Source organism: Vibrio sp. 10N.286.51.B11, from assembly GCF_041469245.1.
In the GTDB taxonomy this organism is placed as follows: domain Bacteria; phylum Pseudomonadota; class Gammaproteobacteria; order Enterobacterales; family Vibrionaceae; genus Vibrio; species Vibrio crassostreae_C.
In genome coordinates, this window is the sequence record NZ_JBFRKI010000007.1 from 272,199 (window position 1) to 387,541 (window position 115,343).

Sequence of the window (115,343 nt, forward strand, 5' to 3'; positions counted from 1 at the left end):
ATAGTTATGCAATAAAAACTAAAGAAGGAATGGTGCGTCCGAGTGAACTCGAATCACCGACCCCCGCCATGTCAAGGCGGTACTCTAACCAACTGAGCTACGGACGCATTCCCTTAGAACGCCAACGATGATATCCATGATAAACAGATGGTGCAAGTATTAACTGGCATCTTGCGATTCGTTTGCTCACTTTGCAATCAAAGACATAACAACATGTCGATTTTACACCCAGATTATCGTCAAACCGCTGAAAAACAAAGTTTAGTTAGAAAAAATTCTAATCCTTGATGACAACCAATTAACTAACCTAATGTGTTCAATTTGGGATTTTTGTTGTCTATACCGTTTTTCTTGGCCTTTACAGTAACCATACAGGTATAGATCAATGCCTATATTTAGTGTCAAAAATTTTGCTTGCCCATTGGGTTACCGTAGTATTTTGATCATTATAAGTGAAAGGCACGCAGAGGCTTTGTAACTCACTGAAATACATCATTCATAAAAATCACCACGATTTTGTAATCGTCGTCATCGAATTACTAGGCCGCAATGACTAAATTCGGATTTTTCATATAAAGTGGCCGGGTTATTACCAACATACATAAATACGATAGCACTCTATAGTCGAAAAACATCAGCTACAATTAATCTCCCTCAAGAGCAACAATCTATAAGCAATTCAAAACCCAACCCCACACATCATAGCTATTTTGAATACATACAGCACAGTAATACATAATGAAATTTGCATAATGGTAAAGCGCGCCTATATTCATAACCTGTAGGAATCAATAATCTAAATTCAATGCTATACGTGAATTTATGGTTTACGATAAATACAAGTGTGAAAAATAGGGAATAAATTATGAAAAAATCACATATCGCCATTGCAGTGGTGAGCATACTATCGACATCTGCCGTATCGGCAGCGACCATTTATGAGACAGATGAAACAGTATTCAATATCGGCGGCCGCGCAGAAGTTCGAGGGAATTTCTCTGATGCGAATAAAAGTGCTGGTAATAGTAGCACCTATAGTGATAGATCACGTGTCCGCTTAAGTGTCGATGGCACACAAAAAGCGTCGGACGATATTTCCTTTTTTGGGAAATATGAATTCGAACTAACAGAGTCTGAAGATGGCGCATCAGATGATATCGGCATTAACACTCGATTCTTATATACGGGTGTTCAAACCAATCACGGTAACGTCTATTATGGCCACCAAAATAATGCCGTTACCTACTTAACCGATTGGACGGATATGGCTGAAACCTTCAGCGGCTATATCAATGAATACACGGTGTCGACTGCTGATCGAGCAAAAAATGTTTTACGTTATGAACTGACAAGCGACAACATCACCTTTCAAATTGATGGCAATTTCAATTCAGATAGTGAATCAGCACAAAGTGACGGCTTCGGTGCAGTTGTCGCCGGCAGCACTTCGATTGGGTTAGATATTGGCGTCGGTTATGCGTCAAGTGATGAAACCTATGGCGTTGGGACAGATACAGAAACTTCTGATGCCTATATTGGTGCGGTTAAGTACACCAACGATCAGGGGGTTTGGTTCGCCGCACTCTATCAATTTGGTAGTATTTCAGGTCTAGGCGTAAAAGATTCAGACTACGATTCTGCCGATGCTTACTTGGGATACTCGTTTGGTGCCAACACCGTCAACCTGACCTACAGCTACTTTGAAGCTGACGATATTGCAGATTACGACATTAACTTTATCGGTCTAGAATACGCACGTTATATTGGCGATGTGGCCTTCTTTGGTAGTTATAAGTTTAACATGTTAGACGAGGGCGAAGGTGGGCAAGGCGATAACGACGAAGATGAGCTACAGCTCGGTATGCGTTACGCGTTTTAGTCTAAACCAATCCACTTAATATTAGTAAAGCCGAGCATAATCAATGCTCGGCTTTTTAGTTTGTATAACTTATTCGTATCTAAGCGATTGAATGGAGTCCAACCGGATGCATTACTATCGATACCAACTATTCTTCAACATCGAATACAACGTTGTAGTTTTCGGTATAGGTGCAGTTTGGCTGGCGGCTACAAGTGAAGAAGCGTCGGCCTTTGTAATCGCCTTGGCTTGCCAGTTTGATGATCATTGGGCTACCACACTTCTTACAAAATCGCACTTCTTTTGATGGCTCGATTAAATCGATGTGTGCTGCCAGTAACCTCTTCAAACGGGTCACTTGGTAGCTGTGTTTAATAGATGCACCAATCAGAGGTAAACCTGCCGATTTACACACGTGAATTAGTAGCTTTTCGCGATCGACTTTCCCTTTATTGAGCTCTTTGCCGTTATCAAGTTCGATAATAACGCGGGGCTCTAGCGTTCGCGGGTCGCAAACAACAAAGTCGAAGTAACTACGTGAGATCTTGTTGTTGGCGATAAACCAATTCTTCTTATTGTTCGTCTTAGCAGGAACAAGTACGTTCGACATGCTGACTTTAGCAAACACTTCCCCATGGTTGCCCACAGCTGATTTTAGCGCATTATAGAATGTCGCCTGTTGCGCCGACATCAACGCGCCTTTCTTCTGATAAGCGTGGTCTTTGGTGTCATCGTGTTTCACCACATACTTTTGAATAAAGTAAAAGAACACAACCAGAACAATTACAACGATAAAGATATTAGTCATTTTCCAACACAATCAAGTCTGTATAGGGATTAAGAGAGTAGCTAGCGTATGTAGAAAAGCATCACCTGGCAAGCAAAAGAGCGAGAGTTGCCAACCAGAATCACGACCTTTGAGCGCAGTGCCCAACGAGAGGTCGCTCCTTCGCTAGACACACCTCTCTTATTTTGATAATTAAATCATCAATTACACTCTAGATTGATTTAGATCAATTTACCTAGATTTGTGATCAACTAGTCTAAAAAACGTTAGACAAATGTTAATAAGGAAATTGATATGGAACTTAAACAAGACCCAAGATGTTATACCGACGTATGTGTAGATGGTAAATGGTTCCACTATGACCACTGCGGAACCCAAGCCTACATGTTAAAGGGAGGAGCTTCGGCTGTGATTGAACTCGCTAGCGAACCAGCGACAGAAGGCGAATTGGTTGAAATGCTTCAAGGTGTCGCTAAGTAACCCACCAAGCCAAATCACAGTATGAATTAAGCGAATAAGAGTAAATAGCCGTATTAGTTCAGATAAGCACTCTTATTCGCTTAGTTATTGAAGTTCAGGTTTCTTGATTGCAGGGGATTAACTAAGTTTAGGAACTCAAATGATAACGACTTTATTGCGCCCTGACTGCTTAGCTTGATACAAAGCATCGTCTGCCGATTTCAAGTGTTTCTTATAGGTACGGCTATTCAACTGTTGCTCCGTTAGATGAGTCGTCGCACCAATCGATGTGGTTAATTCTAATGGGCCAGAATGCGTTTCAATCGCTCGGTCAGCGATCGCTTGCCTTATAAGCTTAAGCTCTTTATTAGGATCTTGATTCCCAGCCAGCAACAAAACAAACTCTTCCCCACCCCATCTTGCCACTACATCGTTTGTTGATAAGATTTTCTCTAAACGCTTAGCGACTTCCACCAGCACTTGGTCACCAATATCATGGCCATAAGTGTCATTAACTTGTTTGAAGCGGTCTAAATCTAGAATAGCGAGCGTATACCCAAACGACGACAAATGATGTGGCATCGGCTGAGTTAACCGTTGCTCTAAGTAACGCCTATTGTATAAGCCTGTCAGTTCGCATCTTGTTGATTGCTTAAGTAGTTCTTTGTTGGTCTTCTGGATCGAGCGTAACCTTATCAATAGTAACGTGGCGCTTATCATCACCATGATACCCAAAGCGACGACGATTCGATTCCGTAATTGCTGCTTATCTAATGTCAGCTCACCCAACTCTTTTTCTGCGTTAAGCAGTTCGTTTTCTTGAGCTAATGATGCCGTAGCGAAATCTTGCTCTAGTAAAAAGATATCACTCTGGCGCTTATCAAATAGCAGCGCTTTGTTGCCCTTGTAATAGAGTTTGAAGTAACGAAGTGCGTTCTCGCTGTCGCCTCTCGAATCATAGTATTCAGCAAGTGTTCTTAAGCCGAGGACCTTCCAGCTGCGAGTCCCCACAACATCGAACATTGCAGACGATCGCTTTAGATCAGCAAAAACAAAATTATCTCGGTTCAAACCAATGTTCGCTAAGGCTCTATTTAGGTAACACTGCCCCAATTGAAGTGTGTATTTGTCCACGCCTGGGTATCTAAGACACAAGTTTGCGACTTGTCGTGCTGACTCAAAGTTCTTTTCCGCCAACAACACATCACTCTCTGCTTTTAATAGGATGATTTTGTATCGTTCACTCACGTTATCGCCATTTAGCTTAGCCGCACTTTGATATGCTTCTCGGCCTTTGACTAAATCACCACTGCGCAGATAAGCAAAAGACTCATTCACATGCAGCACGCCGATGGTAGACGCTTCGAGTAGTCCACTCTTGTAATAGAGCTTTTTGGCTCTTTTAATCAGCTTGAGCGCTTTAGGCCAGTCTTCCAAATAGATATAAAGCAGTGCCATATTTGACACTAACTTGCTGTTGTAGATGTGATGAGGGTACTTCTTACCAAGGTCTAAACCTTTATGGAAAAAGTATTGAGCTTCAGGAAAGTCATTGCGGATGTTATTGATGACACCAGCCGTGTTATAGGCCTTAATCAACAACTCTTCATAGTGAAGCGATTCTGCGATATCTATCGCAGCTCTGATTTGGATTTCAGATTCCGCTAGCTCACCCGTACTGATGTATTCGATCGCTAATTCAACGAGAGATTGGGCCTTTAACCAACCCATATGTTCGTGTTGTGCGAGTGCTTTAATCTGCCTGACGTATTCGGAAACCGCTTTGGTATCCAACTTATGTTGCGCGAGGTTCGACAAAATCATCAATTCGTAAGCACGATAGATGGCTTTATCTTGGTCTGGGAACTTGGCTTGGAGAGCCTCAAGTTGTAGGGAAGCTAAATTAGGGTCACCACGAGATACATCGAGAATATCGATCAACGCAGATCCATATTGAGAGAGTGATAACTCTTTCTCTGGACTATAAACACTCGGGTTTTCAGGGCGAATATGCTTTAAATCGTCGTCATAAGTTGGATAGAGCAAATACAGCCCCAGCACAATACTCATCAGCACCACGAAAAGGAATGAACCTAACACATTGTTTCTATTCATTTATCAGGGCCATTATTGATTGAATTCCAATTTTATTGACGTTTTTTAAGAGCGGTCAAACATTATACCCGACAGATATACAGATTAAAATCCTGCGCACTGGTGGATCTGAATTGGGTTTTTCTCATTAATTAGAATAATCAGGCAACTTTCTTGATTTAACTCAGACAATCATCTACCTCATTGGCGTTATAGTGATTTTCCTGTTCCTACCTCCGCGGCTTCTTTTTGAACAAGCGGAAGCATAATGAGAATTAACAATGACCCAAATTAATGAACAACGTCTTGTAGAACATTTCTGCGATCTAGTGAAAATTGATAGTGAATCTCGTAACGAAAAAGCGATTGCTGAAGCTTTGGCTGAGCAACTCGGTGAACTAGGTTTTGAAGTTCACAAACTGGCGGTTCCTGAAGAAGTGTCTAATGGTTTCAACATCTACGCTCGTCTAGATGGCACTCTTCCAGGTAGCACAGTGTTCAGCTGCCACATGGACACAGTAACGCCAGGCATCGGCATTGAGCCAATCATCGAAGACGGTATCATCCGTTCAAAAGGCAACACAATTCTAGGTGGTGACGACAAGTCTGGTATCGCAGCTATCATGGAAGCGGTTCGTTGCATTAAAGCTGAAGGACAAGAGCACAAAACTATCGAGATTGCATTTACTGTATTCGAAGAAGGCGGTCTGTTCGGCTCTTTGAACTTCGATATGTCTTACATTCAATCTGAGCACGCAATCGTACTTGATACAGGCGGTCCAATTGGCACTATCGTAAACGCAGCGCCTGGCCAGCAGAAGATTGTTGCTAAAATCAAAGGTCGCCCTGCTCACGCTGGTTTAGCACCAGAAGAAGGCATCAGCGCAATTCAAGTTGCTGCAGACGCTATCACTAAGATGAACCTACTTCGTATCGATGAAGAAACGACAGCAAACGTTGGTATTGTTGAAGGTGGTCAAGCAACTAACATCGTAATGCCAGAGCTTAAAGTCGTGGCTGAAGCACGTTCTCTAAACGGCGAAAAGCTAACGGCTCAAGTTGAACATATGATCTCTACATTCCAAGAAAGTGCTAAGCAGTTCGGCGCTGAAGTAGAAATCGAATCAACTCGTGCTTACGATGCATTCGTTATTGCAGACGATCATCCGCACATTCTTTCTATCAAATCGGCGTTTGAGAAGCTTGGCGTCACAGCGAACACTAAACGCACTGGCGGCGGTAGCGATGCAAACAACTTCAACGCAAAAGGCCTGACTACAGTTAACCTTTCTACTGGTATGGCGAAAGTTCACACCACTGAAGAGTACATTGCAGTGAAAGACATGGTCGCAATCACTGAGTTTGTTGTGGCTTACGTAACGCAATAATCGAATCCATTAGTTAGGTAGTCACTTCTATCTAGCACAATGAAAAAAGCCGAGACATCATCACGATGCTCGGCTTTTTGTTGTTTAGGTGAACATAGAAGGTCGAACCTAAAACCCTCTACGCTTCCAGAATTGGCCTTCGTCTTTTGCTACTAGGTCGAATGTCTTGTCGGCGATGATGTTGCCTTTTAGCTCAACCGTCATGCGCCACTTTCCTAGCTTGTTCGAGACAGGAGCCCAGATAGTGTCACCTAAGTAGAAATCCCAGTCATTGTTACCGACATACTCCTCACCACCAAACGGTTCGAGCACTTCACCTTTGTCTGTGGTGATGTTTGGGTGATAAATGCAGTAACGGATCTTCTCACCTTTGGCTTTTTTGATATTCAGGATATAGCCAAACTCTACGTCGATTTCAGCATCAACGGTGGTGGTGAACTCTTGGATTTTTGGAAGATCTTTAGATTTTGAATCCCATGTGGAATAGATACCATAAGAAGTCATGTCGACCACAACAGAGCGCTTTGCCATTTCAATCGTTACCTTGAAGTTGTTCTATTAATTTAATTCTATTTGCCATTCAGCCACGCAAGCAGAAGAAGAACGAGGCTATTCTTGCCAGTCTTTCGCCATACGCTTAATTACTGAAGGTTCAATGTCGTGAATAGTGCCATATTGCTCTCGGCACACTTCGATAATTAATTCTGCTTTATATTTGAGTGCAAGTTGGCGGTAGGCTTTCATTTCCCAATGCTTAATAAAGGTATTCGAAACAACCACATCAAACCCTTGCTTTAAGCCGTTTTCAGCTGTGTTTTGACACCACTCATGAGCTTGTTGCAGCTGCCTAGGATCAAAATGGTACTCACCTTGCTCATTCACATAATACATATCGGCTTCGACATGCAATGCATCGTAGGTTTTTGCTTTTGTTGATTTGCCAGAACCGGGCAACCCTCGAATGAGTATTAACTTCATCTGTCACTGTACAGGCTAATTTGAAAACATGAGTTTATCGTAAATAGTAACGAGTTGCTCTGATAACTGCCTCTGCTCAGCATACGAAAACCAAGTACTTACACACGACTCAGACAATCACTGAATACAATGAGACTCCCCTCGAAGCGCGTGGATTGCTTCTGATAGAAAACACAAATAATTTACATCTATCCATTTTGCATATCGACAAGCGTATCAAACTACTATAGATTTAGATGTATAGACGTCTACATATCTAGCTTAGGGAGAAAGCTGTGCCTATTCGCATTCCAGACCAATTGCCAGCATCCGATGTTCTTCGTGAAGAAAACATCTTCGTTATGCCGTTATCAAGAGCATCGACACAGGAAATTCGTCCACTTCGAGTCTTGATCCTCAACCTAATGCCGAAGAAGATTGAAACTGAAACTCAATTTTTACGCCTACTATCGAACAGCCCATTGCAAGTTGATGTAGAGCTGCTGCGCATTGATGATCGACCAAGTAAAAACACACCGACTGAACACCTTGATAACTTCTATCGCCAATTTGAAATGGTCAAAGGAAGAAACTTTGATGGATTGATCATCACTGGTGCGCCGCTTGGCTTGGTTCAATTTGAAGATGTTATCTACTGGGACCATCTGAAAACCATCATGGAATGGGCAAACAAGCACGTTACTTCAACTCTATACGTGTGTTGGGCGGCTCAGGCTGGTTTGAAATTACTGTATGATTTGCCAAAACGCACGCGTAAAGAGAAGTTGTCTGGTGTTTATAATCACGAGATACATAACCCATACCACCCTATTTTACGTGGCTTCGACGATACATTCTTGGCTCCGCACTCTCGCTATGCGGACTTCTCTCAAGAGTACTTAGCAGAGCATACCGACCTTGATGTTCTTGCGACTTCTGATGTTGCGGGTGTATATCTAGCGGCGACCAAAGATAAACGAAACGTGTTTGTAACCGGTCACCCCGAGTACGACTCTCATACACTTCACAATGAATACATTCGTGATTTGGGTGAAGGCATGGAGCCTGTGATTCCAATCAACTACTACCCGAATAACAATCCAGACAACAAACCGGTTGCAAGCTGGCGCAGCCACGGACACTTGTTGTTCTCAAACTGGCTAAACTACTGCGTTTACCAACAAACGCCTTACGATCTGGATCATTTCAGCGAAGACAACTTTACCAAAGACGATTAAGTTCTTTCTTCCGATTCACAAACACATAAACCGTGTTCAGTATGTTGTTGATAAAACGACGAATTGGACGCGGTTTTTTTATGGTGTGTGGGTCGCATTCCATGATAGATTTACGACTTCAATGGGTTTGATTTCATATGATGGGTTGGTGTTCATAAGGAGCTTCACATGCCTGCCAAGCCATCATTTTCAAATCCGATTTCGTTGTCCCGCCCTCTTTCGTTATCAAGTGTGGTACTACTTGCCTCGCTTTCCTTGGCCGGTTGTGTCTCTGTCACTGAAGGACCGCCAAAGATTGAAAGTGATCCTATCGCGATGTCTGAATCTCGAATCGAATTAGGTTTGGGCTATATGGGACAAGGCAATATGGTGAGAGCGCGTGAAAACCTAGAGCTCGCGATTAAACACGCACCTAGCTACTACCGTGCTCGGCTTTCAATGGCGCATTACTACGAACAAGTGGGCGAAGTAGACGAAGCGAGAACCACTTACCGTAAAGCACTCAGTCTTGATTCAAGAAACGGCAATGTATTGAACAACTACGGTACCTTCTTGTGTAAACAGGGCGAATACGAGCAAGCTGATAAGTACTTTAATCGCGCTATCGATCAACCTTACTACTACTTGGTATCTGCAAGTTATGAAAATGCCGCGTTTTGCGCATTTAAGGCTGGCAATACCGACCAAGCGAAGTACTACTTTAGCAGAGCAATTGACCACGATCCAAACCGCGTGAAATCGATACTGCAGCTTTCAAAGATTGAAGTGAGTGACGCCGATTACAATGAAGCTCGACTCCGTTTATTCAAATTCCACCAGCGTTATGGCTATCAAATTCCATCACTTAAAATCTTGGTCGATCTCGAAAATAAAGCAGGCAACAGAGCTCTAGAGCAGAAATATCAGAGTAAGTTAGATGAGTTGCTTTCTGCTTAGCGTATAGGTAAAACACAAAAAACGGGCTTGTTGCGTTAACAACAAGCCCGTCCGTATTTCAGCTTAATAACTTAACTAAGTGCAGCCGCTATTTTAGCGCAATCCACTCTTGTCTTTGCTCATCGTCCATAAAGGTCCATGCGATAAAGCGACTTACCTTCTGGCCTTGTGACATCTCGACGACTTTCACTTGTTTAGCTCTAAGCTTGCCAAGCTCTGAACGAACCATATCGACGTTATCTTTCTTAGAAATCAATGTCGTAAACCACAAAACTTGAGTAGCAAAAAGTTGACTCTCTCTCGCCATCTTCATAATGAAAGCGGCTTCACCACCTGGGCACCAAAGCTCGGCTTTTTGACCACCAAAGTTTAAGGTTGGTTTATCTTGCTTAGTTGATTTATCTAACTTAACTGGCTTCTTATTCATTTCTGGCTTGAACGACTGACCGGCTTTCTTAGCACGGTTCGCCGCTAGATTATCCAGTTTACGTTGTGACCCCTTTTCAGCCTCTTCAAGAGAGCTGTGGAATGGCGGGTTACAAATAGTGACATCGTAACGTTCATTATCCTTAATCACGCCCTTAAAGATAGATTCAGAGTCATCTTGTAGGCGAGCGCGGATCTTACCTTTTAGATTAGGGTTGCTTTCCGCTATGAAGTTCGCTGTTTTGATGGAGACTGAATCAACATCTGTCCCTGTACAACGCCACTTATACTCTGTCGCACCAATGATTGGGTAGATACAGTTTGCACCGACACCAATATCTAATGCTTTCACAGACGCGTGGTTATAGGGTTCACCTTGGCCATCGCTATTAAGGATGTCGGCCACTCTGTGAATGTAGTCTGCACGACCAGGAATTGGCGGGCACAAGTAACCAGCAGGAATATCCCAATGTTTAACGCCATAGTGATGCGCCAACAAAGCTTTGTTGAGTAGCTTAACAGCCAATGGATCAGAGAAATTAATGGTGTCTTCGCCAACCGGATTCTTGATCAGATGCTCTTTTAGCTCAGGCAAGGCTGCAACTAGTAACTCGAAGTTATAGCGGCCAGTGTGCTGGTTTCTTGGGTGTAATCCACCTTGAGGTTTTTCAGCCGAGCGTCTTTTCTGAGCTGCGTTCTTGTTAAAAGCCGTTTTATTGAAAGAACCCTTATTCGATGATCCTTTATTGGCACCCGGTTTACCTCTGCTATCTTTTGCAAAAGGTCGCTTTGCTTTGTTATTGCCCGCGCCTTTAGGTGCACTATTCTTGCGGCTTTTATCAGATGTGTTCTTTGTAGAAATACGCTTGTCGCTGCTTGGCTTAGCTGTACTTGGCTTAACATCAGCTTGGTTGTCTTTTGTTTTTGCTGATGAAGTGCTGTTTTTCGACAGGCTTAGCGTCGTTCTATTTTGTGATTGGCTCATTGGGCTACTTCTTTAAATCTAAATACATCATGAATAAACGGGCATCCAACTCAAGTTGATGATATTCCGGTTCCATGTGACAGCATAGTTGGTAAAAGGCTTTGTCGTGCTCTTTCTCTTTGATATGCGCCAGTTCGTGTACCACCAGCATTCTTAGCAAAGGTTCTGGTGCATTTTTAAAAACACTGGCGATACGAATTTCATTCTTTGATTTGATCTTTCCACCGTGATTCTTAGCAACGTAAGAATGCAGACCTAACGCATTATTGATTAGGTGTATCTTGCCGTCGTAAATCACTTTGCTGATCGGTGGTGTTTTTTTCATGTAGCGATTTTTTATCTCAATCGCATAGTCAAACAGGGCTTTCTCGCTTTTTATTTCATGATTCTTTGGGTAGCGAGCTTCAAACCAAGGCACCAATTTACCCGACTCTACAAGTTGAGTAACAGGATCAAGAATGTGCTTAGGATAGCCTTGAATATAGCGTAAAGAAGGATGCATGCTGAAAGACCGTACAAGTTACACCACGACAATACGTTGTGGTCTTGAAAATTGAGCCGCATAGTGTAACTGATCACACTTTTCTAATCACCTAGGATTCGTTACACTTTAGCGAGATTCACCAAGAGAATGAAAAAATGAAACGTGTTGTATTGTACGTCGCAGACAAATGCCCGCACTGTAAAGATGCCCAAAGGTATTTAGACTCTAAGAAAATTGTTTACCGCCTGACGAATGCAAAGATGCAGCGTGGCCGTAAAGAATTGCAAGCAATGGGTGCTCGTTCTATCCCCGTGCTTAAAATCGGCGATCAAGTGATGGTCGGCTGGAATCAGAAAAACTTCGATAAGATGTATAACTCAAAGAACACCTAACGTGCTCTGAGCCAGTCATACTTCTATACAACAAAGCCCGAATATCCAATCTAGGATGTTAGGGCTTTGTTTATTTAAATCTTACTAAATCACACATACCGCTTAACGAAATCAATAAAGGTTCGGTCTGCTTTTGACAGATACCCTTCCTTTCTCCACGCCAAAGATAGGTTCAGTTTCACAGGGTCTTTAAATGGCACGCCTACGACATCTTCCTCGTATTCTGTCACCAAGCTAAGCAACGCGGTGATGGCAAACTCTCGCTTCACGATGGAAAGAATCATTGGCAATAAATTGGTTTCGAACGCAATGGTCATATCGAGATTGTACTTCTTACAAGTCGCATCGATAAAATCGCGGTGGAAGTAGCCCGATTTGAACATGATCAGCTCTTGAGCAAAAAATTCTTCAAAGGTGATGGATGGTTGCGTTGCCAGTGGGTGATCTTTGCCAACTACAGCTAACATTTCTGAGCTTAACAGGTGGTCAGTTTCAAGATCATCAGGCACGTTTTCATGGTTGATTACGCCAATATCGAGTTCGCCGTTTAACAGCATTTCACGAATAGATGCGGTGCCTGCATCAATCAAGGTCAACTTTAGGTTTGGGTATTGGCTTTTAAAGGCCATCACGACTTGGGGAAAAAAATAACTGCCCATCATACTTGGAGCGCCTAATCGAACCTCGCCTTTCTCTAACCCCTTTAGCTCATTCATCGCGAGTTGAGCGTCATCAAACTGCTGGGCGATTCGCTTCGCATGCTCAAACAGTACCTTTCCCTCTTCCGTTAAGGTGACGGATTTATCTCCTCGACGGAATAGAATCAACTCAAGCGTCTGTTCTAGTTTTTTAATAGAAATGCTCAATGCGGGCTGCGCGATATGCAGCGCTTTTGCGGCCTGAGTGAAGTTACCAAACTGCGCAACAGCCAGAAAATGTCGAAGAGGTTTTGATTCAAGCATGGCGATATATTTAATATATAGGGGTGATATTTTTAATATATTTCTTTAATCACACTTGTGCTGATAACTTGTTCACAAATAGCTTACTAACTCGTGCAGGCACAACGTAAATGTTTGATAAAGGCAGTCTTCAATACAAACGCATCACCCAATCATTGGCGATTGGCTCGTTTATCATTTTCTGTAACCTTTACCTCTTTCAGCCAATCTTGCCGCACATGGCGGAGCACTTCCAAGTATCTGAAACTCAGATCAACTGGTTGTTTGCTGCTACAACACTCGGCCTTTCGATTAGCTTGGTACCTTGGGCAATTGCCTCTGAAACCTTTGGTCGTAAACCCATTATTCTGTTCAGTCTGTTCGCTATCCCATTAATAGGGTTAAGCATGGTGTTCACGACTACCTTGTTGCAACTCGTTATTGCCCGCGCATTTATGGGCATCGCTGTGGCGGCGTTTGCTGGTGTGGCGGTTGCCTATATGGTTGAGGAGTTAACACCCAAAGCCTTTGCTGTCGCGATTGGAGGTTATATTGCGGCCAACTCATTGGGTGGAATCTTCGGACGTGTATTAGGCGGCTTAATTACAGACTATTTCGATTGGCATGCAACTGTACTGTTTTTCGTTGTCGGTTCATTGCTTGGTGCACTCTTTATTGCCTATCGCCTACCTGACCAACAGAACTTCAAACCTCAAAAAGGGCTGTTCTTTCATCACAACCGCTCCGTTGTAATGCACTTAAGAAACCGTACCTTGTGGCTTGCCATGTTGATTGGTGGTGCTAACTTCGCGCTGTTTGTTAACCTGTACTCTGTAATGGGCTTTAGGCTAGTATCCGAACCTCACTCGGTACCCGTTGGTTTAGCTTCACTGATATTCCTATGTTACTTGGCCGGTACGGTAAGCTCTAAGCTCTCCAACAAATGGACACTTCGCTTTGACCCGTTAAGCGGAATATTGATGGGCGTGTGTATTAGCTTAATCGGAATGCTAATTTCTGCAGTCGACAAAGTTCCGTTCATGCTAGCAGGCTTGTTATTGATTAGTGGCGGCGCGTTCTTCGCCCATACCCTTGCCTACTCTTGGGTAAGTCAAAAAGCACCGAGCGCCAAAGCGACAGCAACGGCACTTTACTTAGTTCACTACTACATTGGCGGGAGCTTAGGTGGTTTCTTACTCTTATATTGTTGGCAGCAGTTCGGTTGGAATGGCGTGATTGCGGGCGGTTCAATCTTCTATGTCGCGATATTTGCTTGGGTCTACCAGTTGAAACAGCTACAAGTATCGGCGTCTAAACTTGCACAAGCATAAGTACGACTAAGGTTGTAACTCAATTATTGCTTTTGATTGACGTCCGTTCTGATATCCTACGCAAAATTTCATTTCGGAACCTGTTATGTCGAACACTCAAAGCACAGATCTTCAAACCATCCACGACCAAGTAAAACAGTGGTTAGATGATGTCGTTATTGGCCTAAACCTGTGTCCATTCGCAGCCAAGCCACAACGTAATAAACAGATTAAGATCTTTGTGAGTGAAGCAAATACGGAAGAAGCGTTGTTGGAAGACATCATGACGCATTTCGTAGAGTTAGATAACACGCCTGTCGCCGAGTTAGAGACGACTTTGGTGGTTGTGCCTAACATGCTGCAAGATTTTTTCGACTACAACATGTTCATTGATTGGATTGAAGCGTTGATCAAGCAAGAAGATTGGGAAGGCGTTTACCAAGTAGCAACCTTCCACCCAGACTATTGCTTTGGTGGTGCGGATCCAGAAGACGATGAAAATCTAACGAACCGTTCTCCGTATCCGGTTTACCATTTGATTCGTGAAGCGAGTATGGAAAAAGTGTTGAAGCACTACCCTAACCCTGAAGCGATTCCTGATACCAACATCGCGAGAGTTGAATCCTTAACGCCGGAAGAACGTCGTCAACTGTTCCCTTACCTGTTCAGTTAATCGTTCAGCTAATCGCTAACAAGATGGCTCATATTCCTGAGCGTTCTTGATGATATGGACGAGAAATGAACTGATCTCGTCCATTTTGTTTCGCAATGTACAGGCATTCATCGGCAACTTTGATTAACGAGTCTAACGCCGACATTCTTTCTCCTTTGGTATATCCAGTACTCAATTCAAAATGACATGCACCGATTGATATGGTGACTGGCTTTCTATCCAGTGTGATTTTCTTCATCTCTTGCAAAAGAGTCATGAACTTATCTTCTACACAACTTGGTGTACTATTTGGATACCAAAGAATGAACTCTTCACCACCAAAGCGTGCCACAAACTCACCCTCTTGAGTGTTATTGCTCAGCACGTTCGCCACTTTCTTTAAGACAACATCACCCATTTGATGACCGTAAGTATCATTAACGACCTTAAAGAAATCGATGTCGACAACGGCCAAGGTTCCCTTTCCTAAAGAGCCTTTTAACTGCTCGACTTCCGCATTCAACGTTTTGAACAAACAACGTCTATTCGGTAAGTGTGTCAGAGGATCGTAAAGAGCTTGGTACTCTAACTTCTCGTTTAGCTCTTTGAGTTTTCGTTCTTGCTGCCTTCTAACCAGTTCCACTTCGATCCATGAGGCCATTAACCTCATAACGTCGATATCGAACTCTTTGAATTCACGATGATAAGGAGTCGGGCTTGAAAAGTTTAAGGTGCCATAAAGCTCATCATTGACGAAAATAGGGACACCAATGTAAGACTCCAGACCAAAAGATTGGTAAGCGGGATGCGTCGCATACTTATCGTGTTTGCCACAATGCTCTATGCAGATAGGACCAATCGATTTACAGGTAATTTCGCAATAGGTTGAACGATAATCGAAGATATCGCCACTATTGAGCTCAACCCCTTCAGGTGTGACAGAGTGTTCAACTAAGTAAGTATTACCCTCGACTTTAGATAAAATACCGATATCAAGGTTGAAGCGTTCAAGCCCCATGATAAGCAGCTGAGCGATCTGAATATCGAAGCCCTTCCGGTAATCATTGGTGATTTGATACAAGCGACGTATAACAATTTCGCTTTCACTGGCTTGGTTCATAAATGGAGTCCCACTGCAGCCGAAGTTAATGGCAACATTAATATTTGGTATATTAAGAAGAGTAAAGTGTAAAAAAACATAATAATCAATTGGTTTGTATGCAAAATACCTCATTGGTCCAATGAATAAAAGTCGACTTCTTCGACTTTGCGTTAGCACCCTATTCCTAGCTTTGGTAAAATAATCCATTAACGAAACAGAATGGATAGGAAAATGAACCTTTCTCAACTAAGCCAAGAAATCTACGATCACCTTTACCGCGACATTGAAGAGTTCCGCAATACTTTTGATCTGCCTGTTGCTGCTCCTGAAACAATGGACGAAAAAGGCGATACGCTACATACATCTCTAGCGATCGAAGAACTGACAGAACTTGCAGAAGCTGACTCAAAAATCGAACAAGCGGACGCTATTGTAGACAGCGTTTATGTTTTGATGGGGCGTCTGGTTCACCTTGGCCAAGCTAAGGTTGAAGACAACCTAGCAATCAGCTACCTGATCGACCTGCTATTGAATGTTTCTAAAAACCGCTCTATTGACTTCTTACCTTGCTGGGACGAAGTACACTCAAGCAACATGAGCAAAGTATGCCGTAATGAAACAGAATACGCAGAAACAGAAGCATTCTATGCTGAGCAGAACATTAAGCTAATGGCGGTTCAAAAAGGTGAATACATCATTGCTAAATGCGCTGAAGATTTTGTATCGGAAGGTAAAACAGTTCGCCAAGGTAAAGTACTAAAATCTGTACACTACCGTCCAGCCAACCTTGAGCCTCTTACAGCTTAAGTAGAGTTAAAACTGAAGCGCTTCAAAGCATCAGTTGACTGAAATAGAAAACGCCACGTTATTGTAACGTGGCGTTTTATTATCTGTCTGTAAATTCTAACTGTGTAGCTAAGCGCTATACCAGTCGTGCCATATGATAAGCCGCCACATATTCGCCATTTCTGAAAGCGAACCCTGCGGACTCTCCTTCAATCACGAAACCAAACTTCTTATACAGACTGATCGCTCTTTCGTTATCGGTATACACCGTTAACTCCATTCGCTTGATGTTAATCCAGTTATCACACAAGTCGATTGCTGTTGCGAGCAGTTGGCTACCGACACCTTTGCCTAACACATCGTCTTTAACACCCATACCAAATGAAGCCACATGTCGTCTTCTTGGGTTCACACACACTTCCATTCCCAAGTTGCCAACAATCTCATCGTCGATCATCGCGACATACGAGTACACGTTATCAGGCATATTAGAGATTCGTTTTTGCCAGCTTTCCAGAGATGGATTTGGGAGTTGCAGCGTACCGGTATAAGCATTAGTGCATTCGTAAACTTCTTTTATTCCCTTTGCATCTGACGGTTCAGACCGTCTCACTATAATACTCATCGCAACTCCTACTATTTTCATCGCTAAATATGAAACACATCCTTAATGTGCACCTAGACACACTATCAAATAGTGAATATTTAACAATAGGTTAGATGAAATTGTTTTTATTGGGGCTGACGTGAGGAATGTATCTGGATGTTCTGAAGAAGTAAATTCGTAGAATCAAGGTTAGTTAAACTCGAGGTCATTAGATATGGGCACCTCAGGTGTGCCCATATCGTGAAACCTATGGAGTTATTGAGCTGGACGCCAAACGCCCCATTTGTCATTTTCGTAAGTCGCTTTAGGGTTAGTACCACCTTGAACCCACCATTGTGCTTTCCATGACTGGTTCGAGTAAGTCACGACTTCGCCACCAAGGTAAGTCGCTGATGAGTCCCACGTACCTGGATCTGGCGTAGGGTCTGGTGTCACGCCACCGTCATCGACAATTACTTCAAAAGTGAAGGTTTCAACACTGTCGCTTTCAATCGAGCTAGCCATAAACGATAAAGTTTCGTTTGCAGTGATGCCAGTGGTATCAACTACGATAGAAGCCGTGCCGTTATTTTGAATGCTTACAGAAGTACCTTGAGTTTGAGTCAATGTCGCCGCTTCGCTTGTTGCAATTACAACTTTGTCGCCAGCATTCACTACGTTGTCACTCTTCACTAGCTCGTAGATGTCACCTTTCAATGGTTCAACACCACCGTCGCCACCATCAATCAACGTTAACTGACCAGAAGCACGGCTATCTTTTGAGTTGAAGAAGTTACGTGAAGGATCGTTTTGGAAGTACATGTAGTGCTGCATTTCAGCATGCCAGTCACCAATGAAGATCGCGCCATCTTTAAACTCTTCGTGCCAGCCATTAATTTCTGAAGCTAACAAACGAGCCCAATCGTTAACGTTTGAAGCATCAATGACGATGTCGAAGCTTCGCGCTACTTCACCATACTTGTTGATGATGTCGTATTTAACCGTATCACCAATTTCTGGCGTGCCAAACTGGTCAGAAACAAACAGGTCACCACGCACTAGATCAGGCTCTGGACCCGGCTCTGGTGGAGGGGTTGTGCCACCCGCGATAGTGATGTCTGAACAGTTGTAGAAGCCTTCGCCCGCAGCATCATCACGTTGCCAACGAACGAATAGAATCGCATCGCCAGAACGGTCTGAAGGAATAGTGACATTAATGCGGTACTTGCCGCCATTAACCGGAACGTTACCCTCTTCTTGGATAAGATCTAAGTCTCCCCACGCTAGGCCTTTGCTTAGGTCCGCGTTTGGTTTCGTTAGGTAGAACTCCCAGAAAGAAGGGTTGTGTGGCGCTGTCGCATTGAATACATATTCAAACGTACCAGTATTTAGCTCGGTACGAGTCCAACCAGTATGAGGCGCACCCATGCCGCGTTTTTGCGAATCGTTGGCATAACATAACGTGCCGTCAGGAATCGCCGCTTTTACAGCATTGATATTATTGAAATCTTGGACATTTTTCGCGTACTCGTTACGTTGAACAAACGGGTATGAACCCGAAATGTCTTTTGCTTGAGCACACGCAGCATTAGGTGGTGTACCCGACCAAATCCCGCCTTGCTCGTAACACGTGTTCTGACGCGCGCTTGGAAACTCAGACCAACCATGAGCATTTGCCACTGACGGCACACTCGATAGCATAGCCATACCCACTGCTATTTTTAGAATATTATTATTTATTGTTGTCACTTTCCCACTCTCTATTATTTTACCCTAAACACAAAACCAATTGGTTACTAACCAACCAGCACTGTAATTCGAAGGTTTATAGTTTCTGACTTAAAGAACAACGAAAAATATATACGTCAATTTTATCAATAACAGCGGATTTTATATTGATAGGAATCAGCATCACACAACTCAAACAAATGCGTTGTAGATAGATGATATTGGTTCGAATTATCAATTTTTACCGACAAAAATTACGCATTCCCTAAGAAAATAGATCGCTAGGAAGGTATTTTTTCATTGAATTAATTGGAGTGAAACGCTCGCATAAATAATGATATTGAGTGCTTTTTATCATCATTATTATTACGTTGTTGAGACTGCTGTAAAGTCGCTAAGCTATTGAGCGTATACGTTTATAAATGGATAAATCATTAAACGTTAATTTGAACGAGCTAAACTAATAGCGGCTATTCATGCCAAATCGATTCGACATATCATCGTCCATACGACCGCCCTTCCAACCGCCACCGCCCAACAAATTAAGTACATCACGCGCGTTATATTCCTCACCACCGAAGAAGTCATTAGACACATTATTACGCAGCAATTGAATGGCTGGAGCAATTTCAGCAGCAAGGTCTTGTGGATCAGCAAACAATGCTAAGGCAACCAGTTGTTGGCGCTTACTTAATTCACATGAACTCGTTTCTACTTGCCCAATAGAGAAAAAGTCACTGCTTCCGTACGCTTTCACCAACTTTGCAGAAAGTGATTTGATTACTTTCTTGATTCGTCGTCGTTGAATATATCTAAACATATAGATTGCCTTGTATTGATGAGCTTAAGTTAACCAAACAGCAGATAAGTTTGATTGTCGACCGAGATGCTTTTTACTTGCGTGTTAAATACGGATTCTAGCTGTTCAGGCACAAGCACTTGCTCTGCACTGCCAGATGCTTGTAGTACGCCCTTTTCGAGCAGCAGTACTTGGTCGGCATGCCTCAAGGTTCGGTTCAGGTCGTGGTTAGCCATAATAACCGCAATGCCCTTCTCAGCCACTCGTTCGATAAGCTTATACAGCAACGCTTCTTGAGCAATATCCAACGGCGCTGCAGGTTCGTCTAGGATCAGGAGCTTTGCGTAAGGATTGAGCGTCGGCCAAATTTGCAGGCACATTCCCGCCAAACGAACGCGTTGCCATTCACCACCAGACAGTGTCTGAATTGAACGATGAAGTTTGTCTGTGATGTCCAACATCTGGCTTATCTCTTCCAAAGCCGTGTTGATTTCAGTATCAAGGCCATGTGATGAACTTGGCAGTGATAACGCAAGGTATTGGAAGACTTCCAAGTTGAAGGCTGGCCTTGCGCTTTGGCACAAGTAAGCACGATGCAATGATAAATCTTGTAAAGACAGCTCCGACAAATCCTGCCCGTCGATCTTTATATCGCCTTTGTAACCATCACCAATTCCAGATATCGCTTCGAGCAAGGTACTTTTACCGCTGCCATTAGGGCCGATAACGTGAGTCACCTGCCCTTGCTTGAGCTCAAATGATAGTGGTAATAAACGAGCGCCGACGCTCAGGCTCTTAATTTGAATCATGATTTTTAATTAACATCCAAATGAAGATAGGCGCACCGATACTGGTGGTCATCACACCCAAAGGCAGCTCTGCGGAATCTAATAAGGTTCTTGCACAGATATCAGCAAACACCAACAACGCAGCGCCAGCAACGGCAGACAAAGGAAGAAGGTATTTGTTATCAGTACCAATCGCTAAACGCAACAAGTGTGGCACAACCAAGCCAACAAAGCTGATCACGCCACCTAAAGCTACCGCGCAGCCGACTAAAATAGACACGGCGAAAATTAGACGCCAGCGCAATCTCGGTACGTTTACGCCTAACTGTGCGGCATGCGTTTCGCCAATCATTAACTTATCTAGCTTACTACCTTGCAGGCACAGCCAAATAATCACGGGGATCATCACCAACGTGAGCGAGTGTTGATACCAAGTGACGCCACCTAAGCTGCCCATCAGCCAATACATCAATAAGCGTAGACTTAAGTCATCACTAAAATAGAACGCCCATGTCACCATCGCGCCAGAAAGAATGCCTAACGCGACACCCACTAGCAGTAATTTAGCCGTGGTGAGTCGCATCGTTTTTACCATGCTCACCAGTATCACGGTGAAACAGAGCGAGCCTAAAACGGCGGCAATCATGAACAGTTCTGGTGTGGGAGCAAACGGCAAGAAGAACAGCACGATAACCATCGCCAAACTTGCACCACCAGAAATGCCGAGCACACCGGGCTCTGCTAATACGTTACCCAATAAGACTTGTAAACTTGCGCCAGATACGGCTAACCCTGCCCCGATAGCAATAGCCGCCAATAGTCGAGGTAAGCGTAAATCAATCAGTAGTTTTTGTTCTAACGTGGACAATGTGCCCAGAGGGGAAATGAAAAGATCGCCAACCATTAGGTAAATCGCACTCAGCGCGACAAGCAGTGCTGCCATCAGATAAATGGCTCTAGTCCATTTGCGCTGTTTTTGGTGAAGAAGTTGTTGGAAATCCATATCAAGCTACTTTGAAAATGTTCGCGTAACCTTACCTGTATCCCCAAATAAACTCAAGGCTCACACCGTAATGTGAACCTTGATATTTCAACCAGTTGAGCGGTTGTTTTCGTCGTTTAAACCCGAGTCGATATTAATCGTACACAAGCTGACCATGGTCGAATCGCGTTTCAACTTCACACACCATTAAGGCTGCTCGTTGACCGATAGCAACATTACGATTAGGGAACACCACCGCTTCGTTTTCATTCTTAGCCATTAACGGTTTATCACCATCATGACCAAATACTTCACCGTGCTTGAACGCGGTAAAGTTCTCTACAGAATCTGAGAACATGAAATCGAAGTCATCATGTAAACGAACAATGGTTCTGCTCACGCGATAAGTGATGGTTCGCTTAGGTAAATGCTCTGGCTCAACTTCAGCAATCAAGTTACGCATCGCCAAGTCAAAAGCCGTTAGCTTATCAAGTTGGTTCTCACCAATTCTCGCGACCTGCCCTAGTTCCATTGTCAGTGCTTGCGCTTCGAAGTTTTCAGCACTGTACCAACTGAATGTACTGGTTGGCGCATTTGACAACAACACTGCTTCCACGTGCGCACTGTTAATGAAATCAAACAGCTCTTTACTGCGTACTTCGTGGCGAACTTTAGGGCTCACTGCAAACGAGTAATGCTTAGATAAACGGATTGCACAGTGCAAATCTAGATGCCAACGAGTGGCAGGTTCCGTCTCTTTGTAAAACTCAGTCACCAAGAACTTCAAGTTCTTCGCGATATCCACTTCTCGATTGCTCTCGTACTGCTTTTCATCAAACAGACGATTCATGTTCACATCAAGAAAACGAGTATGCGCGTTAGTGGCTTCTGGGTGAGCTATGATAAACAAGCATCTCGCGTTTACTACTTGGAAACCTGTTTCAATATCCTCAATGAGCTTATCGATCAGCTCCATTGGTGAAGTTTCGTCGCCATGAACACCGGTTGAAAAAATGATGTTCTTGGTTTCAGAATTAAAATCCGCGGGAATCACTTCCAAGACACCGCGTTGATGAAGCTTAATTTGAACACCGTTACTCAGTACGGTCTGTCCTGCAAACACTTCTTGCTCAAGATCTAGGCTGTCAAAAAGAAATGATTGGCGAAAGAGGGTCTTCGTCATGCGCTACTCCTTAATTGCACGGCCGTATGTTAATAAATTGTACATAGAAATTGTGTTGCTAGGATCGCACTTATCAACAGAAACTCCGTTATCACTCACAAATACTACCCATATATTTTTATATTACCTGCTGACTTTACTAACCGACATCTGTTCCAAATAACTTTCTCTATTTAAAGAGACTTTTGGTTGTTTCGGCTTATCTCAGGTTATGCCAGCAAGATAAGAGCCACGTAAGCTAACACAGCTCTTACCTGCTATGAACAGATTGAGATCAATTAATCTTCCTGATCGAGCAATCTTTCAAATTCATCGATTTGAACTTTGACCATGTCGATGCTTTGTTGCCAAAAATCAGCTTGAGTCAGGTCCATTCCTAAGTGCTTTTGAACGACTTCTTCCGCCATCATGCTGCCCGTATCACGAAGCAACGAAACGTAATCGCCGTAGAATTGCTCACCTTTCGCATCGCGCTGAGCGTAAACACCTTTACTGAACAGGTAACCGAACAAGTATGGGTAGTTGTAGAAGCTTACTTGAGAGATGCTGAAATGCAGTTTGCTCGCCCAGAAGTAAGGGTCAGCTTCTGTCATTGCATCGCCATACCACTCTTTCCAAGTCGTTTCCATCAAGTCACACAGCTGCTGAGCCGTTAGCTCGCCTTTTTCACGCTGCTCGTAGAAGGCTTTTTCAAACTCAAAACGAACGGGAATGTTCACCATTAATGCCAAAGAAGAAGAAAGCTCTTCCCACAGCATTTCAAGTTTCTCATTACGTGTTTGTGCTTGTTTTAACAAATGGTCTCGAACGATATTTTCAGCAAAGATCGAAGCGGTTTCTGCCAGCGTCATTGGGTAGCGTGTTTGACACAACGGCATGTCTTTCATCACCCAGTTGTGGAACGCGTGGCCTAACTCGTGTGCCAATGTCATTAAATCTGAGCGGCTACCGCTCCATGTCATGAACACAAGCGGAGTGCGTGTAGCAGCAAACTTGGTGCAGTAAGCGCCTAAACGTTTGTTGGCTGCTGGTGCGGCATCAATCCAACCATTATCAACCATCAAAGCGACAAAATCAGCCATCTCTGGATTTACTTCAGCGAACGCAGTTTTGATCACGTCGATCGCCTCATCAAATGGGTAAACCTTAGATTCAGCGTCACCCAGCGGCGGCATCGCAGCTAAGTGATTCCAAGGCTTCATTTCATCTAGCCCGTGAACTCTTGCCATTAACAAACCTGCTTTCTGACCAACAGCTCGATTAGCTTTCGCTACCGACATCATGGTGTCTAGCGTTTCTGGCACAATGCGGCTGCCGTGTAGGCTTGGATCTAGGAAATGCACATCGCTAATCTTCGAACGCTTTTTGTTTTCAGTCAGTCGCCAACCCGCCAATGCATTTAGAATCGAAGCAAAAGACTCTTGGTGCGTTTTCATCGCACCTTGAACCGCGCGCCATGCTGGTTCTTGTTTGTCGAATTCGCTGCCGTACAACAGGCTCGCGGCTTGTGAAAAGCCTAGGGCTTCCTCTTCACCGTCCAGCTTTAGCGACAGTTTTAAAGATCCGGTTAGGTTATCGTATAAACGACCCCATCCGTCACGACCATCAACCTTCATCGCTGCCAATAACTGCTCTTCAGCAACACTGAGTCGGCTGCTTGATAACTTACGAGAGCTTTCAATCGCAAAGCGCTGCCCTGCTACGTCCGCACTATCATGCTCTAATACTGCATCAATAAATTCTGGTTCTGCGTGAATTAGCGTATCTTCGTAAGGGCTGAACGCTTGAGACATTTCAGAGTTCAGCTTCGCTATACGACCAAGCAATACTTTCGCTTCTGTGTGTGTCGCGTCGACCGATGCGTGGCAATTAGCGAAGGTGTTGATTGTACTCAGTAATGTGCCTGCCGCTTCTGAAGTCTGAATCGCGTTTTGCATCGCTAGAATGATATGACGCTTTTCAACGTGTAGGTTCAACAGCTCAATGCACTGCTGAATGAGTTCAATGTCCTGTTCGATTTTTGCATCATTAAGATCGCTATAAGCAATGCTTAGATCCCAACTTGGTGTTGTCATGACTAAATTCCTTTCACGTAGGTAGTAATACCAATCAGGTATAGCGGCTGTGAACGCCGCTTTATACTTCTATTTATATTTCTGTTTCTATTTACAGATCTAAAAGATTGTTAATTCTTAAACTGTGTTTTTTGAACACTCAGAGAACAGGTATCCCTATCGATTTAACGCTGATAAAGCTCTGCGCAAACTGAGTGATTTGAATATGCGTTATCGATGCGTTTTCTATCGATAACTTCGAGTACAAACTCGGGTTTTTCCAATCAATATTAAGGCAGTGCGCTAGCAGTATGCGAATCACACCACCATGAGTAACCAACAATATGTTGTCACTTGAATCATTCAAAAGTTGCGACCAAGCTTGAGTTACTCTGTCGTGGAAGCTCTGTAAACTTTCTGCGCCAGTTAATTGATGATTAGCAGGGTCTTTCCAAAAGGTTTCTAACATTCCCCACTTGTCTTCAAGTTCATCAAATGGGACACCATCTACTTCACCGAAGTTCATTTCCTGAAAATCCGATGCAACTGATAAAGGCACAGACATACGCTCTGCAAACAAGCTCGCGAGATCACCACATCGTCTTAGTGGAGAGCTAACCACGCTATCAAAGGTAATGTCTTGTGTAGTTAGTGCCTCACATATCTGTTCTTGAAGATCAGAGTTGACCAGCACATCAGATAAACCATTGAGCGCAGCTTTTCCTTCGACTTTGCCATGTCTTAACAAATAGATGTTTTTGGTTGTTCCATTGACCATGTGTGCGACCTAGCCTTGAATATCAAGCAAGTGATTAGATGGTTTTAAGTGCAGCGGCAATCCGGCAGCAACCAGCGTGACGCGCTCAACGACGCGAGCTAGCGCTTGGTTCATTCGTCCTGCATTGTCCACAAACAAGCGAGACACTTTACCCAGCGGCACCACACCTAAACCGACTTCGTTAGAGACCATGATAATTTGCGCCGGACTTTGCTCGACGCTTTTGACCAATACTTCAACCACGGCTTCAACCTGTTCATTAGTTGCGTCATCACCCAGTTCAAAGATGATGTTGTTCAACCACAAGGTTAGGCAATCAATCAATACCACATCTTCTTTCTCAAAAGACTGCAGTTTTTCGGCTAATTCGACGGGTACTTCATGCTCAATCCACTGCTCGCCACGACGTTGTTGATGGTGCGCGATTCGTTCTCGCATTTCATCATCAAGATATGTCGCTGTCGCAATATAATTGAGGCGTCCATTTGAACATGCTTCAAGCGCACATAATGCTTGTTGCTCTGCAAAACTAGACTTACCAGAACGAGCCCCGCCCAATACCAAATGGCTGTTTCGCTGACTTGTTTGATTAATTTGATTAGCTTGAATAGTTTCATTCGTGTTGGTCATAGGAAGCCGTTATAGAAAGCCATTGTAAAATGCAGTAATGAATACAAGGTAAGTCAGCAACTCCATTAACTGTTGAGCCGCACCCAAGCAGTCCCCAGTAAAGCCGCCAATTCGAGCCGTTAACCACGTTTTAAAACCTGTTCTGAACAGATAGGCGACGACAGATAAAACCAAAGCGAATTCAAGACCAAACCACAGGCTAGGCAGCACGCCTACCAGCAACAAGAAGACAAGTTCGCCTTTGGTTTGCTTGTTGGCCAATGGTTTACTTTTACTGGTATCTAAATCACTGACATAAGGCATGTCGTAAATTAGCGATGCAGCAATCGCGCGGCTAAAGGTATAACTGGTCACGATTACCATAAACAGTCCCGTCATGCTTATGAGTTCATTCAACAGCACCCACTTGCCAAGCAAAGCCATAATCAGAGCAGACGCACCATAAGTACCGATTCGACTGTCTTTCATGATGGTCAAACGGCGTTCTAGGGTCATGCCGCCACCAATACCATCCGCCATGTCAGTTAAGCCGTCTTCATGGAAAGCACCGGTCAGCATCAAACTAAAACTCATCATCAAAAAGATGGCAATCGAGCTTGGTAACACAGTATCAAGCAACAGGAACAAACCGCCGCACAAGGCGCCAAGCAACAAGCCGACTGTTGAGAAGTAACGACCAGAACGGTTCATACGCTCTTCTGAATAGGGCGTATTCTTTGGCATTGGCAAACGAGAAAAGAAGCCCATAGCCAACGAAAACAGCTCCCACTGATAAGCAGCGCGATCTTTCAAAGATCTGTTCGGCGTATCACTCATTAAACTGTGACTCCGGCGCTCTCGAAGCTCGCCATGTTGTTATAGAACTCAGCGGCCGCTCGGATGATTGGCATGGCTAGTGCAGCGCCCGTGCCCTCGCCTAGTCTCAAGCCAAGATCAAGCAACGGCTCAGCGTCTAGAAGTTCTAATAGAATTTTGTGTCCTGACTCTTCTGAGCGATGCGCGAAGATCATGTAGTCACGGCAATTCGGTTCAATTAAGGTCGCAACATACGCAGCGACTGACACGATAAAACCATCGACCAGTACAGGAGTTCTGTTTTGATAAGCGCCAAGGAAAGCACCGACCATTTGCACTATTTCGTAACCACCGACTTGAGCTAAAATCGATTTAGGATCGAGTCCTGTGCAGCGTGCAACACCTTGCTCAACCACCTCGACTTTTCGTGATAACTGTTCGTTGTTGATACCAGTGCCTAAGCCTACACACTCTGCAGCAGTTCGGTTTGCTACCGCACTTAAAATCGCTGACGCGCTACTGGTATTGCCGATGCCCATCTCACCAAACATGATGATATTGGTGCCATTCGAAATAGTTCTAGATACAAGCTCTGAACCTAGTTCAATCCCACGTTCGACTGTTTCTAAACTCATTGCAGCTTCGTTGGCAAAGTTATTGGTTCGTGTACCCAAGCGCTGAGAGATCAACATGTCACTGTCTGATTCAACAGGCAACAATATCCCCGTGTCGACTACCGTGATATCGATATTATTCACCGCACAGAAACAATTGATCGCCGCGCCACCACTTAAGAAGTTCAACACCATCTGTTGTGTGACGGCACTTGGGGCAATACTCACGCCTTCGTCAGCAATGCCATGGTCGCCAGCAAAAATGATGATACTTGGCTTATTCAATTCGATGTGTTCAACCGCCGCTTCTTTGCCTTGGCTCTGAATCAATGCCAGTTGATGTGCGACTTTTTCGAGTAAACCAAGGGCACCGAGTGGCTTGGTTTTTTGGTCAATTCGGTGTTGGATGTACTGCGAGTATTGGGTATCTAACATAGTTTTTAAAAACGCTTATTCTGGGTACGTTGATATAGGGCTGCTACTTAGGTATTGCTACTTAGGGCGTGCGACAGAAAACACATTGGAAAGCGTGGCGTATTCACCGCCACCCAATCGAGATAAAGGATCAAGTGCTAACGCGTCGATCTTAAGACGCTCACTCTCTTTGTCGATCACGTCTTCGGAAATGTACACGGTTTCGACTTGAGCAAAGATAAGGCTTTGTGGCACTTCTCCAACCTCTTTTACTTCGTACAAGGTGCATCCAAAAGCGACCGCGCACTCTTTCAATCTCGGTAAAGAGAAGCCTTCAAATTCAACCAGATCAATGTTATTCGCGGTGACTTCCGAATCACCATGTTCAAGGGTAGCTGCTGTCGCCGTCATGGTTTCGGCAGAACTTGAAGAAGCAATGTGAATCACTAGCTTACCCGTTTCTAGGGCATTACGAGTGGTATCTTTGATTTCGCCGGACGGCTTCTTCCCAACCGATAACATCAGTAACGGCGGATTACTAGAAACAGGCGTGAAATAAGAGAAAGGCGCGAGGTTGTACTCTTGGTCAGAAGATTCCGTCAATGCCCACGCAATCGGGCGAGGAACAACGGTTTGTGTCATCAGGTGATAAATCTGAGTGGGAGCAAGAGTATCAAGCTTGAGGTTCATAGCACGTCCTTGGTCTATGTGAATTACGACTCAGTTTACGTGTTAAGCAAGGCTGTATCTATGGCTATGTGGCAGAAACCGCAGAGAGTGTTCTTAATTTAAACAGATCACACTGGTTTTTTCTCAGATTGACAGTCAAATTGACGAACCCTAAAACACAAATAATACTGATAATAGATTTATCAATAACTTACATTTTGGCATCGTTTATGCCTTATCTAAATTACTTATTAATCTCTCTATTGATAAGTACCCATACAGTGAATGCCCACAACACTGACGCTACACGAAGAAAGACAAAACAGAACAACGATTTAGGAGGTGTTATGATTCCAAATTCAAGTAAAAGAAAACCAAATAAATCAAGTAAGAAAGCTAGCAAAAAGGTAAGGAAAATCCCACTGTCCTTTACCTAGTAAGAAGCAAGAAAAGTAACAAAGCCCGTCGCCCAGCGGGCTTTGTTATGTTTAACGCCTAACTTAAGTTTCAAACCGCATTTATCTTTCCCACCGCCATTATGTTTCATATCGTACTTATGCTTCAGACCGTACTTATGCGTCGAGCCAAACTAAATCATCTCTTTTTCCATAAACAGGCGACTCCCCACATACTACTGACCACTCGTTTAACAAACTTTTATTCGCTTAAAATTCAAACACTGTTTATATTAAACAAGCACTTGTGGAGTGAAGAAGGGATTAAAATGAGCATTTCTGGAGACAAAACATCGGTCGTGGTGGCTGGTGCAACCGGGTTAATTGGTCATCATGTGATGAAGTTGCTCATCGATGAACCCGCCGTTGATCATATCTATGCCCTATCTCGCCGAGCGTTAGATTCACAGTTTGATTCCAACAAGCTCCACACACTCATTCACAGCGACCTGCAAGTTACCAGTTGGGATGATACGAATGCGACGCCTAAACTTGGCGTTATCTGCTTAGGTACGACTAAGAAAAAGGCAGGATCAAAAGAAGCACTTCGCAAAGTCGATGTTGAATTGGTTAGCCAAGTTGCACAGTCGATGAAGTTTCTTGGGGTACAACGCGTTGCCGTCGTTCCGAGCTATGGCGCTTCGCCAGATTCTTATTCACACTACCTTCGTTGCAAAGGGCAAATGGAGCAAAACTTAAAACGTATTGGCTTCAAGCAGCTTTTCATCGCACGCCCTGGGCCTCTGGTGGGTGAGCGTGATGAACCTAGAGCTGATGAAAAACTCCTGCAAAGTGTCTTTCCTCTGCTGTCTCCATTTATGCTTGGTAAGTTCAAAAACCTACGCCCTATTCAGTCGGAAGACGTAGCCAAAGCAATGTTGTTCCGGTTATTCGAAAATAATTTCCAAAATATCGAAATTTACTCGTCAAGTGACATGCTCAATTTATTGGCAAAATATCGCTAAAAAGCTCACCTATTCATCACAATGTTGAATATCCACCCATCCTATTGAGTGGGTATTACTAATCGTTCTAATAAATTACTTTTCCTTATTTTACGTTTTGTTACAGGTCGCTACTGTAGCTAACAGTATTTGCGCCCATATATCTAAGCGCCCTATCGATTTAAAGAGATTCATAAGGAAAACAAATGTCATTTTCAGCTATCGCTGCCTTAGCGGTATTCACTGGTATCCTCTTTTTTCTCTACGGACAGCAGAAAAAAGAAAACACACTTTCTCGCCTCGTTTTACTCGGTTTAGTATTTGGTAGCGCATTTGGTCTTGGTCTACAGCTGTTATTTGGTGAAGGCAATCCGGTCATCAACGAAACACTAGACTGGGTAAATATTGTTGGCCGTGGTTATGTTGGCCTACTGAAAATGGTGATCATGCCATTAGTATTGGTTTCAATGATTGCAGCAGTAGTGAAGCTTGAAAAAGGCGGCTCACTGGGCAAGATTTCTGGTATCACCATTTCTGTACTGTTAGCAACAACCGCGATTTCTGCGATTGTTGGTATTGTTGTAACGCAAGCATTCGGCCTGTCTGCTGAAGGTTTAACAGAAGGCGCTCGCGAAACAGCACGTATCGCAACACTTGAAAGCCGCATCGGTAGCGTTTCAGACCTAACAATTCCACAAATGCTGATCAGCTTTATTCCGACTAACCCATTTGCAGACCTAACGGGGGCTCGCTCTACGTCTATCATCGCGGTTGTTATCTTTGGTGTGCTAACGGGCATCGCTGCTCGTAAAGTGATGGCAGAGAAAGAAGAACTAGAATCTCCAATCCGTACTTTCGTTGAAGCGTCACAATCTATCGTTATGCGCTTAGTTAAGATGATCATGGCACTAACGCCATACGGCATCGCAGCGTTAATGGCGAAGGTAGTTGCAACATCAAGTGCTTCTGACATCCTCAGCCTACTGGGTTTCATCGTTGCATCTTACGTTGCGATTCTACTGATGTTCGTCGTACACGGTGTGTTGGTTTCTTTTGTTGGTGTAAACCCGAAAGAGTACTTCCAAAAGATCTGGCCTGTACTGACGTTCGCTTTCACGTCTCGTAGTTCTGCAGCAACAATTCCACTGAACGTTGAAGCTCAAATCACTAAGCTAAACGTGCCACCAGCGATTGCTAACCTGTCTGCCTCTTTCGGTGCGACGATTGGTCAAAACGGTTGTGCGGGTATCTACCCTGCAATGCTAGCAGTCATGGTTGCGCCTACAGTTGGCATCGACCCAATGGACATCAACTTCATTCTGTCTCTGATTGCTATTATCACAGTGAGCTCATTCGGTATTGCTGGCGTAGGTGGCGGTGCAACGTTCGCGGCGCTTATCGTACTTCCTGCTATGGGCCTTCCTGTAACGATTGCAGCACTGCTTATCTCTATCGAGCCACTTATCGATATGGCACGTACGGCGCTTAACGTATCTGGTGCTATGACAGCCGGTACGATCACAAGCCGCCTATTAGGCAAGAAAGACAAGCAACAAGATCTGGAACAAGCGAACGCTTAATGGGTTCGATTGATTCAAGCACTTGAGTCTCGTTAAACAAAAAAACCGATGCACATGCATCGGTTTTTTATTATCTGTTACTTCTAACTTCCATTACTTCACGAGCAACAGCTTAGAACACAAGTTGAATGACTTTTTCGGCAAGTGCTTCATCGTCGTCTTCACTTAATCCGCTGACACCAATAGCGCCAATCACCTGCCCATTTAATTCAATGGGAACACCGCCTTTAAAGCCAGTGATCTTTGGGTCAGTCCAGTAACTTAAGTCTTTACCAGTTTCTCTCGCCCAAGCACCTAAGTTACCGCTTGGCTGTCTATCTCTTGCAGATGTATAAGCTTTGTTCTGTGCTAACAATCCGGCTTGAACACTCACATTATCCATGCGAATAAACGCCAGTAACTCACCGTGCGTATCACACACGCTCACCGCGATTGCTTGTTGATTACGCTCAGCAATGTCTAGAGCGTTAGACACCAGTTGTTGCGCGATCTTTTGATTCAACATATTCATTCCTTATGGCAGTGCTTGACCACGTGAGTACACGTATAGGTTGTACCACTCTTCACGAGACAGGTTTATCTGAGTCGCGACTGCCGAAGCTTTGATTCGCTCTAGATTTGTGGTGCCAATTACAGGTTGGATACGAGCAGGGTGACGAAGCAAAAATGCCAACACAATCGCTTCACTTTCTACGCCATATTGGTTCGCTAACTGAGCCACGTAGTGCGCTGTCTTTTTCACGTTTTCATGTTCTGAATACAAACCTTGCTCAGCAAATCGGCCTTGTGCCAAACAGCCCCAAGCTTGCAGTTGGATGTTATTCAATTGGCAATGTTCAAGAGTGCCTGCGGCGAAGTCTGATTGATGGTGCCCTTGCGAGTTAATCATCACCCCATCATTCAACCAATCCAATTTGGCTAAGCTCATCTCAACTTGATTCGCGACGATGGGTTGCCCAAGCGCAGATTGCAGGTACTGAATTTGATGGCTGTTCATGTTCGACACACCAAAATAATCGACCTTACCTTGCGCTTTTAAGTTCTCTAACGTTCTTGCTAGCTCATCGAGTTCCATCAAAGGATCAGGGCGGTGCAATAACAGCACATCAAGCTTTTCAGTATTCAATCGATTGAGAATACCGTCTACCGATTGGCCTACCCAATCAGCCGAGAAATCATAACGACCAACATTGCCCTCGCCTTCAAAACGAATCCCACACTTAGATTGAATGAACATCTGTTCACGCAGATCAGGCGCTTGTTGTAATGCTTGACCAAAGGCTTGCTCAGCTTTGCTGAAGGTATAGATATCCGCATGGTCGAATAAGTTAATGCCCGATTCTAGTGCGGTGCCGATTACGCTTCGTGTTTGAGCAACATCCGCACTCGTCACTGGATTATCATTCCAGCCACCACCTAACCCCATGCAGCCATAGGCAATTTGCCCAACATTCGGTAGATAATTTGATAATGGGATACGTTTTTTGTCATTCGTTTTGTTTGTAGATTCAGTGCTGTTCGTCATATCGATTCTCGCTTAGAAGATTTGCTGACCAGAAATATGCCTCTATCATATTGTTCTTTTTAAAAAACAGAATATGCTAGTTACGAAATGATTGTTTGATATGACGAACAATAGATTGGTAGGAACGCGCGAATGAACGAACACAAAAGAATAGAACGACTGATCCTGTTTGTAGAACTTGCTCAGCAACTCAACTTTACCAAGGCAGCCGAAAAGCTCGGTATCTCTAAGAGCTACCTTTCTGAACAGATCAAACGTTTAGAGAACGATTTACAGTGCCCGCTTTTGGTCAGAACCACTCGCAGTGTTCGTTTAACCCAAGAAGGCGAACGCGCGTTACAACAAGGCTTAACGATTCGCTCGCAAGTCTTACAGCTTGAACGCAGTGTTTCTGAGCAACACGACATCGTCAAAGGCCTATTACGCCTCACTGCGCCAAAGATGTTTACTGAGGTATATCTATTCGATATCTGCCAACAGTTTAGGCAGCAATACCCTGAGATTCGTTTCGAGATAAACAGTAGCTACACCAACTTTAATCTCAATCAAGATGATATCGATATCGCGTTTCGTGCCACCAATACGCCACCTGACAACATGGTGGCGAAACACTTGATTAGCTATCAACATGATTTAGTCGCGACTCCCGGTTATCTTAACCAATTTGGTCGCCCTACCAATGTGAGTGACTTAAGTGATCATCAATGCTTAGCAACGCTGCACCAAACCGAGTGGCCTTTAAAATCGGTAAATATTGATGTGTCCGGCTGGCTTTCAAGTAATGACAACCACCTGCTTAAGCAACAAGCCATGGCAGGCAGTGGCATCATCCGTATTGCAAGTTACTACGTTGCGAAAGAGATCGAGCTTGGAGAGTTAGAGCGAGTGCTGCCTGATGAATGTCTGCAACAAGGCAACAGTATTTATCTGTTCTATCCGCAAGTTATTTATCCGGCAAAGAAACACCAAGTGTTCGTTAAATTTGTTCAGCATTACTTCGAAAACTTGAGAGCTTGATCATTTAAGAGCTTGAAGATTTGGTAGTTTAAGAATATGAAAGCTGAGTTAACGAGTTGAAGAAACGGAAACCGATGAACAGATAAATCAAATAACACGAAATAAGGTTTAAATAACCCTCTTGATTTATATACCTATATTTAGAATGGCATTATCGAACAATAATAAAGCGATTTTTCGAATGCTCTCATCGATGATTGTTCTTGATAGAAAGAAATTGTGCATTTGTTCAATAATACAATGAGTTATCTATGAATGATTAACATAACTGATATATGATGCACCGCTTCAGTATGTCACATCATCTTGGCACCAGTTCGATAACAGGATCCTCATGAGCTTTATTATATTATTACTTCTTCTGCTATTCGTAGGCTTTACACGTTTACTTCAGTGGCGAAAAACCTCTCTGTTTTTATCTCTTGTTCTTATATCGTCATTTGTGCTGATTGGTTCAGGTTTAATTCCTCGTTATTTACTGAACGATCTGCAAGCCGATTACGAAAATAAGCCTGATATCCAATGGTCTGACAATAACGCCATTGTTCTTCTGGGTGCGGGAACGCAGTTAATTAAAAGCACGCAAGAGTTCGAGCCAGCCTTTTTCTCTTTTGGCCGAATCAGTGAAACCGCCAGCCAATATAAAGATTGCGCCAAAACCCAAACCACATGCAAAGTGATCATCAGTGGTGGCGATGCACAAAATAACGGTGTTGCCGAAGCAGAAGTTTATCAGCAACAATTGCTGAGACTTGGCGTTCCGATGGGTGACATCATTCAAGAGCCAAATAGCGTCAACACTTGGAAGAACGCTCAGCTCACTAGTGACCTAATGAAGCATCATAAATTCGACAACATTGTGTTGGTTTCATCTGGCCTACATATTCGTCGTAGCGAGCTCTACTTCAACCACTTCGGCTTGAATGTTATTCCAGTGAGAGCCGACTATATGGCTGCTCAAATTTCATGGTTGCCATTGTGGTACAACTTTGCGGTCACAGATTTTGCTTTGCATGAACAGATTGGCTTTGCTCGTTACAACATTTACAACTTTATGGGTTGGAACAGCAAACGCGAAAAACCAGGTGATGCTTAATCTCTTCCAATTAAGTTAACTCGAACAATAAAAAATGCAGCAGCAATCGAACGGTTGTTGGCTGCATTTTTCGATCTTGCTTATCACAACATCCCTCCTTATTTGGCTTACTCAGTACTTCCCCCTCCTTTAAACAATAAACCTATCTAATCCATCTTGCTGGCCTAAATTTTCCAAGCCAACATACCAAATAACGAGGCTTCAAAAACAGAAACGTTCAACAATTAATCACCCATAGATTGGATTGTTGAAACTAATTGAAGTCATCAAGATAAGTCTTTATCAAACAACAAGTTGATCAGTACAACCTCCTGATATCTATAAGTATTTATTTTCAATTCATTTCAGTATTTTTGGCATTGTTTTATATGACAAAGTACACCCCGCTAGAGCCCCTCGGCTTTAAATAATATCAATAAAATCTAATAACTCGATTCTAATAAAAATAGCCAAATAATGGCATTTAGGAACTTATTCATGCTTAACGTCAGTAAAACCGTTCTATTTAGCTCTGCCCTCTGTTTCATCTCTTTTGCCACTCATGCCAAGATATATTCAGACCAAATCGTATTGGATAACCTCGGTGAAGATATCTGCCGTTCCGATTATCGTCCGCTCAGTAATACAGAAGCTCAAGAACACAAAACCGCCCTACTATCTCGCATGAATGTGTGGGACATTGCTGGCCTTAAAAATGACTGGGTGATCATGGGGTCTGGCTACCACGGGCTCATCAAACAAGGACAACCAAGCGACAATACCTGGTGTTACCCTAACACCCCAGACGCAGGCCTGCCTTACTACGAAGCGCAAGCTATCGAAACGAACAATAACCTTGATATTCAACGCGCCTTAGTCAGCGACAACACGAACTTTATCAGGCCACTGAGTTACTTGGCCCATAACCTCGGTTACGCTTGGGTTGGAGGCGATAGCGCGCGTTACGTCGGCCAAGACATGGCAATAAAACCGCTTAACAATGGTTGGGAGATTAAAGGCAATAACGATGGAAGCTGTGCCGGTGATCGCTGTGATGAGAAGACAAGCATCACTGTTGATAACTTCGCTTACACGCTCGATAACACATCGTTTTTACACGGTTCTATGACAGAGACCGACCAAGAACTGATTGAAACCGTCTCGGCTTATGCAATCAATGACGACGATCAGTCTAAACAAATCGTCGTTGACCTTCATTTTGAGCAATCCACACAATGGAGTAAAACCCAACGCTTCGACCTTGCTGATTCAGTCGTCATTGATGAAACCTTTCATTGGCCACAAGTTGGAAAGACAGAAGTAAGAGTAGCGCTAGAAGATGGCCAACGTTTCTCCGATACCAACAATGGTGCTCGTTTTGAACCAACAGAACTGGAAGCCATCATCACCGTGCCTGCTCACTCAGTACTTCCTTTTCAAGTAGAGTTCTTACGCTCTACCATCACTTACCCATACCGTATCAAAACCAGCATGAGTTACGACGTGAACTTCACAGGTTTCCTTCGTTATAGCGGCAATGCGCTAAGCTCACACCCAACAAACCGCCCGACGGTCTCTCACACCTTTACCATGGGAACCACCAGCGAAGATCAAGCCAATATCCGCTACCAATGGGATCACCGTTATATTCCTGGAGAGATGAAATGGTGGGATTGGAGCTGGGCAATCAACACCAATGGTTTAAGTAGCATGCAGTACGCCGCAGGTGCCAGTGTCCGTCCTTTCTACACCTATGTTTCAGGCCAGTTTAGTGCGGAGTCACAATATTCTGGAATGATCGATATTGGTACCGAGCACTCTATTGATTCATTTAACGCCATGACACCTTCAGGCGATTACACACCCTACTACGCTGGTGACATCAAGGTTCTGACTGACTTCGACCCTGCAGCCCTAGCGCAACTGGGTTATAACAGCGCTCAGCTAACGCTTACCCCAATGCAGCCATAAGCCCATAGAAAGTTTCAGCTGTTATTCCAAGCCCATTGCGTCTGCTCTGGGCTTGATTCGTCTTACATTCTCTCAGTCATACATCTGTATTAGCCGCTAAGTATTCACTTTCTGAATCGTTTTTCATTGACTTAAAAATGAAATCATAACGACACACTAATTTGCGTAACTTAGGGTGCAAATAGGCAATCAGATTACAGTGCCTATCAGGAGGATGTATGAAACCAAATCGATCTACGGTACTCACTGGACATGTAAAACACTGCCCATGCTGCTCTACCGAACTGGTCATCAAAGACCACATTCACGTTTGCCCGCGCAATGAAATTGGCGACTGTTACTTCGATGGCTATGACCAACACGAACAGCGCGCTAATACCGATTTTATCGATCATGCAAGTGCCAATGATAGCCTTGTTTACGGCATGTCAGAACACTAAGCGTTATTCAAGATTTGTTGAAGTCATTTCGCGCCAAAAAAAATGCAGCGCCAATCGAGTGATTGTTCGCTGCATTCTTAGATCCTGTAAACTTAGCTAACCATTAAAATGGAGCTAGGTAAAACGGATTACCACATTAGATCATCTGGGATCACGAAGTCTTTGTACGGGTCATCTTCGTCTACTTCGTCTGTGCTACCTGCCTGCGTATCAACGATAGATTCTTCGTCGCGCATAGCAATCTTGTTCGCTACTGCTGTTGGAATAACAACATAGCTCTCGCCTTGACGAGCAATACTTAGAATGCCTTTACTTAGTTGCTTTTGAGTCAGCTCTTCTACGTAAAGATATTTAACTAGCGTACCGTCGGTGAAGTTGTATTTGATCTCACCGTTCTTCTGTTCGATCTTGTTCATCTCAATCAGTTGCTTCACTTGAGCTTTAATTTCTTTGCTCAACTGTTGTTCTTTCAACTGTTGGTTTAGCTCTTTGTCTTTCGCTTGCTGCGCCAGTTTAGTTTCTTCAGCTGCCGCTTTTGCTTCACGAGACTGAACGCGAGACTTTTTAGAGCCTTTCTTCGCCTTCTTTAATTTTTTCTCATTTACCAAGCCAGCTTTAAGCATCTGCTCTTGGAGTGTTAACTTTGCCATGACTTTCCCAGTTCAGGATTAAAAACGGCACTATCATACCTGTTTTTGAGGTTTCTGTTTACTGAACAAGAGTAAATTACAGAACAATCGCAAAATTTATGCTGATAGCTCTAAGCTGTGTCCATATTCCCTTCTTGTTGCTCACAACCTCCACTTTACCGCGACACACAGTTTTCACTTAAGCACGCCAATATTGGCTGTTCCACCGACTCGAAAGCATTAACTGACCCTATTATTCGCGCGCGTACCACTTATCATTCCGATAAGACAATATGTTAATTTTCAATGGTTAATCAATTTTATAAAACCTTGGCATATATCTCATATTTGAATAAATGCCATAGAGTTATAACTCCAATGTCATAACTCTTGACTACGTTATTCTAGACATCAATCAATAAGGATAACGTAAACGATGAAAACTCAATGGACTTGGTTAGCTGCACTTGTGGCATCCACATCAATCGCTTCGACCTCTGCGATCGCAGACACCGACGTGTATCTCACCAATAACACCAATCAAGTGATGACCATTCAAGCCAACCACACTGGTACCGACCTGCTTCAACTCGGTGATGAGTGGCAACAGCATGTTGAACAGATTGGTCCTTGGGAGACGAAGAAGCTGATAAGTTTCAACCGCTGGACTGGTGTGAAATCTGGGAAGACCTATGAGTTTGACACTGTGGTATCAAACGCTGTGGGCGAAAGTGTCACGCTCAACCAAACCATGAAGGGACATTGGTATAACTCGACACTGCAACATGGTTTGAGTGCCGCAGACGTCAACCTAACATTGCATGACGATCGTAATATTCATCGCAGCACAACCGATGCGTTCGGGGTCAATGCAGAGCTAGCCCTCAAAGCCGATTCTACAGCGCGCTATGATGATATTTATTACACCATCACCCCACCAAAAGTGGATGAGCAACCAGAGCCGGATGCCAATACACTCAAGGTCATGACTTACAACATCTGGGCGCTGCCTGCCATCGCTTCACATATTGGTGACCGCTATGACCTACTCCCTCAATATGTAAAGGGCTATGACGTGTTGGCGCTTCAAGAGGTGTTTGCTAACGGCAGAGATGAGTTCTTGCGTGAGCTTGCGAAAGAGTATCCTTATCAAACTAAAATGCTCGATAAAGATGGGATTAACATATACGACGGTGGTGTGATCATTGTCAGCCGCTATCCTATCGTTAATGAAGCGCAGTATGTTTTCCCTGATTGCACGGGCACAGATTGCTTTGCTGATAAAGGTGTTAACTACGCGGAAGTGATCAAGAATGGTCAGGCTTACCATGTTTTCGGTACCCACACGGCATCATTCGATACGGACACCGCTCGTGATTACCGACAACGTCAATTCAAGCAGATGCGTGCACTGGCGCAGTCTCTGAATATCCCGGCATCAGAAACTGTGGTTTACAGCGGTGACTTCAACGTGAACAAGCTCAAGTTCCCAGACGACTACCAACAGATGTTCGCTAACCTGCAGGCTGATGAACCAACATACTCAGGTTACACCGCTTCTACCTTTGACCCACGCATCAACAACTTTGCGGGTGAACCTATGTCGGGTGGTGAAAACGTTGAGTATCTCGATTATGTGGTAGTGAGCTCGGAATATGCCGCCAAAGCTCATAACGACAATCGTGTGGATGTCCCAAGATCAACAAGCAGTGAGTTATGGAAGCACTACAACCTTTCAGACCACTTCCCTGTTAGCGCCGTCATTAAGTAACTCGGTGAACGCATAATGCATCGAGTTATATTAACCCTAATGCTCGTCTTAACGGCGAGCATTATTGGCTATTCGTGGTCATCAAAAACGAACGAAACAGCGCTATCTTCTGCTCAACACACAGAACCTAAGCCGCGTGTTTCTACGACAACTAATGACGATAATTCCACGCCTACTGCAACCGCTAGTTCGGAAAACTCCGCATCGCACAGCAATCAAGCCCAAGCTGGAGCACTGGACGGTAAAATTCTTGCTGAAAACTTGAGTGAGCTTGAAGGCAAGGCTTTGTTCGATGAACTCGATGGGTTCTGGAAGCTTTGCCAACAACGTGATGACTGCACTGAGCAACTAGCACGATTGAAATCAGAATTGCCGAGTATATGGTTTGAATTACTGAGCGACTATCCGCAGCTATCGGCTGACTGGCAATTAACACAAAGCACTATCCCACTTGAATCCATAGAGACTCTTGAAGATCGTGTTGCCTTATTCAAGCAATCTGCACAGCAAGTATGGGGAGAGTTGGCCCACCAGCTATTCGCTGACCAGTTTGCTCATCTGGATTTTACGCTTGACGCCAACACCCTTGAAGAGAACGAAGCGAGCCAGTTTTTGGCCAACTATCAAGATTTGCTTAGTGAATGGCAAAACAATACGGGCACGTTAAACGCCGAAACACAGCTTCAAAAATATGAACTGGCAGTATCTTTGATACCCAGCAGCTATAGCCCTGCTGAAGTAGCATCAGTCAAAGCCGACCTTCAAGATGCCTACTTAGATGAAGCGCAGGCCAGCAACATTGCCGCGCGAGAACAACAAGTCGCACAACAGCAACAAACCGTGATGAGTTATCACGTGCAACTGGATCAGCTCAAAGCGACCTTAGGCTCTCAACGTTCATCAAGTTATGCCACTTGGACTCAACAAGATTGGGACAGTTACTATCAGCAGCAAGTCACCGATTTCAGAGAACAGTTCTTTAGCAAGTAACGCCTTAACTTAAACCATCACGAAACTGAGCGGGCGTTTTATTGAGCCAACCTTTAAACGCCCTTCTGAAATTTGCAGGGTCGCTATAACCGAGCCTTTCACCGATGTCATCAATGCTCATGGTTGTGCCGAGTAATAGCTCTTTGGCCAGCTCCACTCGAACTTCGGTAAGCAATATTTGGTAACTGGATTCATGGGTCACTAGCTCTCGCCTGAGTGTACGAGAGCTACAACCAAACTCATCCGCGAGTTGTTCAATATTCGGGAAACTGCCTGCGGTTTGATAAAAGATCGTTTTGATCTGGTTAGTCAGCAGATGCTCAGAGTCCAACGTTTCCATTATCGACTGGCAAGACGCAAGATAGCGCTTCAGTGTCGCTGCATCATGAGTCAATAAGGTTTGCGACAAAACCGATACATCAAAACGCAGTTCACAATGGCTCTGCTCAAAAACTACAGGGCACTGGAAACGGTCGTCATAGAGCTTGGCGTAATTAGTGCGTGTATAAGGCAAAGCCAAAATATGAATATCCAACTCATGACCAGTCAGCTCTTTGAATAAAGAGACGATTGAACTCAAGAAATATTCACTGCAGAAAGGAAGCAGATCGCCCACTTCCAATGTGTTCTCAATCTGAATCACTGCTTGCTCGGAATCTAGAAACAATTTAACCGAGAAGATAGGACCGTTCAGGCGCAAATACTTGAAGCCCGACTTGATGGCCTCCCCGACATTTTGACTGGTTGATAGCGCATAACCCAACACACCAAAGTGGCTCAAGCTAGCGTGCTCTCCCAACCAAAGCCCCAAACCATCGTGAGGAAAACTCTGATTAGCCGCGCTAAACAACGAAAGCTTGTCAGCGTAAGTCAGTTTTCCATTCGGATCTCGCCAATCCATGTTCGGCAAACCCACATCATTGAGTAGCCTTTCAATATCGATACCTCGTTGCTCTAGCGTATTCAACAGCAGCGCGATATCTAATGTACCTAACTGGTGCCTATGTCCGGTTGGCTTATACTCCGCGATAATCTCCAATCGTCTCTCCTTATATCGAGCCCATTCCCATCAACATGACTACTCAGCCTTAACAACACATGCTGACAAAATCGTGATTGGTAACGCGCTCTTGTCCGAATATGACCTCCCAATTCTACGCTACTCATCGCACAATGGCTTTAGTTGTTAAAATAATGTGAACCATCGCAATGATAAAAACCAACCCAGCCCCACACAGTTTGATTAATTCTAATGGTCAGCCGATCATTGGGCATTTCGATGGCATCCTTAAACACCTAAACATCGAGAACTTTGACTACCGAAACTCGATGGATTCAAAAGCAAACCCTTGGCAGAAGCACTTCCACTATAAGCAATTCCAGTTTGTCAGCATCGTCACCGACACACACATTATCGGCGTCGCTATCGCGGATATTCGCTACTTAGGCTCGGCATTTTGTTATCTGTACGACATAGAAAACAACCATCTGCAAGAGTCATCTTGGTTGAGGCCATTAGGGTTTGATAAACAAGTTACCGCTTCGCCATTTGACGGCACGACAAACATTGCAGGCCAAAGTATCACCTTTAATATTGAAGGCGGGCAATGGCAAGTTCGATTGAATACCAAACTCATCAAGGCCGATATCGCTTTAGAGCCTGAAACCGACAGCTTGCCAATGGCGATGTGCAGCCCAACGGGTTATTCAGGTTGGACTTACACCCAAAAGCACAATGCTTTACGCATCAGCGGCGACATCCAAATCAAAGGAGAATCACTCGTTCTCCAACAAGCTCGTGCCGGTTATGACTTTTCAGCGGGTTACATGAGGCGTGATACCAGTTGGCGCTGGGCAAGTATCAACACGCAATCCAATGGCACAGATATTGGCCTAAACCTCGCGGCGGGCGTGAATGAGACTGGAGGCTGCGAAAACGTATTGTGGGTCAGTGGAACCAGACACTTACTTAACCCGGTACAGTTTACGTTCAGTCGCCAAGACACGAATTTACCTTGGCAGATAACATCACAAGATGGACGTATAAACCTGACCTTTACGCCCTTAAATAACCGCAGCGAAAAGCTCAATTTATGGCTGTTAAAGAGTAACTTTCGTCAGTTCATTGGTCACTTTTTTGGCTCGATTGAAGACAACAATGGAGTGACACATCAACTCGATGGTGTTCTTGGCCTAACAGAAGATCACTTTGCTTGCTGGTAGCGAAATTCTGCTGATTGAATCTCAGGCGAGCAAGTCTAAGTAAACTTGATACTAAGAACGCGTATGGCGTCTCAACAAGGATAAAACATGAATATCGACGCATTAATCAATCACCCAGAATGGCTACTGCTGGTATTAGCGCCCTTGTTCGTGGTGTGCATGTTGGCTGAGTATTTTATCGGTCAGAAGCAAGGTCGACTGCCTGATAACTCCAGCTATAAGCTTTCAGAAGTGATGTGTAATTTCACGCTGGCGGGAATGCATCAACTCTCCGATTTGCTCACCGGGTTATTGGTCGTGCAGCTGTATCTCTGGATGTTTGGTTGGCGCTTAATGGACATTGAAATGGGCGTGCTGAGTTTTGTTGTATTGATGGTGTTGCAAGACTTTTGCTATTACTGGTTCCACAGAGCAAGCCATCGTGTTCGCTGGATGTGGGCAGCACACGTGGCACACCACAGTTCAGAAAGCATGAACTTCAGTACGGCTTTCCGTCAAAGCTTAATGTATCCACTTGCTGGGATGTGGCTTTTCTGGATACCGTTGGTCATCATAGGTTTTGCCCCTAAGTGGGTCATCTTTGTGGTGCTTCTCAATCTAGGTTTGCAGTTCTTCGTCCATACACAATGGATACGAAGCTTGGGGCCACTTGAATACATCTTTAATACCCCTTCGCATCATCGAGTACATCACGGCAAAAACCCGCAATACATTGATAAGAACTACGCCGGCGTTCTTATTATCTGGGATAAGTTATTTGGTACATTCGAACCTGAAGTTGAAACTGTACGTTATGGCGTCACCAAACCCGTGAACAGTTTTAATCCGATAGTGGTCACCTTTCAAGAATGGAAGGCCATATTCAAAGATTTGAAGAACCGAGAGTTAACCATGAAGCAGAAAGTCCAGTTGATACTCTCGCCTCCATCGGATTAAACGGACGATAGACAGATTGTATTAACTAAGAAACCGCCTCAATTGGTTTCAAAACCTTCCCCACTGACTCGATTGAATAGTAAAGCACCGTTTTCCGGCAATTTATTTGTGATCTGGGTTGCACGCGTACCGCATACTATCAGATACTGAACAAAACTAACCTTCAGCCACAGTAAACGTTCCGCGCTTGCTGTTCAGGAAATTCAATGAGTTCAGATAATCAGCCAACCTACTTCTTTTTCGATTACGAAACATGGGGCGTTAGCCCAGCAAAAGACCGTCCGAGTCAGTTTGCGGGTGTTCGTACCGACCAAGATTTCAATGTTATTGGAGAGCCTCTGGTTATCTATTGCCAACCTCCCGCTGATTACCTCCCTGCGCCTGAAGCTGCACTGATCACCCGTATCACACCACAAAAAGCGGCTTCACAAGGTCTCCCTGAGCCAGAGTTTATCGCTAAGATCCATGCTGAGTTAGCGAAACCTAACACCACAAGCCTTGGCTACAACAGTATTCGATTTGATGATGAAGTAACGCGTTACACCTGTTACCGAAACTTCATCGACCCATATGCGTGGAGCTGGCAGAACGGCAACTCTCGTTGGGATTTATTAGATGTAATGCGCGCTGTTCACGCACTGCGTCCTGAAGGCATTGTTTGGCCAGAGAACGAAGAAGGTTACCCAAGCTTCAAACTGGAACACCTATCTGTGGCAAACGGCATTGAACACGAGAACGCGCACGATGCGATGGCCGATGTTATTGCGACCATCGAGTTAGCGAAGAAGCTGAAAGCTGCGCAACCTAAGATGTTCGATTACCTTTACAACATGCGTCATAAGCGTAAGCTGAATGATCTGGTTGATATCGTAAACATGACACCATTAATGCACGTTTCAGGCATGTTTGGCCGTGACTGCAACTACACCAGCTGGATTGTGCCTATGGCTTGGCACCCAACCAATCAAAATGCGGTTATCGTGGTTGATTTAGCCAAAGATCCAAGCCCACTGTTAGAACTGGACGCTGATGAACTCAGAGAAAGGCTCTATACCAAACGCAGTGAACTGGGTGAAGACGAACTACCCGTACCCATCAAATTGGTTCAGCTAAACAAGTGCCCTATTCTTGCTCCAGCCAAAACACTAACGGCTGAAAATGCTGAAACCATCGGTATCGATCGCCAACAATGCCTGAAAAACTTGGCACTGCTGCGCGAACACCCAGAGATCCGCGAAAAACTGATCGGCCTGTATTCACAAGAGCGCGAGTACGAAAAGAGTGATGATGTTGATACACACCTTTACGACGGTTTCTTTTCACCTGCTGATAAAACAGCGATGAACATCATTCGCGAAACTGACCCGAACAACTTGGCGGCTTTGGATATCACCTTCAGTGACGAACGAATTAAACCGTTACTGTTCCGTTACCGTGCGCGTAACTTCCCATGGACGCTCGACGAAGCTGAGCAATTGAAATGGGCGAACCATTGTCGTGAGTTTTATGAGTGCCGTTTAGAAGAGTACATGCTCAACCTTGAAAACCTCGCGCACGAACATGAAAGCGACGAGAAGAAAATGGCTATCTTGAAGGCGGTTTATCAGTACGTAGAAAAGTTAGCTAGCTAATTCCATTATCAAGAGACGTAACACTTTGAAAGAAAGATTGATCCAACTGGTTTACTGCTTAATCTCCTTCACCTTAATCATAGGTGCACTTACAGCAGGTAACGCGTTACAGCACTTTTTGGATACCTCAATTCCAGGCAGTATTTTTGGCATGTTGATTCTGTTTGCCGCCATGGTGATTGGTATTGTTCCTTCGCACTGGGTACAGCCCGGTGCAAGCTTGATTATCCGCCTAATGATCTTACTGTTTGTTCCGATCAGTGTTGGGTTGATGGATCATTTCGACATGCTCATCACGAACGCATTGCCAATTATGGCGAGCGCCGTTGGTGGCACATTATTGGTGTTAGTATCCTTATCATGGTTCTTAGACCGCTTGCTTTCGAGAGGTAACTGATCATGTGGATTCTACTCACCATCGTGGTATTCCTATTTGCTCGCTGGGTAAGTCAAAAAGTAAACTCGCCGCTGTGTAACCCCCTGCTTATCAGCATTGGTATCATCATTCCGATTCTCACGTTCTTTAGAGTACCGTTTGAGACTTACTATGCTGACAACACTTGGATTACCTACATGCTGCAGCCTGCGGTTGTTGCACTTGCTTACCCACTTTATGAGCAGCTACCTCAAATCAGAGCCAACTGGCGCATCATTACCTTTGCGTGCACGCTAGGCAGTGTGATGTCGATGACAACAACGGCAGTGATCGCAGTAGCATTTAAAGCGGACTTAACTTTGATTGCGAGCTTGTTAGGCAAATCAGTCACCACGCCAATTGCAATGGAAGTATCGAGCCATTTAGGTGGTGAAGCAGCGATTGCGGCAATACTGGTATTGATTGTGGGTCTATTTGGGGCAATTTTTGCTTACCCAATCTACAACCTCATTGGTATTAAGAGCCCGATCGCCCGTGGTTTAACCATGGGTACCGTGTCTCACGCTTTAGGCACCGCGACTTGTGCGGAAAAGAATCAGGAAGATGCAGCATTCAGTTCTTTGGCTCTTGTGCTTTGTGGCGTCATTACCTCAATCATCGCACCGAGTATATTTTCGCTCGTGGTTTGGTTCTATTCTTAACCTAAACGATCACTACGCGATTCAGCCCAACCAGAATGCTGTTTATTACAGTGTCTGTTTGGGCTTTTTATTCGCATTTATTTAGCAATAGCAGTCAAGTCACGGTCTTTTACGAGCACTAAGTGCGATATCAGCTGTATAAATGGCTCTTGCAATCGATTTCATCTGTGACTTCACTCTAATTATGCAAGCCAATGTAACAACAACAACGCAATAGTGATCATTGTCACAGACAAATCCTGAGCATTGCATAGAATTAAAGCCTAAGGTCAATTAAGGATTCAACATGAACAGTCGTATTACCCTGGCGCTGGAAAGTGCTCCATCATCAATGAAAGCGCTTTTGAGTGACATCGTATTAGCAGACAACTTTGACGCGACATTGTCTCCAGAACAATTTGCTAGCCTACTGCAAGCAAGTGGTCTAGCGGATGACGAACTACGTATTGCGCTACTTCCTTTTGCCGCAGCGTATTCTTACGCTCCGTTATCTGACTTTTATGTTGGTGCAATCGTGCGTGGTTTGTCTGGTACTCTGTATTTTGGTGCAAACCTTGAAATCGCTGGTGCTCAACTTGGTCAAACCGTTCACGCTGAGCAATCTGCAATCAGCCACGCTTGGATGAAAGGCGAACTCGGTATCTCAGATATCACCATCAACTTCAGTCCTTGTGGTCACTGTCGTCAATTCATGAACGAACTGACCACAGCAAAAGAACTTAAAGTTCAGCTTCCACAACGTGATGAAATGTCTCTGCAAGAATACCTGCCAGACTCGTTCGGCCCTGCCGATTTAGGTGTGACGACTGGCCTAATGACTAAGCTTGATCATAAACACACGACTGAAGAAACAACGCCTATTGTTGTAGAAGCGCTAGCAGCACTAAACCGCAGCCATGCGCCTTACACCAAAAACCTAAGTGGTGTTTCACTGCAATTGACGTCAGGCGAGGTTTTCACCGGTGCTTACGCTGAAAACGCAGCGTTCAACCCGAGCTTACCTCCTCTACAAGTGGCGTTGATTCAACTTAAACTGGCTGGCTTCGATTTTGAACAGATTGAAAGTGCAGCGTTGGTTGAAATTGCCGAAGGTAGCATCAGTCACCTAGCGGATACGCAATCTACATTAGAAGCGATTAATCCCGACATTCCAGTGACTTACTTAGCAATCTAAGTACATCTAATTAACAAAATTTTAAATAAGCAGCCCTATTTAACGGGGCTGCTTTTTTTATGCCTGTAATTAAAGCAACAATTTGCGCAAACGTTTGCTTTTATCATTGAAATAAGTATGATCACCCCGTTTTCAATCAATCGCTCAAAAGATCGGAAGGAATTTCTATGTTTGGTACTGCTACTCGTGAAAATGCTACTCGTGTACTTCTATTAGGTTCAGGTGAACTCGGCAAAGAAGTTGCTATCGAGTGCCAACGTTTAGGCTTGGAAGTTATTGCATGTGACCGTTACGCAGACGCACCCGCAATGCAAGTTGCACATCGTAGTCATGTATTAGACATGTTAGACGGCGATGCACTGCAAGCAGTCATTGAACTTGAAAAACCAGATTATGTGGTTCCTGAAATTGAAGCTATTGCCACCAGCAAGTTGGTAGAACTAGAAGCGCAAGGCTTAAATGTCGTTCCAACTGCGAATGCGACCAAGCTAACGATGAACCGCGAAGGTATCCGTCGCCTAGCTGCAGAAGAGCTAAAACTGAGCACTTCTCCTTACCGCTTTGCAGACACCTTTGAAGACTTTGCTGCCGCTGTTGAATTCGTGGGCATGCCTTGCGTTGTTAAGCCAGTAATGAGCTCTTCAGGTAAAGGCCAAAGCGTTATCAAAACGGAGGAAGACATTCAAAAGTCTTGGGACTACGCACAAGAAGGCGGTCGTACTGGCGCGGGTCGCGTAATCGTTGAAGGCTTCATCGACTTTGATTACGAAATTACGCTACTTACCGTTCGCGCAGTCGACGGTGTGCATTTCTGTGCACCAATCGGCCACCGCCAAGAAGATGGTGATTACCGTGAGTCTTGGCAGCCACAAGTCATGTCAGACAACGCACTTAAAACAGCGCAATACACCGCTGAACAAGTGGTTAATGCACTAGGTGGTCACGGTATCTTTGGTGTTGAACTGTTCGTTAAAGGCGACCACGTGATCTTCAATGAAGTCTCCCCTCGCCCACATGATACTGGCTTGGTTACTCTGATGTCTCAAGACTCATCGGAATTTGCACTACACGTACGCGCATTTACAGGTATGCCGATCAAATCAATTACTCAGTATGGCCCTTGTGCCTCTGCCGTAATCCTTGGTCAAGGCACATCAACGAATATCCGCTTTGAAGGCCTTGCAGAAGCGCTAGACGCACCACAAACGCAAGTTCGCTTGTTTGGTAAGCCTGATATCGATGGTCGCCGTCGTCTTGGTGTGGCGCTTACTCGTCGCAACAGCACTGAGACAGCGATTGAAGATGCAATTGAGAGCGCGTCAAAAGTAAAAGTGATTTACTAACCTGCTATTCAATTCTGAACAATCACGAGTTCAAATCTGAACAATAAAAAAGACGGGCTATCGAGCCCGTCTTTTTGTTGGTGTTATCTGTTGGCTTAACTAAGCAGACTGAACTTAAGCGTCTGACTCAATCAAATACACTTCTTCACAGAAGCGAGACAAACCTTTCTTAGCAATCTTCGGATGTTCATCGTCTGCGATGTCCTGATTCAACAATGTGATCTTATAACCTGCGAACAACTGATCGATTTCTAGCTTAGGCACGCTAAACGGAGGCCCCGCCATCTCGCTTTGATCATAATCCAGAGTCACCAGAAGGATCTTACCGCCCGGTTTCAGCAGTTGTTTCAAACGCTCGACATACTGCACTCTCATCTCTTCAGGCAATGCGACTAAAGACGCGCGATCATAAATGGTATCGACAGGTTGGATTGGCGCTGAAAAGTAATCGCCCGTGTAGATGTTCAGTTCATCGAATTGGTAGAGCTCGTGCTGACCGCTAATTTGAGTCACAGTCGGGGTATAAAGGTGCTCTGCAAAAAATGCGCGAACCGCAATCTGGCTTAACTCGACACCTTGAACATCTTCATGCTTTGAAGCTAGCCAAATCAGATCTTCACTTTTGCCACAAAGTGGAACAAACACACTCTTCTCGCAGCTAGGCTCAGTCTTTTCCCAAAATTTAATCAGAAGTGGGTTTACATCTTCGAGGTGGAAACCAATTTGGTTGGCTGCCCATTTATTGTGCCAAAATTCAGGATTATTCATCTTTCGTTCATGTTAAACAGTCATAATGCAAGGGTACAGTATAGAGAGGTAAGAGCAACCTTAGCTTGGTTTAAAGTACTAAATTGATTTCGATAAAATCAGAAACTGGCTAAGTTCAAAGTTCTGATAATTGCGGAACTAACGGTTGGGTTATTTGGCTATATCTTCACATTTTAAAGCAATATTAAACGTTAGAATTGGTTTCTGTCTTAGCTAGCCTCATTTAATATGTAGTGAAATTAGTTAAGCTGTTTTTACTCTTGTGCGTTACTGGTTACCCCTTTTGACTACCCGTTTTTTGTAACCTTGTATTTTGGAGTTTGAATGAGTGTATTTCTCCGTACGACGGCCCTAATGCTTTTGGTATTGAGCCGAGCGCCTGCATTCGCAGCAGCACCTGTTTCAACAAGTTCAACAGATCAAACGCGCACTCCTGCGCAAAACCAAGTATCTTCAAACGTATTCCGTCATAGTTTGAGCGGCCTTTACGGCATCAAGGCCTTCGACTCACGCCCGACTCAGCCTTACACCGACTTCGATATTTTGTACAGCAAAGCGCATCAAGGCCAAGCTGAACTAGAAACTATCTGTAAAAGTACTGCCCTACTCACCAATTCTGAAGCGCTATTTGCTGGCGTTAAATCTCAAGCTCGCGCAGAAGAAAAAATCGCCCTTGAGCTTGATGGTGATGTGACAAAAATTACCGACTTAGCCCGTGCAACTATCATCGCGAACGATGTAGAGAGCTTGGTTGAAGTTTACGAAGCGCTAAGCCGTGAAGCAGACGTTGTTAAGCTGAAAAATAAGTTTAAATCGCCGGCTGACTCTGGTTACCGTGACCTTAACTTGTTGGTTCGTTTGCCTAAAACCAACATCATTGCAGAGGTTCAACTTCACTTAAAAGCGATTGCTGATGTGAAAAGTGGTCCTGAGCACGAGCTGTACGAAATTATCCAAGGTATTGAGCGTCACGCAATTGCAGAACATCGCCCAATCAACGATATCGAAGCGGCACAAATCAATAGCCTACGACGCCAATCTTTAGAGCTTTACCAACAAGCATGGCAACCGTACATTACAACGCACATTAAAGCGGCTTAACACATAGATAGGCTATTCCAATAAACATCACAAGGGCTGCACTCGCAGCCCTTTTTAGTACTTGTTGAGTAGCCTCTCCACTTCCTATCCCAAATAATCAGATCGTTTAAATTTAGATCTCAGTCTCTTTTCTCCGTCGAACATTTCTGTTTCTATAGCGAATAAGCTTCTGACAAGAAAAGGAATTACGTCAATGCAGAATAACAAATCCATGCTTTCCATCGCGCTACTTGCTGCGTTTTCTGTACACGCTAGTGCTGACGAATGCGGAAAGATCACCATTGCAGACATGAACTGGAACTCGGCGAGCCTTATTGCTCATGTCGACCAATTCATTTTGAATAACGGCTACGGCTGTGAAGCGGACTTAATCCCCGGTGATAGCGTCCCTACGGGCACGTCAATGATTGAAAAAGGTCAACCTGATGTTGCGCCAGAGCTTTGGACTAATGGCATCAAAGAAGCGTTGGATAAGGGTGTTGCGGATAAGCGTCTACGTTACGCGGGCAAGTCTTTGGTCAACGGCGGTGAAGAAGGTTTCTGGGTACCAAACTACCTTGTTGAACAGTACCCAGAGCTTACAACCATTGAAGGTGTGATTAAAAACGCAAAGCTGTTTGAACACCCAGAAGATGATGAGAAGTTTGCGTTTTATAGCTGCCCTGCGGGTTGGACTTGTCAGATTACCTCCGGTCACCTGTTCGATGCGCTTAAGTTAGAAGATCACAATTTTGAAATGGTTGATCCCGGCTCAGGCGCCGCTTTAGCAGGTACGATAGCGAAAGCTTACGAACGCAAAAAAGCATGGTTTGGATATTACTGGTCGCCTACGCCTGTGCTAGGTAAGTATGAAATGGTGAAGGTTGATTTCGGAAGTGGTACTGACATTGAGGAATTCCGTAACTGTACGACACAACCTGATTGTGAATCTCCTAAAGTGACCATGTATCCACCAGCACCGGTTCACACAATCACCACAGAAGCCTTTGCTAATAACGAACCTCTTGCCTACCAATACTTTGAAAAGCGTGGTTTTACCAATAAACAAATGAGTGAGTTGCTGGCCTGGATGGAAGACAACCAAGCCGACGCCGAAGAAGCCATGTATTACTTTCTAGAAAGCTCACCACAGGTATGGAAGCCTTGGGTGTCTGAAGACATCGCAAGTAAGGTTCAACAAGCCCTTTAGAGTGAAGATTCAAAGTCAGAGGCCTAGCCTCTGTTTTCGCATCTAAAGCAAGTTCTTACCGGACAGTAAATAGATGGAGTTTGAGAAAGGTTACTAAAAATTAAAGAAATGCGTTTAGCTTAAACTCTATGCAGATACAAAAAGACCACGCTAGGCGTGGTCTATTGCTTGGCTACTTCTCGATTTTAATATTTTCGACACGGGCCTTTAGTTTTTGTCCCGGTCTAAAAGTAACAACACGTCGAGCAGAAATTGGAATGTCTTCACCAGTTTTCGGGTTACGACCAGGTCGCTCGTTTTTCTCGCGAAGATCAAAATTACCAAAACCAGACAGTTTTACCTGTTCGCCATTTTCGAGCGCTTTACGAACTTCTTCGAAAAACACTTCCACCGTTTCCTTGGCATCCCGCTTGCTGTATCCGAGTGTCTCAAACAGGTTCTCAGCCAAATCGGCCTTCGTGAGTGCCATAAAACTTTCCTCAAAGCTATGTTAAACATTGCTACCATCGCCAGTAGCGCCAAAGCATTTACCCTATTCAATCAATGAGATAAGGTCATTTACTAGGAAAGTGTATGCCAAGCTTCTGATTTTCGCCAACTTTTTTATCTTAACTATTTAATTATTCTTTCAAATCAGAAAGATAACTCGCTTCAAATTTCACATATATAGCTAAAAACCATCTACTCAACAGTAACGAAATGGAGTTATATTCCATACAAACAACCATTAATAGAATTTAAAACTTTAGCGAACTAAATAATAATTTTTGAGACTTTTCTCCGATACCCAATAAAATCAGCCACTTGATTTGATATGGGACTCAACAAAGGTTACTAAATAAGCGTTATTAAATATAAGATTTGTATCATTTCAGAATTTAATTCGAATTCACTTATAAAAGCCTATGTTCTTTTGAGGTTTTCGGTTACAACTTAACAGAGGATGGCTTGACGGAATCAGAACTCGATGAGTGTATCGAAATCAGAATAGAAATGATCGGTCTAGAAATAGACGATGATCTTGAGAGCCAGTTACTTGCGTGTATGGTTAGTTGATTGCTTAGTAAGTTGGTTATTTAAATAACTTCACTTCTTCGACATAGAATAAGACCTCACAAGTGCGAGGTCTTATTTGTCATTCAAAGCTGCTCATGCAATATCAGCTTTCTTCAATCATTTTTGTTCAGCAAGTGTTTGTGTCGCTTTGGTATTCGTTACATTCGCAGGTTTCACAATCAAACCAATTCCGACAAGAAACAGTATTGATGCAACAACCTGAGCCACAGACAGCACCTCATCATACATAAAGTAACCGCTAATCAATGCGAAGATAGGCACTAACAAGGTTAACGGCGCGGTCGTACTTAACGGGTATTGGATTAGCAGCTTATTCCATACCCAATAACCAAATAGCGTGGTTGGGTAAGCTTGAAACAGCACCGCAATCGTCGTGTTCCAATCCCATTGTTCGATGCCCTGCCAGATTATTTGGTCACCGTGTAACATCACGGCAAATAACACTAATGGCACTGGAGCAAACAGCATCCCCCAGACATTGAACGCAAAAGCTTGAGTGGTTTTCGATGCCTTAACGATCACGCCCATCAAGGTCAAACTGCACGCCGCAATCATAATCAAGATCACGCCATTAACGGTGACATTGCCCGTTGCTGCAGATACCAATACCGCCAACGCACACATGGCTAGCATCGCACCCATTAATTTACGTACGGAAGCACTCTCCTTGAACACCCACACGCCAACCGCCATGCCGATTAATACGTTGGTTGAAAGCAAGACCGATGAAAGCCCAGACGATAAACCAGCAGTGATCGACCATGAAGCCATACCCCAGATACCCACACCGAACACAAAGCCATAACTGACTAAGTAGCGCCAAGCAACAGGCGATCAGCATGTCGACCGTGGTGAGCTGCTACCAAAAACTGGAATCACAAGGTTGGATTCATTCTCGACCGCAAGCGGGATATTTTGTTTCTCCTCATAAACCTGCTCACTCAACCCCAGAGTGGGCACAGTTTGAGAGTAAGGTGTCCAGCGTTAGGCAAACCTCATCGACTCACAACTCAATCAATGGGCCTTTAGGGGTTTCGAGCACCACTAATGATGAGCAGTCGATCGTTGAACTGGAACGAAGTTTTCGTCGCGCTATTAGGCGTATGAGCAACAGGCTTAACCATTACCCAGATACACAAGGTGAGCCGATGTTACGACAGGCATTATCCACTCATTTTGCCAAGCTCGATGTGCACTTTTCACCTGAAGAGATGGTGATTACGGCTGGCTGTATGTCTGCGATTAAGGCCGCACTTGAATCTTGCACTAAAGAAGGCGACACCATCGCTATTAGCTCGCCATGTTTCAACGGTATTCTGGAATTGCTCGGACAAATGTCGCGAAAAATCATCGAGATCCCGTCTCTAGATGATGGTGTCGACTTGCAACAACTGGAAGCGCATTTGAAAAATAAACAAGTCGATGCCGCGATCTTTTGTACCTCTCATATGAACCCTCAAGGGATCAACATGTCAGCCACTCAAAAGCAGAAACTGGCTGAATTAGCGAATCACTATCGAGTGCCGATCATTGAAGATGATGTGTATCTGGAACTGTCCTACTCCTCACACACGCCGCTCCCCGCGAAATACTACGACAAAGGCGGTTTTGTCTTATGGTGTGGATCAGTATCGAAAAGTTTGTCACCGAGTTACCGTTTGGGATGGTGCTTGCCGGGCAGGTTTATCAACGAATACAAGGCTCAGTTCTCAGCTGCGAGCTACGGCGTTGCCCTGCCCACTCAGCTTGCGGTTGCTGACTTTATTGGATCTGGCCAATACGCTAAGCACGTGAGGAGAAGATGCACTCAGATCTTGTCTTTGCGCCAACAATACCTAAGTTATTTGGCTCAGCACCTTCCTCAAGATGTGAAGATAAGTAATCCACAAGGTGGCATGGTGCTTTGGCTGCAAATCCCAAGCTTGAACCAGTCAGCCTTTGCTCAGGGCATTACCGAGAAGAACATTGATATTAGGCTTGGACACCTGTTCAGCACTCTCGACCTTTACAGCAATTGCTTACGCATCAATATTGGGTATTCGTTAGAGTGTGGAGCCAAGCAGCAATTGGATGCCTTAATCGAGCTTATCCATATTCACAGCTAACAGCACGTAGCACGTAGCACGTAGCACGTAGCCTTTCAAAATCCGCTTTTTTAAATGCCTTCGAATGCCGAATTCTAATAGCCTTTTGTCATAAAAAAGAAGGCTATTATTCCTATCTTAATTCGGGTAAAGCCCCGAACCGTAAGGAAACCCACTCGCCTCAAAACCCTTAAATGCTGAGTTTGCAAGCACCCACAAAATTATGCAACTTGGCTAATGACACATCACTTTTTATCGTCAATATACAGCCGTCAGCGCTGGCGTTTTCCTGTATTTGAAGAGAACTATTATGAGTGATAAAACAAAAAACAAACCACTACCTTCCTTTATCGAAGAACGCTTGAACTTCTATATTCAAGACCTGATTACCCAGAACCAAAGCCAGAAGCATTTAGTATTGGGTAAACGCCCCCAGCGTAATTCCGTTGTGATGCAGAGCAATGATTACTTAGCGCTGTCACATAACAAACCGATCCAAGAGGCCCATCAAGCGGCGATTGTCGAACAAGATGACAACGTAGTGATGTCTGCAATTTTCTTACAAGATGAGCAGTCTAAACCTGCGTTTGAAACTGAGCTCGCGAACTATGTTGGAATGGAGAGCTGTTTGCTTTCTCAATCGGGCTGGGCGGCCAATATTGGGCTATTGCAAACCATCTGCCCACCGGGCACACCTGTGTATATTGATTTCCTTGCACACATGTCGCTATGGGAAGGGATTCGGGCTGCCGGCGCAGTTACCCATCCGTTTATGCATAACAATATGAATCACCTACGCAAACAGTTAGAGCGCCACGGCTCAGGTGTCATTGTTGTCGACTCGGTTTACAGCACAATCGGCACCATCGCCCCACTACGCGACATCTACGAAATGGCGCAGGAGTTTGATTGTGCCGTTGTCGTTGATGAATCGCATTCACTGGGTACGCATGGGGAAAATGGTGCTGGCTTAGTTCACGCATTGGGTCTCACTAACCAAGTCGACTTCATTACCGTTAGCTTGGCTAAAACCTTTGCTTATCGTGCTGGGGCAATCCTTGGCCCTAAACAACTGTCTAAAACCTTGCCGTTTGTGGCGTACCCTGCGATTTTTAGCTCAACAGTGTTACCACAAGAAGTGGTTCGTTTAGAGAAAACGTTGGAGGTGATCAAAGGTGCGGAAGACAAACGAGAAGCCTTATTCAATCGGGCTAAGTCGCTGACTACGGGGCTAAAGCGAATTGGCTTTAATATCCGCAGTGAGTCTCAAATTGTAGCGCTAGAGTGCGGCAATGAAAGAAACACGGAGCGTGTGCGAGACTTCTTAGAAGAACGTGATGTGTTCGGTGCGGTATTCTGCCGCCCTGCGACTGGCAAGAACAAAAACATCATCCGCTTTTCGGTCAATGCCGACATGACACCAAGAGACATTGACCATGTGCTCACGGTTTGTCACGAAGCGTACCATCACCCCGAGTTAGAGTTCGTGTAACCTTTTTCGAACCATATTTATAACCAACACCAACGGCAGGACTGAATGGACGCTATCATGTCGCGATACAAAAAGAGCCCAGCAATTCGCTGAGCTCTTTCTTGAATCTATGTCTACCCAATGGCCGTGAACTTCAGACTATTACACCCGCTAAATCCAGTGAGCAATTTTATCAAACAGTCGGTTTTTATCGGCAGGTTTAACAATAAAGTCCGACATGCCTGATGATTCCATCTTTTCCAAAGTAACGGGAGAACTGTCACCCGTGTGAGCAATAATCGGCACCGAAGAGTATTCTTTGTCGGCACTGCGAATTCGGCGAGAAGCTTCAACACCGTCCATGATTGGCATTTCAATATCCATTAGGATCAAGTCGATTTCGTCGGTATCAAGCGCATCTAAGGCTTGTTGTCCGTCTTCTTTTTGCACAACATCAAAGCCCTGTTTTTCCAATAACATTGCCGTAAATCGGCGTAGAGATTCATTGTCATCGACCACCATAATCGTACGTCTAGTGGTGGCCTCTAGCGGTTTTACAGCAACCGATGGCATCACGTAGTTGGAGTCAAACAGTAAACGGTCAATGGTCGCTTTAGTATTTAGTAGCCAGACTTGTGTTTCCACCCAAATAGGCTCGAAAGAAATGTTACGTACACGCTTGATAGGATGACGCTCATACAAGCAAATGATTCGCGCCTCAGTAAACGAAAGTAACGATTCAATCCTATCGAGGCAATTGGCTCTTAAATCCAAGCTCTCCATATCAACGAAAATCAAGTCGAACTCAAATTGATATTCCTTATTCTGAAGCGCTGATGCCACATCCAAAATCTCTAGGTCAAAACCCATAAAGCGAGAGGTTTCAGTCATTTTACTGGAAAGCACTGTCTGATCACTGATCATCAGCACCGTCTTGAGTTTAGTCAGTTCGCTCTTGATTTCCTCTACCGAATTGGAAGTCAAAGATGGGAAAATCATCGTGAACTGTGTCCATTGATCCACTTCAGACTGGCATTTAATCTCACCACCAAACGAGCGCATGACCTTCTGACAAAATGGCAAACCTAAACCGTAATTACCCGACTGGCCTGTGGTGTAAAAGTCTTGGAAAATACGACGAATGATATCGCTCGAAATACCAGAGCCGTTATCCGTCACCATTATCTGGTTCGTCACTTCATCACTGAACATGGTGACATGAATATGAAAATCTTCAGGGCTACGATGATGGAACGCATTCTTGAACAGATTATACATGACGTATTTCAACAAGGTGTCACTACCCAAGAACTCAAAGTTACTCTGCACATCCAAGGAGATTGCTGACTTATCAGCAGAGCGCTTGTAATTGAAACTGTCTATCGCATCCTCAACCACCGCTTGCGCTGAATGCTTCTTAAACGTAGATCGAGAGACTCGGTTTTCATCAATTGAAGTCAGTAACAGATCTATCGTTTCGTTACCGGAATGAATGATCTCCATCGCTTCATCGCCCACTTCACGCAACTGAATCACTTCTTCATTGCTTAACGCATATTGCCCTTTTTGATCGCCACTTTTAGGGTTCGGCAATATGGACTGCATGACATCAATAGAGGTAAGTAATCCGCTTAGAGGGTTTCGCATCTCATGGGCAATACCCGCACCAAAAGACTTTGCCAATGACACCTTGTTTTCATGTTCCACCTGATTGCGGAAGTAGAACAAGTTGCCGAATAAGTAGATAAACAAAAAGATTGGCACATGCGTCCAATCCATTGTGAGTTCGAGGTAGAAGCCTTGTGCAATCCAAGCGCACAAGGTAGCAATCCCAATACCGGCAAAGGTTTGTGCAAACATCACTCTCGTCACGTGCACCAATAAAATATGGAGGAAAATAGCCGACATGAATGACATAACCCAAACGTTGGACCAATTATTCATTAGCAGCATGTAGAAGAAGAAACCTGGCAAACAGATAGTTACGGCAACTTGATAATAAGCCGGAAGGTATTTTCGCCATTCAAATGGGACGCGATTGCGAAATATAATGCCAAAGAACAATACCGAGCAAAACAGGCGAAGCGCTAAGTTTTCGTAGGGTTGCGGGAACAAAAACTCCCACACAATGTAGTAAATTGGGAAGCCGACAAAGCCCATCCAACCCACGAGGGTTAAATTCGGTTCTGCGTACTGGTAAACTTTACGAATCGCGTTCATACGAAATACTTTGCTCTCTAAGCCCTGACGTTTATTAATTCTATGATTTGGTTTTTATACTTATATTTTGGCGCCGATTATATTACACATCACGTCCGAGCAGTGAGGTTTCAATCAAATATGTACCAACGCATTTGTTTTTATTATTAAGCGTAGATGAATGATGCACCCTGCTGACGCTTAAATTTAAGTACGAGTGCTTGGTTCAGGGATGGGCATGCGCGGTGTTCTTTTGATAACTGTGTTCAGCTTACTGCTATGTCACTGTTACTCGATGCATTTTTCTTGGAGTATCCCCGTAATCTATCACTGCGTAATGTTGCGTTACCCTGTTATCCCAGATCGCCATTGAGCCGTTGTCCCATTTGAAACGAACTTGAAACTCAGGGCGTCTCGCAATTTCAAACAGTTGGCTGAGTAAAACATCACTCTCTTTGCGGTCGAGTTCGTTGATATAACGAGTAAACTGTTCATTGATACAGAGCGTTTCTTTATCCGTTTCAGGATGAACTTGAACAACAGAGTGAACCACTGGCGGATTCTCCTGTGCTGTTTTAATCAAGGATTTGTGCCAATCGAGATCAATGTCTTCTGATTCTATACCTTCAAAGGCCACAAGCGAATGAGTCGCCGACAACCCTCTCAACTTAGCTTTCATATCTTCATGTAGAGATTCAAAAACCGCAGTCATAGAACACCAGATAGTGTCACCACCAATGCTTGGAATGTGTTGAGCATGCAACAGGGAAGCTTTCGACGGCAAGCTGCGCCACGTTAAGTCGGTATGCCAATAACTTTCCTTTGGCGCATTGCCACGGGTTGTTTCAATCACACTCACCTGTGGCGCACTTTCCACGTGAGGGAAGAAAGGATGTGCAGGTTCTAACGTTCCAAAGCGCTGTGCAATCATCAAGTGTTGTTCTGGAGACAAAGTCTGCCCGTCGAGAAAGATCACTTGATGGGCAATAAGTGCCTGATACACCTTATCGAGTTCATCAGCACTGCATGTAGAAAGCTCTAGTTCGTGAATACGAGCGCCGATGTGAGGAGTAATGGGTTCTATTTTCAACATACTTTCGCTTATTGGTGATATTGAGTTGCAGGGCGGATCTGGCTACTAGGCTAATCTGACTACTAACAGTAAACCGGGTAAATGCTGATTTTCTTTCTCACTTGAAATAGAAAGTCGTCTCTCCGAAACAAAAAAAGAGCTCCTAAGCTGGAGCTCTTTTCGTTTTTTGATACTTCCTGTATCCATAGACAAGTCCAATCTGTAGTACTTTCACTGAAAGCCAGATCATCGATATCTCCAGTTGTGTATCACCAATAAATCTAGCATACAATCTTCAGACTGTTCTGGGACACAACCGAGATAATCAACTCTAGTGCCAAGCCATCTCGCCGCTTAGCACTTTCGCGCCAAGTTCTAAATCGCCTTCCGTAGCCTCAAATTTCGGGTAGGCTTTCTTCATGTAATCACTGATCTCGACCGATGTTGGATTACTTTTGCTCGCCAACGCTTTTTCAATATCAGCCACATAATCCTTCGTGAAGTGAACTGCATTTATTCCTGTTGGCATTTCACCTAAATAGTGACCCGGAATTACAACCTCTGGCTCTAGTGCTTTCATACGCTCCAACGATTGTGACCACTGGCTACGAATCTCTTTCGATGCAGTATCTGCCATCCATACATGCACACCGCTATACACCGACACGCCACCAAACACCGTTTTTTCAGACGGAACCCATAGGTAAGCTTGGTGTGTATTTATCTCTTTCACTTCGATGGTTTCACCTTCGATGCTTAATGTTGTGTCGTTCATCACCATTGGAACAATCACCTTAGAGGGCGCGTTGCCTTCTAATATAGGCCCCCAGTATTCAAGCTTTGCATCTTTGGTGCGTTTGATATGCGCGACAACGGCTTCACTGGCAACGACTTTAACGTTAGGAAATGCCGAAACTATCGGTTCCAAACCAAAGTAGTAATCTGGGTCGCCGCTGCTGATGTAAACCATCGATAATTTTTTGCCTGTGGCTTTGATTTGCTCCACCAAATTTTGTCCGTCTGCGACACTGAATTGTGCGTCAAATAGAATCACTTCTTTCTCACCCGAAACCAATACCGAGCTTGCAGGGAATATCGCGTTCTCACCGGGGTTATAGTGAGTGATGTTCAGATCCACAGCTAAAGCAACACTTGATGCCAGCACGGTTCCTAGGCTTATGGTTCCTAAAAGCATGCTTTTTGATAACAGGTTTTTCGATAACGTATTCATGGCTTTATTCCGATACTTGGAGTTGAACACCTGCCAACTCGTTGAATGTCCAAATATCTTATTTGATTGTTTTTAGATGAAATAGATATCAAATTGACTTTAACTATTGCAGTTTTCGGACATATACTGAGGTCGGTTTAATTCTCTAGGCAATAAAACAATGGATAAACTCGAGGCAATGAATGTCTTTGTCACCATAGTGGAACGTGGCAGTTTGAGCGCAGCGGCAGAGCACCTTGATCTCTCACGAACCAAGGTCACTCGTTATTTGGGTGAGTTAGAAACATGGATGGACACACGCTTGCTTCACAGAACAACACGAAGCTTGAGTTTAACCAGCGCAGGTAAAGAAACACTTGAGGTCGCCAGAGAACTTTTGGCACTGGAAACATCCCTAGCTGGGATCAGAAACCAAAACCGAGAGCATTTAAAAGGTCAGCTGCGTATTACTGCGAGCTACTCGATTGTCGATAGCTTCTTGATGGAATCAATTAGTCGCTTCATCGCCAAATGGCCAGAGGTTTCTATCGACATTATCTCGACTGATCAGACCGTCAACCTGGTTGAGTCACGCATCGATTTGGCCATTCGCATAACCAACGAACTGACGCCCAATATTGTCGCGAAGCAGATCGGTGAATGCCGCTCCGTGATTTGCGCATCGCCTCAATATCTAAAAGAGAAAGGCACACCCACAGAAGCCCAAGATCTAGCGCACCACAACTGTTTATCGTTCAGTTACTTTGGCAAAACCGCTTGGACGTTCAATGGCCCCAATGGGCTCGAATCGGTTCCGATTAAAGGGAATATCAGTGCAAACACCTCAGAGGTTCTGCTTTCTGCCACACTCAAAGGCAACGGTATCTGTTTACTGCCCTTCCCTTCAGTGGAAACCTTGATGCGTGATGGTCTATTAGTGCCACTGCTTTCTGAATGGCAACCTAAAACGCTCGGTGTTCATGCTATTTATGGAACGCGTAAACAAGTCACACCGCTGTTAAGAGCCTTTATCGACCATTTATCTGACGAGATGGAACAATCGACAAGTTGGTAGAAGTACGATGCCATCACTAAGGAGGAAAACTTGCCATTAGTAAAACTGATGCAGAATTAAAATCATTAATTTTACTTAACTGTCAGTTGCTTCTATCGTGACTGCATACATCATCAATTAGCTTATTCACGCAGGGAAACTGACTATGGCTGCCATTACCGACCTAGACCTTCTACTGAAATCCATGTCACCAGAATTAATCGACGGGAGCTATGTTTTTTGTACTGTAGGCGGGGGATTGGCAGACTATGTTCAGCTCAATCCAATCTCGACTTTTCGTGAGAAAGAAGGTTTAACACTGGTTCTGAAAGAAGAAGTTGCGACCAAAGCTCAGCTAGACTTCGATGGTGTGTTTAGCCTGATTACATTGTCGGTACATTCCAGTCTTGAAGCGGTTGGATTAACAGCAGCCTTTGCCACCAAGCTTGGTTCTTACGGCATTAGCGCCAACGTGATTGCTGGCTTTTATCACGACCATATCTTCGTTCAGAAAGACAAAGCTGAAGCCGCAATGAGTGCGCTTAGAGAATTTTCAGAAGCGGATTAGTAAAGAATTCGATTGTTCACAGACACAAAAAAAGCGACGTAATCTACGTCGCTTTGGCTTATTGCTTAACGTGCACTCACTGATCAGGCATCAGTGAGCGAACCAGTTAAGCAAGCTTAAAAGTCGCCACTTTGTCACTTAAGCCAGCGGCTTGGCTCTTAAGTTCGTTCGACTCAGTTAAGCTGTCCTGTGCGCCCACAACTAAGTGTTCGGTAACATCTTTAATGGTCGTCACGTTCTGGGTAATTTCACCCGTCACATGTGTTTGCTCTTCAGCAGCCGTCGCGATTTGAGTCGCCATATCGCTGATCAAAGCAACTGCAGTATTGATCTCTTCAAGCGCATGCGAAGCTCGATCGGCATCTTCTACTGAATGTATTGCCAACTTAGAACTGCTCTCCATCAGCTCAACCGCTTGCGCCGTTGTACGCTGCAGGATATCAATTGTTGATTTGATCTCTTCCGTTGAAGAGTGGGTACGCTGTGAAAGCACACGTACTTCATCCGCTACCACAGCAAATCCACGACCTTGTTCACCAGCACGAGCCGCTTCAATCGCTGCATTCAAAGCAAGTAAGTTGGTTTGTTCTGCAATGCCTTGAATCGTTGCGAGTACAGTCGAGATCTCTTGAGCATGCTTGTTAAGTTCGCTAATCACATTACCTGCTTCGTTCACTTCATTGGCTAGGTTATTGATAGAACCTTTAGTGTCGACGACCAGAGCGTGACCACTGTTAGTGCTTGTCGCTGAATCTTGCGCCGCTTTTGCTGTTCGCTCGGCATGCGATGCAATCTCTTGAGTTGCACAGGCCATTTCCGTTACAGCCGTTGCCACCATTGTGATTTCTTGCTGTTGATGGTTAAGCTCATCCACAGAACGGTTCGCACGTTGAGTACTTTGCTCTGACTGGCTATTTAACTGTTCTGACTGCCCACGGATATGGCCAATCAACTGCTGTAAGCTTCCAACAAAGGTATTGAAGTTATGAGCCAACTCGCCCACTTCATCTTGGTTTTCTACATGAATGCGTTGAGTTAAATCACCACTACCATTCGCGATTTGCGCCAATGCTTGAGATACGTGGTTCAACGGACGGAATAGAATAGTACACAAAAGGTTAAACAGTATGGTACATACGATCACCACAAGTAGCGTCACCAACACTTGACCAATCACTGCATCAAATAGTGGCGCAACCAATGAGTCATGGTTAACAACGCTCACAGTAATCAGGCTCGTTCCATCAATCGCACGTGCGTACAGAACATAGTCGCTGCCGTTCAACTCGATAGAAGTGTCTTTACCGCTAGTCAGCGCCTTTTGTACATCCGCAAAATCTAACCCAAGTGAGCTGATGTTTTTGTTCAGTAACTTAGTGTCAGGGTGCGTATAAACCGTGCCCTTATTGGTCGCGATGAACATGTAACCTTCACCTGGAAGAATCACCTGCTCTAGACTGTTTAAGATGTCTGTAATTTCTACATCAGCACCCAACACAACCTGTTGCCCATGCAGTTGCATTGCTGTTCCTAATGAAACAACGTTCGCCCCAGTTGCTGCAGCAACCGTTGGGTTATCCATGAACACCTTGCTTGGGTTCGCAACCGCATTGGTGTACCAACCCCATACGCGTGGATCATCATTGCCCGGTGGCAACACAACACCGTTCGCGTTCTTTTGCGAACCATCAGGAAATGCCAAGAAGACATTATCAAAAGAGGCTGAGTCACGAACCTGTTTTAGATGAGTCACCAAGCTTTCTTGTTTGGACTCTTTCGAAAGAGAAGTAAGCGCACGCTCTTTGGATAAGATCCAATCCGATACATATTGATTGTACGAAGCCGATGCGCCCTCTAAGCGCTGTTCAACTTCAATATCCAACCTTTGCAGTGAAGCACGAAAAGACAATGCCTCGACCAAAATCCCCCCCAGGATAATGGCCATACTGGCTGAAATCGCCAGCTTATTTTTAAGCGAGAGTTTCTTGAACATAGGAAACCTATAATTTGGAAGTAAAAAACCGTGGCGAACAAATTGGTTGCCAAAGCGGTTTGCAAGCGGGATATATTTTACGCTTTAAAATAAATTAAGAAACCAGCTAACTGGTTGAATTATTCATATGTGTGAGTAAGAGCACGCATCGTAACCCATTGATTTAGAGAATGGTAAACTATAAATTTTGAATTAATGTGCTAAACATGGTCAGCTGATGAGTGTCTCTGTTTGAGAATAATAACGGCACAGATCGCGCTATACCGTTAGATCATTAGGAAGGTATTTAAACGTGTTGAACGTCTGAATAGAAACAGGTTGCGGACAAAGTAGTCAAAAGTTGATCAACCAAAGTCCAACGTTAACAGCAATCGTGTTTCGTCAGATGAAGTGACTGGTGAACGGTGAACAAGGCCTCTATTCTCATTGCCACTCCAACGCTCCCCTTTTAATAACGCAACATCACCACTGGCCATTTTCTGGATGTCAGATTCGTCGTTGTACAGGCCTGAAACAGAATCAGGCTTTCCGTTAGCCCCTAGCCCTAGCTTAGAACGGTCGACTAAGTCGTTTGGCAACCATTGAGTCGCAACACCATGATAAGTTGTCACCAAGCGGCAAGGCACTTGATCAAAATGGAAACGTGGGCACATCGCTTTATTCAGAACGGCTAAACGTAACCCGACTTCTTCAAGCTCAAACAAACAACAGAACATATCCACCAGCTCTGCCATGTTTTCTAACAGCGCTTTAGAGGCGGTGCCATCGGTGGCAAATTCCAACTTATCGAAAGCATTTTCAGGTGACACGCTAACAGACTTACTAAAGTTTGGATTCAAGGCGATAAATTCACTAATTGCCGTCGTTAAGCCTTCATCAAACTGTCGCTGCCATACCGCTATATTAATATCACTTTGGTAGATATCCGCTAATACCGTTGGCTGCTCAGAAGCACTCAAGCTTGGCTTGTGATTTGCCTTATCCTGAATACTCACAGCTGAACTAATGTTGAGTGGCTGGCTGCTATTGGTAGCCAAAGGCTTGGTTAACACGGCATTCATTACGTCGTCTCCTTGATACATGCTCATCGCTTCCCTTTTACCAACAGAATAATTATTCTTGGCAAGAGTGATTTTGGTTATGTTATAACATAACTAAAAATAAACAAGTCACTTCGTCGATCATGATTCCAGTAATACAGCGACGCTCTTCTTTTCCTGCGGTAATTTTTCGAATGCTGAACTAAGCTTCTCTCAATCACTCTTTCCAAAAAGTCATTTTAAAAACGTACGACTCAAGAACGTAAACCTGTGAATTCATCAATCTGGTGACAACTTATGAAAAAACTAATCTCTACATTCGGCCTCCTATGCACCGTTATCTCCGCTCAATCTTTCGCGGAGTCGGGCTACACATTAGATCCGAAGTTATCGAACATCACATTCGCGACCATTAAAAAGCAGTTTGTTGTCGAGCCCGCATCCATCAAACCTATGTCTGGAGGACTTACCGAAGAGGGTCAGTTTTCAATAGTATTGGACTTGAAAAGCGTGAGCACCGGAGTCGCTATTCGTGACCAGAGACTGAATGAACTCTACTTTGAATCGATGACTTTTCCTGAAGTGAAGATCTCTGGGAAGGTTGAACCGTCGATGCTATCTGGTGATCCAAAAAGAACAACAGTAGCAGCGGAAGTTACTTTACACGGCGTAACCAAAACGATCGATTTCCCAGTTGTGGTGGTTCCATCCTCAGGGTTTGTCATGGTTAGCTCAGCTTCGACAATCATCGTCAACGGCGCTGATTTTGGGATATCGACAGAGAATCTAAACAAACTTTCAGCGACCGTGGGTGGATTAGCGATTTCCGACCAAATCCCTTTAAGCTTTAACCTACTTTTCGACCAATAATGGACTTATAACTATTCCTTTCTATTCTCCCTCATTTCACATTCATCAATCGTTTAAGAGCGGTGAATGTGAGTAAGAGTACGCGACAACGCAATAAACTGAATTAGGTTTGAATAAACTAAACCAAAATTTCCACTCGATTTCCCCAAGTCGGCCAGATAAACATCCCTCACAAAGTATTAAATTGAGCGTTATATAGGCTCAGAGATGTCGTTGATGTCACATGTCGTTACACAGCATGACGTGTTAAGGCTTTACATCTTGGGCGAGGTAAACAACAATCCCTGAGAATAAATCCATAACATAATGTATTTAGAAATTATGAGTAGTACAGAAAACAAAAAATCGAGTCCTCTTTTCGAAGTCGTATTTAACGTCCTTCTTCCTTCATTCATCTTAATGAAGTTCAGTGGAGAGGAGCATCTCGGAACAGGCTTAGCATTACTTGTCGCCCTTGCCTTCCCTATTGCTTACGGTGGCATGGAGTTAATCCGCAACAAGAAGTTCAACTTCATCGCGGCGCTTGGCTTCGTCAGCGTGCTATTAACGGGCGGTATTGGTTTCTTCGAACTAGACACTCGTTGGTTAGCGCTAAAAGAAGCATTAATCCCCGGCCTAATTGGTTTAGCGGTTCTTGGATCGACCTTCACTCGCTACCCGTTTATCCAAAAAGTTATCTTTACACCAGCTCTGTTAAACATCTCTCTTATTGAAGAGCGTTTAAGACAGTTCGGTAACCAAGCAAAGTTTAATCGTTGTCTAATGACATCCAACTACCTATTCGCGAGTACTTTCGCATTTTCTTCAGCTATGAACTACTTCCTAGCGACTTGGATTGTGACTAGCCCTGCTGGCACCGCTGCCTTTAATGAAGAACTTGGCAAGCTGACACTTTACAGCTACCCAGCAATCGCCATCCCAAGCATGCTGATGATGTTAGGTATTTTCTACTACATTTGGCGTCAAGTTCGCACGATGACATCACTAGAAACAGAACAAATTTTTATTACTAAATAGTTCTGAATTAACAAATCGCTCTGACAGCACAACATGAAGCCCAGCAATTAAGCTGGGCTTCTTTGTTTTTACTCTTTCGTTATCAACGTGATAGATGACAGCTTCGATTTGGATTATGAATCGAACGGGCAACCCTAATGCTCTTTCTCAAGTAAATTTGGGCAACATGTCTATAAACCAATAATAATCAATGAATTGCATTGATTGAACCGACAGATGCTTTTATAGTCAATTCTGTTGGTTACTTTACAAAGCTCTACCCGCTCACTGACATTATTTCAATTGCTGTTGATAAGATCGCATAAGCTAGGTGCTAAAGGTAGACGCCAGCCGTACTCAATAAGGAATATAGATTATGAACAAATCTCAATTAGTTGAACACATCGCGACTTCTGCAGACATCTCAAAAGACCAAGCAGGCACAGCACTAAATGCGCTAGTTGAAGGTATCTCTACTTCGCTTGCGAACGGTGATGACGTATCGATCCTTGGATTTGGTAGCTTTAAAGTTAACTCTCGAGCTGCTCGCACTGGTCGTAACCCGCGAACCGGAGAAGAGATTCAGATTGCCGCATCAAAGACGCCAGCATTTAAAGCGGGCAAGGCACTAAAAGAAACGTGCAACCTGTAACACAAAAAACACAAGGAAGATTACGATGACGACTAAGGAAAAAGCGAAAACGAGCCGAAGCAAAAAAGCAGGCAAGTCGACTAAAGCGCAAGCCGAAACGCCTAAGACTCGTCAACGCATTGAAGAGCTTCTCGAAGAGCGTGAACTGGCTAAACTGTTAGAACTTTAGTTTATATAAGAACTAAAGTTTAGGTTTAAGCAAGGTGATAGTTTGTTATCGTTCTAATGCCACTGCAGATTTGTAGTGGCATTTTTGATTTAGGAGCAAGCGCCTCTAATAAATAACATTGATACCCCTCCCCACTAAAGCGACAAACACATCTGTCCAAAATCTGAACGCTAAGTAACTGATTGAGTTACATAGCTATACATATCCATACTTACCCAAATCACCTTTTTCACTATCATCATTTTCTTGTTATTGGTGAGATTATTGGAAGGGTTCATGACACGACTATGTTCGAGCAATCCTTCTTCTTTGAGGTGATTATGAATGTCGTTCGCATGGGGATTGAAGCAAATACCCATAAAAATAAGGGTAAGTACAAAGCGATAGTTAAGTTTACTATTCGAGCCCTGTTTTATTATTCAGCTACTCGAAAAATGAGTAATAATTTCAACTCTGAAGAGAGAAAGTTATTATTTATCAAGCAACCCAACTTCCTTTCTAAATTTGTGACTCCCTACTTATGTACTGGCTTTAGCAATAAAGAAAAGATCGATATCTTATCCAAACACTACGACTGGTTTGAAAACACCTTCGCAACAGAAGCTAGACACCAAATCTATAACGAAAGGCTCAATCTTTTAAAACTTGAGATAGATGACAACGTTTATCTGGTTAATCTCAGCTTCGAAAGAAACGCGAGAAAAGAAGGTGAACTGACAATTTCATTGACCAACTCTCAACTCGAAAAAATGTATACCATTTCGTTTACTGTTTTCGACAACAACATCTACATCGGCGGTATACAGGGTGGCGCCAATGACAATGGATTTAGCCGCACATTCACCAAAGCTTTTTACGGTTTAAGACCTAAATCCTTCATGGTAGAAACACTACGACTGCTCGCTATTAACTTGGGTATCGACAATATCTATGCGGTAAAAGAGTCTGGTCATGTCTCGAACTCATTACGCTACGGTAAGAAAAACAAAGACATCAGCCTTAAATACGACAGTCTGTGGGAAGAGCACGATGGACAGGTGCATGATAACTATTTCTATCGTCTCCCGACAAACCCGAACAGGAAAGATCTTGAAGCTCTAAAACGTCAAAAGCGTAAGTTGTATCGCGAGCGTTATGCCTGGCTAGATCTGTATGAATAAGATCTGAAGAACGTAATCAGTCAGCACATCCGTGATCCTGTTCATTATGCTCATGACAGTTAATTTGGCTAACCTGTACTCGACTCGCTAACGCGTATTACCTTTACTAGCGTGCTTTAGTCTAATCACAGCCCTTGGACCAAACGCTCAATCCCGAGGTGATAGCTTCAAAATAAATATTAGACAATGCTAATTTACATCTTTATAGTATCTAGGTATTTCGAAAACTACTCAATCGCCGGCGACCAGCCAGTACTGATCATTAAGAAGATACAAGCTCTATGCTCGGCAATTTGTATAGTTAAACTTAGAGACAGTAATAGGTAAACGTATGACTAAAATTGTAATCATCGGTGGCGTAGCTGGAGGTGCTTCAGCTGCTGCACGCGCTCGTCGTCTTAGTGAAGAAGCCGAAATAATAATGTTTGAACGAGGACCATTCGTCTCTTTTGCCAACTGTGGATTGCCATACCACATAGGTGGCGATATCGAGGATAGAAGCAAGCTTCTGTTACAAACACCTGAAAGCTTCTTAGCTCGCTTCAACGTTGACGCACGAGTGATGAACGAAGTTACCTCTATTGATCGCACCAATAAAACCGTTACAGTCAAAAATCTTGTTGATGGTAATCACTACAGCGAGAGTTACGACTTCTTATTACTCAGCCCTGGAGCCGGTGCCGTCGTTCCTCCCATCTCAGGAATCGATAACCCCCTCACCCATTCGCTACGCAATATTCCAGATATGGATCGCATCATCGAAACAATCCAAATGAATAAACCTGAGCACGCGACAGTTGTTGGCGGTGGCTTTATCGGCTTGGAAATGATGGAAGCGTTTCATCAGCTTGGGATCAAGACTTCGTTGATTGAGATGGCTGACCAAGTAATGACGCCAGTAGACCGGGAAATGGCCGGCTTTGCCCATGCGGAGATTCGTGACAAAGGCATCGACCTAAAACTCGGCGTCGCGCTTGAGTCTGTGAAATATATACCTAACGAACACATCGCAAGTTTTGATTCAGGCGAGAGCGAGAAGCACCAACACATAGAGGGTGAATTAGAATTAACACTTAATAATGGCGAGTCATTAACTACTGATATCTTAATCATGGCTATCGGTGTGCGTCCTGAGACTAAGTTAGCAAAAGAAGCAGGACTTCAAATTGGCGAACTAGGTGGTATCTACACCAATGAAATGATGCAGACTAGCGATCCTAGCATCTACGCTGTGGGTGATGTGGTCGAAGAAAAAGACTTTGTCACAGGTGCACAAACTCTAGTTCCGCTTGCTGGCCCTGCTAACCGTCAAGGTCGTATGGCTGCCGACAACATGCTCGGACGCAATGAAATCTATCAAGGTACACAGGGCACAGCTATCTGTAAGATTTTTGACCTAGCCGTTGCCTCAACAGGGAAAAACGAAAAACAGTTGAAGCGTGAAGGCGTCGACTATGAAAAAGTCTATGTGCATACCGCAAGCCACGCTAGCTACTATCCTGGCGCTGAGATTGTCTCGTTCAAGATGTTATTCGCCCCTAAGACAGGGAAAATACTAGGTGCGCAAGCCGTCGGTAAAGATGGCGTTGATAAACGCATTGATGTTATGGCAGTAGCTCAACGTGCAGGTATGACCGTTGATCAGCTTCAACACCTTGAATTAACCTATGCACCACCTTACGGGAGTGCCAAAGACGTGATTAACCAAGCCGCATTTGTTGCCAACAATATTATTAAAGGTGACGCGACACCTATTCATTTCGATGAGATTGCAACATTAAGCGACAACCAACTCCTACTCGATGTTCGTAACCCTAGCGAACTAGAAAATGGTGGCTTTATTGAAGGCGCAATCAACATTCCTGTCGACCAACTGCGTGATCGAATGAGTGAGCTCCCAGCAGACAAAGAGATTGTAATCTACTGCCAAGTCGGGTTACGCGGTAACGTGGCTTATCGCCAACTCGTCAACAACGGCTTTAAAGCACGCAACTTAATCGGTGGTTATAGAACACTCATGTATGCAAAAGCTTAAGGATTAATACTTAGTCGCCGGTAATGGTGCGCGGACACTTACGGGCTAGTTGCTGAGAGAAAGTCGCTCATAAATAGATGCGAGTAGTTAATAGTAAACATTGAAAAACCGAGCTTGGCATTTAAGTAAGTGCCAAGCTCTTTTATTATTCGTAGGAGTCAATAAAAGCTTGCAGTGCTCGCTGATCGACAATTTCTAACCCTTGATCTCCTTTTCTGATGAAACCTTTGTCTAATAGGTCTTTAACCGCTCTTCGATACACTCTGCTCGATGTGCCAAAACGTTCCGCTTCTTGATTCACTTTATCGAAACCGCCTAACACAGTATTTGTCTGACTTTGAACCAATAAGTCGTAGGCAATGTTGTAGGTAATTGAGTGTAAAAGACGGTTAGTGTAAATACCCATAGAGTCTTGATAATCTTCCGCCAATGCAGAGGCAAAGAAGAACATCATCCCCGGATTTTCAAGTAGTGCTTCTGCTAATCTCTGAATGCAAATAACATCAACTTGCATGTGTTCATCAGCCACTACGTTCCACTGACAAGGGGTCTGCGTGAAAAACTCCATCTCACCGAAGATATGGTAATCACAATTCACTTCGCCCAATTGAAAGCGTCGCCCATTAGCCGCCGAAATACTCATAGAGACTCTTCCAGCGGGCACTACATAAAGATACTGAAGCTGCTCACCTTGACGTAGGATTTCATCATTTTGATTGAAGTAACGAGAGTTAACTTGGTGTTGGTAGATGAGATCTCTAAATTCAGAGCTTTTTTTTTCTAAGTAGTTTTTAAAGCGTCCGCTTGAGTATGGTGCAATCTTCATACTTACTCTCTCATTGCATTACTGCTGTTTATATTCAAACGATTGTAACCACTTAAACCACAGGAGAGAACCCAATAAAAAAGCGACGGTCTCCCATCGCTTTCGTCTTGCATTTATTCAGGCTCTTATTGAGTAATTAATGCTTCCAGTGCCGCTAATGACGCTAGCCGCTCTCCTTGCATCATTACCTCTGCCTCATCGACATATTGCCCAACGCCCTCCTTTACATCTTGTTCGTACAAGACAACATTGTTCAAGATAGAAGCGACATTAAGCCCTCTCAAGCGTCCCACGGTAAACAGCGCGGATGTTTCCATGTCTGCACCTAAAATGCCTTTGCCATTCCAGTACTGACAAAGCGCCTGTTCATCATCGGTATAAAAGCTATCGTGTGAGCGCACTGTTCCTAAATAGTAAGGTGTTGACTGCTGCTGCAAGAACCCATCTAGCTCTTTGAGCAGGGAGAAGCTTGCATAAGCGGGATACGACGGTTTAACGTAAGCCGCAGATCCCCCCTCATCACGAACCGCGCCCTCTGCAATAATTAGCTCACCAAGCCCGATATGTGACTGCATTGCGCCTGCAGACCCTACTCGGACAATATGAGTCACACCACAAAACTTAAGCTCTTCTACCGCAATGATCATTGAAGGTGCACCAATGCCCGTGCTGCAAACCGATATCGCTTTACCTTGATATTGACCAGTGAAGATTCGATATTCACGGTTTTCAGAGACCAGTTCAGCATGTTCAAGCAAGTTAGCGATTCGATTCGCTCTATCTGGCTCACCACAAACAATAACTAACGGAGCAATTTGCGTTTCATCAACGCAGATATGAGGTTGCTTTGCCATCTTCACTCCTAAGAAGCCGTTGCTTGAGTTAACGATTTATCACTGTTTCGTTTAGCTGTGCGTGCCCACTCACGAGTACCGTTTGCCGCAATAAACATTAAGATTGCGTATTGAACAGACATTGCGTACACACCCTGCGTCGCATAAATACCAACGCTGATAATGTTAATCACAATCCACAGTATCCAGTTTTCAACATACTTACGTGTCATAAGAACTTGAGCAACAATAGATAGAATGGTCATCGTGGCATCCCAGAATGGGAACGCATCCGGTTCAAGCACTGGCTCCGCTAAATCCGCACCAAATAGATTCAGGCTATCTACCGCGATGTTTGCTAGCGCAAAAAAGAATGGGTCGATGTACATAGTTAACAAAGCAATAGAAATCGCACACGCTACGGCCGTTGCTACTAGTTTATTTTGGCTCAACCAACGAACTTCTAGCGTTTCACCTTGCTCATTAGGACGTGTCCATGCGTACCAACCGTAAATGTTGGCACAGAAGAAGAACAATTGAAGAAGTAGCAGTCCGTATAACTGAATTTGGAAAAAGATAACCGCAAATAAGGTGACATTCAGCAATCCGAACAGGTAGTTAATGGTTTTTTCTTGGCTTGCAAACCAAATACACAACAGACCAAACACGGTGCCGAATGCTTCAATCCAGCTCATCGCGTAGCCACCCCCTATTGGGATATTGACTAAGGTATTATTGATATCAAGTAGGGCGAATAGGTCCATAGGGGTGTCCTTTATTATTTGATTTTTGTAGCACCTATATTATTGCGCCGATAGAAACAAAGAGGAGGACATTTGTCCCCCCTAGATTGCATGCGATCATAAATCAGAATATTAAATCCGGAAAATCAATTTCACGGGAAGATGTCATAGCCCTCCCACAGTCTCGAACTCGAAACTCCAGCACCAGAACAGCCCCCTTCCAAAAACGGAATTTTAACTTACTGGCTAAACGCCGATATCGCGTTGACGGTTACGTTTGAGAAGCGCATGATTTTATTTCGAGCAGAATCGTTGTCTGGCGTGTTAACCGTGTAATCGCCCCAAAACTCGTTCTGTGCAACGTACTCAATTGTATGGCAGGTCACATGAATAAAGTAATTATGTTAGTAATGGGGCTGCTTTTTACCAGTCGATTGTTTGCCAGTATTGTTCCTCATGTTGGTCAACTTGAGCATGATGCGCCTATTCTCCTTCGCTCGGCATTGATTGTAGGGGTTGCGGCTTACGCGGTTTGGAGTGCATTTAAATACTTCAAAAAGATCAAGGCCTCAGATTCAGATCAACTGTAACGGCGAAAGTCCAAAAGCTTTTGAATAAGCCTCTAATTTCGATTACTGATCTGCGAAATAATCGACCAAGATTTTACGCCACTTTCGTGACTCACGAATCTTCAACAGGGCGCGGTTAATCTCTTCTTCGTACACGTTATTTTCAGTGATTATGAAACCGTAGTTGGACTTTTATAACTGATAAAACAACACCGCTATACCAAGCTTAAGTTTGATAGCTAGAAACTGACATAAACTGACTTTGTGCCGACGAACATAACTTTCCGCACTGAGTAATTTGGCTTTCTAGGAAGTAGATATTACGTCTACTTTTCACCCACTGGGCACGAACTTCCAGTTCTTGACCAATCAAAATCGGATGATGAAAACGAGAGGTTAAACTCACCGTCATCGCCTTGATATCATTCTGAAATAGACAATGCAACATCGCGCTGTCATGCAGTGTAGTGACAATGCCACCTTGCATGATGCCATCGTAGCCCTCAGTTTTATCTGTTGGTACAATCTTGGCTCTGGTTTTATATTTAGCTACTGCCTCATGCTTAGTTAAAGAGTCATGCTCGCCAATAGCTTCAAAACAAATGGCGCTGTCGTTGAAAAAACCTTGGCTGCACACTTGGCAACGCCGATGATTGTGTGGAATGAAAACCTTCATACTTACCTTTACCCATAGATTGCTAGAGATTGATATGGCTCGACCAAAAAAACATCGCCAGTTGTGTACCCGTACGGCTTACTCTTGTTTTAAGCCCAATGGTGTTCCTATGGACGAGCTTCATAAAGAAGAATTGCTATTGGAAGAGCTCGAAGCCTTGCGCTTGGCTGATCAAGAAGGCCTGAGCCAGCTTGAAGCCGCCGAACAAATGCAGGTGTCTCGCCAAACGTTCGGCAACATTATCAAGCGTGCACGAGCTAAAGTCGCCAAGTGCATCGTCAATGGTCACGCGTTGGTGATTCAAAGTAGTTAATTAACGTGTTAGCCAGAAGTTATTTAACTCAGCGAGCGAGAACTCTTGATACTTAGCTTGATGGCTCAGTAATCTGATATAACTTTCGGCTTTGCCCTTCACACACATCCTTGCAATTGCATTCGCGCTCAATGTCTAACTGTGCGAGTCCTCCACAACTGCCTTTGATTGGCTTGCGCGAAAAAATCACGCCTATCGCCATCAATGTAACGACTCCGACAAACCCCAATAGCGTCAACAAAAAGGTCATTGTCGGAACCCTCGAATAGCACCTAGCTGATTAGGCTGTACCATTAGAATCGAAGCTTGTTTTTTGTGCCCGTTTTCGCCGCACGTTTTATTGCCACACCCACTATTTCTCGGCTCGCGACCATAATCGAGATCGGTCACTTCCCGTAGATTGTCGAAATCCAAAGCCCCGATTTCTGCCTTACCTGTCGATGCCAAGACTCGAATATCGTTATTGAACAAGTGCGCCAGCATCTTCTTACCAATATAACGAACCACCACAGATTTCACATCGTAAGAACGGAGAACCGAAATCCATTGCTTCTTTTTATTGCAAGAGGTGTCGGAGTCAATCAAAGGAACAATCTGTTTTATCTGTCGTTGTTCATCGACAATCGCGATCTGTGGGGAACGAGCAAAGTGGTTGCCAACATGAAGGTCGCGACAAGGTACTGCGTATAACATAGTAACTTCCTGTTATTGATGATCAAGAGTTCAGCATACGCCCCATTATTAGCATATGCCAATAACTATCATGTGAAAAATAAGATTTACTGGATCGATAACTAAGATCACAAGCACCCAAACTTACCGTCATCTTCAGCCTATCTCAGTTACCTTTCAAATAACCATATATACTAGGGGGTAGTATTTTTACTGGGGGTATTTTTTGCGTTGTTAATGCCTGTTATCAAGAGCCAAGCTCAAACCCATTACAAAAAGGCCTCGCACAACCGAGAGCTTAATCGACTATTCAACGTCACACACTAGTCTGAATAATGTCTAATTAGGGACCAATCAAAGATGTTTATAGGAAAAATAGGTTGGATTGAAAATCAAGAATTGCAGTCGGCTTCAATGTAAACAAGCTTATAATTTGAAGTGAACAACGCATCGGGTTGTTATAATATAACATCACACTAAATTACCATCATTTCTCATGAAACAGCCATTTATTCTAATCGATGTCATCAATCGCCTCTCCACACGCTATGTAAGCCGTTTCTCGACATGCTTTCGCTCTCTCAAGGGCTTGACTGTTGGCCTAGCATTATTGTGTTTTGCGCCAAATCTATATGCCCACCCTCACTCTTGGATAGAGATGAAAACTCATATTGAGGGAGAGAATGGCATGATCACCGGTCTCTCTATGGAGTGGTCTTTTGATGCAATGACCTCGATGTACATGTTGGATGGAGAAGACGTCTCTGCCGATACAGAAACTGAAACATTCAAAAAGCTCGCAGCGTCTGTAATCGAAAACATGATGTACGAGCACTACTTCACGTACTTTTATGATGGTGAAGAGCCCATCAAATATCAGGTGGTTGAGAACGCAAAGTTTGAGCGTGATAAAGCCAAGATGGTTCTAACATTTGACCTACCACTTTCTAAACCTAAGCCTGTGACACGAAACTCGCTTCGCGTATTGATTTTTGACCCTAGTTACTTTGTCGACATGTCGTGGCTATCCAACAGCGACGTGACATTGTCACCTGAACTAGCAAGACAATGCCATTTAGAATTAATCGAGCCTAACCCGACGCCAGAGCAAATGAGTTATGCAATGTCTTTACCTGTCGATGCAGATCCAGATAACACGCTAGGCCAACTGTTTACACAATCGGTTGAGCTTCATTGTGCGGCGGTTCCCGCTTCTTAGTCGCAGTGGTTCGTTTCAGCCTTTAAGTCAGCGTCTAGCTGATTAAGCATGGCAACTAATTAACAGAAAGATTTCAGATATAGGTTCTTGTTAAATGAAGAAAAATCAATCCAAAATCAATCACTACCTCATTGGTGCTGGCGCGTTCGTGCTTATTGCTATTGGTGCGTATCAACTGTGGTCCATGTGGCCATCGTTAGTTATCTCTAGCATTCAATGGCAAAGAGAAGTCAATTCAGAACTTGCAGACCTGCTCTATGAAGCTAAATCCAACCCTTGGGGCGCAGGCAGTTACCTTATCGGGTTCAGCTTTATCTATGGCATGCTTCATTCTTTGGGGCCTGGGCACGGCAAAGTTATCGTGTCGACTTACTTAGCGACTCACCCAACCAAAGCCAAGGCGAGTTTAGTGCTTACGGTCGTCTCCGCTTTTTTACAAGCATTGGTCGCAATCTTACTAGTAAGCGTGTTGCTGTGGGGCTTTAGTGCTTCCATGCGAGTAGTGAATGACAAAGCGAATATGTTTGTTTCATTAAGCTTTGCCTTAGTCGCGGTCGTCGGCGCGCTTATATGTTGGAAGGCTTTGAAAAACATCTACACCGCTATGCGTAAGCCTAAGCTGAAAGTGAAAGCCATCACTACACTCGCAACAGACACAGCTGCGACAATTTCAGCGCGTTCGCCAATGGCACTTCGTTCATCAATATCAGCCCCTTCTCCGATAATCGACGCTACTAGCACAATGCAAGCCGCAGCTAACACTCATGCAGATCATTCTCATGCCGACTGTGGGTGCGGCCACCAGCATGTAGCCGATGCAGACGCAATCAACAAAGCCTCAACGCTCCGAGAATATGCTGGAATTATAGTGACGATTGGCGTAAGACCGTGCACCGGAGCCATCATGGTACTGCTTTTCGCAAACATGGTTGGCCTATATTGGATGGGTGTTGTCAGTGCTTTTGCCATGGCGATTGGTACTGCTTTCACAACCTCGACGATTGCTATAATGACACTAACAGGCAAGAACTTGGTAAAACGCTATTTGGATTTGGCAGCAGGTAACAAGAATAACAGTGCTTCACTAAAAGCCGCAGGTCATTATTTACAGCTATTCGGTGGTGTTTTACTTGTCTTAATTGGCTTGTTGCTAATGAGTGGACAAGACAGCGGTATGTCGCCTGTTTTCACTATGTAGCGAACGATGTAATAACAAACCTCAGTTTATTGCGACCTTTACCATTTTTACTAAAAAACACTAGCCCTTATCTCTCAAATCTGAATTAACAGCCACATAATTTCTACTAACCTAACTTTGCACAGCCAGTTAGGTTAGTAGTCAGCCATTCAGAACAGCGCGCTCTATGTAGTTCTGTAACAAACCTACATCCAACTTTGATTTTCCTATTCTTAGCTACTCTTTCATAAACTAACTTAGATTGTTCTAACAATATTAGAGCACTATCCCCCTCCTTTTGAAAATAAGGACATAACTTCCGCAATCCAGAAACTACGATCGCACTCTTCCTATTTTGAAAAAAAATAGAGCAGCAGTTTTATCAATTGAGTAACAAGCCGAAATTATACCCAATAAATTTCACATCAAACTCCAAGCCTTTACCTTACAACTACAGATAGAGCTTTCTTCAACCAAATTCTTGGATAACCTATACTCAAAGGTAAACAAATGAAACTAGACATTCCGAGCGCCACGCTCAGTGTTTTGTTACTTTCTCCGAGTTTCGCGAGTGCTGAAGATATACCTGATTCACACGAATTGCGTAATTTCTCGATGCGTTCACAAAGCTCTGGGATAGCCCCACCGCAAGAAGTACTCGGCGTTTATGTTGTCAATTCTGGTCCTGGTCTGGATACCGGTTGTACCTATGCTTCTGGCGGACCTCTACTTATCTCTTTACCTGTTCCTATGGTTGTCAGCCCCAACGTTTTACAAAGTGACGGGAGAATTGCCCCAAGTAAACTGGGCGATATGCAGCAAAAAGGCGTTCTCGGTTCTAACGCAAGGATCAGCATGCCGGTCTTCGACATAGACTCCAATGCCAACGTCAGTAATATTGCTCCAGAAATAGATGTCGTATCTTTTAACGGAAAGTCTTTAGGTACGCTGCAAGGCTCTGATAACCGCTGGACGGATACTAACCTTCAAGTCGATATCAGTGATATCAAGTTCGGCCAAAACAATGAGATTCGCGTCGATATTGATACTGGCAATACGGGAGACAACTGGTGTATGTCTGTCGATTGGGTCTCAATCGAGTTTGATGTTGCCATTCCTGTGATTCTTGCTCATGGCATTGCTGCACAATCAGACACTTGGGATGATGATACGGCTCCAGGCGTGCTTTCTACACTTGATGACTATGGCATTCGTTATACTCGTTTCTCTGCTGACAAAAATGGAACCACAGCGACTAACGCTAATATCTTGAACAACAAAATTCAGGGTTTTCTCGATGAGTTGAAATCCGACAAAGTTCACGTCATTGCACACAGTAAAGGCGGGCTAGATACCCAAAACCTCAAAGCACTTAGCCCTTCCTTTGAGATAACCTCCCTTTCTACTTTCTCCACACCTCACCTTGGTAGCGTCGCAGCAGATTTGTCGGTGATAAAAATGGACCACTACGCCGATATCTACAGTAACGTCAGTACCGATCCAAATAATTACGCTGGCAAGTACATGCAACTCCCAAATATTCCGTTTGCGGGTCCTAAAATGCCTGGTATCCGTGATCTAACAACGGATACAGCATCAAACGCGATCCAAATGCGTACTCGCGGCAATATTGCAAATACATTTTCTATTGGGGCAAATGCCGATCTCAACCAAGACGGTGTTATTGAGAAAGATCCTGATATCGTTGGCCTATTCCCGTGGGGATCGCGTTGGGCAGGCGTTACCGCTTGGCAGGCGCTAAGAAGCTTTAGTTCTGCGGCCTACCTCGATACTCAAACTCAATCGGTCACAATGCCAAGTGTGCATGGACCACAAGCTCATCCAATCACCATAGTCAGTTACCAAGCCATTCAAACAGTACCGCAAGAAAATGATGTTGTTGTGACCTTGGCAAGCGCTAACCCAAGTTATACCAATGCATTGGGTAACGTATTGGCTAACCACTCAACAATGAAAACGGGACAAAACGTTGAACGCTTTCTACAACAAATTATTTCAATGCGCTAAGGAGTGGCCACAATGAAATTCATCAAGCAATTAGTGATGGTGTTCAGTCTTTTCTGTACCTTCATCACACCGGCTATCGCCAGTAATGCAATACCCGTTGGGATGAGTACAAGCACGACACTATCTCAACCAGTGACTAGTAACGATAACGAAGTCACAATGCTATTTACCATCGACAAAGCGGAAGCCCTAAAAGCAGAAATCATCGTGCCGTTGGATGATGCAACCGTATATTTAGTCAAGCCTAACGGGCAAGTCGCAACATCATCCAATGATGTGCAAGCGAACATACTTTCAGGTGACACACAAAGTCCGCCGCTACCGGGCAGCTATTTATTTTTGCCTGAAGTAACTAACCCTGAACCTGGCGAATGGAAGATCGTCGTTGATTTTCCAAACCCAAGTTACAACACAGTAATTATTGCTCAGGTTGCGATCCAATCCCCTATTGCGTTTGGCATGGCGATAGCTGCAAACCAATTTGTGGTCGGTGAACCAGTTCCCGTTTCTGCATTACTGACAAACAAAGGGAATCCAATCACAGGTGCCCAAACCAGCGCAGTGATCATTGATGAAGCTGGAATAAAAACACGCCTGACGCTTAAAGATGAGGGTGTCAATTTCGATGCTATTGCTAAAGATGGTGTCTACAGCAATATTTTCGTTCCACCCGCTGAAGGGGATTATCTAATTGAAGGCATAACGTCTTTTGAAGAATATGGAACAACTATCACTCGCCAGACAAGTAAAAAAATCCACGTACTACCCTCTGACATTGAATTTGTCAGCCTCTCACTCGCTCCACTGTTTTCCTCTGAAGGCTGTGTTATTGCCTTAGAGCAGCGCTTGGAACTTGATGTTAAATCCGCGGGGGATTTTGCCATTCATGGTTACCTCACCGATGGAATTGACGAGCTGAACACAAGCAAACGTCTGCAACTCAAACCTGCGAAGCAAATCGTCACTCTACAGTACTCAACTGAAGATATTTTTGGCGCGTTTGATTCAGCGTCTACTTTGACCTCCAACCCGACGATCATCTACGCAATCACTCAAGATGACATACGAATTTCAGCCCCTCGAATTCAGTTTGAAGAATTTATTGATTTAGCATCTTTTGAGCGTTGCCGCGAACCGATTGAAGTCACGGGGAGTTTAGTCACCACACCGACTATGTCGCAAGATGGAACCTACATTGATTCGCTGAGTTTTGAGTTTCCTATCCATGTTACGCGCAGTGGAACTTACACAGGTTCGGTAAATATCGTTGGTGCAGCCGGAGAGTATTTAGAGCTAGTGAGTTTCCAAGAACCGCTTGAGGCTGGCGAAAACACCATCAAGTTTACCGTTCCTGGTGACACGTTTAAGCAAGCCGATGGTCCTTATGAACTGAACGCACTGCTAATCTACAGTGGCGTTGACTCCTATCGACAAGGAGTTCTCGGTCAAACTCCACCATACCAAGCCTCTGATTTCAGTCCGCCAGTGAATGTGACCCTCCCCTCTAACCTATTCGGTTTGGAAAGAGAAAACTGGCAAGCAACCCCGGCAACACATGTCACGCAACATCGTGTCGGTGGTTACTTAAGAGCGGGGGCTTCAATCCCATACGACTACGAAACACTAGCGAGTTTTGACTTAAGTGAGGTTCGAGGGAAAATTAAACAGGCAACGCTTATTGTTGATTTCGGAGATTCAACTCTTCAATTTCCATTCAACAATGTAACTGCGCATATCGTTAATCAAACTTGGTCTCCAAACACACTGGATTACGACACGTTCTGTGAGTCTTTTACAATATGTGCAGCATGGAGTAATCCACTCACTACATTCAACAACGTAGAAGCAGGTCAAACGCTTAGGTTTACCAACTCTAAACTATTAGAAGCATTAAATGAGAAGAGAGTGTCTGAGTTGAACAAACTAGATATTGCTCTTACCTCTTCTCCCTATGAAAGAAGTTTCTTCATTAACGTTAAGCAGGTGTCATTATTCATCGAGTACTGATCCTAAAACTGAAATAGAATAAGGCCATGCCCAAGGTATCGCTTTGGGCATGGCCTCTCAAAGTGAACAGTGATGAACTTTGCAAGCTTCATATATTTATTCTGTTAGAGCACCCTCAACAGCAGTGATAAAGCACACTAATCACTATAGACTCCATCAACCAACAAAATGAGATCGAAGTTTTATCCAAAAATGCCAGTAGTCCCAACAACCGGGTGACTCCACAGGTCTATCCATCCCATCACCAATTTTTTAGGTGACTTTAAAGATGCCCCTACACTAGTCTGATAGCTAAAGTTAGAATAGACCCGTTAAGTATCATCGATTTACAAAACAGAGCCAAAATATCTAAATAAAAACAGTGAGAAGCGATACAATAATCAAGTTGCAAAATTGCAGCGTGGGACACCTGCCCACTGACAGCCCATTCACAGAGAACCATAAAGTAGCCTCACATGTCTAAAGAACCCGGTTTCACTACAGAATACAAACTCGACAAGACGTTTTTCGCGGAGTGTTATGATCAAACTAGCCTTCCGACTCAATTTCCAAAAGCCTACTTAAAAGGAATACTGTTTCTTATTTTTGGTGTGGTTCTACTGGAATTTGAACTATTACCTAACGGCTATGTTGGCTGGTTCTTTATTGTTTTGAGTGTGATTGAAGCATTCAGTGTGTACTGCAAAAGAACCTGGTGGTTATGGCGACAAAAAATCAGCTCAGGCGCAGGCAGCAAAATTGTCTTTCAAGGTGACGCTAACGGAGTAAGTTACAAAAACCACAAAGCGACCAACACCATCGCGTGGAGTGACATCGACCAACTTGAGCAGACCAATCTTGGTTTTATCCTGCATATCGGTAAACAGCGCCAATATGTGAGTAAATCTTGTTTAAGCAATGAAGCCATTGCCTTCATGATTGAACACCACGCCGCATCAAAAGCGAAATAACACCAATAAATGCCTGCTGATTTAGCAGGCATTTTTCTATCACTTTTAATTCTACGTATCGAATTACCGGACAATAACAATGAATACCGTGTACCAAATCAGTGATTGCCACCTTTCCGATGAATCCAGCTATGAGAACCTGCGCAGAGCACTGGAATACGTCAACAAAGACACGGCATGCAAGACCATCTTTCTGACTGGTGATATTTGTTGTAACCCAAAGTCTGGCGACTACGTTCGATTAGAGGCATTCATTAGGCAACACATTAGCGACCAATCCATTTACGTGATTGCGGGTAATCATGATGACTCTCGCTTAATGCGCACAGAGCTAAAAGGCTCGACGATTTATGTCACCGACAAAGCCACCATCGGTGAACGAGAGTTTGTGTTCCTAGACTCAAGCTTCAAGCCGCTAGACAGCCGCCACCCACTTGGTTCAGGGCGTATTGATAACCGCGGCATGGCTCAGCTAAAACAACAATTGAGAAAGGCCAATGATCCTATCGTGGTTGTTCACCACCCTGTCATTCCAGTCGGTGCAGATTGGATGAAAGCGATCCGCCTAGAGAACGATACTGATGTGATGAAAGTGCTTCGAAAATATCGCGTTCGTGACGTGTTCTGCGGTCATGGCCATGATGAAATAACAGCGACACAGCAAGGCATAACTCAATATATGGCCCCGTCGACAGCCTATGGCTTTGACCACTCGATCAATGAATACAATCGCAGCGAGAAGATAGGATTAAGTCGAATCTCGTTCTGTACTGATTCCATCAACTACCAAGCTGTCTATTTTTGAACCCTATCTTACTGTCTTAAACCTCATAGATTAGCTTTCAAATAAACCAAACTATATAGAGCTATGCCAATAGAAGAGGCTTGCGGCGATTCAATTTATCAATCTGTGATTGAAGCCCACAACCCAACTTCCACAACGGGTCAACGTTCAGTAGAAGAAATTACCTGGTTAGCACTGATGACTGTAAAACAAATGCACGATTTAGTTCGGCGCAATCTCGAAAACGAAGAGCTCGAAAACTAAAAGTTTGAAAAAGAATTATCTAGAAAACAGAAAGCTTGAAAGCTGAATACGTAGGATTATCGCCCCACTCTCACAAGTGACCAGAGCCTTGCAAACGTTATTACCCTAAGGTTTGCTAGCAAGGTCTTTGTGATTGATAATAAAAGCAATATAGGCGCAACTCTGAGCTTTTTGCCTCGTTTAGTTCGACAGTATATTGCTGAAAACCCCAATATTGATGTTGATCTTGTTGAGATGACGGCTTCTGAACAGATCGAAGCTCTGGACAAACGAGAGATCGATATTAGCTTCTCTCGCCCACTGCCGAACCTGCTTGTTGATGATTACACCTCGGTGACGATTTATACAGATAAGCTTGTTGCTGTTTTGCCCGTCACCCACGAGTTGGCTAAATACTCCACCATTCAAATGAAACAACTGCAGCAAGACCCTTTCATCTTATTTGAACGTGAACAAGCGGTAGGATTATTTGACTCCATCATTACTCAATGTGACCTATCTGGATTCTCTCCAAATATAAAAAAACAACCCAACAACATGCAAACCGTGTTAACCCAAGTCTCTTCTGGCTTAGGTGTATCTATCGCACCGCATGCAATTCGTGATTTACGCAGTGAGGGATGTGTATTTGTTAATCTTGAATCTGTGGACGTACAAATGCCATTAGTGATGACACACCATTCGCATACTCTATCCCCTACAGCCAGTGTCTTTGTTGCTGTCGTACAGAGTGAAATTGAGGCGATTCAACAAAACATGGCTTAGAAAGTTATCTATACCATATTCGTATAGAATTTAAATCAAATGGTTATTTTTGTTATTCAATCGCTAACCTTAGACTTAGCTCATCGAAATCATTCATTAAAACGATGAACCAAAGTTAAGGTGTCACCATGTCAAAATTGACTACAGAAGTGTTGAGCACAGGACGTTTATTACTGATGTCGAGCGCAGTCTCGGCAACTGCTGCAAACCTTTATTATAACCAACCCATCTTACCTAAGATCGGCGCAGAGCTAGGGTTAACAAGCGAACAGCTAGGCGCAGTGCCAGCTGCCGGTCAGATTGGTTATGCCGTGGCATTGCTATTCTTATCGCCCTTAGGAGACACGTTACCCCGCAGACGCCTAATAGCGATCTTGTCTGTCATGTTGGTGTTGTCATCTTTTGTCGCGTTTACTGCATCTAGCTTAGTGGCTCTGGTTGTTGCGTGTTTTGCGATTGGTTTGAGTGCCAACATCACTCAGCAGCTGATTCCATTTGCAGCGTCACTAAGTACTCCAGAAACGAAAGGAAAAGTCATTGGCACATTAATGACAGGCCTAACTGTGGGCATCTTGCTTTCGCGTACACTCAGTGGGTTCATCGGTGAGCAGTTTGGGTGGCGCGCGGTATTTATGATGTCAGCAATTATTGCGATGGTCTTTGGTGTGTTGCTGTATGCCTTTTTACCGACGAACACGCCGACAACGAAAATACCTTACCTTAAACTGGTTGCGAGCATGGCCACGTTAATCAAGCAGCATGCGACACTGCGTACTTCCGCTTTAACTGGCGCGCTTTGGTTTGCTTCGTTCAATGCGCTGTGGGCGACGTTAGCTCTGCATGTCAGTGAATCTCCGTTTAACTACAATGCACAACAGGCAGGAATGTTTGGTGTTATTGCTCTTGCTGGAGTCATTGGAGCAAAAGTTTCAGGGTCACTGGTGAGCAAGTTTGGCTCTCGAAACATGATCAGTATGGCGTTAGTTATTATTACTGCTGGTTTTATTATATCGGGGCTTTTCGCTGACACATTGGCTGGATTGATCGTCGGTATCATTCTCATCGACCTTGGGGTATTTAGCGCTCAAGTATCGAACCAAGTACGCGTATTCTCAATTGACCCACAAGCTCAAAGTCGTATCAACGGAATCTATATGCTTGGCTACTATCTCGGTGGTGCGTTTGGTTCATTTGTGGGAATTCAGGTATTTGAACGTGCGGGTTGGATTGGTGTTGTGGGCTTTAGTATTGCAGTCGTGATATTGAGTTTTATCGTTAACCGTTCAAATAAGCAATAAGTCACCTCGTCTTAATTCTTGAACTTACCAATATGCACAACGGATATTCACTCTGTAATTGATAGCAAATTACCACCCAGTGATTTGCTATCGTTCTAGATCTAATAAGGCAGTAGTAACTCTACTCTCTCAAGTTTTGAATATCATGATTCTCAAACAAGCTTTCCCGCCTAGAGCGCTGTTATGCCTTTGCGAGATGATCTTGGTCTATTCTTATCATTTAGACGACTGAGTTCCGAGGCTTTGAGTATGAATAAACTGTTTTTAATCTTATTGGTTTTTCTTTTGTCCGGATGCGGAACAAGTGATAGTGCTTTGATTGAGAGTGGTCACAACACCTCTTACATACAAGGTTTTCATGACGGTAGGCATAGCGGCATGCAAGAAAGCGGCAATAGCTTCGAAAACTACATAAAAGATGGAAAGCGTTTTGAATCAGACAGTGACTACAAGCAAGGCTGGATCGCGGGTGAATCTGAGGGGGAAAAACTACAAGCAGAAGCAACAGCGATCGGTAAAGGTGCCGCTGCTGGTTATCCTCAAAAATCGACAACGACAGATTTAGATGAAGTAGCAAAAGACACCTTAAAAGGCGTCGATACATCGGGTTTAGAGAATCTAAAATAAAAGTATAACAAAGCCAAGGTCGGGCTCTGGAACAACTCGTACATTGCCCAACGCTTACAAATGCACCTGAGCAAAAATTGATCTGCATTAGCATATGGTTTAATAATGATTAACTACTAAACATTCATAATACAAATTGCGCAATACTGAATTGAGGAGTTCATTTTTTACGTTGTTGGTGATTTCATGGATGTTCACACCTTAGCTATATATACCTCTTTGTTAGCAGCCACGGTTGCGAGCGCTATGTTGTTAACGCATAAATATATACTCGCAGGCACCACGTTAGGGGTGAATTATATTGCTTATGCTGCTTTGCTGTTAGGAGCCAGTGTTACCCCACTTTCGTTCGGCGTTACTCAATCTTCAGAATCCATCGTTTTTCTTTCCAATGGTGCATACGCAACGGCTTTTGGTTTACTACTCGTCGGCATAACCGTGTTACGAGGAGCAAGTCGATCTTTTCTCGTAATATCAATCATCATTAGCTCCCTTGGCATTAGCTTCTTCCTTTATAGCGCCCTAATTGCGCCTTCTGTTACTTCTAGGATCGAGGCTCGAAGTATTCTCGTTGTGACGATATGTATCTTAGCCCTCTGTGCAAACTATTCAGGGGAAAAGCACGATAACAGAGAAGCAAAGTGTCTGTTGAATCTGACCCTGTTTATCAACATTCTCTATATGGCAATTAGGGGCGTACTTGCTCATACCAAAGGAACGAATTCGAACTATTACCTGATATCAGATATTCATAAATTGTCTTTCGTTATCATGACAATCACAATTGTTAGCCTCGCATTTTCAGTGTTTTGGATCTTAACTGATCGTTTGTTGAAGCAGACCTATCGTTCATCGATCACTGATGAACAAACCGGCCTTTATAACCGTAGAGGCCTAGCAGAACTGATACCCAAGCTTGTTCAACCAGGCCGAGAGAGTGACATTTCTGTACTGATTGCCGACCTAGATCACTTCAAAAAAATTAATGATACCTATGGTCATGACAAGGGAGATGATGTGATTAAGCACTTTGGTCAAATTCTTGAAGATACATGCCGCACAAGCGATTTCTGTTTTCGCTATGGTGGAGAAGAGTTTGTTGTCATGTTACCTAGAGCGAATAAAGTTCAAGCAATGCAGATAGCTGAAAGAATAAGAAACCACGCAAAACACAACTCCAATCAAGAGCTCTCTTCTGGCACGTATACTGTCAGCATTGGAGTGACTCAAGCCCTCATAAACGATGACTGGAATTCATTAATTAAAAGAGCGGATAACGCCCTCTACGACGCAAAATCTCAAGGGCGCGATTGCATTGTTGAGCGTTAAGGCGAGTTGTAAAACAGTGTAAATATTCTTCCATCACAAAACATGTTGGCTAAGATTCAAGAAGTTAAACACACACAACAAGTAAGGTTAGCAAGGATGCGCATTTTTCGGTTTGTTTTAGCGATAGCATTATTGGCGTAACTCCCTTAAAGCGACTCTAGAACTTCCCGCCATTTACCCATTCTGCTTTTGGTGGCACGGGCTCTTGGTTTACCCATATCTCTTTAATTTGACCTCCCTCAACTCGGAATAGATCAAAACGCGCAACCTCGAGACCATTATCAATAACTCGGCTGTAAGCTGCTACGAAGTTACCTTGACCGACAATCTTGAACACTTGGTCATAGCCACCAATATAGCTATCTAAAGGGCTCACATCTGAGGCTTGATAAACGGCTAGCTCTTCGTGCTGGAGATACTTTGATAGCTTGTCTTTCTGCCCTAGTACCATGACATCACATAAAAAATCACGGATAAGGTTCTTATTCTCCTCTGTTTTATCTAAGTCAGTATGATTGATTGGCCCTTGCAGTCGACCTTCCCCTTCCGTCGGTTGAGCTTCGAAGGCAGAAATCACATCCCAATGTTCAATAATTTTATCGTCATTATCGGTATCGAATAGATCCGTAGTCACCCACTTATATTCGCCATTATTAATATCTTGGAATGCTTGAACAAACACGAATTGGCCATCGACGATTGAACGTATGATCTTTATGTCTCTAACAGGGCAGCGTTTTAAGAACGGTTCGAAGAACTCAACAAAACCATCAATACCGTTGCGAACCCCAGTGCTATGTTGAGTATAACGTTGACCGGTGTACTTCGTTACCGCCTCTAATGCATGACCATCTCGGATACCTTCCATATACAGATTAGTCGCATTCGCTAGCTTATTGCTCATAGATAGTTTCTCCAAACTTAATAGTGCCAAAGTACGTTATTTGGCTCGTACACTGAAACTCAGAACTAGATTGTCTCAGGTGTCCTTTTAACTGTCGGATTGTTGAATAGGCTCTTCGCGTCGCTATTCAAAACCAAGTTAAGCTCGATATACGTCTACAGCATATCGAGCCTTTACAACCTAATTGGTCACTGTGGTTACTGTTTGGCGTGATAAGCTTTAGATACTGCGTAGCTATCCTCAAACCAGTTCCAACTCTTCACTTTGCCATCTTCAACCTGAACTCGAACCGCCCAGCTGAATTTACCCGTGTCTACACCAGATTCATTCGCAATGGCACTCATGCTGCCCATGAATACTGCTTGGTCGCCGTTTACAAAACTATAGTCTGTTGACCAGCTTGTGACTTTCAAACCTGCGCCAAATAGAGGAAAGAAAGTGTTGAGCACTTTTTCTTTTGACTCCCAGTTACCGATCCAAGGGATGTCGGCGTCACCTTCGTTGTGCCAGACAAAATCATCGGCCATTAATGACTCGAGTTTTGCCATATCACCTGAGCCTGCCGCCCATAAGAATGCTTGAGCCGTTTCTAGTGTCTTTGCTGAATCGACTGCTTTTGTTTCATCTGCAAGGGCTGGAGTGAATTGAAAGAAAGCCAGAAGACTCGCTAGACCGATAAGTAGATTTTTCTTTAACATTTTCTTTCTCCTGATTGTCAATTTTGAAGCTCAATGCGTGGGAGATTAAAAGTGCCATCAGTGCATGCTTTGAACTTCAGTTCTGTTTGTTGCCTTGTTGAGATAACTATAGCTGTGCTAAATTTTTGGTAAACTCACTAATTGAACACGTTGGATATGCGCAAATGCACAACATAAGATGGGATGACCTGCAATATGTTCTAACAGTGGCGAATGAAGGATCCCTGTCGGCCGCGGCAAGAGCACTTGGTGTAAACCACAGCACCGTTTTACGTCGTATTGACACCTTTGAGTATCGTCACAAATTACGAATTTTCCATAAACTTCCTACCGGATACAAACTAACGGTTGAAGGGCAAAAGCTTCTGGAGTCAGCTCTCGCTATCGAATCCACAGTAAGAGAATTGGAGCACAAGGTTTTTGGACAGGAATTGAAGCTAGAAGGTACGCTAAGAATAACGACGACCGATGCGTTATCTCGCCTCATTCTGGGTACTCATTTGGCTGCTTTTCATCGGCTTTATCCAAAAATTCAGTTAGAACTCAGCCTCACATCTCGTCAATTGGATATTTCACACCTAGATGCAGATATCGCGATTCGCCCGGCAAATGAGTTGCCAGCCCATTTAGTTGGGACCAAGTTAAGTAAAATTGCCTTTGGTGTTTACGGATCGCCAGAATATATAAATGGCCTTAAGAGTAAGCACCCCTTAAAGTCTGCATCTTGGTTAATGATGCATAGAGGCAGTGCTTCGCTACAGGTTTCTGAACTGATTTCGGAAGACAAAATTGTCATGAAAGCCGACTCTTTTGAGCCCCTGATCATCGCGGCTGAAAATCAGATGGGGTTAGCCTACTTACCCTGCTTTTTAGGTAACAGTAAGGGAACTCTGCAAAGAGTAGATATGGAAGTGATGCACCAAAATACAGACCTATGGATGATGACTCATAAAGATTTAGAAGATTCAGCCAAAGTAAAAGCATTTTTTAATTTTATGAAAGGCGCAATCAAATCAGACCATAATCGGTTGGCCGGATTTGATTATTAGAGAACGAGTGCCGGCTCTTCACCATTAGGCTTACGAACAAAATGACACAAAGCCCACAGCACAAACAAAGTCACAGCCAGCTCCCAAGCGCGTAGGAAGGTACTTTCCAACCCTAAATTGCTACTGGTCATGTACAACTGAATCGGCAGCATGGTCGCTAATAACGCATCGGCATGAACGTCTCTCGCTAGACCTTTCGCTTTGGCCATTGATGCGGTGATCATAAAAGCAAATAAGCCCAACACTATGGTGTAGTAACCGAATGTGGACTGATGTCCTGCCATCAACAAAGTGAACACCATGGCTACTGCACAGCCGCCTACTTGAGTTTGAAAACGGCGGTCAACCACGTCAATAAAGCTTTTGTGCGTGGTTTGGGTTGCAGCGGCAATCACTGGAACCATGCAGAACGTTGCTGAGATGATGTCGACAATCATCAAGAATGCCAAACCAAGACCAATCAACGCGAGTGAAATTGCTCTGCTCTCAAATGTGACAGGCTGTTCTTTAAATACAGGAGGCTTGTTTCCTTGCTCAACAGGGAACAGAGCCACCATGGTTTTTGCTACTACCATGGTAATCAACATGGATACCAAAATTTCATGAATACGCATCGGCATATCCATGGTGGTATGCTGAGCAAACACCACAATCAAAATCCAGTTGAAGGTTGGCATCAACATTTTACCTTTCTTCGCTGGCGTAGTGGCTCGACGACGCATAAAGTCGAAGAAGAACAGGCTGATGGTCCACACCACAAACGGATGCTGTGAAAATACCTCAGTCACCACCAACGCTGTACTTGCTGCCAATAAAGTGGGTGCCAAGGTACGGATCAGACCAAGCCAAGAGTAATCTTTATTCTTGGTCATGATGATGGTTGGATACAACGCCAGATAAACGGGAGAGTCTAGGTTTAGTAGCTTTCCCAACACCATACAAATCGTCACAGTAAGTGCGACACGCAGCGCTTCATTACGTTGAGAATGACCCTGTGCGGTGTTTTCAAATGTCCACATCGTCATCTCCTACTAGTAGATGTAGCGAAATGTTGAAACCAAGTGAATCCAAGCAGAGCCAATAACGTGCATTATTGGGTTACCGCTTTCAACAATCACACTCGCTCGTGAACCTGAGATCATCGAAGGATCCAATTCATTAACGGTAATGCGGGTACGTACTTTCTGTTGCTCACGGATCCAACGCGTATCATTAGTCACGCTAGACAGCTTGCCATTGGCATTATTGGTGTCGTAAATCGCACGCTCTTGGCTACTCACTTCCCCCGTAAAGACTTTGCCCGGTAGCACATCAAAAGAGACCAAAACTTCGCGGCCATTAGTAAGCTTATCAATGCCTTTCTCATTGAAGTCCGCACTGATCCACGCATGAGCTTCGTCCACCAGCAGCAATGATGAAGTACCTTGAGTGATATAACTGCCCGATTGCAATTGTAAGTTGGTCACGACTCCTTCCGTTTGCGCGACGACTTGAGTGTGGCCTAAATCCAGTTCCGCACTGGCAAGTTTTGCTTCTGCCAATTCAATGGCCGCTGTGCGGTCTTGGGTAGATAACTCAACTTCAATGCGTTTCACTTCCGCGTTCGCAGCTTCAACCGCACTACTCGCAACTTGTGTATTGGTGATTGCGTCATCAAGATCTTGTTCAGTCGCGAGCCCTTTGTTACGCAGTTTTTGGTTACGTGCGAGTTTCTGTTTCGCGTTGTGATATTCAAACTCTCGTTGGCTTTGTGTTTGTTTCGCTGCTGCTAATTGCTGCCATTTCGCTGAATCAGAATCACGCGCTTGATGCAGTTCGGCTTTCGCTTGTGCCACTTTCAATTGGTAGCTACTGGCATCGATAGCAAATAATGGCTGACCTTTTTCAACCAACTCGCCATTACTAACCATGACGTCGGTAATCACACCGGACACTTCTGGCGCAATGGTCGCCACGTTACGATACAAAGTCGCTTGAGTGGTGAAAGGGGAAACATTATCTGAGGTGACTAAAAAAGCGGAGAACAATGCTGCCGCTGAAAAAACAGTGTAAATTGCGTATCTATAAAAATTTTCGTTCATGTTTGTGCCTAGTTTTCATTCGTTATAAAGCGCCGCGCTCACGGCTTATTCGATTCTCTTTTCTACGAAAACTAGGTTATAACCATTCACAAATGGAAAACAGAGCCAATAAAAGAAGTGAGGATTCCACATTTGGAAAGGTTGATGATTTGTACCGATTTCGCTCAATGGTTGAACGAAAAGGTCAGATAAGGGTGTATTGAAACGTTCGCATTCAGTTCCTCCCCTTTCCTTCCCAGCGTTCAATAAGAGATTGAAGAAGTAAGACCACCCGACTTCATTCCATTGGATTGCTTAATTTTCGCTAGCTTCTTATGGTTAAAATGCCTATTGTACAAACCATAAAATTATAAAGACTCGCGGCCTTTGCCACAGAGACTCTCCATTTAAAGCGAAAAGACTTACTATGAATTTTGATATCAATGCACTGAAACACCACCAACTGGTCGAAGATGGTCAATTAGAAGGGTGTTACATTCATCAGCCTGTGCAAGGCAGTCAACCAGATGACAAAGCCGTTTTAGAAGAGCGTCAAGCGCTAGAAAGCCGAGGATATAAGGTGGTTCAGGTTAAAGCGAAAGGCGGAACAACTACGTTTGCCGAGGCTATGCAAGAACTTGCGAAGAAGACAGGCCACCAGCCTAAATAGTAAGTGACTTGGTAAACCAATATGATCATCGAGAAAGCACCCTACCGACTATTGAGTCAGCTGGGTGCTTTTTTATTGACGGCCTTTGACTGACTAATCTTGTTAACTGACCTAAGTTACTGACTCAGCTCACTGAACTTCGGCAAGCTTTTCACAAACCTCTGGTGTACATCCATATAAGTTTGCATATAGATTTCATCGATATTGTCACTACCCGGGAAGCTGGATGAGAAATCTACGTGGTTGCGGTCAATCGACAATTTAGCCGCCTCGACAATATGAGCAATGAACATTCGAGGATCTTCCAAGCCGATAGAGATACGCATTGTCGTCGGTTTGATACCGGCTTCATTAAGCGCTTCATCACTGAGTTCTGAATGCGTAGTCAGGGCTGGGCACAGCGCCACGGTGTTGGTTTGCCCTAAGCTCACTTGCATGCCGATTGCTGGCTCAAGCATGTCGAAGAACTGTTTGAATCCATCTCGATTGATTGGCGCACGATCGCCGTTACCTTCCATATCGATTGTGAAAAGCGCCGCTGGCAAACCCAAGTACATGTTGTTCTGGCAGTGTTCATAGTTGTCACTGTCTGGCAAAGCAGGACACGATACGTTGATGTCAGGGTGAGCATCAAAGATCTTCGCGAGAGTCAGTGTATTAATCGTTTTTTGCACCACTCGCATCTCATACGTTTTCATACCATTGAGCACTTCAAACGCTTTGTCTGCGTCTAGGAATGCGCCCTTAATGTAGTACACATTCCAAAACAGCGTTTCGTTCCATGGAATGGTGACCTCATCGCCGTTGGACTTGGTGAAAGTGACCTCCTCTCCTTTTGGAATAAACATGGTCTCGTTGCGGCCAATCACAACTCCAGCGGTTGTGGTGCCAGAACCCGCCAGTTCTTTGGTGTAGGAGTGAATCACATAATCGGGTCTTTCCATCACATCATCACGTTTTAGTACTGGATGCAGCAATGGCGTGCCTACTGTTGAGTCAACAATCACATCCCAACCACGAACGTGACCAGCTTTGCTGATACTAGCAACATCCAACACGTATCCATGCGGGTTACACGGTGACTCTAGGTAGACGTAGATTTTCTTACCCGCAGCGATGCGATCTGCGTATTTATGAGCAACCTCATCAAGGCGCGTCGCAAACTCATCACCGGAGTAACCATCCACCCACTCCACCGCGACATTTAGGTTAGACGGTTTCCCAAACCAATCTTCCAACAACTGGTAAGAACCGCCATAGATATTACGTGAAGCCAAGACTATGTCTTCATGTCCAAGTAAATGGCTCAACAATCCATCAATGGCCGCCATACCCGAATTAAAGTTCCATGCGAGGTATTCGTTGGCTCTAGAGCCTGCCTCAATATCAACCATATGGTTAGCCAGTGAAATCGAGGTTGGGTTAAGCAGTCGAGAATAAATATCGTGCAGCGGTTCTTTACCGTTGAACGCATCTTCAATCCATTCTGTACAGGCAAATAAATAGGTCGCAGTGCGCGTAATAACCGGGCTTGCCGAGAAGATAGCCGCCACATTATCGAAGATAGGATACGCGCCTTTAGACGCAAAGTTGCCATTATTGGTGGCAATGGATTGGTAAGTGGCACGCATCGGGTTTTGCAGGTTATCGAGGATCTTAGCGATCTGGAATGACAGGAAACGTTTGGCGTTAAACCAGGCGATTCGGTCACTCTTGTCGAGTTCTGAAAGTCCATCAACGGTCAATGCCCAAAGGTCGTGAGTCTTGGTATTGGCTTTGTACAGCGTCGTCGCCAGTTCGATAAGCGTGACGCCGTAATCACTGTTTGGATCGATACCAAAGTGCTTTGCTTGCTCAACGGCAAGAGCTTCTGCTTGTTCGTGTTTGGTGGTTTTACGCAGCGGGCTAAGTTGAGTTGAAGTATTCATAATTCCTAAGTCATTCCATGCTTGTTGTTCCTTCTTTAATTTTAGTTTTGAGCAGATGTTAAAAATTGCTATTTGCGAAGTAAGACATACACTTTGAGCAATAATATTGCCAAACTAAATTCAATATTGATGGATTATGCCAATGGACGAGATCGACAAGAAAATACTGGCTGAACTGCAAAACAACGCTCGGCTGTCTAATCAAGAGTTGGCCGATCGAGTAGCACTGTCGCCCTCTCCTTGCTTACGCCGAGTTCGAGCATTAGAGAAACAAGGGATAATTCGTGGTTACCACGCCAGTGTCGACCAAGAAGCGTGTGGCCTGCCAGTCAATGTGTTTGTGTTGGTGAAACTTGAAAAGCCAACTGAAGAGAACATGCGAGACTTTGAGCAGCACATTGAAGTGATTGACGAGGTGTTAGAGTGTTTTCTGATGACGGGCAATCACGACTACCTATTGCATGTAGTCAGTGAATCGCTAAAAAGCTACGAGCAGTTCATCCGTAAACAACTAACTCGCCTGCCTAATATTGCTTCTATCGAATCCAGCTTCGCCTTTGGTCAGGTAAAAACAAAAACGAAGCTGCCAGTGAGATAATTAGAAACGACTTAATTTGTCTGTGCTGAAGACATTGGATAGTCATCTCCAATCATACAGATAAGTGCGCCGCCAAAAGCTTTTTCGTAACGTATTTTTCCTGTCGCATCTGAGCTTTCTATACTCGAACTGCCGTCCACAATCTGATTAATTTCTTGTGCCACTTTTGTTGGTACCAACCAGATACAAGCTGCAACAGAGCAAGTGGATGATGACGATTCGCAACCTGTCTCGGAGCTTCCTCTTATCCAAAGACTATCCTTTTCCTTAAGCAGTAATTGCGTTGCTATGTAATCTGGGTGGTCGATGTACTGATCGCCACCTATCCATGTATCTTCATAAGGTAGGTACGGCCCTTTCCATGTGGATAAGCCCGGATTTGCAATTAAGTGATTGATGTTTAAGTAGCCGAAGTTCGTATCGGTATCGGAAGCAATAGGAGGCAGAGAGCCATTATCACGAGAATATTGCTCAGCGGCATCCAAAACAGTATTCAGTTGGCCGATTAGAAATTTTGCCTCGTCGACACGGGACATACGGTTCCCGAACTGGTTGTAGATAAACAAAGCGGCAATGAGCATCAGGAAGCCAAACGTTACAAGTTTCCATTTTTTTATCTGACGCAGAAGTTTCAACATCTATTTTATCTCTCATCAAGAAGGTTCTGATAACGCTAAGGTCGTCCCTATGAGAAAGATTATACCAGAGTAAAATCAAGCGTTTTGCATTGAAACTTACTTGTCCATGTCTACGGAAAATAAGCCTAGCTCTAATGTGCCCAACTTCGATTTAGAGCCTCCCTAAAAACAAACAATCATCACACCCGACTTCACTGACTTAACCCTCAAATCAACCTTGTATTGAATTGCTCCGTAAAACAAACCAAAGCGATGGAAATCGATTCGAAGTGATCGTTTTATCGGACTGTCATCTAATTTTTGTACTTTGATATAACAAATAGCTCAAAAATTATTGAGCGATCGTTCAATTATATCAAATTTTCCACTATAGTTGATTGGTCAAACAACTCACAACAAGGAAAAGTTATGAATCCAAATACCGAATCTCAATCAACGCCGACTCGATCTATCCCTCAAGAAGCATTTGATTGGTACGACGAATATGCACACGGCCTGATTGATCGCAGAGAGTTTATGGCTCGTCTATCTGGGCTAGCTGTACTTGGCTTAACCATGACGACGCTAACTTCTGCACTGATTCCTAATTATGCGCAGGCAGAGCAAGTCTCTTTCAATGACCCTTCCATCAAAGCAACCTACGAGAAGTTTCCTTCACCTAAAGGACACGGCGAAGGCTATGGTTACTTGGTTGTACCCAAAGAGTTAGAGGGCAATGCGCCTGTTGTATTGGTCATTCATGAAAATAGAGGCCTCAATCCATACATAAAGGATGTGGCAAGACGACTCGCAGCGGCGGGGTTTATTGCGTTTGCACCTGATGCACTCTATTCGCTTGGCGGGTATCCAGGTAATGATGATGAAGGTCGAACGATGCAGAAGTCGCTATCAAAAGAGAAAATCGAAGAAGACTTTATCGCAGCGGCAAACTTCTTGAAGTCCCATGAAAAAAGTAACGGTAAGCTAGGCGCAGTCGGTTTCTGCTTCGGTGGCTATATCGTGAATATGTTGGCCGCTGTCATGCCAGAGCAACTCGATGCAGGCGTTCCATTTTATGGTACTCCTGCCGCACCAGATTTAAGAAAAAATGTAAAAGGCCCCTTGCTCATCCAATTTGCGGGAATCGATAAACGCGTGAATGCGACTTGGCCAGATTATGAAGCCGAACTCAAAGAGAACGAAGCAGACTACACAGCTTACATCTATGACGGCGTGAACCATGGCTTCCATAACGATTCAACTGGCCGCTATGCTGAAGAAGAAGCAGAGTTAGCTTGGAAACGTACACTTGAGTTCTTTAACCAAAAGCTTTCTTAATAGTTAGCTTTACTGAACCCGTTTTCTTTAGATTCCGAGTGACTGCCCTATTCCCTACAAAACCCAAAAGGCCTCGCACTCGCGAGGCCTTTGTTGGTCGGTAATCAGTTCCTCCCTTTTCCCATTACCAACAATAGGTTTGAGATGTAAACCAAGGGGGTTAGAAGGGGATTGTCGGTCGAGTCTCACGTACAGAAGCCTCGTTGATTCACTGACTTAACCGCTCATCAATGTAACTTCGCTTCAAACAAACCTATTGACCCGATCGCGCAAATAGATAATATAGATAGCTAGACGTCTACATGTCTTTTATTTATTAAATGGAGTTATCATGAACAGCTACAAAAAAATCACAGCATCCCTGTTGGCATTAGCTTTCGTATTCGGTGTAACAGGATGTGGAAAAAAAGACGAGGCTGTCATCAAGATTGGGGCGACAGTTGGCCCACATGCACAAGTTGTACAAGCTGTTGCCAAAGAAGCAGCAAAGCAAGGGATAAACATTGAACTCGTCGAGTTCTCAGACTATATCACCCCTAACGCAGCATTAGATGATGGAAGTATCCAACTGAACAGTTACCAGCATCAGCCATTCCTCGATAACTTTAATGCCAATCACGATAGCCAGTTAGTTTCTATCGGACGTTCAATTTTGATGCGTATGGGCGTTTACTCGAACAAGTACACTTCGCTTGATTCTATTCCCGAAAACGCTCGAATCGCGATTCCAAACGATCCAACGAATGGCGGGCGTGGACTATTACTGCTTGAAGATGCAGGGCTGATCTCATTAAAAGACAACGCTGGTTTCAACGCGTCTTTAAACGATATTGTTAGCAACCCGAAGAACATTCGATTTGTTGAAGTGGATGCCGCGCAGCTACCCCGCTCTCTTGACGATGTAGATGCTGCTGCAATCACCATGAACTATGTAATGTCGGCTGGACTCGACCCTAAGAAACAAGGCATTTACTTAGAGAAAAAAGACGCACCTTTAGCAGTGATGGTTGTTGCGGCGCGAGAAGAAGACAAAAATAATGAAACGTATAAAAAGATTATCTCAATTTACCACTCACAAGAGATCAATGACTTTTTAGACAGCACTTTCAAAGGCACCATCGAAGCCGCAAATTAAGCTAAATCGTTTCAGATTTGGCGTTGCATGATACTCATAAAGCAACGCCAGATTTGAGTTGGCGGGTTGTCGTTGACGCATTCCAGCTTCTTTTCAAATTAGAGAGCAAAGCTTTAGTTACTTGAATGGAGGTTGAAAACCATATCGTCAGAGCAGATTATGTAAGCATAAAATTCAATTAAATCTGGGGGCTTTGCATGAAAAAAGAAGTGATACTTTTTGATATAAACGAAACGGTTTTAAATTTGGAGTCATTACAGCCTAAATTTAAAGCGGTGTTTGGAAAGGAGGATGCATTATCACTTTGGTTTTCAAAGCTTTTACACTCTTCAACGGTTTGCATCGCAACAAACGTAAAATCTACTTTTTCTGAATTAGCGAATGCAGCGCTCAACGCTATTGCACAACGGTACAAGTGTGATTTAACGGCGGAAAGCAAAGGTGCCTTGTTAACTTCTTTTGCCAATCTACCACCGCACACAGATATCAAAGCGTCTTTGCTCAAATTGCGCGAGAACGGGTTTAAAACCGTCGCTTTTTCCAACTCATCCCTCGATCTCATCACTTCTCAAATCAAGAACTCAGGCTTAGAAGATTATTTCGACACCGTCATTTCCGTTGAAGAAACAGGCAGTTTCAAACCCAATTCAGATGTGTATAACTTTGCAGCCGAAACTTTAAAAGAGCCTGTCGAAAACCTTCGTCTTGTCGCTACTCATGATTGGGACACTCATGGTGCGCTATCCGCTGGCTTACAAGCAGCCTATATAGACCGAACAGGAGTTGAGTATCATTCCTTGTATTTGAAACCGGAGATTAGCTCAAGGACGATGAATGGTGTGGTGGAACAAATAATTAAGCACAATTTAGACAAGTAAAATCTCAAGAGACTTTTCTACTCCTGATTCGATACAACCACCCTGTAGTGGTCAACAAATTCCGGACACTGACTTAACCGCTTTGATCAACCTTGTGTTGAACTGCTCTGGTTATAGAGACGCTGTCGGTTACCTAAAAACTGCAGTTACCTAGCAACAAATATAAGCTAGAAACTACTGTAAGAATGAGGAACGCGTTTGTCTTCATCCCAGCCTGATAGCTCAATATTGATCAATGATTTGCGCTGCTCATTACACAGTGAAGCGATATTGATGATAGGCAGTTGGCTACGAAACTGCGCGGTAAGTATTACCTTTTTACTTTCACTCAGGCTGCTTCGACATTGCGCCAAAACCGCTTCAGTATCTAGTTGGTGTGCGTTCTCGATAATTTGGATATCAGCATTCTCTTGATAGCAATCTATCAACCAAGATACAGCAGGCTCTTCTATGCTGGTGAGCACGATGACATCTTTTGTTGTGACCAATTCTTTGAGTTCAGATAGTTTGAGTTCAGTTTCCATAAATACCCTCATTCAGCTGAAAATACATTAAAGTCGGTTGCCCAGTTTAGCCTGTGCCAAATGGTAACCTCTGTCTATCATCTCTTGTGAGCGATCGAACTCTAAGGTGCCACAAGCATTACGTGGGATCTCAAGCGTAATATCGGCGGGATAAGCGGCCAGCTTCTGGCGAGCAATGGTCGATTGCATCGCATCAAACGCTTGGTTGGCAATGTCGTAAGCAGCAAAATTGAAGCTCATTTTACTTTTTACACTGTTACCGAGATTATCGATAAAGTGAACAACCTTCTCATGCAGGTTACTCTCTTTTGTTGGTAGGGAAACCGGTATCACTTCCTGTTGAAGCATTTCGGGTTCACCACCTAAGTTCACAGCCAGAGTAAAGTCTGTCTTATCACTAAAGGTAGGCGCAATCGGTACGGGATTGAGCACTCCGCCATCAATCAGCACTTCACCATTAATGACATGTGGAGTGAAGAACAGTGGCAAAGAGATGGAGGCGCGAATGGCATCAAACAGAGAACCGGATTGCAGCCAAACCTCTTTTTCATCGGCGACGTTAGCGGCAACTGCGGTATAAGGGATGGGCAGATCTTCAATTGAAATCTCGCCGATCAGTCCACGCAGAGTGTCGATGATCTTGTCCCCTTTGAACATACCACTCGACTGCCATGAAAAGTCCAACAACATCGCCATATCACCTTGATCGATACTGGTGACCCACTCTTCAAATTCATCCAACTTGCCCGCAGCGTAGACACCACCGATAAGTGCGCCAATTGAACAGCCAGAAATGGATTTTATCTGATAGCCATGCTCAATTAACCAGCGGATGACTCCAACGTGAACCAAGCCTCTTGCGCCACCACTGCCAAGTACCAATGAGATCGTTTTTGCCATCATATTAATCCTTTAGTTTTAAATTCTAGGTGGGCTAACTCGCCGATTTACCAATTCGCCGATCTCAACTCACTGAATCACTCTCAGTCCATACGGGTAATGAAGGTTTGCTCGTCATCGACAAAAGCCACGTAGTCGCCGTGATAGATAAAAACCCGACCACGCCCTTCAACGATACACGCAAGCTGTGGGTTCAAATCTTCTTCAATATCTCTACTTTGAAAAGTGCCGGTATCGGTGATCACACCGCGGAGTTTAGGCAAAAATCCATAACTGCGTTTGGCTTGATCAATCAGGCTCAACTCGCTGGCGGTAGAAAAGCAAGCTGGGATTGGGCCTGCATCTTCGATAAACATAGTTTTCAGTTCTTCAAAGGCTGTAATTACCAGCCAGTCGATGCCATTTACGTGATGGATAAACATTGTTTATAAATACCTAGTTTCTCGATAACTCTAATGCGGAGATTCTATCACTATCAAGTGCAGAACGTGGGAGAAATTAAGGGACTACAAATAACCAGACACATACTATCTACAGGGTCTAATACTAGTCGTCCGACTCTACGACTAATGTCTAACCGACTGAGTCTATTTGTTTTTTTGGTTTGGTATAAGGTACTAACAACTAAATGTTAATGGGTTTTTAATTATAAGTTGACGCATTGTTTGCATTTCATACCGTGAGTCAACAACGTTTGTTGGAATAACACACCTAAGAGTGTGAACGAAAGGAATCAAAATGAGCACTACTTTAGAGTCCGCACATATACAAACAGAGAAGCCTCAAGCCAATGAGGATGAACTCACCTATGAACAACAACATAAACCAAGCTCAGAGTTTGAATCCCGAGAACAGTATCTAGAACACGAATTGCAAATCATGTCGCCTAAGCGCTGGCGTCCAAATTTGCCGTTTAAAGATTATCGATTTGAGATAGAAGACACCATCCCAGCGATGGCGGCGACCATTGGTAAAGTGGTTATGGTGGGCGCGATTGCAGCCACCTTTGCTGGGGCTCTCGGATTAAATGAAGACTTCATTCTAGAAAACGTTCGTTATGAACTGCTCATCGCCTCTGTTTTCATTATTATTTTCTCTGGCTTTTTATTGCCGACTGCAAACCTCGCAGGGACCCACGGCCCACTTATCCCTTTGATTCCGATTGTGGTTGCAGCAGGTGGACACCCGATGGCGTTTGGCCTGTTGATTGGCGCTTTTGGCCTCATCTTAGCCATCAGTAAAGGTGGCAGCATGTTGGCCAACCTCACCAGTAAAGGCGTGTGTGGCGGCTTATTGCTCTACCTCGGCTTTGTTGGAACCGCCTCTCAAGTGAAAAAGCTTTTCGCTTGGGCTGAAGGAATCGGTATGAGCCACATCGCGTTTGTGGTGATCTTTTGCACCATTATCTTGTACGCACTACTGGAACACTTCCGCAAACGTTGGTTAGCAGTACCTCTTAGCTGCTTGTTGGGTGGTACGATTGCATTTGCCATGGGCGCCCCATTTGCTTTCCACACTGAGCCAGGCTTGCCCAACATGAACCCTATGTATTGGTGGGGAGAAGATACAGGTTGGATGCTAGGCCTACCGACGATTGAACACTTCATGGTGGTATTGCCGTTTGCGATTCTAGCCGTAGCGATGTGGTCACCGGATTTCTTAGGGCATCAAGTATTCCAAAAGATCAGCTACCCAGAACGTACCGAAAAAGTACACATGAACATCGACGACACCATGACCACGGCATCAATTCGTCAAACGTTCGGTTCTCTGCTTGGCGGTACTAACTTTACATCTTCATGGGGTACTTACATCGTACCAGCGGCGATAGCTAAACGCCCTATTCCTGCTGGCGCGCTGCTCACAGCTCTGTTCTGTATCATCGCCGCAGTTTGGGGTTACCCGATGGATTTAGCTATCTGGCAACCTGTACTGTGTGTGGCGCTGATTGTTGGGGTATTTGTGCCATTGCTAGAAGCTGGAATGGAAATGACGCGTGAAGGAAAAACCACACAGTCGGCAGCGATTGTTGTATTTTCTTCAGCGCTCGTTAACCCTGCATTTGGTTGGGCTCTCACCATGCTGTTGGACAACTTAGGCTTAGTCGGTTGTAAAGAACGTAGTAGTGAACTGAGTAAAATGAGCCGTTGGGTGTTGCCTGGAACTATGTTTATTGTGCTTAGTGGTGTAATGGCGTTGGTTGGTCTTCTACCGGGGATTCCAGCGATTATCCCGAGCTTTCGTTAATATCGATTTTTGGTCTAAACTCCTCAATGAACAACAGGATGATTTAATAAGGAAATAATCATGGGCAGTAAGATTCAAATAAAGCTAGAGAGACCACGGGTAGAGTTACTACTTGAGCGTTATAAAGAGCTGATTGGGGAAGATTATCTTGGCTATCGTAATCATGTTTATAGAACAATCACTTATGCAATGCACTTTCTAGATTATGATGAACAATTTGAAAAGTTAGTCGAAACCGCATTTGTCTATCATGATATTGGCCTGTGGACTGACCATGAACTCGCTTACCTTGAGCCATCAGAAGCAGTGGCATTAAATGACAATGAAAAGGAAAATTGGGGATTAGACCCTGATGCTCTAAAAGGCGCTATTCACTGGCATCACAAAATCACACCGTATAAAGGTCCACATGAAAAAGTTATAGAAGCTTGTCGAAAAGCGGACTGGATTGATGCATCAAAAGGAATGGTTAAAAAAGGGCTCCCTAAGTCCATGATTGCAGAAGTAGAACAAGCTTTCCCAAATCATGGATTTCATGACACTTTATTAAGATTAGCGAAAGACTACGGTGGTTCTACTTTAATTGGTGGCATTAAAGTGACTCGTGGCATCGTAAAGCTGTAATTTCGTAGTAATGGATAGGTTAGACTTCGTTATTTTTTTCTGAATCATGAGTACATTTAACCTCGCCATTTTTGTCCAATTCTGTGTTCACACCCCTACTTTTAATTCCCCCACAAACAACTAAGGCCTCGCACACGCGAGGCCTTGTTTTATCTAAGTTTCAACGAACGATCACCGAAGTAATTGGCGATGGTAAACCACATCAACTCGAGAGCCATTCGTCCAGTACTGTGATGAATTTAGGGTTGATTAGATAGCCGATGGAAGCATGCGGATTGCTTTTTCCGTTTCGAATATTGAGGTTATAAACTGGGTAGATGTCTTTCATTCCGCCGGGTATCAGATCCAGTTTGAGCATATCTTTAAAGTCATTTCTAATTTTGCTGTCATGAGAGATAAAATCATCTTCTGCCGATATGTTTATCCATTGCTGAATGTTTAAAGGGTACTTCTTCTCATCTTTCAAGCGACTCCCTTTTAGCCTATCTTTTACGTTTTCATCGCCTAACGGTGACCCGAGCGTAAGCAATAAGTTGACCTTCTTATCCGCACCATATTCATGCCTATACTCTCCGTAATGAGACAGCTTCCACAACACGTCGTAACTGATCATCGACCCGAGACTGTGCGATACAATCATCACATCATCCTGATTATCAAGCGCTTCCTTCAGTTCAACCATTAGCCTATGCCTAACATCACTGCCAAAATAGGTATCTTCATTCCAATAGTGCGCCATGTCCGGCGCGACCTTAGTTATGAGTGTCTCGGCCACACCCAGCTTTCCAAATAGCGATGAAAAAGTATCCGCTAACGCCTCTTTTAGAAAACCAATTTTAGATACCTTGTTATACGTTGTTTTATTGAACTGGTTTGTCTTGTACTTTTTGAGTTCAGACAGCGCTTGCTGTCGACTTGCAGGATCTTCCGTTGGTTTCTCTAACAATGTGTTTGATAGCTCACCGTAATAGACAAACCGTTTATCGACATCTTTAAAAGCTTGTAATGAACTTGAGCCGATACAATCTCGCTGTAAGCCATGCTCTATAGCCTCGTACCAGAGTGCTTGAAGGGAAGCTTTATCGGGCTTTTGAGCGCGACCATGAATGAATATTATTTTCTTAGCCATAGCAGAACGTCCTAAACACATAGTTAAAATTATTATCAGTAGAAAGCACCACTAGATTCGGTCAGCCCTTACTAATTAACAGTGGTGCTAATTACGTATCTAGGAGTGGTTGATAGAGCATTTATATAACTATGAGGCCGTCGTTTAAGGACCATAAAAGAATGAACGATGCGATCATTACTCGCAAATTGAAATGAATGTATCTAGCAAAACCTCCAACTCACAAAAAGGCCCCGCACATGCGAGGCCTTAGTTTTATCTATAGAATGATTACATCCATCTTTTAATAACTACAGCACCCTACTTCACTGACTCCACCGCTTTCATCAACATTGTGGAATGGTTCTAGTAAGCCAAAGCCTCCCCCTCTAGCTCCCCCTCGAATGGAGTGACCCGATCTCTTGAGACACAAGAATGAGGGGGAGAACATTCTTTGTCGCTGAACATATGCCAGCACATATAGCGATCGGTATTTAGTTCCTCCCCTTTCCCATTACCAACAAGAGATTGGAGATGTAAACCAAGGGGAGGTTAGGAGGGGATTATCAGCCTATTCTCACGTGAATCTGCCCTAGTCGTTTCGGGAGCTGTACAGCACGTAAGAAAGCCCTCACCCACTTGGTTTTGCCAAAGCCTGCTGTCTAAGCTCCAACCGCGAATGAAGATCAATGCCGACTCCCCACTCCCGCTTTTGCCATACGCAATTTGCTCACCATCGTGAGATATCCAATACCGTACTTAATCGTTGAATCATGAGCCATGGCATTCACGCTACCAAGTGTCATACAAACCAAGAGTGTGATGTTTAAATTGAACGTTTCATAGTGTCTCTCTACTTACTTTGGAGGGAACACAGGAAGCGCCCCTCTCAATCAATATAACCACTATAAAGTGTGAAGTTGTAGACAGGTAAAGAGGTTGTAAAACAGAAGAAAACCTAGCCAAGTGACACAGCTAATAAGTACGCAAAACTCAACTATCCTACGGAGGAAAAAGATTCAAAGACACAAAACTTACAGATTTGTTGACCTAAATTTGAGGGGGATTTAAATCCTGTTTAAAGGTTTTTTCAAAGTTCCCAATCGCTGATAAATATGACATAAGTCTCAATACAACATCGTGCATTTGATTTAGATTAATGTTATCTCAAAATGTTAGAATTACTTCTCACTAACAAACATTCAATCTGGTAGATTTGTGTTAATTAACATTTCAAATTAACTAAGGTTGGACCAGTGGAAAACTATCATGATCCTATAAGACATTTGACATATCTTCGTCAATCTCTTTCCCAAAACAATGAATCTATTGGTTTTTTTCTATCGGCCGGATGTCCTTTATCGGTAAAGCTGCCAGAAGACAAATGGCCACTTATTCCCGATGTGCAAGCACTGACAGCTTTTGTAACTGAACAATTAAAGGACAACACCAAATACGGAGCACTTTTAGAGGAACTAAGTAAAGCTGAAAAAAACCATAAGAATATCGAAGATATATTGAGCTTTTTAAGAAGCCTTATTCTCGTATCTAAAGGTGGCGTAGTTAGAGGTTTAGAAGAAAGTGATCTACAAGATCTCGAAAAAAGAATTTGTTCAGAAATCGTAAAGAAACTTGACGTTAGTCTACCGGATTCGAACACTCCTTATCACGACTTATGTACATGGATCGGCTCCATAGATAGAAAATCCCCAATAGAGTTATTTACTACTAATTACGACTTACTTTTAGAGGAAGCATTAGAAGACGAAGAGATTCCGTATTTCGATGGATTTGTAGGATCAAAAAAATCATTTTTCGATTTGAAGGCTGTAGAAGATAATTTAATACCATCGCATTGGTCAAGGCTGTGGAAAATCCACGGCTCAATTAACTGGTACCAAAATCATAAAGATGGAAAAAGAAGTGTCTTTAGGTCATCAGAAATTAAATACGATGAGTCTCATTTGATTTACCCCTCTCACTTGAAATATGAAGAAAGTCGGAAAATGCCATACTTGGCTTTAATTGATCAATTAAGCCGGTTTGTGAGAAAAAAGTCATCGTTGTTAATATTGTCAGGATATTCATTTAACGATGGTCATCTCAACGATACTATCGTTAACGCTCTAAAAGCGAACCCTACAGGTATGGTTTTGGGGTTGCTATATGGTAATTACAACGATGATAAAGAACAAGCACGGTACCCTGAGGCATATCGCTTAGCAAAAAAAAGACATAACCTAAACATTTGGACTTTTGATAAAGCAATTATTGGGACAACTGTCGGTGATTGGAAGTGTAATTCAACCAGTTCAGATATCGATATAAAGCATTTTATCACCAAATGTGATGAAAATAATGATAACAGTTTGGTTAAGCTAGGTGATTTCTCCATGTTAACTACATTCCTAAGAAAAATAATAGGTTCTATTGATGAGGAATAATAAATCTAATAAAGAAACTTACCTTGGAGAAGTTCAGGATGTTAATGGAACAAATGTAAGTATCTCCCTCTCAAAAGACTCATTAACTGGATTCATATATATAGATGGCCAAGGGTATAGAGTTGGACAAATCGGTAGTTTTGTCAGGATTTCGATAGGTTTTAATGACCTATTTGGCATTGTAAGCCAAGTTGGTGCAAGTGCTGCTCCATTGAGTCGAAGTGATTCTGATACCAACGGAAATCAATGGATGTCTATTCAATTAATTGGAGAAGGCCCTAAGAACGGCGTATTTCAAAGAGGACTATCACAATATCCAACTGTAGGTGATGAAGTACATTTAGTTTCAGAAAAAGAGCTGAATAATATATATGGCCAACCTAACAAACCATACTTTGTAAATCTTGGACATATTTCAAATGCAGAATCGATCCCTGCTTTAGTTGACGTAAACAAACTGGTAACCAGACATTCAGCGGTCGTGGGAACTACAGGTTCAGGTAAGTCCACGACTGTAGCCAGCATTATTAATGCGTTATCAAATCTTGATAAATATCCTTCTTCAAGAATTATAATGTTGGATCTTCATGGTGAATATGGCCAGGCATTACAAGATAAATCTAACATATATAAGATTAACCCTGATAAAAACTCAAAATTCATGGAAGATAATTTTCTCATACCCTATTGGGCTTTAAGTTTTGATGAGTTATGCAGCATTAGCTTCGGTGAATTCAATAATGAAAAAGACAGAAACATCGTAATGGAAAGGATTCAAAAATATAAAATCGAATCAATTAAAATAAACCCAAGAGACGGTGTTTCATTAGACTCTTTGAGTGTGGACTCTCCAATTCCATTCAGTATTCATGAATTGTGGCATGAATTATTTATTGAAACATTTGGTACGTATTACAAAGATAAAGGAGGTAAACCCAAAGACAACCTGGCATATGAACTCGATAACAATGGTAACGAGTTGAAAGGAAATCCAATGCTAGGAATCCCTCCTGTTTTTAAAAACATAGTAACAGCAGCTGGTGAAGAAAAAATAAATCATATACCTGGCGGTTTGAATATTGGAAAGCAACTACTTCTTCTTGGAACCAAGTTACGAATCCCAAGGTATGACTTTATTTTTAAGCCCGGTAATTGGCTTCCAGACTCTAAAGGTAACATTAAGGATGACCTTGATGTTTTACTTAAAGGGTGGCTCGGTGGAAACAGACCAGTATCTATTCTAGACCTATCAGGAGTTCCAACTGATATCTTGCAGACAACTATTGGAGCACTATTAAGATTATTATATGAAGCATTGTTTTGGGCTCGAAACCTTTCTCAAGGAGGGAGGAGTCGGCCTTTATTAATAGTAATGGAGGAAGCTCACATATACTTGAATGATACTTTGGATGGAGCAGCTTCAAAAATTGTACAAAGAATAGTAAAAGAAGGACGAAAATACGGCATTGGAGCAATGATTGTTAGCCAAAGACCTTCCGAGATAAACCCGACGATATTATCACAATGTGGGACGTTCTTTGCTTTAAGACTCACAAACTCTTCAGATAGAGCTCATATATCATCAGCGCTATCTGATAGCTTAGATGGGTTAACTAACATGCTCCCTATTCTCAGAACAGGTGAAGCAATAATTCTTGGTGAATCTGTCAAACTGCCTATGCGAACATCTATAACTGCCCCTCCAGAAAATAGAAGACCAGATAGTCAAGACCCTGTGATTTATGATGAGTTGTCACCTGAGGATTCATTAAACCCTGGAGGATGGGGCATCAAACTCGAGTCACATCCACGTTATGACGAACTTGTCGAAACTTGGCGAGCTCAAAACCCAAAAATTGGTAAGATAAAATAGGTATAAATATGGACATGATTTCTGTCAGCTCTAGCAATATCGACTCTATTGGTTATGAAGATGAAACACTACAAATACAGTTTCTAAATGGATCTATATATCAATACTTTGATGTTCCTGAACATATATTCACTGGGCTTATTGATGCAGATTCAGCGGGAAAATTCCTTGCTGCAAATGTAAAAGGGACATACCGATACTCAAGAGTTTAGATGCTTTAAATAAGGCCATCTAGGTGGTCTTATTCCACTTTAAATTATTACTACTACATAGAGATCAAAGAATAATGCCTGATGATGAGATACCACCACCCAACTTAACTATTGATGAAAAATTAAATCCGTTAATTGACGATTGGAGTGTTAGGTTGAAAAATGCGCAGATTGGGCATTATAAATGTTCTGAACAATTATATTTATTTGCTAATGTAACAGGATTTTTATTAATATTGACAACAACCTTGGTTACAGCATTATTGTTCTTTGACACGGATGGACCAAATAAAGAACAATGGCAACTATTGCTGTTTACCTTGAGTGTAACATCTGCTGCGTTAGCTAGTATTGTTTCATTTGTTAGATTCGCTGAAAGAGCGGAGCTACACCGTTCTGCTGCAAGTCGCTATGGTAAACTAAGAAGACAACTGGAATTTTTAAATACATATAGAGACAAACAACAAGACTCGCAAGTAAAAGAGAAATTAAAATTACTTCGCATTGAATGGGAATATGTCTCTTCAGATGCACCACTTACACCTAAATCTGCTATCCCAACAGAACATAATAATGATAAATAGGATAGATACAGACTCGTAAAGTCAGAAATGGATAAGCAGATATGTTAATCCAATAAAAATAGATGTAGATTTTACTCACACTTAGTTAATCAAAATAAAAATTCTTCAAACCCAATCTGACATTATCCCACCCCAAACAAAAAGGCCTCGCAATGCGAGGCCTTTGATTTTTCTATCTATCAAAAGAGATTAGTCGCGAAGTGCTGCGCCGAATTTCTCTGAGATTGAAGCTACGATAGCATCTACTGAACCAGCGATGTCTGCATCTTCAAGTGTGCGCTCTACAGACTGTAGGCTAAGTGCGATAGCTAGGCTCTTCTTACCTTCTTCAACGCCTTGACCAACGTATACGTCGAACAGTTTAGCGCCTGTTAGGAATTCACCACCAGCTGCGATACACGCTTCTACGATGTCGCCAGAAGCAACTGCTTCGTCAACAACAACGGCGATATCACGACGGTTTGCAGGGAACTTAGATACAGCTACTGCTTCTGGAAGCACGCGAGTGTTGATAGCTGCCCATTCGATTTCGAATACGATAGTACGGCCGTTTAGACCAAACTTACGCTCTAGTTCTGGGTGAACAGTACCAATGATACCCACTTCTTTGCCGTCTACTACGATAGCCGCAGTTTGACCTGGGTGAAGTGCTGGGTGCTTCGCAGCTTTGAAGCTGTATGCGATTTCGTTTGCAGAAAGCTCAAGAACGGCTTCTAGGTCACCTTTAAGATCGAAGAAATCGACAGTGTTAGTTGCAATGTCCCAGTGCTCTTCGCCACGAGTACCAGAGATAACGCCCGCAAGCATCATTTCTTGGCGCATGCCGTTTTCAGCCGTTGCTTCAGGGATGAAACGTAGGCCTGATTCGAATAGACGAACGCGAGACTGTTGACGCTTCTGGTTGTGAACAACTGTGTTTAGTAGACCTTGGATTAGGCCAAGACGCATTGCTGACATGTCCGCAGAGATTGGGAATGGCAGGATTAGCGGCTCAACACCAGGTACAACCAATTTTTGCTGTTCTGGTTCTACGAAGCTGTATGTGATTGCTTCGTGGTAGCCACGGTCTACAAGAAGGTCACGAACGCGCTTAAGCGGTTGGTCAGCTTCTTTGTGGTCATTCATTTTAAGTGCCGCTTTAGGCGCTTGGTTTGGAATGTTATCGTAACCGTAGATACGACCTACTTCTTCAATTAGGTCTTGCTCGATTGCGATATCAAAACGCCAAGATGGAGACGTTGCCGTCCAGCCAGCGTCTGTCGTTTCAACGTTACAACCTAGGCGAGTAAGAATTTCCACTACGTCTGTAGATGGGATTTCGTGACCTAGTAGGCTATCTAGCTTAGCGCGACGTAGAGCAACTACGTTTGCTTTAGGAAGATCAGCTTCAGATTCGCTGCCGTTTACTGGCGCAACTTCACCACCGCAGATTTCAACTAGAAGCTGTGTTGCACGCTCCATTGCTGCTGCTTGAAGTGTTGAATCAACACCACGTTCGAAACGTAGAGAAGAATCTGTGTGAAGGCCGTAAGCACGTGCGCGACCACGGATATGATCCGGTGCGAAGAATGCTGCTTCAAGAAGTACGTCAGTCGTTTCAGTAGTAACACCTGAATCTTGACCGCCAAAGATACCAGCGATTGCTAGTGCTTTGTTTTGGTCAGCGATAACAAGTGTGTTGCTGTTTAGTTCAGCTTCGTTGCCATCTAGAAGTGTTAGCTTTTCGCCCTGCTCTGCTAGACGAACCACGATACCGCCTTCGATCTTAGCGAGATCAAATGCGTGCATTGGTTGGCCTTGCTCTAGCATCACGTAGTTTGTGATGTCTACAACTGGGTCGATTGAACGGATACCACAACGACGCAGTTTTTCTTGCATCCAGATTGGAGATTCCGCTTTCACGTTTACGTTCTTAACCACACGGCCAAGGTAACGTGGACAAGCATCAGTTGCTTTGATTTCAACAGATACTGTGTCTTCAATGCTTGTTGCAACAGCTTCAACTGCTGGCTCTGTAACGTCTGCGCGGTTTAGTACGCCAACTTCACGAGCAAGGCCACGGATGCTGAAGCAGTCTGCGCGGTTTGCTGTTAGGTCTACGTCGATAGTTACGTCGTTAAGCTCAAGAAGCTCACGTACGTCCATGCCTAGCGTTGTGCCTTCTGGTAGCTCAAGGATGCCGTCAGACTCTACGTCGATACCTAGCTCAGAGAAAGAACAAAGCATGCCGTGCGATGGAACGCCACGTAGTTTTGCTTTCTTGATTTTGAAGTTACCAGGCAGTACTGCGCCAACTGTTGCTACTGCTACAGTTAGGCCAAGACGACAGTTAGATGCACCACATACGATGTCTAACAGCTCTTCTTCGCCGATATCAATTTTAGTTACTTGTAGTTTGTCTGCGTCTGGGTGCTGACCGCACTCAACCACTTTACCTACTTTAACGCCGGTGAATTCACCAGCAACAGGTTCTACATCGTCAACTTCCAAACCAGCCATAGTGATTTGGTGAGCTAGCTCTTCGCTGTTAATTGCAGGTTTAACCCACTCGCGTAGCCAAGATTCACTGAATTTCATAGTTTCGACTGCCCCGGATTACTTGAATTGTTTAAGGAAACGAAGGTCGTTCTCGAAGAACGCACGAAGGTCATTTACGCCGTAACGAAGCATCGTTAGACGCTCTACACCCATACCGAATGCAAAACCAGAGTATTTCTCAGGGTCGATGCCAACAGAGCGAAGTACGTTAGGGTGAACCATGCCACAGCCTAGAACTTCTAGCCATTTGCCATCTTTACGTTTCACGTCAACTTCAGCTGAAGGCTCTGTGAACGGGAAGAATGAAGGACGGAAACGCACTTCAACTTCTTCTTCAAAGAAGTTACAAAGGAAATCGTTAAGAATGCCTTTAAGTTGTGCGAAGTTTACGTTCTCATCAACTAACATACCTTCCACTTGGTGGAACATTGGCGTGTGAGTTTGATCGTAGTCGTTACGGTAAACACGACCCGGAGCAATGAAGCGGAATGGCGGTTTGCCGTTTTCCATCGTACGGATTTGAACACCAGAAGTGTGCGTACGTAGCATTAGATCAGGGTTGAAGAAGAAAGTATCGTGATCAGTACGAGCTGGGTGATCGTCTGCGATGTTTAGTGCATCAAAGTTGTGGAATGCATCTTCGATCTCAGGGCCAGACTCAGTGCTAAAGCCAAGCTCACCAAAGAACTGTTCGATACGCTCAACAGTGCGAGTAACTGGGTGAAGACCACCGTTCTCAATGCGACGACCTGGTAGGCTCACATCGATAGTTTCTTCAGCTAGTTTCGCTTCAAGCTCTGCACGTTGTAGTGCGTCTTTGCGAGCTGCGATCGCTTGTTGAACAGCACCTTTCGCTTTGTTGATCTCTTGACCAGCAGTGCGACGCTCTTCAGGTGGAAGTTTACCTAGGCTTTGTAGTTGAAGAGTTAGTTCACCCTTCTTACCTAAATACTGAACTCGCACTTCATCAAGTGCGACTAACGAATCTGCTGTATCAATAGCAGTCGTTGCATTAGCAATGATCTCTTCT

At 43.8% G+C, this 115,343-nt stretch carries 107 protein-coding genes, 1 tRNA gene and 7 pseudogenes (1 of these 115 only partly in view); 62 read left to right on the top strand and 53 right to left on the bottom strand.

The window, feature by feature from the left end; all coding sequences use genetic code 11:
• Positions 1–30 precede the first annotated feature (30 nt).
• Positions 31–107 (bottom strand) — tRNA-Val (locus AB4154_RS03840).
• Positions 108–865: 758 nt separating this feature from the next.
• Here AB4154_RS03840 and AB4154_RS03845 point away from each other — a divergent pair.
• The gene (locus tag AB4154_RS03845) at positions 866–1,879 is read left to right on the top strand and encodes a porin (RefSeq protein WP_136974913.1); all 1,014 of its coding nucleotides are present in this window, start codon (positions 866–868) and stop codon (positions 1,877–1,879) included.
• A 127-nt stretch (positions 1,880–2,006) separates the two neighbouring features.
• Here the strand turns inward: AB4154_RS03845 and AB4154_RS03850 are convergent, their stop codons facing one another.
• Complete coding sequence (locus AB4154_RS03850) at positions 2,007–2,666, bottom strand: DUF2726 domain-containing protein (protein ID WP_372122251.1); 660 nt, start codon at positions 2,664–2,666, stop codon at positions 2,007–2,009.
• A 273-nt stretch (positions 2,667–2,939) separates the two neighbouring features.
• Between AB4154_RS03850 and AB4154_RS03855 the strand changes: the two genes are divergently transcribed.
• Complete coding sequence (locus tag AB4154_RS03855) at positions 2,940–3,125, top strand: hypothetical protein (protein WP_017059179.1); 186 nt, start codon at positions 2,940–2,942, stop codon at positions 3,123–3,125.
• 135 nt (positions 3,126–3,260) lie between these two features.
• Here the strand turns inward: AB4154_RS03855 and AB4154_RS03860 are convergent, their stop codons facing one another.
• A complete protein-coding gene (locus AB4154_RS03860) occupies positions 3,261–5,219 on the bottom strand; it encodes a GGDEF domain-containing protein (protein ID WP_102427817.1) in 1,959 nt (652 codons plus the stop codon).
• Positions 5,220–5,479: 260 nt separating this feature from the next.
• On the opposite strand from AB4154_RS03860, the gene AB4154_RS03865 reads away from it, so the two are divergent.
• On the top strand, positions 5,480–6,586 hold the full coding sequence (locus AB4154_RS03865) for a M20/M25/M40 family metallo-hydrolase (protein ID WP_017059177.1): 1,107 nt from the start codon (positions 5,480–5,482) through the stop codon (positions 6,584–6,586).
• Positions 6,587–6,694: 108 nt separating this feature from the next.
• Here the strand turns inward: AB4154_RS03865 and AB4154_RS03870 are convergent, their stop codons facing one another.
• Together AB4154_RS03870 and AB4154_RS03875 are read right to left on the bottom strand one after the other, a co-directional pair.
• A complete protein-coding gene (locus AB4154_RS03870) occupies positions 6,695–7,117 on the bottom strand; it encodes a DUF3859 domain-containing protein (protein WP_371721610.1) in 423 nt (140 codons plus the stop codon).
• A 78-nt stretch (positions 7,118–7,195) separates the two neighbouring features.
• Positions 7,196–7,564 (bottom strand): ATP-binding protein, encoded by a 369-nt coding sequence (locus AB4154_RS03875; RefSeq protein WP_017065537.1) that lies wholly within the window; start codon positions 7,562–7,564, stop codon positions 7,196–7,198.
• Between the two features lie 275 nt (positions 7,565–7,839).
• Between AB4154_RS03875 and metA the strand changes: the two genes are divergently transcribed.
• Both metA and pilW read left to right on the top strand, forming a co-directional pair.
• Positions 7,840–8,781, top strand: a complete 942-nt coding sequence (metA, locus tag AB4154_RS03880) for a homoserine O-succinyltransferase (protein WP_017059174.1) — start codon at positions 7,840–7,842, stop codon at positions 8,779–8,781.
• A gap of 168 nt (positions 8,782–8,949) precedes the next feature.
• Positions 8,950–9,717 (top strand): type IV pilus biogenesis/stability protein PilW, encoded by a 768-nt coding sequence (gene pilW, locus AB4154_RS03885; protein ID WP_372122253.1) that lies wholly within the window; start codon positions 8,950–8,952, stop codon positions 9,715–9,717.
• A gap of 88 nt (positions 9,718–9,805) precedes the next feature.
• Here pilW and rlmF read toward each other — a convergent pair whose 3' ends face one another.
• Both rlmF and AB4154_RS03895 read right to left on the bottom strand, forming a co-directional pair.
• Positions 9,806–11,128 carry a 23S rRNA (adenine(1618)-N(6))-methyltransferase RlmF gene (gene rlmF, locus AB4154_RS03890; RefSeq protein ID WP_372122254.1) on the bottom strand — a complete coding sequence of 441 codons (1,323 nt, stop codon included), beginning with the start codon at positions 11,126–11,128 and terminating at the stop codon, positions 9,806–9,808.
• Positions 11,129–11,132: 4 nt separating this feature from the next.
• Positions 11,133–11,630 (bottom strand): YgjP-like metallopeptidase domain-containing protein, encoded by a 498-nt coding sequence (locus tag AB4154_RS03895; protein WP_004734935.1) that lies wholly within the window; start codon positions 11,628–11,630, stop codon positions 11,133–11,135.
• Positions 11,631–11,767: 137 nt separating this feature from the next.
• On the opposite strand from AB4154_RS03895, the gene AB4154_RS03900 reads away from it, so the two are divergent.
• Complete coding sequence (locus AB4154_RS03900; protein ID WP_016786183.1) at positions 11,768–12,004, top strand: glutaredoxin family protein; 237 nt, start codon at positions 11,768–11,770, stop codon at positions 12,002–12,004.
• A gap of 89 nt (positions 12,005–12,093) precedes the next feature.
• On the opposite strand, the gene AB4154_RS03905 is transcribed toward AB4154_RS03900, so the two are convergent.
• The gene (locus AB4154_RS03905; RefSeq protein ID WP_017065533.1) at positions 12,094–12,966 is read right to left on the bottom strand and encodes a LysR family transcriptional regulator; all 873 of its coding nucleotides are present in this window, start codon (positions 12,964–12,966) and stop codon (positions 12,094–12,096) included.
• A 110-nt stretch (positions 12,967–13,076) separates the two neighbouring features.
• Here AB4154_RS03905 and AB4154_RS03910 point away from each other — a divergent pair, with 110 nt between their 5' ends.
• Both AB4154_RS03910 and AB4154_RS03915 read left to right on the top strand, forming a co-directional pair.
• The gene (locus tag AB4154_RS03910) at positions 13,077–14,276 is read left to right on the top strand and encodes an MFS transporter (RefSeq protein WP_372122256.1); all 1,200 of its coding nucleotides are present in this window, start codon (positions 13,077–13,079) and stop codon (positions 14,274–14,276) included.
• Positions 14,277–14,361: 85 nt separating this feature from the next.
• Complete coding sequence (locus AB4154_RS03915) at positions 14,362–14,928, top strand: DUF1415 domain-containing protein (RefSeq protein WP_009846920.1); 567 nt, start codon at positions 14,362–14,364, stop codon at positions 14,926–14,928.
• A gap of 28 nt (positions 14,929–14,956) precedes the next feature.
• On the opposite strand, the gene AB4154_RS03920 is transcribed toward AB4154_RS03915, so the two are convergent.
• The gene (locus tag AB4154_RS03920) at positions 14,957–16,027 is read right to left on the bottom strand and encodes a diguanylate cyclase domain-containing protein (protein ID WP_372122258.1); all 1,071 of its coding nucleotides are present in this window, start codon (positions 16,025–16,027) and stop codon (positions 14,957–14,959) included.
• 213 nt (positions 16,028–16,240) lie between these two features.
• On the opposite strand from AB4154_RS03920, the gene AB4154_RS03925 reads away from it, so the two are divergent.
• Complete coding sequence (locus AB4154_RS03925) at positions 16,241–16,816, top strand: nucleoside triphosphate pyrophosphohydrolase family protein (RefSeq protein WP_372122260.1); 576 nt, start codon at positions 16,241–16,243, stop codon at positions 16,814–16,816.
• Positions 16,817–16,931: 115 nt separating this feature from the next.
• Here the strand turns inward: AB4154_RS03925 and AB4154_RS03930 are convergent, their stop codons facing one another.
• The 12 genes from AB4154_RS03930 to AB4154_RS03985 all read right to left on the bottom strand — a co-directional run bounded on the left by AB4154_RS03930 (position 16,932) and on the right by AB4154_RS03985 (position 28,836).
• Entirely contained in the window at positions 16,932–17,420 is a 489-nt protein-coding gene (locus tag AB4154_RS03930; RefSeq protein ID WP_017068284.1) for a GNAT family N-acetyltransferase, read from the bottom strand.
• 237 nt (positions 17,421–17,657) lie between these two features.
• Positions 17,658–19,082 (bottom strand): lytic polysaccharide monooxygenase, encoded by a 1,425-nt coding sequence (locus AB4154_RS03935; RefSeq protein ID WP_372122378.1) that lies wholly within the window; start codon positions 19,080–19,082, stop codon positions 17,658–17,660.
• A 487-nt stretch (positions 19,083–19,569) separates the two neighbouring features.
• Positions 19,570–19,929, bottom strand: coding sequence for a DUF6559 family protein (locus AB4154_RS03940; RefSeq protein WP_102320089.1), 360 nt, complete (start codon positions 19,927–19,929; stop codon positions 19,570–19,572).
• 29 nt (positions 19,930–19,958) lie between these two features.
• The gene (gene btuD / locus AB4154_RS03945) at positions 19,959–20,717 is read right to left on the bottom strand and encodes a vitamin B12 ABC transporter ATP-binding protein BtuD (RefSeq protein ID WP_372122262.1); all 759 of its coding nucleotides are present in this window, start codon (positions 20,715–20,717) and stop codon (positions 19,959–19,961) included.
• Positions 20,704–21,699: a vitamin B12 ABC transporter permease BtuC gene (gene btuC / locus AB4154_RS03950; protein ID WP_017096955.1), complete on the bottom strand. Its 996-nt coding sequence runs from the start codon at positions 21,697–21,699 to the stop codon at positions 20,704–20,706. The genes btuD and btuC overlap by 14 nt, the downstream gene beginning before the upstream one ends.
• Before the next feature lie 133 nt (positions 21,700–21,832).
• Positions 21,833–22,861 (bottom strand): succinylglutamate desuccinylase, encoded by a 1,029-nt coding sequence (locus AB4154_RS03955; RefSeq protein ID WP_017059157.1) that lies wholly within the window; start codon positions 22,859–22,861, stop codon positions 21,833–21,835.
• A 278-nt stretch (positions 22,862–23,139) separates the two neighbouring features.
• Positions 23,140–24,936: a M3 family oligoendopeptidase gene (locus AB4154_RS03960; RefSeq protein ID WP_372122264.1), complete on the bottom strand. Its 1,797-nt coding sequence runs from the start codon at positions 24,934–24,936 to the stop codon at positions 23,140–23,142.
• Between the two features lie 139 nt (positions 24,937–25,075).
• A complete protein-coding gene (gene cobC / locus AB4154_RS03965; protein ID WP_372122266.1) occupies positions 25,076–25,693 on the bottom strand; it encodes an alpha-ribazole phosphatase family protein in 618 nt (205 codons plus the stop codon).
• A gap of 9 nt (positions 25,694–25,702) precedes the next feature.
• Complete coding sequence (cobU, locus tag AB4154_RS03970; protein ID WP_372122268.1) at positions 25,703–26,323, bottom strand: bifunctional adenosylcobinamide kinase/adenosylcobinamide-phosphate guanylyltransferase; 621 nt, start codon at positions 26,321–26,323, stop codon at positions 25,703–25,705.
• 9 nt (positions 26,324–26,332) lie between these two features.
• Positions 26,333–27,139, bottom strand: coding sequence for an adenosylcobinamide-GDP ribazoletransferase (locus tag AB4154_RS03975; protein WP_372122270.1), 807 nt, complete (start codon positions 27,137–27,139; stop codon positions 26,333–26,335).
• Complete coding sequence (gene cobT / locus AB4154_RS03980) at positions 27,139–28,167, bottom strand: nicotinate-nucleotide--dimethylbenzimidazole phosphoribosyltransferase (protein WP_372122272.1); 1,029 nt, start codon at positions 28,165–28,167, stop codon at positions 27,139–27,141. Before cobT ends, AB4154_RS03975 begins: the two co-directional genes overlap by 1 nt.
• A gap of 57 nt (positions 28,168–28,224) precedes the next feature.
• Complete coding sequence (locus tag AB4154_RS03985; protein ID WP_017099714.1) at positions 28,225–28,836, bottom strand: flavin reductase family protein; 612 nt, start codon at positions 28,834–28,836, stop codon at positions 28,225–28,227.
• 703 nt (positions 28,837–29,539) lie between these two features.
• On the opposite strand from AB4154_RS03985, the gene AB4154_RS03990 reads away from it, so the two are divergent.
• The gene (locus AB4154_RS03990) at positions 29,540–30,235 is read left to right on the top strand and encodes an NAD-dependent epimerase/dehydratase family protein (RefSeq protein ID WP_372122274.1); all 696 of its coding nucleotides are present in this window, start codon (positions 29,540–29,542) and stop codon (positions 30,233–30,235) included.
• Between the two features lie 185 nt (positions 30,236–30,420).
• Positions 30,421–31,794 carry an L-cystine transporter gene (locus tag AB4154_RS03995; protein ID WP_017059148.1) on the top strand — a complete coding sequence of 458 codons (1,374 nt, stop codon included), beginning with the start codon at positions 30,421–30,423 and terminating at the stop codon, positions 31,792–31,794.
• A 112-nt stretch (positions 31,795–31,906) separates the two neighbouring features.
• Here AB4154_RS03995 and AB4154_RS04000 read toward each other — a convergent pair whose 3' ends face one another.
• Positions 31,907–32,299, bottom strand: a complete 393-nt coding sequence (locus tag AB4154_RS04000; protein ID WP_017066157.1) for a heme-binding protein — start codon at positions 32,297–32,299, stop codon at positions 31,907–31,909.
• Positions 32,300–32,308: 9 nt separating this feature from the next.
• Positions 32,309–33,319 (bottom strand): aldo/keto reductase family oxidoreductase, encoded by a 1,011-nt coding sequence (locus AB4154_RS04005; protein ID WP_017059146.1) that lies wholly within the window; start codon positions 33,317–33,319, stop codon positions 32,309–32,311.
• Positions 33,320–33,451: 132 nt separating this feature from the next.
• Here AB4154_RS04005 and AB4154_RS04010 point away from each other — a divergent pair, with 132 nt between their 5' ends.
• The 4 genes from AB4154_RS04010 to AB4154_RS04025 all read left to right on the top strand — a co-directional run bounded on the left by AB4154_RS04010 (position 33,452) and on the right by AB4154_RS04025 (position 37,822).
• The gene (locus AB4154_RS04010; protein ID WP_136974859.1) at positions 33,452–34,336 is read left to right on the top strand and encodes a LysR family transcriptional regulator; all 885 of its coding nucleotides are present in this window, start codon (positions 33,452–33,454) and stop codon (positions 34,334–34,336) included.
• Positions 34,337–34,670: 334 nt separating this feature from the next.
• Positions 34,671–35,432 (top strand): YdcF family protein, encoded by a 762-nt coding sequence (locus AB4154_RS04015; RefSeq protein ID WP_017065514.1) that lies wholly within the window; start codon positions 34,671–34,673, stop codon positions 35,430–35,432.
• Positions 35,433–35,909: 477 nt separating this feature from the next.
• Complete coding sequence (locus AB4154_RS04020) at positions 35,910–37,382, top strand: aerolysin family beta-barrel pore-forming toxin (protein ID WP_017070919.1); 1,473 nt, start codon at positions 35,910–35,912, stop codon at positions 37,380–37,382.
• A gap of 218 nt (positions 37,383–37,600) precedes the next feature.
• Positions 37,601–37,822: a hypothetical protein gene (locus AB4154_RS04025; RefSeq protein ID WP_017059142.1), complete on the top strand. Its 222-nt coding sequence runs from the start codon at positions 37,601–37,603 to the stop codon at positions 37,820–37,822.
• Positions 37,823–37,950: 128 nt separating this feature from the next.
• Here the strand turns inward: AB4154_RS04025 and AB4154_RS04030 are convergent, their stop codons facing one another.
• Positions 37,951–38,472, bottom strand: a complete 522-nt coding sequence (locus tag AB4154_RS04030) for a DUF2058 domain-containing protein (RefSeq protein ID WP_010441213.1) — start codon at positions 38,470–38,472, stop codon at positions 37,951–37,953.
• Positions 38,473–38,887: 415 nt separating this feature from the next.
• Between AB4154_RS04030 and AB4154_RS04035 the strand changes: the two genes are divergently transcribed.
• Both AB4154_RS04035 and AB4154_RS04040 read left to right on the top strand, forming a co-directional pair.
• Positions 38,888–40,222, top strand: a complete 1,335-nt coding sequence (locus tag AB4154_RS04035; RefSeq protein ID WP_102427807.1) for a sphingomyelin phosphodiesterase — start codon at positions 38,888–38,890, stop codon at positions 40,220–40,222.
• A gap of 39 nt (positions 40,223–40,261) precedes the next feature.
• Positions 40,262–41,212, top strand: a complete 951-nt coding sequence (locus AB4154_RS04040; RefSeq protein WP_017066154.1) for a hypothetical protein — start codon at positions 40,262–40,264, stop codon at positions 41,210–41,212.
• A gap of 4 nt (positions 41,213–41,216) precedes the next feature.
• Here AB4154_RS04040 and AB4154_RS04045 read toward each other — a convergent pair whose 3' ends face one another.
• Complete coding sequence (locus tag AB4154_RS04045; RefSeq protein ID WP_017059139.1) at positions 41,217–42,251, bottom strand: AraC family transcriptional regulator; 1,035 nt, start codon at positions 42,249–42,251, stop codon at positions 41,217–41,219.
• 170 nt (positions 42,252–42,421) lie between these two features.
• Between AB4154_RS04045 and AB4154_RS04050 the strand changes: the two genes are divergently transcribed.
• The 7 genes from AB4154_RS04050 (at position 42,422) to purT (ending at position 49,596) form a co-directional block, all read left to right on the top strand.
• Positions 42,422–43,435: a DUF2804 domain-containing protein gene (locus AB4154_RS04050; RefSeq protein ID WP_372122277.1), complete on the top strand. Its 1,014-nt coding sequence runs from the start codon at positions 42,422–42,424 to the stop codon at positions 43,433–43,435.
• A gap of 87 nt (positions 43,436–43,522) precedes the next feature.
• On the top strand, positions 43,523–44,371 hold the full coding sequence (locus AB4154_RS04055) for a sterol desaturase family protein (RefSeq protein ID WP_372122278.1): 849 nt from the start codon (positions 43,523–43,525) through the stop codon (positions 44,369–44,371).
• A gap of 206 nt (positions 44,372–44,577) precedes the next feature.
• Positions 44,578–46,002 carry an exodeoxyribonuclease I gene (sbcB, locus tag AB4154_RS04060; RefSeq protein ID WP_017070926.1) on the top strand — a complete coding sequence of 475 codons (1,425 nt, stop codon included), beginning with the start codon at positions 44,578–44,580 and terminating at the stop codon, positions 46,000–46,002.
• A gap of 25 nt (positions 46,003–46,027) precedes the next feature.
• A complete protein-coding gene (locus tag AB4154_RS04065) occupies positions 46,028–46,399 on the top strand; it encodes a CidA/LrgA family protein (protein ID WP_371702364.1) in 372 nt (123 codons plus the stop codon).
• Positions 46,400–46,401: 2 nt separating this feature from the next.
• Positions 46,402–47,079, top strand: coding sequence for an LrgB family protein (locus tag AB4154_RS04070; RefSeq protein WP_017059134.1), 678 nt, complete (start codon positions 46,402–46,404; stop codon positions 47,077–47,079).
• Positions 47,080–47,365: 286 nt separating this feature from the next.
• Positions 47,366–48,253, top strand: a complete 888-nt coding sequence (gene cdd, locus AB4154_RS04075) for a cytidine deaminase (protein WP_372122280.1) — start codon at positions 47,366–47,368, stop codon at positions 48,251–48,253.
• 167 nt (positions 48,254–48,420) lie between these two features.
• Complete coding sequence (gene purT / locus AB4154_RS04080) at positions 48,421–49,596, top strand: formate-dependent phosphoribosylglycinamide formyltransferase (protein WP_372122282.1); 1,176 nt, start codon at positions 48,421–48,423, stop codon at positions 49,594–49,596.
• Positions 49,597–49,710: 114 nt separating this feature from the next.
• On the opposite strand, the gene AB4154_RS04085 is transcribed toward purT, so the two are convergent.
• Positions 49,711–50,364, bottom strand: coding sequence for a thiopurine S-methyltransferase (locus AB4154_RS04085; protein ID WP_372122284.1), 654 nt, complete (start codon positions 50,362–50,364; stop codon positions 49,711–49,713).
• Between the two features lie 324 nt (positions 50,365–50,688).
• Here AB4154_RS04085 and AB4154_RS04090 point away from each other — a divergent pair, with 324 nt between their 5' ends.
• Together AB4154_RS04090 and AB4154_RS04095 are read left to right on the top strand one after the other, a co-directional pair.
• Positions 50,689–51,465: a RelA/SpoT domain-containing protein gene (locus tag AB4154_RS04090; protein ID WP_017059130.1), complete on the top strand. Its 777-nt coding sequence runs from the start codon at positions 50,689–50,691 to the stop codon at positions 51,463–51,465.
• A gap of 193 nt (positions 51,466–51,658) precedes the next feature.
• A complete protein-coding gene (locus AB4154_RS04095) occupies positions 51,659–52,654 on the top strand; it encodes an ABC transporter substrate-binding protein (protein WP_102427801.1) in 996 nt (331 codons plus the stop codon).
• A 172-nt stretch (positions 52,655–52,826) separates the two neighbouring features.
• Here the strand turns inward: AB4154_RS04095 and ihfA are convergent, their stop codons facing one another.
• Positions 52,827–53,123 (bottom strand): integration host factor subunit alpha, encoded by a 297-nt coding sequence (ihfA, locus tag AB4154_RS04100; RefSeq protein ID WP_004734853.1) that lies wholly within the window; start codon positions 53,121–53,123, stop codon positions 52,827–52,829.
• Positions 53,124–53,572: 449 nt separating this feature from the next.
• Between ihfA and AB4154_RS04105 the strand changes: the two are divergent.
• A pseudogene (locus AB4154_RS04105) lies at positions 53,573–53,710 on the top strand (GTP-binding protein); the annotation flags it as partial.
• Between the two features lie 117 nt (positions 53,711–53,827).
• On the opposite strand, the pseudogene AB4154_RS04110 reads toward AB4154_RS04105, so the two are convergent.
• Positions 53,828–54,559 (bottom strand): annotated as a pseudogene (locus AB4154_RS04110) (DMT family transporter); the annotation flags it as partial.
• On the opposite strand from AB4154_RS04110, the pseudogene AB4154_RS04115 reads away from it, so the two are divergent.
• A pseudogene (locus AB4154_RS04115) lies at positions 54,550–55,836 on the top strand (PLP-dependent aminotransferase family protein); the annotation flags it as partial. The pseudogenes AB4154_RS04110 and AB4154_RS04115 overlap by 10 nt on opposite strands.
• Positions 55,837–56,125: 289 nt before the next feature.
• Entirely contained in the window at positions 56,126–57,307 is a 1,182-nt protein-coding gene (gene cqsA, locus AB4154_RS04120; RefSeq protein ID WP_372122286.1) for an alpha-hydroxyketone-type quorum-sensing autoinducer synthase, read from the top strand.
• 150 nt (positions 57,308–57,457) lie between these two features.
• Here cqsA and AB4154_RS04125 read toward each other — a convergent pair whose 3' ends face one another.
• The 3 genes from AB4154_RS04125 to AB4154_RS04135 form a co-directional block, all read right to left on the bottom strand.
• Positions 57,458–59,506, bottom strand: coding sequence for a response regulator (locus AB4154_RS04125; protein ID WP_372122288.1), 2,049 nt, complete (start codon positions 59,504–59,506; stop codon positions 57,458–57,460).
• Positions 59,507–59,762: 256 nt separating this feature from the next.
• Positions 59,763–60,578: a TauD/TfdA dioxygenase family protein gene (locus AB4154_RS04130; RefSeq protein ID WP_372122290.1), complete on the bottom strand. Its 816-nt coding sequence runs from the start codon at positions 60,576–60,578 to the stop codon at positions 59,763–59,765.
• Positions 60,579–60,888: 310 nt separating this feature from the next.
• A complete protein-coding gene (locus tag AB4154_RS04135) occupies positions 60,889–61,788 on the bottom strand; it encodes a Vmh family MBL fold metallo-hydrolase (protein WP_017059122.1) in 900 nt (299 codons plus the stop codon).
• A 160-nt stretch (positions 61,789–61,948) separates the two neighbouring features.
• Between AB4154_RS04135 and AB4154_RS04140 the strand changes: the two genes are divergently transcribed.
• Together AB4154_RS04140 and AB4154_RS04145 are read left to right on the top strand one after the other, a co-directional pair.
• Entirely contained in the window at positions 61,949–62,842 is an 894-nt protein-coding gene (locus AB4154_RS04140; RefSeq protein WP_017059121.1) for a LysR family transcriptional regulator, read from the top strand.
• A 145-nt stretch (positions 62,843–62,987) separates the two neighbouring features.
• Positions 62,988–63,389, top strand: coding sequence for an ACT domain-containing protein (locus AB4154_RS04145; RefSeq protein ID WP_102547849.1), 402 nt, complete (start codon positions 62,988–62,990; stop codon positions 63,387–63,389).
• Positions 63,390–63,495: 106 nt separating this feature from the next.
• Here the strand turns inward: AB4154_RS04145 and AB4154_RS04150 are convergent, their stop codons facing one another.
• Positions 63,496–65,382, bottom strand: a complete 1,887-nt coding sequence (locus AB4154_RS04150; RefSeq protein ID WP_372122292.1) for a methyl-accepting chemotaxis protein — start codon at positions 65,380–65,382, stop codon at positions 63,496–63,498.
• Positions 65,383–65,726: 344 nt separating this feature from the next.
• Positions 65,727–66,443: a DUF1826 domain-containing protein gene (locus tag AB4154_RS04155; protein ID WP_372122380.1), complete on the bottom strand. Its 717-nt coding sequence runs from the start codon at positions 66,441–66,443 to the stop codon at positions 65,727–65,729.
• Positions 66,444–66,719: 276 nt separating this feature from the next.
• Here AB4154_RS04155 and AB4154_RS04160 point away from each other — a divergent pair, with 276 nt between their 5' ends.
• The 6 genes and pseudogenes from AB4154_RS04160 (at position 66,720) to AB4154_RS04185 (ending at position 72,304) form a co-directional block, all read left to right on the top strand.
• On the top strand, positions 66,720–67,292 hold the full coding sequence (locus AB4154_RS04160) for a YceI family protein (RefSeq protein ID WP_017069838.1): 573 nt from the start codon (positions 66,720–66,722) through the stop codon (positions 67,290–67,292).
• Between the two features lie 321 nt (positions 67,293–67,613).
• The gene (locus AB4154_RS04165; RefSeq protein ID WP_372122294.1) at positions 67,614–68,309 is read left to right on the top strand and encodes a VC0807 family protein; all 696 of its coding nucleotides are present in this window, start codon (positions 67,614–67,616) and stop codon (positions 68,307–68,309) included.
• A 355-nt stretch (positions 68,310–68,664) separates the two neighbouring features.
• The gene (locus tag AB4154_RS04170) at positions 68,665–68,940 is read left to right on the top strand and encodes an HU family DNA-binding protein (protein ID WP_017059113.1); all 276 of its coding nucleotides are present in this window, start codon (positions 68,665–68,667) and stop codon (positions 68,938–68,940) included.
• Between the two features lie 25 nt (positions 68,941–68,965).
• Positions 68,966–69,109, top strand: coding sequence for a hypothetical protein (locus tag AB4154_RS04175; RefSeq protein ID WP_017059112.1), 144 nt, complete (start codon positions 68,966–68,968; stop codon positions 69,107–69,109).
• Between the two features lie 320 nt (positions 69,110–69,429).
• Positions 69,430–70,266, top strand: a pseudogene (locus AB4154_RS04180) (VirK/YbjX family protein); the annotation flags it as partial.
• A gap of 334 nt (positions 70,267–70,600) precedes the next feature.
• The gene (locus AB4154_RS04185) at positions 70,601–72,304 is read left to right on the top strand and encodes an FAD-dependent oxidoreductase (RefSeq protein WP_017067877.1); all 1,704 of its coding nucleotides are present in this window, start codon (positions 70,601–70,603) and stop codon (positions 72,302–72,304) included.
• Between the two features lie 145 nt (positions 72,305–72,449).
• Here AB4154_RS04185 and AB4154_RS04190 read toward each other — a convergent pair whose 3' ends face one another.
• The 3 genes from AB4154_RS04190 to pnuC form a co-directional block, all read right to left on the bottom strand.
• A complete protein-coding gene (locus AB4154_RS04190) occupies positions 72,450–73,130 on the bottom strand; it encodes a Crp/Fnr family transcriptional regulator (RefSeq protein ID WP_372122296.1) in 681 nt (226 codons plus the stop codon).
• Between the two features lie 125 nt (positions 73,131–73,255).
• Positions 73,256–73,984, bottom strand: a complete 729-nt coding sequence (locus tag AB4154_RS04195; RefSeq protein WP_372122298.1) for a nucleoside phosphorylase — start codon at positions 73,982–73,984, stop codon at positions 73,256–73,258.
• Positions 73,985–73,992: 8 nt separating this feature from the next.
• Positions 73,993–74,727, bottom strand: a complete 735-nt coding sequence (gene pnuC / locus AB4154_RS04200; protein ID WP_372122300.1) for a nicotinamide riboside transporter PnuC — start codon at positions 74,725–74,727, stop codon at positions 73,993–73,995.
• A gap of 365 nt (positions 74,728–75,092) precedes the next feature.
• Here pnuC and AB4154_RS04205 point away from each other — a divergent pair, with 365 nt between their 5' ends.
• Positions 75,093–75,296 carry a hypothetical protein gene (locus AB4154_RS04205; protein WP_017059106.1) on the top strand — a complete coding sequence of 68 codons (204 nt, stop codon included), beginning with the start codon at positions 75,093–75,095 and terminating at the stop codon, positions 75,294–75,296.
• Positions 75,297–75,338: 42 nt separating this feature from the next.
• On the opposite strand, the pseudogene AB4154_RS04210 reads toward AB4154_RS04205, so the two are convergent.
• Both AB4154_RS04210 and AB4154_RS04215 read right to left on the bottom strand, forming a co-directional pair.
• A pseudogene (locus AB4154_RS04210) lies at positions 75,339–75,467 on the bottom strand (ABC transporter substrate-binding protein); the annotation flags it as partial.
• A gap of 34 nt (positions 75,468–75,501) precedes the next feature.
• Positions 75,502–75,951: a PaaI family thioesterase gene (locus AB4154_RS04215; RefSeq protein WP_372122302.1), complete on the bottom strand. Its 450-nt coding sequence runs from the start codon at positions 75,949–75,951 to the stop codon at positions 75,502–75,504.
• 34 nt (positions 75,952–75,985) lie between these two features.
• On the opposite strand from AB4154_RS04215, the gene AB4154_RS04220 reads away from it, so the two are divergent.
• Positions 75,986–76,264: a DUF134 domain-containing protein gene (locus tag AB4154_RS04220; protein ID WP_029235478.1), complete on the top strand. Its 279-nt coding sequence runs from the start codon at positions 75,986–75,988 to the stop codon at positions 76,262–76,264.
• Between the two features lie 52 nt (positions 76,265–76,316).
• On the opposite strand, the gene nqrM is transcribed toward AB4154_RS04220, so the two are convergent.
• Positions 76,317–76,514 carry a (Na+)-NQR maturation NqrM gene (nqrM, locus tag AB4154_RS04225; protein WP_009846971.1) on the bottom strand — a complete coding sequence of 66 codons (198 nt, stop codon included), beginning with the start codon at positions 76,512–76,514 and terminating at the stop codon, positions 76,317–76,319.
• Positions 76,511–76,957: a NifB/NifX family molybdenum-iron cluster-binding protein gene (locus tag AB4154_RS04230; protein ID WP_017059102.1), complete on the bottom strand. Its 447-nt coding sequence runs from the start codon at positions 76,955–76,957 to the stop codon at positions 76,511–76,513. Before AB4154_RS04230 ends, nqrM begins: the two co-directional genes overlap by 4 nt.
• Before the next feature lie 475 nt (positions 76,958–77,432).
• Between AB4154_RS04230 and AB4154_RS04235 the strand changes: the two genes are divergently transcribed.
• The 11 genes and pseudogenes from AB4154_RS04235 to AB4154_RS04285 all read left to right on the top strand — a co-directional run bounded on the left by AB4154_RS04235 (position 77,433) and on the right by AB4154_RS04285 (position 89,384).
• The gene (locus tag AB4154_RS04235) at positions 77,433–78,155 is read left to right on the top strand and encodes a DUF1007 family protein (protein WP_029235926.1); all 723 of its coding nucleotides are present in this window, start codon (positions 77,433–77,435) and stop codon (positions 78,153–78,155) included.
• Positions 78,156–78,249: 94 nt separating this feature from the next.
• Positions 78,250–79,353, top strand: a complete 1,104-nt coding sequence (locus AB4154_RS04240) for a nickel/cobalt transporter (protein ID WP_102398115.1) — start codon at positions 78,250–78,252, stop codon at positions 79,351–79,353.
• Between the two features lie 489 nt (positions 79,354–79,842).
• Complete coding sequence (locus AB4154_RS04245) at positions 79,843–81,360, top strand: esterase/lipase family protein (protein ID WP_372122304.1); 1,518 nt, start codon at positions 79,843–79,845, stop codon at positions 81,358–81,360.
• 12 nt (positions 81,361–81,372) lie between these two features.
• Positions 81,373–83,367 (top strand): choice-of-anchor X domain-containing protein, encoded by a 1,995-nt coding sequence (locus tag AB4154_RS04250; protein WP_372122306.1) that lies wholly within the window; start codon positions 81,373–81,375, stop codon positions 83,365–83,367.
• A gap of 455 nt (positions 83,368–83,822) precedes the next feature.
• The gene (locus AB4154_RS04255; RefSeq protein WP_102320053.1) at positions 83,823–84,317 is read left to right on the top strand and encodes a YcxB family protein; all 495 of its coding nucleotides are present in this window, start codon (positions 83,823–83,825) and stop codon (positions 84,315–84,317) included.
• A gap of 79 nt (positions 84,318–84,396) precedes the next feature.
• Complete coding sequence (locus tag AB4154_RS04260) at positions 84,397–85,122, top strand: metallophosphoesterase (protein WP_029235480.1); 726 nt, start codon at positions 84,397–84,399, stop codon at positions 85,120–85,122.
• 63 nt (positions 85,123–85,185) lie between these two features.
• Complete coding sequence (locus tag AB4154_RS04265) at positions 85,186–85,365, top strand: hypothetical protein (protein ID WP_017059095.1); 180 nt, start codon at positions 85,186–85,188, stop codon at positions 85,363–85,365.
• A gap of 153 nt (positions 85,366–85,518) precedes the next feature.
• Positions 85,519–86,130: pseudogene (locus tag AB4154_RS04270) on the top strand (LysR family substrate-binding domain-containing protein); the annotation flags it as partial.
• A gap of 128 nt (positions 86,131–86,258) precedes the next feature.
• A complete protein-coding gene (locus AB4154_RS04275) occupies positions 86,259–87,428 on the top strand; it encodes an MFS transporter (RefSeq protein WP_102333225.1) in 1,170 nt (389 codons plus the stop codon).
• 249 nt (positions 87,429–87,677) lie between these two features.
• Complete coding sequence (locus AB4154_RS04280; RefSeq protein WP_372122308.1) at positions 87,678–88,055, top strand: hypothetical protein; 378 nt, start codon at positions 87,678–87,680, stop codon at positions 88,053–88,055.
• 186 nt (positions 88,056–88,241) lie between these two features.
• Complete coding sequence (locus AB4154_RS04285; RefSeq protein WP_102333223.1) at positions 88,242–89,384, top strand: diguanylate cyclase; 1,143 nt, start codon at positions 88,242–88,244, stop codon at positions 89,382–89,384.
• A gap of 157 nt (positions 89,385–89,541) precedes the next feature.
• Here AB4154_RS04285 and AB4154_RS04290 read toward each other — a convergent pair whose 3' ends face one another.
• Both AB4154_RS04290 and AB4154_RS04295 read right to left on the bottom strand, forming a co-directional pair.
• Positions 89,542–90,288, bottom strand: coding sequence for a nuclear transport factor 2 family protein (locus AB4154_RS04290; protein ID WP_017059089.1), 747 nt, complete (start codon positions 90,286–90,288; stop codon positions 89,542–89,544).
• A gap of 197 nt (positions 90,289–90,485) precedes the next feature.
• The gene (locus AB4154_RS04295; RefSeq protein ID WP_017059088.1) at positions 90,486–90,986 is read right to left on the bottom strand and encodes a nuclear transport factor 2 family protein; all 501 of its coding nucleotides are present in this window, start codon (positions 90,984–90,986) and stop codon (positions 90,486–90,488) included.
• 164 nt (positions 90,987–91,150) lie between these two features.
• Here AB4154_RS04295 and AB4154_RS04300 point away from each other — a divergent pair, with 164 nt between their 5' ends.
• Positions 91,151–92,035, top strand: coding sequence for a LysR family transcriptional regulator (locus AB4154_RS04300; protein WP_017059087.1), 885 nt, complete (start codon positions 91,151–91,153; stop codon positions 92,033–92,035).
• Here the strand turns inward: AB4154_RS04300 and AB4154_RS04305 are convergent.
• Complete coding sequence (locus AB4154_RS04305; RefSeq protein WP_372122310.1) at positions 92,032–93,054, bottom strand: DUF2955 domain-containing protein; 1,023 nt, start codon at positions 93,052–93,054, stop codon at positions 92,032–92,034. The two genes, AB4154_RS04300 and AB4154_RS04305, sit on opposite strands and share 4 nt — an antisense overlap.
• A 12-nt stretch (positions 93,055–93,066) precedes the next feature.
• Complete coding sequence (locus tag AB4154_RS04310; protein ID WP_372122312.1) at positions 93,067–94,116, bottom strand: HlyD family secretion protein; 1,050 nt, start codon at positions 94,114–94,116, stop codon at positions 93,067–93,069.
• Between the two features lie 406 nt (positions 94,117–94,522).
• On the opposite strand from AB4154_RS04310, the gene AB4154_RS04315 reads away from it, so the two are divergent.
• Positions 94,523–94,765, top strand: a complete 243-nt coding sequence (locus AB4154_RS04315) for a hypothetical protein (protein WP_017068564.1) — start codon at positions 94,523–94,525, stop codon at positions 94,763–94,765.
• 116 nt (positions 94,766–94,881) lie between these two features.
• Here the strand turns inward: AB4154_RS04315 and AB4154_RS04320 are convergent, their stop codons facing one another.
• Complete coding sequence (locus AB4154_RS04320) at positions 94,882–96,693, bottom strand: PLP-dependent transferase (protein ID WP_372122314.1); 1,812 nt, start codon at positions 96,691–96,693, stop codon at positions 94,882–94,884.
• 142 nt (positions 96,694–96,835) lie between these two features.
• Here AB4154_RS04320 and AB4154_RS04325 point away from each other — a divergent pair, with 142 nt between their 5' ends.
• Positions 96,836–97,291 carry an Lrp/AsnC family transcriptional regulator gene (locus tag AB4154_RS04325; RefSeq protein ID WP_017059083.1) on the top strand — a complete coding sequence of 152 codons (456 nt, stop codon included), beginning with the start codon at positions 96,836–96,838 and terminating at the stop codon, positions 97,289–97,291.
• A gap of 11 nt (positions 97,292–97,302) precedes the next feature.
• Here AB4154_RS04325 and AB4154_RS04330 read toward each other — a convergent pair whose 3' ends face one another.
• Positions 97,303–97,929 (bottom strand): type II secretion system protein, encoded by a 627-nt coding sequence (locus AB4154_RS04330; RefSeq protein WP_372122316.1) that lies wholly within the window; start codon positions 97,927–97,929, stop codon positions 97,303–97,305.
• Positions 97,930–98,337: 408 nt separating this feature from the next.
• Here AB4154_RS04330 and AB4154_RS04335 point away from each other — a divergent pair, with 408 nt between their 5' ends.
• The 3 genes from AB4154_RS04335 to AB4154_RS04345 all read left to right on the top strand — a co-directional run bounded on the left by AB4154_RS04335 (position 98,338) and on the right by AB4154_RS04345 (position 101,259).
• Positions 98,338–99,246, top strand: coding sequence for a dienelactone hydrolase family protein (locus AB4154_RS04335; protein WP_017059076.1), 909 nt, complete (start codon positions 98,338–98,340; stop codon positions 99,244–99,246).
• Between the two features lie 331 nt (positions 99,247–99,577).
• Positions 99,578–100,381 carry a MetQ/NlpA family ABC transporter substrate-binding protein gene (locus AB4154_RS04340; RefSeq protein ID WP_017059075.1) on the top strand — a complete coding sequence of 268 codons (804 nt, stop codon included), beginning with the start codon at positions 99,578–99,580 and terminating at the stop codon, positions 100,379–100,381.
• 197 nt (positions 100,382–100,578) lie between these two features.
• Positions 100,579–101,259, top strand: a complete 681-nt coding sequence (locus tag AB4154_RS04345; RefSeq protein WP_017065459.1) for a haloacid dehalogenase type II — start codon at positions 100,579–100,581, stop codon at positions 101,257–101,259.
• Positions 101,260–101,426: 167 nt separating this feature from the next.
• Here AB4154_RS04345 and AB4154_RS04350 read toward each other — a convergent pair whose 3' ends face one another.
• From AB4154_RS04350 to AB4154_RS04360, 3 genes are all read right to left on the bottom strand, one after another.
• Positions 101,427–101,795 (bottom strand): hypothetical protein, encoded by a 369-nt coding sequence (locus AB4154_RS04350; RefSeq protein ID WP_372122318.1) that lies wholly within the window; start codon positions 101,793–101,795, stop codon positions 101,427–101,429.
• Between the two features lie 15 nt (positions 101,796–101,810).
• Positions 101,811–102,683, bottom strand: a complete 873-nt coding sequence (locus AB4154_RS04355; protein WP_372052431.1) for a patatin-like phospholipase family protein — start codon at positions 102,681–102,683, stop codon at positions 101,811–101,813.
• An 83-nt stretch (positions 102,684–102,766) separates the two neighbouring features.
• A complete protein-coding gene (locus tag AB4154_RS04360; protein WP_017059071.1) occupies positions 102,767–103,105 on the bottom strand; it encodes a hypothetical protein in 339 nt (112 codons plus the stop codon).
• 316 nt (positions 103,106–103,421) lie between these two features.
• Here AB4154_RS04360 and AB4154_RS04365 point away from each other — a divergent pair, with 316 nt between their 5' ends.
• Together AB4154_RS04365 and AB4154_RS04370 are read left to right on the top strand one after the other, a co-directional pair.
• On the top strand, positions 103,422–104,930 hold the full coding sequence (locus AB4154_RS04365; RefSeq protein WP_017059070.1) for a DUF3360 domain-containing protein: 1,509 nt from the start codon (positions 103,422–103,424) through the stop codon (positions 104,928–104,930).
• 60 nt (positions 104,931–104,990) lie between these two features.
• Positions 104,991–105,554 (top strand): hypothetical protein, encoded by a 564-nt coding sequence (locus AB4154_RS04370; protein ID WP_050645430.1) that lies wholly within the window; start codon positions 104,991–104,993, stop codon positions 105,552–105,554.
• 202 nt (positions 105,555–105,756) lie between these two features.
• On the opposite strand, the gene AB4154_RS04375 is transcribed toward AB4154_RS04370, so the two are convergent.
• Positions 105,757–106,683: a hypothetical protein gene (locus AB4154_RS04375; RefSeq protein ID WP_372122321.1), complete on the bottom strand. Its 927-nt coding sequence runs from the start codon at positions 106,681–106,683 to the stop codon at positions 105,757–105,759.
• Positions 106,684–107,292: 609 nt separating this feature from the next.
• Positions 107,293–107,468 (bottom strand): annotated as a pseudogene (locus AB4154_RS04380) (alpha/beta hydrolase); the annotation flags it as partial.
• Between the two features lie 450 nt (positions 107,469–107,918).
• Between AB4154_RS04380 and AB4154_RS04385 the strand changes: the two are divergent.
• The 4 genes from AB4154_RS04385 (at position 107,919) to AB4154_RS04400 (ending at position 111,775) form a co-directional block, all read left to right on the top strand.
• Positions 107,919–109,106, top strand: coding sequence for an SIR2 family protein (locus AB4154_RS04385; RefSeq protein WP_102285869.1), 1,188 nt, complete (start codon positions 107,919–107,921; stop codon positions 109,104–109,106).
• Positions 109,096–110,979, top strand: a complete 1,884-nt coding sequence (locus tag AB4154_RS04390) for an ATP-binding protein (protein ID WP_102285867.1) — start codon at positions 109,096–109,098, stop codon at positions 110,977–110,979. The genes AB4154_RS04385 and AB4154_RS04390 overlap by 11 nt, the downstream gene beginning before the upstream one ends.
• Positions 110,980–110,987: 8 nt before the next feature.
• Positions 110,988–111,191 carry a KTSC domain-containing protein gene (locus tag AB4154_RS04395; RefSeq protein WP_102285866.1) on the top strand — a complete coding sequence of 68 codons (204 nt, stop codon included), beginning with the start codon at positions 110,988–110,990 and terminating at the stop codon, positions 111,189–111,191.
• Between the two features lie 74 nt (positions 111,192–111,265).
• Positions 111,266–111,775, top strand: coding sequence for an SLATT domain-containing protein (locus tag AB4154_RS04400; RefSeq protein WP_102285864.1), 510 nt, complete (start codon positions 111,266–111,268; stop codon positions 111,773–111,775).
• Between the two features lie 189 nt (positions 111,776–111,964).
• Here AB4154_RS04400 and pheT read toward each other — a convergent pair whose 3' ends face one another.
• Together pheT and pheS are read right to left on the bottom strand one after the other, a co-directional pair.
• Complete coding sequence (gene pheT, locus AB4154_RS04405; RefSeq protein WP_372122323.1) at positions 111,965–114,352, bottom strand: phenylalanine--tRNA ligase subunit beta; 2,388 nt, start codon at positions 114,350–114,352, stop codon at positions 111,965–111,967.
• Positions 114,353–114,370: 18 nt separating this feature from the next.
• Positions 114,371–115,343, bottom strand: the 3' portion of a protein-coding gene (gene pheS / locus AB4154_RS04410; protein ID WP_004734764.1) for a phenylalanine--tRNA ligase subunit alpha. 11 nt of this gene lie beyond the right edge of the window; 973 of the gene's 984 nt are visible here — the last part of the coding sequence; its start codon lies off the right edge, out of view — the gene reads right to left on this strand; its stop codon occupies positions 114,371–114,373.

What these genes read in the sequence shown, in the direction of transcription:
- AB4154_RS03845 (WP_136974913.1), top strand. Translation starts at nt 866, where the DNA reads ATGAAAAAATCACATATCGCCATTGCAGTGGTGAGCATACTATCGACA.
- AB4154_RS03850 (WP_372122251.1), bottom strand. Translation starts at nt 2,666, where the DNA reads ATGACTAATATCTTTATCGTTGTAATTGTTCTGGTTGTGTTCTTTTAC.
- AB4154_RS03855 (WP_017059179.1), top strand. Translation starts at nt 2,940, where the DNA reads ATGGAACTTAAACAAGACCCAAGATGTTATACCGACGTATGTGTAGAT.
- AB4154_RS03860 (WP_102427817.1), bottom strand. Translation starts at nt 5,219, where the DNA reads ATGAATAGAAACAATGTGTTAGGTTCATTCCTTTTCGTGGTGCTGATG.
- AB4154_RS03865 (WP_017059177.1), top strand. Translation starts at nt 5,480, where the DNA reads ATGACCCAAATTAATGAACAACGTCTTGTAGAACATTTCTGCGATCTA.
- AB4154_RS03870 (WP_371721610.1), bottom strand. Translation starts at nt 7,117, where the DNA reads ATGGCAAAGCGCTCTGTTGTGGTCGACATGACTTCTTATGGTATCTAT.
- AB4154_RS03875 (WP_017065537.1), bottom strand. Translation starts at nt 7,564, where the DNA reads ATGAAGTTAATACTCATTCGAGGGTTGCCCGGTTCTGGCAAATCAACA.
- pilW (WP_372122253.1), top strand. Translation starts at nt 8,950, where the DNA reads ATGCCTGCCAAGCCATCATTTTCAAATCCGATTTCGTTGTCCCGCCCT.
- rlmF (WP_372122254.1), bottom strand. Translation starts at nt 11,128, where the DNA reads ATGAGCCAATCACAAAATAGAACGACGCTAAGCCTGTCGAAAAACAGC.
- AB4154_RS03895 (WP_004734935.1), bottom strand. Translation starts at nt 11,630, where the DNA reads ATGCATCCTTCTTTACGCTATATTCAAGGCTATCCTAAGCACATTCTT.
- AB4154_RS03900 (WP_016786183.1), top strand. Translation starts at nt 11,768, where the DNA reads ATGAAACGTGTTGTATTGTACGTCGCAGACAAATGCCCGCACTGTAAA.
- AB4154_RS03905 (WP_017065533.1), bottom strand. Translation starts at nt 12,966, where the DNA reads ATGCTTGAATCAAAACCTCTTCGACATTTTCTGGCTGTTGCGCAGTTT.
- AB4154_RS03910 (WP_372122256.1), top strand. Translation starts at nt 13,077, where the DNA reads ATGTTTGATAAAGGCAGTCTTCAATACAAACGCATCACCCAATCATTG.
- AB4154_RS03915 (WP_009846920.1), top strand. Translation starts at nt 14,362, where the DNA reads ATGTCGAACACTCAAAGCACAGATCTTCAAACCATCCACGACCAAGTA.
- AB4154_RS03920 (WP_372122258.1), bottom strand. Translation starts at nt 16,027, where the DNA reads ATGAACCAAGCCAGTGAAAGCGAAATTGTTATACGTCGCTTGTATCAA.
- AB4154_RS03925 (WP_372122260.1), top strand. Translation starts at nt 16,241, where the DNA reads ATGAACCTTTCTCAACTAAGCCAAGAAATCTACGATCACCTTTACCGC.
- AB4154_RS03930 (WP_017068284.1), bottom strand. Translation starts at nt 17,420, where the DNA reads ATGAGTATTATAGTGAGACGGTCTGAACCGTCAGATGCAAAGGGAATA.
- AB4154_RS03935 (WP_372122378.1), bottom strand. Translation starts at nt 19,082, where the DNA reads ATGCTATCGAGTGTGCCGTCAGTGGCAAATGCTCATGGTTGGTCTGAG.
- AB4154_RS03940 (WP_102320089.1), bottom strand. Translation starts at nt 19,929, where the DNA reads ATGTTTAGATATATTCAACGACGACGAATCAAGAAAGTAATCAAATCA.
- btuD (WP_372122262.1), bottom strand. Translation starts at nt 20,717, where the DNA reads ATGATTCAAATTAAGAGCCTGAGCGTCGGCGCTCGTTTATTACCACTA.
- btuC (WP_017096955.1), bottom strand. Translation starts at nt 21,699, where the DNA reads ATGGATTTCCAACAACTTCTTCACCAAAAACAGCGCAAATGGACTAGA.
- AB4154_RS03955 (WP_017059157.1), bottom strand. Translation starts at nt 22,861, where the DNA reads ATGACGAAGACCCTCTTTCGCCAATCATTTCTTTTTGACAGCCTAGAT.
- AB4154_RS03960 (WP_372122264.1), bottom strand. Translation starts at nt 24,936, where the DNA reads ATGACAACACCAAGTTGGGATCTAAGCATTGCTTATAGCGATCTTAAT.
- cobC (WP_372122266.1), bottom strand. Translation starts at nt 25,693, where the DNA reads ATGGTCAATGGAACAACCAAAAACATCTATTTGTTAAGACATGGCAAA.
- cobU (WP_372122268.1), bottom strand. Translation starts at nt 26,323, where the DNA reads ATGACCAACACGAATGAAACTATTCAAGCTAATCAAATTAATCAAACA.
- AB4154_RS03975 (WP_372122270.1), bottom strand. Translation starts at nt 27,139, where the DNA reads ATGAGTGATACGCCGAACAGATCTTTGAAAGATCGCGCTGCTTATCAG.
- cobT (WP_372122272.1), bottom strand. Translation starts at nt 28,167, where the DNA reads ATGTTAGATACCCAATACTCGCAGTACATCCAACACCGAATTGACCAA.
- AB4154_RS03985 (WP_017099714.1), bottom strand. Translation starts at nt 28,836, where the DNA reads ATGAACCTCAAGCTTGATACTCTTGCTCCCACTCAGATTTATCACCTG.
- AB4154_RS03990 (WP_372122274.1), top strand. Translation starts at nt 29,540, where the DNA reads ATGAGCATTTCTGGAGACAAAACATCGGTCGTGGTGGCTGGTGCAACC.
- AB4154_RS03995 (WP_017059148.1), top strand. Translation starts at nt 30,421, where the DNA reads ATGTCATTTTCAGCTATCGCTGCCTTAGCGGTATTCACTGGTATCCTC.
- AB4154_RS04000 (WP_017066157.1), bottom strand. Translation starts at nt 32,299, where the DNA reads ATGTTGAATCAAAAGATCGCGCAACAACTGGTGTCTAACGCTCTAGAC.
- AB4154_RS04005 (WP_017059146.1), bottom strand. Translation starts at nt 33,319, where the DNA reads ATGACGAACAGCACTGAATCTACAAACAAAACGAATGACAAAAAACGT.
- AB4154_RS04010 (WP_136974859.1), top strand. Translation starts at nt 33,452, where the DNA reads ATGAACGAACACAAAAGAATAGAACGACTGATCCTGTTTGTAGAACTT.
- AB4154_RS04015 (WP_017065514.1), top strand. Translation starts at nt 34,671, where the DNA reads ATGAGCTTTATTATATTATTACTTCTTCTGCTATTCGTAGGCTTTACA.
- AB4154_RS04020 (WP_017070919.1), top strand. Translation starts at nt 35,910, where the DNA reads ATGCTTAACGTCAGTAAAACCGTTCTATTTAGCTCTGCCCTCTGTTTC.
- AB4154_RS04025 (WP_017059142.1), top strand. Translation starts at nt 37,601, where the DNA reads ATGAAACCAAATCGATCTACGGTACTCACTGGACATGTAAAACACTGC.
- AB4154_RS04030 (WP_010441213.1), bottom strand. Translation starts at nt 38,472, where the DNA reads ATGGCAAAGTTAACACTCCAAGAGCAGATGCTTAAAGCTGGCTTGGTA.
- AB4154_RS04035 (WP_102427807.1), top strand. Translation starts at nt 38,888, where the DNA reads ATGAAAACTCAATGGACTTGGTTAGCTGCACTTGTGGCATCCACATCA.
- AB4154_RS04040 (WP_017066154.1), top strand. Translation starts at nt 40,262, where the DNA reads ATGCTCGTCTTAACGGCGAGCATTATTGGCTATTCGTGGTCATCAAAA.
- AB4154_RS04050 (WP_372122277.1), top strand. Translation starts at nt 42,422, where the DNA reads ATGATAAAAACCAACCCAGCCCCACACAGTTTGATTAATTCTAATGGT.
- AB4154_RS04055 (WP_372122278.1), top strand. Translation starts at nt 43,523, where the DNA reads ATGAATATCGACGCATTAATCAATCACCCAGAATGGCTACTGCTGGTA.
- sbcB (WP_017070926.1), top strand. Translation starts at nt 44,578, where the DNA reads ATGAGTTCAGATAATCAGCCAACCTACTTCTTTTTCGATTACGAAACA.
- AB4154_RS04070 (WP_017059134.1), top strand. Translation starts at nt 46,402, where the DNA reads ATGTGGATTCTACTCACCATCGTGGTATTCCTATTTGCTCGCTGGGTA.
- cdd (WP_372122280.1), top strand. Translation starts at nt 47,366, where the DNA reads ATGAACAGTCGTATTACCCTGGCGCTGGAAAGTGCTCCATCATCAATG.
- purT (WP_372122282.1), top strand. Translation starts at nt 48,421, where the DNA reads ATGTTTGGTACTGCTACTCGTGAAAATGCTACTCGTGTACTTCTATTA.
- AB4154_RS04085 (WP_372122284.1), bottom strand. Translation starts at nt 50,364, where the DNA reads ATGAATAATCCTGAATTTTGGCACAATAAATGGGCAGCCAACCAAATT.
- AB4154_RS04090 (WP_017059130.1), top strand. Translation starts at nt 50,689, where the DNA reads ATGAGTGTATTTCTCCGTACGACGGCCCTAATGCTTTTGGTATTGAGC.
- AB4154_RS04095 (WP_102427801.1), top strand. Translation starts at nt 51,659, where the DNA reads ATGCAGAATAACAAATCCATGCTTTCCATCGCGCTACTTGCTGCGTTT.
- ihfA (WP_004734853.1), bottom strand. Translation starts at nt 53,123, where the DNA reads ATGGCACTCACGAAGGCCGATTTGGCTGAGAACCTGTTTGAGACACTC.
- cqsA (WP_372122286.1), top strand. Translation starts at nt 56,126, where the DNA reads ATGAGTGATAAAACAAAAAACAAACCACTACCTTCCTTTATCGAAGAA.
- AB4154_RS04125 (WP_372122288.1), bottom strand. Translation starts at nt 59,506, where the DNA reads ATGAACGCGATTCGTAAAGTTTACCAGTACGCAGAACCGAATTTAACC.
- AB4154_RS04130 (WP_372122290.1), bottom strand. Translation starts at nt 60,578, where the DNA reads ATGTTGAAAATAGAACCCATTACTCCTCACATCGGCGCTCGTATTCAC.
- AB4154_RS04135 (WP_017059122.1), bottom strand. Translation starts at nt 61,788, where the DNA reads ATGAATACGTTATCGAAAAACCTGTTATCAAAAAGCATGCTTTTAGGA.
- AB4154_RS04140 (WP_017059121.1), top strand. Translation starts at nt 61,949, where the DNA reads ATGGATAAACTCGAGGCAATGAATGTCTTTGTCACCATAGTGGAACGT.
- AB4154_RS04145 (WP_102547849.1), top strand. Translation starts at nt 62,988, where the DNA reads ATGGCTGCCATTACCGACCTAGACCTTCTACTGAAATCCATGTCACCA.
- AB4154_RS04150 (WP_372122292.1), bottom strand. Translation starts at nt 65,382, where the DNA reads ATGTTCAAGAAACTCTCGCTTAAAAATAAGCTGGCGATTTCAGCCAGT.
- AB4154_RS04155 (WP_372122380.1), bottom strand. Translation starts at nt 66,443, where the DNA reads ATGAATGCCGTGTTAACCAAGCCTTTGGCTACCAATAGCAGCCAGCCA.
- AB4154_RS04160 (WP_017069838.1), top strand. Translation starts at nt 66,720, where the DNA reads ATGAAAAAACTAATCTCTACATTCGGCCTCCTATGCACCGTTATCTCC.
- AB4154_RS04165 (WP_372122294.1), top strand. Translation starts at nt 67,614, where the DNA reads ATGAGTAGTACAGAAAACAAAAAATCGAGTCCTCTTTTCGAAGTCGTA.
- AB4154_RS04170 (WP_017059113.1), top strand. Translation starts at nt 68,665, where the DNA reads ATGAACAAATCTCAATTAGTTGAACACATCGCGACTTCTGCAGACATC.
- AB4154_RS04175 (WP_017059112.1), top strand. Translation starts at nt 68,966, where the DNA reads ATGACGACTAAGGAAAAAGCGAAAACGAGCCGAAGCAAAAAAGCAGGC.
- AB4154_RS04185 (WP_017067877.1), top strand. Translation starts at nt 70,601, where the DNA reads ATGACTAAAATTGTAATCATCGGTGGCGTAGCTGGAGGTGCTTCAGCT.
- AB4154_RS04190 (WP_372122296.1), bottom strand. Translation starts at nt 73,130, where the DNA reads ATGAAGATTGCACCATACTCAAGCGGACGCTTTAAAAACTACTTAGAA.
- AB4154_RS04195 (WP_372122298.1), bottom strand. Translation starts at nt 73,984, where the DNA reads ATGGCAAAGCAACCTCATATCTGCGTTGATGAAACGCAAATTGCTCCG.
- pnuC (WP_372122300.1), bottom strand. Translation starts at nt 74,727, where the DNA reads ATGGACCTATTCGCCCTACTTGATATCAATAATACCTTAGTCAATATC.
- AB4154_RS04205 (WP_017059106.1), top strand. Translation starts at nt 75,093, where the DNA reads ATGAATAAAGTAATTATGTTAGTAATGGGGCTGCTTTTTACCAGTCGA.
- AB4154_RS04215 (WP_372122302.1), bottom strand. Translation starts at nt 75,951, where the DNA reads ATGAAGGTTTTCATTCCACACAATCATCGGCGTTGCCAAGTGTGCAGC.
- AB4154_RS04220 (WP_029235478.1), top strand. Translation starts at nt 75,986, where the DNA reads ATGGCTCGACCAAAAAAACATCGCCAGTTGTGTACCCGTACGGCTTAC.
- nqrM (WP_009846971.1), bottom strand. Translation starts at nt 76,514, where the DNA reads ATGACCTTTTTGTTGACGCTATTGGGGTTTGTCGGAGTCGTTACATTG.
- AB4154_RS04230 (WP_017059102.1), bottom strand. Translation starts at nt 76,957, where the DNA reads ATGTTATACGCAGTACCTTGTCGCGACCTTCATGTTGGCAACCACTTT.
- AB4154_RS04235 (WP_029235926.1), top strand. Translation starts at nt 77,433, where the DNA reads ATGAAACAGCCATTTATTCTAATCGATGTCATCAATCGCCTCTCCACA.
- AB4154_RS04240 (WP_102398115.1), top strand. Translation starts at nt 78,250, where the DNA reads ATGAAGAAAAATCAATCCAAAATCAATCACTACCTCATTGGTGCTGGC.
- AB4154_RS04245 (WP_372122304.1), top strand. Translation starts at nt 79,843, where the DNA reads ATGAAACTAGACATTCCGAGCGCCACGCTCAGTGTTTTGTTACTTTCT.
- AB4154_RS04250 (WP_372122306.1), top strand. Translation starts at nt 81,373, where the DNA reads ATGAAATTCATCAAGCAATTAGTGATGGTGTTCAGTCTTTTCTGTACC.
- AB4154_RS04255 (WP_102320053.1), top strand. Translation starts at nt 83,823, where the DNA reads ATGTCTAAAGAACCCGGTTTCACTACAGAATACAAACTCGACAAGACG.
- AB4154_RS04260 (WP_029235480.1), top strand. Translation starts at nt 84,397, where the DNA reads ATGAATACCGTGTACCAAATCAGTGATTGCCACCTTTCCGATGAATCC.
- AB4154_RS04265 (WP_017059095.1), top strand. Translation starts at nt 85,186, where the DNA reads ATGCCAATAGAAGAGGCTTGCGGCGATTCAATTTATCAATCTGTGATT.
- AB4154_RS04275 (WP_102333225.1), top strand. Translation starts at nt 86,259, where the DNA reads ATGTCAAAATTGACTACAGAAGTGTTGAGCACAGGACGTTTATTACTG.
- AB4154_RS04280 (WP_372122308.1), top strand. Translation starts at nt 87,678, where the DNA reads ATGAATAAACTGTTTTTAATCTTATTGGTTTTTCTTTTGTCCGGATGC.
- AB4154_RS04285 (WP_102333223.1), top strand. Translation starts at nt 88,242, where the DNA reads ATGGATGTTCACACCTTAGCTATATATACCTCTTTGTTAGCAGCCACG.
- AB4154_RS04290 (WP_017059089.1), bottom strand. Translation starts at nt 90,288, where the DNA reads ATGAGCAATAAGCTAGCGAATGCGACTAATCTGTATATGGAAGGTATC.
- AB4154_RS04295 (WP_017059088.1), bottom strand. Translation starts at nt 90,986, where the DNA reads ATGTTAAAGAAAAATCTACTTATCGGTCTAGCGAGTCTTCTGGCTTTC.
- AB4154_RS04300 (WP_017059087.1), top strand. Translation starts at nt 91,151, where the DNA reads ATGCACAACATAAGATGGGATGACCTGCAATATGTTCTAACAGTGGCG.
- AB4154_RS04305 (WP_372122310.1), bottom strand. Translation starts at nt 93,054, where the DNA reads ATGTGGACATTTGAAAACACCGCACAGGGTCATTCTCAACGTAATGAA.
- AB4154_RS04310 (WP_372122312.1), bottom strand. Translation starts at nt 94,116, where the DNA reads ATGAACGAAAATTTTTATAGATACGCAATTTACACTGTTTTTTCAGCG.
- AB4154_RS04315 (WP_017068564.1), top strand. Translation starts at nt 94,523, where the DNA reads ATGAATTTTGATATCAATGCACTGAAACACCACCAACTGGTCGAAGAT.
- AB4154_RS04320 (WP_372122314.1), bottom strand. Translation starts at nt 96,693, where the DNA reads ATGAATACTTCAACTCAACTTAGCCCGCTGCGTAAAACCACCAAACAC.
- AB4154_RS04325 (WP_017059083.1), top strand. Translation starts at nt 96,836, where the DNA reads ATGGACGAGATCGACAAGAAAATACTGGCTGAACTGCAAAACAACGCT.
- AB4154_RS04330 (WP_372122316.1), bottom strand. Translation starts at nt 97,929, where the DNA reads ATGTTGAAACTTCTGCGTCAGATAAAAAAATGGAAACTTGTAACGTTT.
- AB4154_RS04335 (WP_017059076.1), top strand. Translation starts at nt 98,338, where the DNA reads ATGAATCCAAATACCGAATCTCAATCAACGCCGACTCGATCTATCCCT.
- AB4154_RS04340 (WP_017059075.1), top strand. Translation starts at nt 99,578, where the DNA reads ATGAACAGCTACAAAAAAATCACAGCATCCCTGTTGGCATTAGCTTTC.
- AB4154_RS04345 (WP_017065459.1), top strand. Translation starts at nt 100,579, where the DNA reads ATGAAAAAAGAAGTGATACTTTTTGATATAAACGAAACGGTTTTAAAT.
- AB4154_RS04350 (WP_372122318.1), bottom strand. Translation starts at nt 101,795, where the DNA reads ATGAGGGTATTTATGGAAACTGAACTCAAACTATCTGAACTCAAAGAA.
- AB4154_RS04355 (WP_372052431.1), bottom strand. Translation starts at nt 102,683, where the DNA reads ATGGCAAAAACGATCTCATTGGTACTTGGCAGTGGTGGCGCAAGAGGC.
- AB4154_RS04360 (WP_017059071.1), bottom strand. Translation starts at nt 103,105, where the DNA reads ATGTTTATCCATCACGTAAATGGCATCGACTGGCTGGTAATTACAGCC.
- AB4154_RS04365 (WP_017059070.1), top strand. Translation starts at nt 103,422, where the DNA reads ATGAGCACTACTTTAGAGTCCGCACATATACAAACAGAGAAGCCTCAA.
- AB4154_RS04370 (WP_050645430.1), top strand. Translation starts at nt 104,991, where the DNA reads ATGGGCAGTAAGATTCAAATAAAGCTAGAGAGACCACGGGTAGAGTTA.
- AB4154_RS04375 (WP_372122321.1), bottom strand. Translation starts at nt 106,683, where the DNA reads ATGGCTAAGAAAATAATATTCATTCATGGTCGCGCTCAAAAGCCCGAT.
- AB4154_RS04390 (WP_102285867.1), top strand. Translation starts at nt 109,096, where the DNA reads ATGAGGAATAATAAATCTAATAAAGAAACTTACCTTGGAGAAGTTCAG.
- AB4154_RS04395 (WP_102285866.1), top strand. Translation starts at nt 110,988, where the DNA reads ATGGACATGATTTCTGTCAGCTCTAGCAATATCGACTCTATTGGTTAT.
- AB4154_RS04400 (WP_102285864.1), top strand. Translation starts at nt 111,266, where the DNA reads ATGCCTGATGATGAGATACCACCACCCAACTTAACTATTGATGAAAAA.
- pheT (WP_372122323.1), bottom strand. Translation starts at nt 114,352, where the DNA reads ATGAAATTCAGTGAATCTTGGCTACGCGAGTGGGTTAAACCTGCAATT.